The 115343-nt window shown below is 50.2% G+C and carries 103 protein-coding genes and 1 pseudogene (2 of these 104 cut by a window edge); 53 read left to right on the forward strand and 51 right to left on the reverse strand.

Annotated elements, in window-relative coordinates; all coding sequences use genetic code 11:
* Nucleotides 1-1007: the 5' end (the start) of an NADPH-dependent 2,4-dienoyl-CoA reductase gene (locus DYD62_RS16960; protein ID WP_115228596.1), read on the reverse strand. 1012 nt of this gene lie to the left of the window's left edge; only the first 1007 of its 2019 coding nucleotides appear in the window; the start codon lies at nucleotides 1005-1007; its stop codon lies beyond the left edge, outside the window.
* A gap of 299 nt (nucleotides 1008-1306) precedes the next feature.
* Here DYD62_RS16960 and DYD62_RS16965 point away from each other — a divergent pair, with 299 nt between their 5' ends.
* Nucleotides 1307-2557: an AmpG family muropeptide MFS transporter gene (locus DYD62_RS16965; RefSeq protein WP_115228597.1), complete on the forward strand. Its 1251-nt coding sequence runs from the start codon at nucleotides 1307-1309 to the stop codon at nucleotides 2555-2557.
* A gap of 168 nt (nucleotides 2558-2725) precedes the next feature.
* Here the strand turns inward: DYD62_RS16965 and DYD62_RS16970 are convergent, their stop codons facing one another.
* Entirely contained in the window at nucleotides 2726-3502 is a 777-nt protein-coding gene (locus DYD62_RS16970; RefSeq protein WP_115228598.1) for an exodeoxyribonuclease III, read from the reverse strand.
* A 67-nt stretch (nucleotides 3503-3569) separates the two neighbouring features.
* Here DYD62_RS16970 and pyrE point away from each other — a divergent pair, with 67 nt between their 5' ends.
* From pyrE to DYD62_RS17050, 16 genes are all read left to right on the forward strand, one after another.
* Nucleotides 3570-4208 carry an orotate phosphoribosyltransferase gene (gene pyrE / locus DYD62_RS16975; protein ID WP_115228599.1) on the forward strand — a complete coding sequence of 213 codons (639 nt, stop codon included), beginning with the start codon at nucleotides 3570-3572 and terminating at the stop codon, nucleotides 4206-4208.
* A gap of 12 nt (nucleotides 4209-4220) precedes the next feature.
* A complete protein-coding gene (locus tag DYD62_RS16980; RefSeq protein ID WP_115228600.1) occupies nucleotides 4221-4808 on the forward strand; it encodes a DUF4124 domain-containing protein in 588 nt (195 codons plus the stop codon).
* Nucleotides 4809-4873: 65 nt separating this feature from the next.
* A complete protein-coding gene (gene ppgK / locus DYD62_RS16985; protein WP_099396744.1) occupies nucleotides 4874-5650 on the forward strand; it encodes a polyphosphate--glucose phosphotransferase in 777 nt (258 codons plus the stop codon).
* Between the two features lie 298 nt (nucleotides 5651-5948).
* Entirely contained in the window at nucleotides 5949-7841 is a 1893-nt protein-coding gene (gene mnmG, locus DYD62_RS16990) for a tRNA uridine-5-carboxymethylaminomethyl(34) synthesis enzyme MnmG (protein ID WP_115228601.1), read from the forward strand.
* Nucleotides 7838-8488 (forward strand): 16S rRNA (guanine(527)-N(7))-methyltransferase RsmG, encoded by a 651-nt coding sequence (gene rsmG, locus DYD62_RS16995; RefSeq protein WP_115228602.1) that lies wholly within the window; start codon nucleotides 7838-7840, stop codon nucleotides 8486-8488. Before mnmG ends, rsmG begins: the two co-directional genes overlap by 4 nt.
* A gap of 221 nt (nucleotides 8489-8709) precedes the next feature.
* Entirely contained in the window at nucleotides 8710-9495 is a 786-nt protein-coding gene (locus DYD62_RS17000) for a ParA family protein (protein WP_205836428.1), read from the forward strand.
* Nucleotides 9492-10313, forward strand: a complete 822-nt coding sequence (locus DYD62_RS17005; protein WP_115228603.1) for a ParB/RepB/Spo0J family partition protein — start codon at nucleotides 9492-9494, stop codon at nucleotides 10311-10313. The genes DYD62_RS17000 and DYD62_RS17005 overlap by 4 nt, the downstream gene beginning before the upstream one ends.
* Nucleotides 10314-10478: 165 nt before the next feature.
* Complete coding sequence (locus tag DYD62_RS17010) at nucleotides 10479-10850, forward strand: ATP synthase subunit I (protein WP_115228604.1); 372 nt, start codon at nucleotides 10479-10481, stop codon at nucleotides 10848-10850.
* A 1-nt stretch (nucleotide 10851) separates the two neighbouring features.
* A complete protein-coding gene (gene atpB, locus DYD62_RS17015) occupies nucleotides 10852-11640 on the forward strand; it encodes a F0F1 ATP synthase subunit A (RefSeq protein ID WP_115228605.1) in 789 nt (262 codons plus the stop codon).
* A gap of 84 nt (nucleotides 11641-11724) precedes the next feature.
* Nucleotides 11725-12012 (forward strand): F0F1 ATP synthase subunit C, encoded by a 288-nt coding sequence (gene atpE / locus DYD62_RS17020; protein ID WP_099396737.1) that lies wholly within the window; start codon nucleotides 11725-11727, stop codon nucleotides 12010-12012.
* 29 nt (nucleotides 12013-12041) lie between these two features.
* Nucleotides 12042-12512 (forward strand): F0F1 ATP synthase subunit B, encoded by a 471-nt coding sequence (locus DYD62_RS17025; protein WP_099396736.1) that lies wholly within the window; start codon nucleotides 12042-12044, stop codon nucleotides 12510-12512.
* Nucleotides 12513-12519: 7 nt separating this feature from the next.
* The gene (locus DYD62_RS17030; protein ID WP_115228606.1) at nucleotides 12520-13056 is read left to right on the forward strand and encodes a F0F1 ATP synthase subunit delta; all 537 of its coding nucleotides are present in this window, start codon (nucleotides 12520-12522) and stop codon (nucleotides 13054-13056) included.
* Nucleotides 13057-13064: 8 nt separating this feature from the next.
* A complete protein-coding gene (gene atpA, locus DYD62_RS17035) occupies nucleotides 13065-14606 on the forward strand; it encodes a F0F1 ATP synthase subunit alpha (protein ID WP_099396734.1) in 1542 nt (513 codons plus the stop codon).
* A gap of 28 nt (nucleotides 14607-14634) precedes the next feature.
* A complete protein-coding gene (atpG, locus tag DYD62_RS17040) occupies nucleotides 14635-15504 on the forward strand; it encodes a F0F1 ATP synthase subunit gamma (RefSeq protein WP_115228607.1) in 870 nt (289 codons plus the stop codon).
* A gap of 42 nt (nucleotides 15505-15546) precedes the next feature.
* A complete protein-coding gene (gene atpD, locus DYD62_RS17045) occupies nucleotides 15547-16926 on the forward strand; it encodes a F0F1 ATP synthase subunit beta (protein ID WP_115228608.1) in 1380 nt (459 codons plus the stop codon).
* An 11-nt stretch (nucleotides 16927-16937) separates the two neighbouring features.
* Nucleotides 16938-17363: a F0F1 ATP synthase subunit epsilon gene (locus DYD62_RS17050; protein WP_115228609.1), complete on the forward strand. Its 426-nt coding sequence runs from the start codon at nucleotides 16938-16940 to the stop codon at nucleotides 17361-17363.
* 111 nt (nucleotides 17364-17474) lie between these two features.
* On the opposite strand, the gene DYD62_RS17055 is transcribed toward DYD62_RS17050, so the two are convergent.
* On the reverse strand, nucleotides 17475-19001 hold the full coding sequence (locus tag DYD62_RS17055) for a methyl-accepting chemotaxis protein (protein ID WP_115228610.1): 1527 nt from the start codon (nucleotides 18999-19001) through the stop codon (nucleotides 17475-17477).
* A gap of 162 nt (nucleotides 19002-19163) precedes the next feature.
* Here DYD62_RS17055 and DYD62_RS17060 point away from each other — a divergent pair, with 162 nt between their 5' ends.
* Both DYD62_RS17060 and glmU read left to right on the forward strand, forming a co-directional pair.
* Nucleotides 19164-20651, forward strand: a complete 1488-nt coding sequence (locus DYD62_RS17060; RefSeq protein ID WP_115228611.1) for a carboxypeptidase M32 — start codon at nucleotides 19164-19166, stop codon at nucleotides 20649-20651.
* 556 nt (nucleotides 20652-21207) lie between these two features.
* Entirely contained in the window at nucleotides 21208-22575 is a 1368-nt protein-coding gene (glmU, locus tag DYD62_RS17065) for a bifunctional UDP-N-acetylglucosamine diphosphorylase/glucosamine-1-phosphate N-acetyltransferase GlmU (RefSeq protein ID WP_115228612.1), read from the forward strand.
* Nucleotides 22576-22617: 42 nt separating this feature from the next.
* On the opposite strand, the gene DYD62_RS17070 is transcribed toward glmU, so the two are convergent.
* Together DYD62_RS17070 and DYD62_RS17075 are read right to left on the reverse strand one after the other, a co-directional pair.
* Nucleotides 22618-22965 (reverse strand): hypothetical protein, encoded by a 348-nt coding sequence (locus tag DYD62_RS17070; protein ID WP_115228613.1) that lies wholly within the window; start codon nucleotides 22963-22965, stop codon nucleotides 22618-22620.
* Nucleotides 22966-23002: 37 nt separating this feature from the next.
* Nucleotides 23003-23911: an RluA family pseudouridine synthase gene (locus tag DYD62_RS17075; RefSeq protein ID WP_115228614.1), complete on the reverse strand. Its 909-nt coding sequence runs from the start codon at nucleotides 23909-23911 to the stop codon at nucleotides 23003-23005.
* 453 nt (nucleotides 23912-24364) lie between these two features.
* On the opposite strand from DYD62_RS17075, the gene ychF reads away from it, so the two are divergent.
* From ychF to DYD62_RS17100, 4 genes are all read left to right on the forward strand, one after another.
* Nucleotides 24365-25456 carry a redox-regulated ATPase YchF gene (ychF, locus tag DYD62_RS17085; RefSeq protein WP_115228616.1) on the forward strand — a complete coding sequence of 364 codons (1092 nt, stop codon included), beginning with the start codon at nucleotides 24365-24367 and terminating at the stop codon, nucleotides 25454-25456.
* Between the two features lie 80 nt (nucleotides 25457-25536).
* The gene (locus DYD62_RS17090) at nucleotides 25537-25803 is read left to right on the forward strand and encodes an oxidative damage protection protein (RefSeq protein ID WP_115228617.1); all 267 of its coding nucleotides are present in this window, start codon (nucleotides 25537-25539) and stop codon (nucleotides 25801-25803) included.
* A gap of 262 nt (nucleotides 25804-26065) precedes the next feature.
* Nucleotides 26066-28144, forward strand: coding sequence for a polyphosphate kinase 1 (ppk1, locus tag DYD62_RS17095; protein WP_115228618.1), 2079 nt, complete (start codon nucleotides 26066-26068; stop codon nucleotides 28142-28144).
* An 8-nt stretch (nucleotides 28145-28152) separates the two neighbouring features.
* On the forward strand, nucleotides 28153-28611 hold the full coding sequence (locus tag DYD62_RS17100; protein WP_115228619.1) for a SixA phosphatase family protein: 459 nt from the start codon (nucleotides 28153-28155) through the stop codon (nucleotides 28609-28611).
* Nucleotides 28612-28977: 366 nt separating this feature from the next.
* On the opposite strand, the gene DYD62_RS17105 is transcribed toward DYD62_RS17100, so the two are convergent.
* The 6 genes from DYD62_RS17105 to polA all read right to left on the reverse strand — a co-directional run bounded on the left by DYD62_RS17105 (nucleotide 28978) and on the right by polA (nucleotide 37850).
* A complete protein-coding gene (locus tag DYD62_RS17105) occupies nucleotides 28978-30183 on the reverse strand; it encodes a heme biosynthesis HemY N-terminal domain-containing protein (RefSeq protein WP_115228620.1) in 1206 nt (401 codons plus the stop codon).
* A complete protein-coding gene (locus tag DYD62_RS17110) occupies nucleotides 30180-31220 on the reverse strand; it encodes a uroporphyrinogen-III C-methyltransferase (RefSeq protein ID WP_115228621.1) in 1041 nt (346 codons plus the stop codon). The genes DYD62_RS17105 and DYD62_RS17110 overlap by 4 nt, the downstream gene beginning before the upstream one ends.
* A gap of 2 nt (nucleotides 31221-31222) precedes the next feature.
* The gene (locus DYD62_RS17115) at nucleotides 31223-31990 is read right to left on the reverse strand and encodes a uroporphyrinogen-III synthase (RefSeq protein ID WP_115228622.1); all 768 of its coding nucleotides are present in this window, start codon (nucleotides 31988-31990) and stop codon (nucleotides 31223-31225) included.
* The gene (gene hemC / locus DYD62_RS17120) at nucleotides 31990-32931 is read right to left on the reverse strand and encodes a hydroxymethylbilane synthase (protein WP_115228623.1); all 942 of its coding nucleotides are present in this window, start codon (nucleotides 32929-32931) and stop codon (nucleotides 31990-31992) included. The genes DYD62_RS17115 and hemC overlap by 1 nt, the downstream gene beginning before the upstream one ends.
* A 67-nt stretch (nucleotides 32932-32998) precedes the next feature.
* Nucleotides 32999-34984, reverse strand: a complete 1986-nt coding sequence (locus DYD62_RS17125) for a type IV pilus assembly protein FimV (protein ID WP_132038735.1) — start codon at nucleotides 34982-34984, stop codon at nucleotides 32999-33001.
* Between the two features lie 97 nt (nucleotides 34985-35081).
* Nucleotides 35082-37850: a DNA polymerase I gene (gene polA / locus DYD62_RS17130; RefSeq protein WP_115228625.1), complete on the reverse strand. Its 2769-nt coding sequence runs from the start codon at nucleotides 37848-37850 to the stop codon at nucleotides 35082-35084.
* A 336-nt stretch (nucleotides 37851-38186) separates the two neighbouring features.
* On the opposite strand from polA, the gene DYD62_RS17135 reads away from it, so the two are divergent.
* The 7 genes from DYD62_RS17135 to DYD62_RS17165 all read left to right on the forward strand — a co-directional run bounded on the left by DYD62_RS17135 (nucleotide 38187) and on the right by DYD62_RS17165 (nucleotide 57013).
* Nucleotides 38187-38504 (forward strand): DUF2782 domain-containing protein, encoded by a 318-nt coding sequence (locus DYD62_RS17135; RefSeq protein ID WP_099398962.1) that lies wholly within the window; start codon nucleotides 38187-38189, stop codon nucleotides 38502-38504.
* A 9-nt stretch (nucleotides 38505-38513) separates the two neighbouring features.
* A complete protein-coding gene (locus DYD62_RS17140; RefSeq protein WP_115228626.1) occupies nucleotides 38514-39452 on the forward strand; it encodes a homoserine kinase in 939 nt (312 codons plus the stop codon).
* A complete protein-coding gene (locus DYD62_RS17145) occupies nucleotides 39449-40840 on the forward strand; it encodes an FAD-binding oxidoreductase (protein WP_115228627.1) in 1392 nt (463 codons plus the stop codon). Before DYD62_RS17140 ends, DYD62_RS17145 begins: the two co-directional genes overlap by 4 nt.
* Nucleotides 40841-40959: 119 nt before the next feature.
* The gene (locus DYD62_RS17150) at nucleotides 40960-43143 is read left to right on the forward strand and encodes a type I secretion system permease/ATPase (RefSeq protein ID WP_115228628.1); all 2184 of its coding nucleotides are present in this window, start codon (nucleotides 40960-40962) and stop codon (nucleotides 43141-43143) included.
* 2 nt (nucleotides 43144-43145) lie between these two features.
* Nucleotides 43146-44567, forward strand: coding sequence for an HlyD family type I secretion periplasmic adaptor subunit (locus DYD62_RS17155; RefSeq protein ID WP_115228922.1), 1422 nt, complete (start codon nucleotides 43146-43148; stop codon nucleotides 44565-44567).
* The gene (locus tag DYD62_RS17160) at nucleotides 44564-45166 is read left to right on the forward strand and encodes a response regulator transcription factor (RefSeq protein ID WP_115228629.1); all 603 of its coding nucleotides are present in this window, start codon (nucleotides 44564-44566) and stop codon (nucleotides 45164-45166) included. The genes DYD62_RS17155 and DYD62_RS17160 overlap by 4 nt, the downstream gene beginning before the upstream one ends.
* Before the next feature lie 153 nt (nucleotides 45167-45319).
* On the forward strand, nucleotides 45320-57013 hold the full coding sequence (locus DYD62_RS17165; RefSeq protein WP_115228630.1) for a retention module-containing protein: 11694 nt from the start codon (nucleotides 45320-45322) through the stop codon (nucleotides 57011-57013).
* A gap of 46 nt (nucleotides 57014-57059) precedes the next feature.
* Here the strand turns inward: DYD62_RS17165 and DYD62_RS17170 are convergent, their stop codons facing one another.
* Together DYD62_RS17170 and DYD62_RS17175 are read right to left on the reverse strand one after the other, a co-directional pair.
* Nucleotides 57060-58985 carry a bifunctional diguanylate cyclase/phosphodiesterase gene (locus DYD62_RS17170; protein ID WP_115228631.1) on the reverse strand — a complete coding sequence of 642 codons (1926 nt, stop codon included), beginning with the start codon at nucleotides 58983-58985 and terminating at the stop codon, nucleotides 57060-57062.
* 97 nt (nucleotides 58986-59082) lie between these two features.
* Entirely contained in the window at nucleotides 59083-59712 is a 630-nt protein-coding gene (locus tag DYD62_RS17175) for a transglutaminase-like cysteine peptidase (RefSeq protein ID WP_115228923.1), read from the reverse strand.
* A 249-nt stretch (nucleotides 59713-59961) separates the two neighbouring features.
* Here DYD62_RS17175 and DYD62_RS17180 point away from each other — a divergent pair, with 249 nt between their 5' ends.
* The 12 genes from DYD62_RS17180 (at nucleotide 59962) to DYD62_RS17235 (ending at nucleotide 70426) form a co-directional block, all read left to right on the forward strand.
* Entirely contained in the window at nucleotides 59962-61788 is a 1827-nt protein-coding gene (locus DYD62_RS17180) for a TolC family outer membrane protein (RefSeq protein ID WP_115228632.1), read from the forward strand.
* A 282-nt stretch (nucleotides 61789-62070) separates the two neighbouring features.
* Nucleotides 62071-62664: a methyl-accepting chemotaxis protein gene (locus tag DYD62_RS17185; RefSeq protein ID WP_115228633.1), complete on the forward strand. Its 594-nt coding sequence runs from the start codon at nucleotides 62071-62073 to the stop codon at nucleotides 62662-62664.
* Complete coding sequence (locus tag DYD62_RS17190; RefSeq protein WP_115228634.1) at nucleotides 62661-63395, forward strand: oxygen-binding di-iron domain-containing protein; 735 nt, start codon at nucleotides 62661-62663, stop codon at nucleotides 63393-63395. The genes DYD62_RS17185 and DYD62_RS17190 overlap by 4 nt, the downstream gene beginning before the upstream one ends.
* A gap of 108 nt (nucleotides 63396-63503) precedes the next feature.
* Nucleotides 63504-64250 carry a peptidylprolyl isomerase gene (locus tag DYD62_RS17195; RefSeq protein WP_233702963.1) on the forward strand — a complete coding sequence of 249 codons (747 nt, stop codon included), beginning with the start codon at nucleotides 63504-63506 and terminating at the stop codon, nucleotides 64248-64250.
* A gap of 214 nt (nucleotides 64251-64464) precedes the next feature.
* On the forward strand, nucleotides 64465-65133 hold the full coding sequence (locus DYD62_RS17200; RefSeq protein ID WP_115228636.1) for a carbonic anhydrase: 669 nt from the start codon (nucleotides 64465-64467) through the stop codon (nucleotides 65131-65133).
* Nucleotides 65134-65625: a molybdopterin-guanine dinucleotide biosynthesis protein B gene (mobB, locus tag DYD62_RS17205; RefSeq protein ID WP_115228637.1), complete on the forward strand. Its 492-nt coding sequence runs from the start codon at nucleotides 65134-65136 to the stop codon at nucleotides 65623-65625.
* Nucleotides 65585-66793: a molybdopterin molybdotransferase MoeA gene (locus DYD62_RS17210; RefSeq protein ID WP_233702964.1), complete on the forward strand. Its 1209-nt coding sequence runs from the start codon at nucleotides 65585-65587 to the stop codon at nucleotides 66791-66793. Before mobB ends, DYD62_RS17210 begins: the two co-directional genes overlap by 41 nt.
* A gap of 67 nt (nucleotides 66794-66860) precedes the next feature.
* Entirely contained in the window at nucleotides 66861-67556 is a 696-nt protein-coding gene (locus DYD62_RS17215; RefSeq protein ID WP_115228638.1) for a DUF4197 domain-containing protein, read from the forward strand.
* 155 nt (nucleotides 67557-67711) lie between these two features.
* Nucleotides 67712-67957, forward strand: a complete 246-nt coding sequence (gene moaD / locus DYD62_RS17220; RefSeq protein ID WP_115228639.1) for a molybdopterin converting factor subunit 1 — start codon at nucleotides 67712-67714, stop codon at nucleotides 67955-67957.
* On the forward strand, nucleotides 67957-68421 hold the full coding sequence (gene moaE, locus DYD62_RS17225; protein ID WP_115228640.1) for a molybdopterin synthase catalytic subunit MoaE: 465 nt from the start codon (nucleotides 67957-67959) through the stop codon (nucleotides 68419-68421). The genes moaD and moaE overlap by 1 nt, the downstream gene beginning before the upstream one ends.
* A gap of 1 nt (nucleotide 68422) precedes the next feature.
* On the forward strand, nucleotides 68423-69553 hold the full coding sequence (moaC, locus tag DYD62_RS24510) for a cyclic pyranopterin monophosphate synthase MoaC (protein WP_115228641.1): 1131 nt from the start codon (nucleotides 68423-68425) through the stop codon (nucleotides 69551-69553).
* 24 nt (nucleotides 69554-69577) lie between these two features.
* The gene (locus DYD62_RS17235; protein WP_115228925.1) at nucleotides 69578-70426 is read left to right on the forward strand and encodes an alpha/beta hydrolase family protein; all 849 of its coding nucleotides are present in this window, start codon (nucleotides 69578-69580) and stop codon (nucleotides 70424-70426) included.
* Here DYD62_RS17235 and DYD62_RS17240 read toward each other — a convergent pair.
* Entirely contained in the window at nucleotides 70418-70792 is a 375-nt protein-coding gene (locus DYD62_RS17240; RefSeq protein WP_115228642.1) for a SirB2 family protein, read from the reverse strand. The two genes, DYD62_RS17235 and DYD62_RS17240, sit on opposite strands and share 9 nt — an antisense overlap.
* Before the next feature lie 167 nt (nucleotides 70793-70959).
* Between DYD62_RS17240 and DYD62_RS17245 the strand changes: the two genes are divergently transcribed.
* Genes DYD62_RS17245 through DYD62_RS17255 form a run of 3 tightly spaced genes read left to right on the forward strand, consistent with a single transcriptional unit; the run spans nucleotide 70960 to nucleotide 72733 of the window.
* Complete coding sequence (locus tag DYD62_RS17245; RefSeq protein WP_115228643.1) at nucleotides 70960-71691, forward strand: pseudouridine synthase; 732 nt, start codon at nucleotides 70960-70962, stop codon at nucleotides 71689-71691.
* Nucleotides 71691-71990, forward strand: a complete 300-nt coding sequence (locus tag DYD62_RS17250) for an MliC family protein (protein WP_165928710.1) — start codon at nucleotides 71691-71693, stop codon at nucleotides 71988-71990. Before DYD62_RS17245 ends, DYD62_RS17250 begins: the two co-directional genes overlap by 1 nt.
* Nucleotides 71990-72733: a TlyA family RNA methyltransferase gene (locus DYD62_RS17255; RefSeq protein ID WP_115228645.1), complete on the forward strand. Its 744-nt coding sequence runs from the start codon at nucleotides 71990-71992 to the stop codon at nucleotides 72731-72733. Before DYD62_RS17250 ends, DYD62_RS17255 begins: the two co-directional genes overlap by 1 nt.
* 255 nt (nucleotides 72734-72988) lie before the next feature.
* Here the strand turns inward: DYD62_RS17255 and DYD62_RS17260 are convergent, their stop codons facing one another.
* From DYD62_RS17260 to DYD62_RS17325, 14 genes are all read right to left on the reverse strand, one after another.
* Nucleotides 72989-74722: a PglL family O-oligosaccharyltransferase gene (locus DYD62_RS17260; RefSeq protein WP_115228646.1), complete on the reverse strand. Its 1734-nt coding sequence runs from the start codon at nucleotides 74720-74722 to the stop codon at nucleotides 72989-72991.
* A complete protein-coding gene (gene tatC / locus DYD62_RS17265) occupies nucleotides 74719-75459 on the reverse strand; it encodes a twin-arginine translocase subunit TatC (RefSeq protein ID WP_099397146.1) in 741 nt (246 codons plus the stop codon). Before tatC ends, DYD62_RS17260 begins: the two co-directional genes overlap by 4 nt.
* Nucleotides 75460-75462: 3 nt before the next feature.
* Entirely contained in the window at nucleotides 75463-75837 is a 375-nt protein-coding gene (tatB, locus tag DYD62_RS17270; RefSeq protein ID WP_115228647.1) for a Sec-independent protein translocase protein TatB, read from the reverse strand.
* A gap of 9 nt (nucleotides 75838-75846) precedes the next feature.
* A complete protein-coding gene (gene tatA / locus DYD62_RS17275) occupies nucleotides 75847-76038 on the reverse strand; it encodes a Sec-independent protein translocase subunit TatA (RefSeq protein ID WP_115228648.1) in 192 nt (63 codons plus the stop codon).
* A gap of 23 nt (nucleotides 76039-76061) precedes the next feature.
* Complete coding sequence (locus DYD62_RS17280; RefSeq protein WP_115228649.1) at nucleotides 76062-76418, reverse strand: histidine triad nucleotide-binding protein; 357 nt, start codon at nucleotides 76416-76418, stop codon at nucleotides 76062-76064.
* Between the two features lies 1 nt (nucleotide 76419).
* Nucleotides 76420-76746, reverse strand: a complete 327-nt coding sequence (locus DYD62_RS17285; RefSeq protein WP_115228650.1) for a phosphoribosyl-ATP diphosphatase — start codon at nucleotides 76744-76746, stop codon at nucleotides 76420-76422.
* A 159-nt stretch (nucleotides 76747-76905) separates the two neighbouring features.
* Nucleotides 76906-77298: a phosphoribosyl-AMP cyclohydrolase gene (hisI, locus tag DYD62_RS17290; protein ID WP_115228651.1), complete on the reverse strand. Its 393-nt coding sequence runs from the start codon at nucleotides 77296-77298 to the stop codon at nucleotides 76906-76908.
* Nucleotides 77295-78068 (reverse strand): imidazole glycerol phosphate synthase subunit HisF, encoded by a 774-nt coding sequence (hisF, locus tag DYD62_RS17295; protein ID WP_115228652.1) that lies wholly within the window; start codon nucleotides 78066-78068, stop codon nucleotides 77295-77297. Before hisF ends, hisI begins: the two co-directional genes overlap by 4 nt.
* A 21-nt stretch (nucleotides 78069-78089) precedes the next feature.
* Entirely contained in the window at nucleotides 78090-78428 is a 339-nt protein-coding gene (locus DYD62_RS17300; RefSeq protein WP_115228653.1) for a hypothetical protein, read from the reverse strand.
* 66 nt (nucleotides 78429-78494) lie between these two features.
* On the reverse strand, nucleotides 78495-79235 hold the full coding sequence (hisA, locus tag DYD62_RS17305; protein WP_099397138.1) for a 1-(5-phosphoribosyl)-5-[(5-phosphoribosylamino)methylideneamino]imidazole-4-carboxamide isomerase: 741 nt from the start codon (nucleotides 79233-79235) through the stop codon (nucleotides 78495-78497).
* A gap of 223 nt (nucleotides 79236-79458) precedes the next feature.
* Nucleotides 79459-80100 (reverse strand): imidazole glycerol phosphate synthase subunit HisH, encoded by a 642-nt coding sequence (gene hisH / locus DYD62_RS17310; protein WP_115228654.1) that lies wholly within the window; start codon nucleotides 80098-80100, stop codon nucleotides 79459-79461.
* 7 nt (nucleotides 80101-80107) lie between these two features.
* Complete coding sequence (locus DYD62_RS17315) at nucleotides 80108-80545, reverse strand: surface-adhesin E family protein (protein WP_147288278.1); 438 nt, start codon at nucleotides 80543-80545, stop codon at nucleotides 80108-80110.
* Nucleotides 80546-80562: 17 nt separating this feature from the next.
* A complete protein-coding gene (hisB, locus tag DYD62_RS17320; protein WP_172476521.1) occupies nucleotides 80563-81156 on the reverse strand; it encodes an imidazoleglycerol-phosphate dehydratase HisB in 594 nt (197 codons plus the stop codon).
* 479 nt (nucleotides 81157-81635) lie between these two features.
* The gene (locus tag DYD62_RS17325) at nucleotides 81636-81968 is read right to left on the reverse strand and encodes a TfoX/Sxy family protein (protein WP_115228656.1); all 333 of its coding nucleotides are present in this window, start codon (nucleotides 81966-81968) and stop codon (nucleotides 81636-81638) included.
* A 376-nt stretch (nucleotides 81969-82344) separates the two neighbouring features.
* On the opposite strand from DYD62_RS17325, the gene DYD62_RS17330 reads away from it, so the two are divergent.
* The 6 genes from DYD62_RS17330 (at nucleotide 82345) to DYD62_RS17355 (ending at nucleotide 91949) form a co-directional block, all read left to right on the forward strand.
* A complete protein-coding gene (locus DYD62_RS17330; protein WP_165928709.1) occupies nucleotides 82345-83619 on the forward strand; it encodes an ABC transporter substrate-binding protein in 1275 nt (424 codons plus the stop codon).
* A gap of 281 nt (nucleotides 83620-83900) precedes the next feature.
* Nucleotides 83901-84962 (forward strand): substrate-binding domain-containing protein, encoded by a 1062-nt coding sequence (locus DYD62_RS17335; protein WP_115228658.1) that lies wholly within the window; start codon nucleotides 83901-83903, stop codon nucleotides 84960-84962.
* 151 nt (nucleotides 84963-85113) lie between these two features.
* Nucleotides 85114-86595 carry a sugar ABC transporter ATP-binding protein gene (locus DYD62_RS17340; protein ID WP_115228659.1) on the forward strand — a complete coding sequence of 494 codons (1482 nt, stop codon included), beginning with the start codon at nucleotides 85114-85116 and terminating at the stop codon, nucleotides 86593-86595.
* Nucleotides 86596-86706: 111 nt separating this feature from the next.
* Entirely contained in the window at nucleotides 86707-87687 is a 981-nt protein-coding gene (locus DYD62_RS17345) for an ABC transporter permease (protein WP_115228660.1), read from the forward strand.
* A 205-nt stretch (nucleotides 87688-87892) separates the two neighbouring features.
* Nucleotides 87893-89506, forward strand: coding sequence for a glycoside hydrolase family 3 protein (locus DYD62_RS17350; protein ID WP_115228661.1), 1614 nt, complete (start codon nucleotides 87893-87895; stop codon nucleotides 89504-89506).
* Nucleotides 89507-89738: 232 nt separating this feature from the next.
* Nucleotides 89739-91949 carry a carbohydrate-binding protein gene (locus DYD62_RS17355; RefSeq protein WP_115228662.1) on the forward strand — a complete coding sequence of 737 codons (2211 nt, stop codon included), beginning with the start codon at nucleotides 89739-89741 and terminating at the stop codon, nucleotides 91947-91949.
* Nucleotides 91950-91992: 43 nt separating this feature from the next.
* Here the strand turns inward: DYD62_RS17355 and DYD62_RS24470 are convergent, their stop codons facing one another.
* The 8 genes and pseudogenes from DYD62_RS24470 to DYD62_RS17390 form a co-directional block, all read right to left on the reverse strand.
* Entirely contained in the window at nucleotides 91993-92430 is a 438-nt protein-coding gene (locus DYD62_RS24470; RefSeq protein ID WP_373280372.1) for a CZB domain-containing protein, read from the reverse strand.
* 24 nt (nucleotides 92431-92454) lie between these two features.
* Nucleotides 92455-93111 (reverse strand): annotated as a pseudogene (locus tag DYD62_RS24475) (methyl-accepting chemotaxis protein); the annotation flags it as partial.
* A gap of 156 nt (nucleotides 93112-93267) precedes the next feature.
* A complete protein-coding gene (locus tag DYD62_RS17365; RefSeq protein ID WP_115228664.1) occupies nucleotides 93268-94050 on the reverse strand; it encodes a helix-turn-helix transcriptional regulator in 783 nt (260 codons plus the stop codon).
* Nucleotides 94051-94635: 585 nt separating this feature from the next.
* A complete protein-coding gene (gene hisD / locus DYD62_RS17370; RefSeq protein WP_172476522.1) occupies nucleotides 94636-95931 on the reverse strand; it encodes a histidinol dehydrogenase in 1296 nt (431 codons plus the stop codon).
* An 85-nt stretch (nucleotides 95932-96016) separates the two neighbouring features.
* Entirely contained in the window at nucleotides 96017-96634 is a 618-nt protein-coding gene (locus DYD62_RS17375; RefSeq protein WP_115228665.1) for a nucleoside/nucleotide kinase family protein, read from the reverse strand.
* Nucleotides 96635-96729: 95 nt separating this feature from the next.
* Nucleotides 96730-98103 (reverse strand): TRAP transporter large permease, encoded by a 1374-nt coding sequence (locus DYD62_RS17380; RefSeq protein WP_115228666.1) that lies wholly within the window; start codon nucleotides 98101-98103, stop codon nucleotides 96730-96732.
* A complete protein-coding gene (locus tag DYD62_RS17385; RefSeq protein WP_115228667.1) occupies nucleotides 98100-98714 on the reverse strand; it encodes a TRAP transporter small permease in 615 nt (204 codons plus the stop codon). The genes DYD62_RS17380 and DYD62_RS17385 overlap by 4 nt, the downstream gene beginning before the upstream one ends.
* A gap of 259 nt (nucleotides 98715-98973) precedes the next feature.
* On the reverse strand, nucleotides 98974-99969 hold the full coding sequence (locus DYD62_RS17390) for a TRAP transporter substrate-binding protein (protein ID WP_172476523.1): 996 nt from the start codon (nucleotides 99967-99969) through the stop codon (nucleotides 98974-98976).
* A 132-nt stretch (nucleotides 99970-100101) separates the two neighbouring features.
* Here DYD62_RS17390 and DYD62_RS17395 point away from each other — a divergent pair, with 132 nt between their 5' ends.
* Both DYD62_RS17395 and DYD62_RS17400 read left to right on the forward strand, forming a co-directional pair.
* The gene (locus tag DYD62_RS17395) at nucleotides 100102-101994 is read left to right on the forward strand and encodes a sensor histidine kinase (protein WP_165928708.1); all 1893 of its coding nucleotides are present in this window, start codon (nucleotides 100102-100104) and stop codon (nucleotides 101992-101994) included.
* Nucleotides 101991-102584 carry a response regulator transcription factor gene (locus DYD62_RS17400; RefSeq protein ID WP_115228669.1) on the forward strand — a complete coding sequence of 198 codons (594 nt, stop codon included), beginning with the start codon at nucleotides 101991-101993 and terminating at the stop codon, nucleotides 102582-102584. The genes DYD62_RS17395 and DYD62_RS17400 overlap by 4 nt, the downstream gene beginning before the upstream one ends.
* A 490-nt stretch (nucleotides 102585-103074) precedes the next feature.
* On the opposite strand, the gene mgtA is transcribed toward DYD62_RS17400, so the two are convergent.
* From mgtA to DYD62_RS17480, 15 genes are all read right to left on the reverse strand, one after another.
* On the reverse strand, nucleotides 103075-105747 hold the full coding sequence (gene mgtA, locus DYD62_RS17405; RefSeq protein ID WP_115228670.1) for a magnesium-translocating P-type ATPase: 2673 nt from the start codon (nucleotides 105745-105747) through the stop codon (nucleotides 103075-103077).
* Nucleotides 105748-106056: 309 nt separating this feature from the next.
* The gene (locus DYD62_RS17415; RefSeq protein ID WP_115228672.1) at nucleotides 106057-106392 is read right to left on the reverse strand and encodes a hypothetical protein; all 336 of its coding nucleotides are present in this window, start codon (nucleotides 106390-106392) and stop codon (nucleotides 106057-106059) included.
* Nucleotides 106393-106956: 564 nt separating this feature from the next.
* Complete coding sequence (gene hisG, locus DYD62_RS17420) at nucleotides 106957-107607, reverse strand: ATP phosphoribosyltransferase (protein WP_115228673.1); 651 nt, start codon at nucleotides 107605-107607, stop codon at nucleotides 106957-106959.
* Nucleotides 107608-107766: 159 nt separating this feature from the next.
* On the reverse strand, nucleotides 107767-108171 hold the full coding sequence (locus tag DYD62_RS17425; RefSeq protein WP_099397116.1) for a DUF4870 domain-containing protein: 405 nt from the start codon (nucleotides 108169-108171) through the stop codon (nucleotides 107767-107769).
* A gap of 325 nt (nucleotides 108172-108496) precedes the next feature.
* The gene (murA, locus tag DYD62_RS17430) at nucleotides 108497-109747 is read right to left on the reverse strand and encodes a UDP-N-acetylglucosamine 1-carboxyvinyltransferase (RefSeq protein WP_115228675.1); all 1251 of its coding nucleotides are present in this window, start codon (nucleotides 109745-109747) and stop codon (nucleotides 108497-108499) included.
* Between the two features lie 17 nt (nucleotides 109748-109764).
* On the reverse strand, nucleotides 109765-109944 hold the full coding sequence (locus tag DYD62_RS17435) for a hypothetical protein (protein ID WP_099397114.1): 180 nt from the start codon (nucleotides 109942-109944) through the stop codon (nucleotides 109765-109767).
* Nucleotides 109941-110186 carry a BolA family protein gene (locus DYD62_RS17440; protein ID WP_099397113.1) on the reverse strand — a complete coding sequence of 82 codons (246 nt, stop codon included), beginning with the start codon at nucleotides 110184-110186 and terminating at the stop codon, nucleotides 109941-109943. The genes DYD62_RS17435 and DYD62_RS17440 overlap by 4 nt, the downstream gene beginning before the upstream one ends.
* A 4-nt stretch (nucleotides 110187-110190) precedes the next feature.
* Nucleotides 110191-110946 (reverse strand): ABC transporter permease, encoded by a 756-nt coding sequence (locus tag DYD62_RS17445; protein ID WP_115228676.1) that lies wholly within the window; start codon nucleotides 110944-110946, stop codon nucleotides 110191-110193.
* Between the two features lie 51 nt (nucleotides 110947-110997).
* Nucleotides 110998-111894 carry an ABC transporter ATP-binding protein gene (locus DYD62_RS17450; RefSeq protein WP_115228677.1) on the reverse strand — a complete coding sequence of 299 codons (897 nt, stop codon included), beginning with the start codon at nucleotides 111892-111894 and terminating at the stop codon, nucleotides 110998-111000.
* Nucleotides 111891-112697 (reverse strand): MlaA family lipoprotein, encoded by an 807-nt coding sequence (locus tag DYD62_RS17455; RefSeq protein WP_115228678.1) that lies wholly within the window; start codon nucleotides 112695-112697, stop codon nucleotides 111891-111893. Before DYD62_RS17455 ends, DYD62_RS17450 begins: the two co-directional genes overlap by 4 nt.
* A 98-nt stretch (nucleotides 112698-112795) precedes the next feature.
* A complete protein-coding gene (locus DYD62_RS17460; protein WP_115228679.1) occupies nucleotides 112796-113071 on the reverse strand; it encodes an STAS domain-containing protein in 276 nt (91 codons plus the stop codon).
* Nucleotides 113068-113670: an MlaC/ttg2D family ABC transporter substrate-binding protein gene (locus DYD62_RS17465; protein ID WP_115228680.1), complete on the reverse strand. Its 603-nt coding sequence runs from the start codon at nucleotides 113668-113670 to the stop codon at nucleotides 113068-113070. Before DYD62_RS17465 ends, DYD62_RS17460 begins: the two co-directional genes overlap by 4 nt.
* A gap of 29 nt (nucleotides 113671-113699) precedes the next feature.
* A complete protein-coding gene (gene mlaD, locus DYD62_RS17470; protein WP_115228681.1) occupies nucleotides 113700-114167 on the reverse strand; it encodes an outer membrane lipid asymmetry maintenance protein MlaD in 468 nt (155 codons plus the stop codon).
* Between the two features lie 64 nt (nucleotides 114168-114231).
* On the reverse strand, nucleotides 114232-115026 hold the full coding sequence (gene mlaE / locus DYD62_RS17475; protein ID WP_276527796.1) for a lipid asymmetry maintenance ABC transporter permease subunit MlaE: 795 nt from the start codon (nucleotides 115024-115026) through the stop codon (nucleotides 114232-114234).
* A protein-coding gene (locus DYD62_RS17480) for an ABC transporter ATP-binding protein (RefSeq protein ID WP_207916629.1) crosses the window boundary here: on the reverse strand, nucleotides 115019-115343 show its final stretch. 485 nt of this gene lie beyond the right edge of the window; 325 of the gene's 810 nt are visible here — the last part of the coding sequence; the start codon falls outside the window, past its right edge; its stop codon occupies nucleotides 115019-115021. The genes mlaE and DYD62_RS17480 overlap by 8 nt, the downstream gene beginning before the upstream one ends.

A 115343-nucleotide genomic window follows, 5' to 3' on the forward strand; every position in this document is an offset into this window, starting at 1 on the left:
CAGGTGTTGATGAGATGGCTATTCTTGGCCGCCGCTTTATTTACAAAATCAGGGTCGGCCAAGAGGGGGCGGGCTAAGGACACCATATCCGCGTCGCCGCTGGCTAAAATATGCTCGGCAATTTCTGGGGTATTGATGCGGTTTACCGCGATCAGCGGGATGGATACATGGTCTTTTAATTTGCGTGTGACCCAGCTAAAGCCACCACGAGGTACGGCTGCGGCGATGGTGGGAATGCGTGCTTCGTGCCAGCCGATACCCGTATTAATCAGGCTGACGCCAGCGGCTTCAAGTGCTTGAGCAAGGATAATCGCTTCGGGCAGTGTGCCGCCGTCTTGGACTAAATCGAGCAGGGACAGGCGGAAAATCACAATAAAGTTGGGGCCAACAGCAGCGCGTACGGCCTTGCTGATTTCAACAGCGATACGTTGGCGGCGGCTGGCGTCTCCGCCCCATTCATCGTCACGTTGATTTACATGGCTGCAAAGGAACTGGTTAATCAGATAACCTTCCGAGCCCATAATTTCTACGCCATCGTAACCCGCGCTCTGTGCGAGCTTAGCGGTCTTAGCAAAATCGGCGATGGTGCTGGCGATTTCTTCTACGCTTAAAGCATGGGGTGTAAATGGGGTGATCGGCGAAGCAATAGCCGATGGAGCCACGCTGGCTGTGTGATAGGCGTAGCGGCCGGCGTGTAAAATTTGTAAACAGATTTTGCCGCCTGCATCGTGCACAGCTTGGGTAATCGGCAGATGGCGGGGGATATCGCTTTCATCGGCCAGCATGGCTGCATCTTCATAAATACGGCCTGCTGCATTGGGCGCGATGCCGCCGGTTACAATCAGCCCTACCCCACCTTTTGCCCTCTCGGCATAAAAGGCTGCCATCCGTTCCGGGCCATCTGGTGCTTCTTCCAGCCCTGTGTGCATGGAGCCCATCAAAACACGGTTTTTAAGGGTGGTAAAGCCCAGATCGAGGGGGCTTAGTAGCTGTGTAAAGGTCGGCATCGGAATATTCCCCAGCAATTATATTGATTAAAAATCAAGCTGATTTATCTTTTTTCTAGGTGCTTAATTAGCTGCGTTCAGGTCGAAATTGTGGCGTTTCTAAACGACTGTTTGAATTAACATTAGCCTGATTCCTCTTGCTTGTCCTATTGGGGTTTACCAGCAGAGGGCCAGAGATGGCGTGTTTGCTTACCATTTTGGTAAAAATAGCCTGTGTATTTTTTAATAATGCGCGAAGCTATGGCCTTGAAATGTTGAATTTAAGGTAAGGTAATGCCTCCATTTTACCGCCAGATATTATGACTACTACTCACTGGAAATCGCTCTTGTTCTCCCGGCGCATGCTGATCTGTGTGTTTACCGGATTTGCTTCGGGTTTACCGCTGTATATCCTGATTAACTTAGTCCCTGCGTGGTTAAAAAGCGAAGGTGTTAATTTAAAAGCGATTGGCTTTTTTGCGCTGATTCAGTTTCCTTTTACCTGGAAATTTATTTGGGCCCCCTTATTGGATCGCTATGCCTTGCCGGGCTTGGGCCGGCGGCGAGGCTGGATGCTGCTTACGCAAGTTGCTTTACTGGTTTTAATTACCTCATTTGGCTTATTTAATCCTAAGCTGGATTTATGGTCGATTGCCTATTTGGCCATGGCATTAGCTTTCTTTAGCGCCAGTCAGGATATTGTGCTCGATGCTTACCGGCGTGAAATTCTAAGTGATGAAGAGCTGGGTTTGGGCACGTCGGTACACGTGAATGCCTATCGCATTGCCAGCCTGATTCCCGGCGCGTTTTCTTTGATTCTGGCGGATCATCTGCCGTGGGCTCAGGTGTTTATGATTACCGGTTTGTTTATGTTGCCGGGTATTGTGATGACACTCTTGGTCAGCGAGCCACAATTAGTCCGCCCGCCTAAAACACTGCGTGAAGCCGTAATTGAGCCTTTCCACGAGTTTATGACCCGTCACGGTTGGCGTAATGCCATGTGGATTTTGGCCTTTATCTTTCTATATAAATTAGGCGACAGCATGGCCACCGCATTGGCGACGCCGTTTTATTTAGAGTTGGGTTTTAGTAAAACAGAAATTGGTGTGATCGCTAAAAATGCCGGACTGTGGCCTGCGGTATTTGGCGGTATTGTGGGCGGTGTGTGGATGTTAAAGCTGGGCATCAACCGCGCTCTGTGGGTATTTGGTGTGGTGCAGGTTGTATCCATTTTAGGCTTTGCATGGCTGGCAACTGTAGGAGCAGACAAAGTAGCACTGGCTATTGTGATTGCGTTTGAAGCCCTAGGCGTTGGGCTGGGCACCGCGGCATTTACAGCCTACATCGCCAGAACCACCGATCCACGTTATACCGCCACCCAATTTGCGCTGTTTACTAGTTTGGCAGCCGTGCCCCGCACCTTTATTAATGCCAGCACCGGTTGGCTAGTAGAGCAAATGGGCTGGATTAGCTTTTTCTTCCTCTGCACCGCGCTGGCGATTCCGGGCATGCTGCTGCTGTTTAAAGTAGCACCGTGGAGTTCGGAAAAACAAGAAAAACCAAAATCTTGAACCATAGAGGACACGGAGTTTCACGGAGAGCCCCAAAATTATTTGGCAAGCTGCTGGCTTTAGAATGCATATGTACTCATTTATAAAGAATGCAAAAAAAGCCAATTTATAGTTGCTCTGTTTTCTCCGTGTCCTGCGTGGTTAAAGGTGTGGGTTTTATGGCAAGTATCAATTAACTTGGTAGTCGTAATCCACAATCAGCGGGGCGTGGTCGGAGAATTTTTCGTCTTTATAAACCGAAGCATTTTGCGCCGTTGCACCAATACCAGGGGTGGTGATGTGGTAGTCGATACGCCAGCCTACATCTTTGGCATAGGCCTGGCCGCGGTTGCTCCACCATGTGTAACCGGGAATTTCCGGGTAAAGCTTGCGCCAGACGTCTACAAACTTCAGCTCGGTAAATAGCTTGCCCAGCCAGCTGCGCTCTTCCGGTAGGAAGCCTGAGTTTTTCAGATTCCCTTTCCAGTTTTTAATATCAATCTCATTGTGGGCGATATTCCAGTCGCCAAGCAGAACCACTTCGCGGCCGCTGGCGGCAAGCTGCTCCAGATGCGGACGAAAGCGATCCAAAAAGGAAAACTTCACTTGCTGGCGCTCATCGGATGAAGAGCCTGATGGCAGATAAAGTGAAACGACCGAAAGATTGCCAAAATCGGCTTGCAAATAACGGCCTTCAAAATCGATATCGGCAATGCCAAGGCCGGTAATGACCCGATCTGGCTCGCGGCGGCAATAAAGTCCTACTCCGCTATAGCCCTTCTTTTCAGCGTAATGAAAAAAGCCTTTTAGCCCCGCAGGCTCTTTCATTTGCTGGGAAAGATCGGCTTCTTGTGCTTTAAGTTCTTGCAAGGCCACCACATCGGCGTCTTGTTTTGCCAGCCATTCAAAAAAGCCCTTATTTGCAGCTGAGCGAATGCCGTTTAAATTAGCACTGATAATGCGCATTCGGTGTCCCTTTGTAAGAAATGTTATGCTTCGCTTTATTGAGATCAATAAATGAGGAAAATGCAGCATGAGTGATTTTCGCCGCGACTTTATTTCTTTTGCTGTAGAGCAAAATGTGCTGTGTTTTGGAGATTTTATCACTAAGGCTGGCCGTCAATCGCCGTACTTTTTTAATGCGGGCTTATTTAGTGATGGCGCATCAGTAGGCGCTTTGGCGCAATTTTATGCACAGGCGGTACAAGCGTCGGGTGTTGAGTTTGATGTGTTATTCGGGCCCGCCTATAAAGGAATTGTGCTGGCATCGGCCACTGCCGTTGCTTTAGCTGCCCAAGGCCGGAATGTGCCCTTTGTATTTAATCGCAAAGAAGCAAAAGATCATGGTGAAGGCGGTGTGTTAGTTGGCGCGCCGCTTAAAGGCCGTGTGATGATTATTGATGATGTGATTTCTGCGGGCACATCGGTGCGCGAGTCGGTGAATATGATTCGTGCTGCAGGTGCAGAGCCAGCGGGTGTTCTGATTGCGCTTGATCGTATGGAGCGTGGGCAGGGGGCATTATCAGCAGTACAAGAAGTAGAACAACAATTTGGTATTCCTGTGATTCCTATCGCCTCACTGGATGATTTACTGGGATATTTGGGTGCTCAGGCTGGTATGGATGAGAAACTGGCTAAAGTAAGTGCTTACCGTAATCAATACGGAATTTAAAAGGTTTATCTGATGCTGCGTGGTCTTAGTACTTTTTTTATATTGGCTTTATTAACTGCTTCCGCCTCTGCCAAGCTTTATCGCTGGGTGGATGAGACTGGGCGGGTGCAATACAGTGATAAGCCACCTGTTACCACCCCAACGAGCGGTGTGACTGAGCTGAATAAATCCGGCATCGTTAAGACCACGCCAGCACCTGTTTTGAGCAAGGAAGAGAAAGATAAAATCCAAAATGAGCAGGCTCAGCAGAAAGAGCAGCAGAGAAAAGACCGCGCCTTGCTGCAGTCTTTTTCTAAGCCTGAAGAAATAGATCTCATCAGAGACAGGCGGATAGGCGTGGTGGAATCGGCCATCGCGGCTAATGCAATCCGTATGCAAAATGCTACTCCGCGTAAAACCCGGATCGAAACACAAATTGCACGCCATAAAAAAGCAAATCGCGTTGTGCCTGCTGATCTGGCTGCAGATTTAGTTTCCGTACAAAAAGAAGTTTTTGATATTGAGGAAGACAATAGAAATAAAAAGAAGGATATTGAAAATATTAAAGCCAAGGCTGAAGAAGATAAAAAGCGTCTTTTAGAGCTAAAATCGTCTAAATAATATTTGAATAGAGATTCTATTCTTATTCATCTGATAAAATATACAGATCCAATAAAGAGTAAAAAATGACTGAGCAAACAGCATCTGCAAAAATTGTTCTGGGTATTGATATTGGTGGCACAGGTATTAAAGGAGCCCCGGTCAATGTGGAAACAGGCGAGTTATTGTGCGAGCGGGTACGTATTGATACCCCGCAGCCGGCCACACCAGAAGCCGTGGGCGCTGTAGTTAAGCAGCTGGTTGATCAGTTTAACTGGCAAGGCCCGATTGGCTGTACGTTCCCGGCCATTGTGCACAATGGCGTAACCCTGTCGGCTGCGAATGTGGATGCTTCATGGCTTAATGCACCAGCACAGGATATTTTATCTCAGGTTACAGGCTTACCTTTAAAGCTTATTAATGACGCAGATGCAGCGGGCCTCGCGGAAGGGATTTTTGGTGCTGCCAAAGGGAAGGCGGGCAAAGTACTGGTTATTACTTTAGGGACAGGCATTGGCAGTGCTTTAATTGTTGATGGTAAATTAATCAGCAATACAGAATTTGGCCATTTGATTTTTAAAAATAATGAAATTGCCGAGAAATATTGTTCGGGGAAAGTAAAAGACGATTTAAATTTAAAATGGAAAGAATACAGCCAGCGTTTAAATGAATATGTTCAGCATTTACAATTACTGCTGTCACCTGATTTATTGATTATTGGCGGAGGCATCAGCAAGAAGCACGAGAAATTTATTCCGGAGCTTACAGATTTACGTTTCCCTGTGGTGCCAGCAGAGCTTAAAAATGATGCGGGCATTGTAGGCGCGGCTTTAGAGGCGGCTCGTGAGTTTGGTGTGCTGTAAAGACTGGCCGGTGGTGCTGTAGGTGCTTGTTTATTCAAAATGATATGCAGCCAATATTTATCTTGTTGCGGTTAATTATCTTTTATCCACAGGGCAGATTTTAGGCATGTAGTTGTTCCACGTGAAACGCCCCGTAAAATCGGGGCGTTTGTGTTTTATGTGCGGGTATAAATGTGTTCCGGGATATTGCTACAATGGGCAGGGGGCATTTTTGCACAGGCACTCATCGCTTCGCGATAGTCGTCAGGGCTAATACGGCGTAAAATCTTGCCCCTTTGCTTGCTGGATGCTCAACGCTATGCTTTATCCTACTCGATACGACGTGATTGTTGTCGGCGGCGGACACGCCGGGACTGAGGCTGCGTTGGCGGCCGCCCGCATGGGTAACAAAACCCTGCTGCTGACACACAATATTGAAACCCTTGGTCAGATGTCCTGCAACCCGTCGATTGGTGGGATTGGCAAGGGGCATTTGGTTAAAGAAGTGGATGCTTTAGGCGGCGCAATGGCGCTAGCCACCGATTTTGGTGGCATTCAGTTTAAAACCCTCAATTCCAGTAAAGGCCCAGCCGTTCGCGCCACGCGCGCGCAGGCCGACCGTGTTCGCTATAAAGCAGCGGTGCGCCATATGTTAGAAAACCAGCCGAATCTGGATTTATTTCAGCAGGCTGTGGATGATCTGACATTAGATGGTGATCGTGTCACTGGCGTGATTACCCAAATCGGTATTCGTTTTGAAGCAGGTGCAGTGGTACTGACTGCTGGAACTTTCCTTTCTGGTAAAATTCACGTTGGTTTGGAAAACCACGTTGGTGGCCGTGCCGGGGATCCTGCTTCGGTCACGCTTGCTGCCCGCTTGCGCGATTTAAATTTACCTGTTGGCCGCCTGAAAACAGGTACGCCACCACGGATTGATGGCCGATCAATTGATTTCTCGGTACTGGAAGCGCAATACGGTGATACGCCAGAGCCTGTGTTTTCGGTGCGTGGGAATGTGGGTATGCACCCCAAGCAATTGCCTTGCTGGATGGCGCACACCAATCTTAAAACGCATGAGATTATCCGCAGCGGTTTTGATCGCAGCCCGATGTTTACCGGTAAAATTGAAGGCGTTGGCCCGCGCTATTGCCCAAGTATCGAAGATAAAATTAATCGCTTTGCCGACAAAGACAGCCATCAGATTTTCTTAGAGCCAGAAGGCTTAGATACCCACGAATATTATCCAAACGGTATTTCAACCAGCTTGCCGTTTGATATTCAGCTGGCCGCTGTGCGCTCGATTGCCGGTATGGAAAACGCGCACATTCTGCGCCCAGGCTATGCCATTGAGTACGATTACTACGATCCGCGCAATTTAAAAGCCAGTTTCGAAACCAAAAGCATTGCCGGTTTATTTTTTGCCGGGCAAATTAATGGCACAACAGGTTACGAAGAAGCGGCTGCACAAGGTTTGTTAGCGGGTTTGAATGCCGGTCTCTATGTGCGTGAAAAAGATGCGTGGACGCCAAAACGCAATGAAGCATACCTTGGTGTGCTGGCCGATGATCTGGTCACCAATGGCGTGACTGAGCCTTACCGCATGTTTACCAGCCGCGCCGAATACCGCCTGCAATTGCGTGAAGATAATGCTGATTTACGCCTGACTGAAAAAGGCCGTGAGCTGGGTCTGATTGGCGATGCGCAATGGGATGCTTTTTGCAAAAAACGCGATGCCATTGATTTAGAATTGGAACGCTTGCGCACGACATGGGTAAATCCACGTATTCTTTCGGTAAGCGATGCTGAGCGTGTGCTGGGTAAAGCGATCGAGCGTGAATATACGCTGGCCGATTTACTCCGCCGCCCGCAGGTCTCTTACGATAGCCTGATGTCGATGGAAATCGCCAAACCCGCTGTAGAAGACCCGTTGGTGGCCGAGCAGGTAGAGATTCAGCTGAAATATCAGGGTTATATCGAACGGCAACAATCTGAAGTGGCTAACCGCGATAATCTGGAAGAATTCCTGCTGCCTGCAGATCTGGATTTCACTGATGTATCGGGCTTATCCAAAGAAGTGCAGCAAAAGCTGATCAAACATAAGCCGGAAACCATGGGCCAGGTCTCCAGAATTTCCGGGATTACCCCAGCGGCCATCGCTTTAATGCTGGTTCATTTAAAGAAAAAGCAATTGCTTGAAAAAGGTAAAGAATGACTGCTACTGATTCCATGTTTTCTGAGCTGGCCACTGGCCTTGCCGAGCTAAAAATTGATTTATCAACAGCACAATCGGTCAGCTTGCTGGCTTATGTGACGCTGATTGCGAAATGGAATAAAACCTACAGCTTGACAGCAATTCGCGAGCCGGAGCGTATGGTTTCGCATCATCTTTTGGATTCACTTGCTCCCTTGCCGCATTTCAAAGGCCAAGCAAATGAAAAAATTCGCATTTTGGATGTAGGCTCAGGTTTTGGCACGCCAGGTATTCCATTGGCCATTGTGCGGCCTGACTGGCAATTGTTTTTGCTCGATTCAAATCATAAAAAAACGACGTTTTTGCGTCAGGTGATTGCTGAGTTAAAACTCACCAATGTTACGGTGCTTACTGAGCGTGTAGAGCTTTACAAACCAGAAGCGCCATTCCAGATTATTACCTCACGCGCTTTTGCGGAGTTAGCTGAGTTTGTAAAACTCACTCAGCACCTGCTGGCGCCGGAAGGGGAGTGGGCTGCTTTGAAAGGGGTTTATCCTTTTGAAGAAATTGCACACTTACCTGAAACAGTAAAAGTAAGGGCTGTGGATCATTTAAAAGTGCCTGGAATCGATGCAGAACGCCATTTAGTGCATGTGGTTAAGGTGTAATACATACTAGACAGCCTGCCTGACTTAAGACTGATCTACTGCGGAAAAACCGGATTTGGCGATATTTCACGCATTTTTTCGTTGAATAGCCAGCTATTCGCCTCAAAAATCCATGAAATCTGTCTCAAACCGGTCTTTCCCTCGCTACGATCGTTTAAGTCCGACAGGCTGCTAGGGCGGGTGAAGCCCGCCATTTTGCTGGGCTACTTAAGGGCTAAATAATGAAAATTCTGGCGATTGCCAATCAAAAAGGCGGAGTAGGTAAGACCACTACAGCCGTTAATTTGGCTGCAAGTCTGGCGCATCTTGGCAGAAAAGTGCTGCTGGTTGATCTGGACCCGCAGGGCAATGCCACCATGGGTGTGGGGATTGATAAGGCAAAATTAAGCAGCTCGGTTTACAACCTTTTGCTGGCCGCTACCCCGATTCAGGACATTATTTTGCGCTCAGAATCTGCGGGCATTGATGTGCTGCCAGCTAATCGCAATCTGGCGGGTGCGGAAGTTGAGCTAGTCAATCAGGAACACAGAGAATCGCGGCTGAAAGATGCTTTAGCGCAAGTTGCTGATCAGTACGATTACATTATTTTAGATTGCCCGCCCGCGCTGACCTTACTTACGCTGAATGGCCTTGTGGCTGCGGATGCGGTATTGATTCCGATGCAGTGCGAGTATTACGCTTTAGAAGGCTTGTCTGATTTGGTGAATACGCTGAAGCGCGTTAAGCAATCGATGAATCGTAAAATTGAAATCGAAGGCCTCTTGCGAACCATGTTTGACCCGCGCTCAACGTTGGCCCAGCAAGTGTCAGATCAGCTCATTAAGCATTACACCAGTAAACTTTACCACACGGTTATTCCTCGTAATATTCGTCTGGCTGAGGCGCCTTCTTATGGTCGCCCAATCTTGTCCTACGACAAAAACTCTAAAGGCGCACTGGCGTATCTTCAGCTTGCCGAAGAGTTGCTGGCTCGTCACAACCTGCTTGAAGAGACTCCCACAGCATGAAAATGAAAGGACTTGGACGCGGTTTAGATGCACTGATGGGGGATAGTCAGGATTCCTTACAAAATTTGCCGATTACCTCTTTGCAGCCGGGTAAGTACCAGCCCCGCTTGCAGATGGATGAAACGGCTTTAGAGGAACTTGCTGATTCGATTCGTGCCCAAGGGCTGATGCAGCCCGTGCTGGTACGTCCAATCGGGCTGGATAAGTACGAAATTATTGCAGGGGAGCGCCGCTGGCGTGCATCGATTAAAGCAGGCCTAGTAGAAATACCCGCATTAGTGCGTGAAATTGCCGATGAAGCTGCTTTGGCAATGGCCCTGATTGAAAATATCCAGCGTGAAAATTTAAATCCGCTTGAAGAAGCATTAGGTATTTCGCGCCTGATCGAAGAATTTGGGATGACGCATGAAGCGGCAGCCACTGCAGTAGGCAAATCACGCGCCAGCGTTTCAAACTTATTAAGACTATTAAGTTTGTCCGAGCCACTGCGGAAGATGCTAATGGCTGATCAGCTGAGTATGGGGCATGCTCGCGCCCTGTTGCCTTTGGATGATTTATTGCAGTTGGATACGGCAAGGATTGTGATTTTGAAGGGCTTGTCGGTAAGAGAAACCGAGGCTTTGGTCAAAAAACAACAAGAAACCGTGCCAGAAAAGCCTGTAAAGCAAGCAGACTCCCGGCTTTCAGAATTAGCCGCAGAATTATCAACAAGGGTAGGCGCTAGGGTGTCTATCAAGGCCGGAAAGCAGGGAAGTGGCCGGATTACAATTGAATACAACAGCCCAGAACAATTGGATGGCTTGCTTAGCAAGATGTAACAAAGTTCTGACTAAAATGCACCAAGTTTGGCGAAAGCTTATCCTGCCAATACTCTTGCACAAATTGAATGACAAGTAAATTTTACTAAAAAGATCAATAGGTAAAATTGACGCAACACAAATCAGGTCAGTATAATCGCGGGGTTTTTCCCCAGTGGTGAAGTAATGATCGGGAAAGCACAGGTTCGGGGCATCATCCGGCTAAAGATTGGAATCGCCATCAGTACGGCTCTCCTCCTCTTCTTGATCTTGGGACAAAATCCGGCAATTTCAAGTTTACTGGGCGGTTTTATTGCGGTGATGGGCAGTGTTTTATACGCAGCCATTGCATATCGCATTGAATTCGCCCCGCCAGCAGTACTTCTCAAGCAGCACTTTGCTGCAGAAATGTGCAAGTTGGTTTGTACACTCGTCGCTTTTGCGGCGTTGTTCATTTTGTACCGAAAGGCAGATTGGCCATGGACGTTTGTGGGTTATCTTGCCACCACCAGTGCCTTTTGGTTTGGGCTTTTGATAAAATTTGACGGCAAAAAATAACATGACTGAACATCACGCACCCGCTAACGCTACCGAGTATATCCAGCACCATTTGTCCTTTAATCAGGCCGCCAATGGTTTTCACCTAGATACATTCTGGGTGGCTCTTGTTTTAGGCTTCCTGTTTGTCGGTATTTTCGCATTTGCCGCACGTAAAGCGACCGCTGGCGTGCCTGGTCCATTGCAAAACTTTGTAGAAATGATCGTTGAGATGGTAGATAGCCAGATCAAAGATGCATTTCACGGTAAATCAAAAGTAATTGGTCCATTAAGCCTGACGATTTTCTGCTGGGTGTTCTTAATGAACTCAATGGATTTCTTGCCGGTTGATCTGTTGCCATGGATTGGCCAGCACGTATTTGGCATTGAAAAGCTGCGTGTTGTACCAACTGCAGACGTAAACCAGACTTTTGCGATGTCATTAGCGGTGATGCTGCTCATTATTGGCTTTTCCATTAAAGCTAAAGGGCTTGTTGGCTGGCTGAAAGAGTTATTTACAGCGCCATTCCATGCCGAAGGCTTGGTGATGACGATTCTGTTGGCCCCAGTTAACTTTGCTTTCCAGCTGGTTGAGCTCGTTGCTAAGCCAATTTCTCTGGCTCTGCGTTTGTTCGGCAATATGTATGCCGGTGAGCTGATCTTTATTCTGATCGCACTGCTGCCATTCTGGGCGCAGTGGGTTCTGGGTACTCCATGGGCGATCTTTCACATCCTAGTGGTTACCCTGCAAGCCTTTGTATTTATGATGTTGACGATTGTTTATCTCAGCCTTGCGGTTGAAGATCACTAATTTATTCGGCCAGCCTAGGCTGGCCGCTATAAGTGTTTTGCTTTCCCCTTGTTTTACCCAACCTTCCTCTTGGAGATATTAGAAATGGTTGCACCAGAAGTAATTGCTAGCGTTCAAGGCATGACTGTAATCGCTGCCGCGATCATCATCGGTTTAGCTGCTATCGGCACTGCACTTGGTTTTGCTCTGCTTGGCGGTAAGTTCTTAGAGTCTGCTGCCCGTCAGCCAGAAATGATCCCGGTTCTGCAAACTAAGCTGTTCATTATCGCTGGTCTGTTAGATGCTATCTCGATGATCGGCGTTGGTGTTGCTATGCTTTACACCTTCAACAACCCGTTCCTGACTCCGCTGCTGAGCCTCGTTGCTAAGTAATCTAGCCCGTCTTTTAGGAGGACATCAGCGTGGATATTAATCTGTCGCTTTTTGGCCAAATGATCACATTTGCGATCTTGGTCATCTTCACGATGAAATTCGTGTGGCCTCCGCTGACCCAGATTATGGACGAGCGTGCTAAGCGTATCGCCGACGGTTTAGCTTCTGCTGATCGTGCCAAGCAAGATCTTGAACTGGCCGAGAAAGCAGCGGCTGACAAGCTTCGCGAAGCAAAGCAGCACGCAGCCGAAATCATTGCGCAAGCTGAAAAGCGTGGCGCGCAATTGGTTGAAGAAGCCAAGGGCCATGCAAAGGCAGAGGGCGAACGCCTTGTTGCCGGCGCTCAAGCGGAAATTGACCAGCAAATTCAACAGGTAAAAGAAGCCTTGCGTCAGCAGGTTGCAGGTTTGGTACTACAAGGTACTGAACAAATTCTGCGCCGCGAAGTTGATGCAAATGCCCATGCCGAGTTGTTAGCATCCATCAAAGCGGAACTGTAAGAGCGTCATGGCAGAACTCATTACCGTCGCAAGACCCTACGCCGTAGCTATTTTTCGTCTAGCCAAAGAAACCGGCACCTTACCTTTATGGTCTGATGTGCTGGCTCAGCTCGCCCTGATTGCAGGTAACGAGCTGGCGCTGGAAGTTGTAGCTAATCCAAAGTTTTCCGTGGCTCAGGTTAAGGAGCTGTTGCTTGGATTATTGGGCGGTCAGCAAAGCGCTGAAGTGCAAAACTTCATCGATGCTGTACTTGAAAATCGCCGCTTCACCGTCCTACCGGCGGTGGCAGAGCTATTTGAAGAGTACAAGGCAGCAGATGCAGGCGAAGTTGAAGCCCGCATCGAATCTGCTTTTGCTTTGACCGATTCCCAGGTTGCTGAATTATCCGCAACTTTATCCCAACAGCTGCACCGCAAGGTCACGGCCCAAGTCAGCGTTAACCCGGAACTCATCGGGGGCGTGAAGGTGACGGTAGGTGATCTGGTCGTAGACGCATCTGTCCGCGGCAAGCTAACCGCTCTCGCCTCGAGCCTGAAGAGTTAGGAGAAATCATGCAACTTAATCCGTCCGAAATCAGTGAACTGATTAAAGCTCGGATCCAGAATTTATCGACTGCAGCAGAAACACGTACCACAGGTACTGTAGTTTCCGTAACAGACGGTATCGTTCGTGTGCACGGCCTATCAGAGGCTATGCAGGGCGAAATGCTGGAATTCCCGGGTAATACTTTCGGTCTTGCGCTCAACTTAGAGCGTGATTCCGTTGGTGCCGTTGTGCTTGGTGATTACAAGCACATTCAAGAAGGCGACGAAGTCAAATGTACCGGCCGTATTCTGGAAGTTCCAGTTGGCCGTGAATTGATTGGTCGTGTTGTTAACTCTCTTGGCCAGCCTATCGACGGCAAGGGCCCATTGGGTACAACAGAATCTGCACCAATTGAAAAAATTGCGCCGGGCGTTATTGCCCGCCAATCTGTGTCGCAACCACTGCAAACTGGTATCAAATCGATTGATACCATGGTGCCAGTAGGTCGTGGTCAGCGCGAGCTGATCATTGGTGACCGTCAGACCGGTAAAACTGCCGTTGCTCTGGACGCGATCATCAACCAGAAAGGCACAGGCGTGACATGTATTTATGTTGCGATTGGCCAAAAAGCTTCTTCGATTGCCAACGTAGTGCGCAAGCTGGAAGAGCACGGCGCGATGGGTCACACCATTGTGGTTGCTGCTGCTGCTTCTGAAGCTGCTGCGCTGCAATACATCGCTGCATACTCCGGTTGCACGATGGGTGAATACTTCCGCGACCGCGGTGAAGATGCTCTGATCGTTTATGACGATCTGTCCAAGCAAGCTGTAGCTTACCGTCAAATCTCCCTGTTACTGCGCCGTCCTCCGGGCCGTGAAGCGTATCCGGGCGATGTGTTCTACCTGCACTCGCGCCTGCTGGAACGTGCTTCCCGCATTAACGAAGCAGAAGTAGAAAAACTGACTAACGGTGCAGTGAAAGGCAAAACCGGTTCTTTAACCGCTCTGCCTATCATTGAAACCCAAGCAGGTGACGTATCTGCATTCGTTCCAACTAACGTGATTTCGATTACTGACGGTCAGATTTTCTTGGAAACTGACTTGTTCAACGCGGGTATTCGCCCAGCGATGAACGCCGGTATCTCGGTATCCCGCGTGGGTGGTGCAGCGCAGACCAAGGTTATTAAGAAGCTCGGTGGTGGTGTACGTCTGGCTCTGGCTCAGTATCGTGAACTGGCTGCGTTCGCGCAGTTCGCTTCTGATCTGGACGAAGCAACACGTAAGCAACTTGAGCGCGGCAAGATGGTTACAGAACTGATGAAACAGGCTCAATACAGCCCGTTGAAAGTTTCCGAACTGTCGATCACGCTGCTGCTGATCAACAAAGGTGTGTTTGATGACATCAAAGTTGAAAAAGCATTGGCGTTTGAAGCTGCATTCTTGGCTGACCTCAAGGCTAACCACGCAGACGTACTGGCTCGTATCGAAGACAAGGGTGACCTAGCTTCTGATGACGAAAAAGTGATCGTTAAAGCAGTGGAAGGCTTCAAGGCCAGCGCCGCGTATTGATTTGATACGTTGAGACAAGGATCAAATCATGGCAAGCGGTAAAGAAATTCGGACAAAGATCAAGAGCGTAAAAAATACGCAAAAGATCACCCGCGCTATGGAAATGGTTGCGACATCAAAAATGCGCAAGGCCCAGGAACGCATGAAAGCGGCACGCCCTTACGGTGAAAAAATCCGTAATGTGGCTGCCCACCTGAGCGCTGCCTTTGTTGATTACACGCATCCTTATTTGCAAAAGCGCGACGTTGTTAAGCGTGCGGGCCTGATTACGATTACTTCAGACAAGGGGCTGTGTGGTGGTTTAAACACCAACTCCCTGCGTCTGGCCGTGAACCGTATGAAGGATTGGCATCAGGACGGCGTAGAAACCTCTGTCACCGCGATCGGTAACAAGGGTATTGGGTTTATGAACCGTTACGGCGCAAAGGTTTTATCCTCTGCGCACGGACTGGGAGATACCCCGCACCTTGAGCAGCTGATTGGCCCGATCAAAGTTATGATCGATGCCTTTATTGCTGGTGAAGTAGACGAAGTACACCTCGTTTACACACGCTTCGTGAATACCATGAAGCAAGAGCCAGTGATTGAGCAGCTGCTGCCGTTATCAGACAACGCATTTGGCGAGCCTAAAAAAGGCTACAACTGGGAATACCTGTTTGAGCCGGATGCGAAGACTGTGATCGACGAATTAATGAGCCGTTACATTGAGGCGCTGGTTTACCAGGCCGTAGCGGAAAACATTTCTTCTGAGCAAGCGGCCCGTATGGTGGCGATGAAAGCGGCGACTGATAACGCAGACAATGTGATCGGCGATCTGCAGCTCCTTTACAACAAAACCCGTCAAGCAGCGATTACGAAGGAACTCTCCGAAATCGTTTCTGGCGCGGCAGCGGTGTAAGGCCCTGACGCACAACGGATTAACTGGGATTTAGGAATAACGATGAGCCAAGGTAAAATCGTACAAATCATTGGCCCGGTTGTTGACGTGGAATTCCCACACGACAGCCTGCCCAAGGTGTATGACGCAATCAAGCTCGACGCAATCGACCTGACGCTGGAAGTACAGCAACAGCTCGGCGACGGCGTAGTGCGTGCGATTGCAATGGGTACTACTGACGGCCTGAAGCGCGGCATGTTGGTAAGCGGTACTGGCGCACCGATTTCGGTGCCAGTAGGTAACGCGACACTGGGCCGCATCATGGATGTGCTCGGTAACCCGATTGATGAAGCCGGTGAAGTGAAGAGCGAGCATAAGCGCGCTATTCACCAACTTGCACCTAAGTTCGACGAACTGAACCAATCTATCGATCTGTTAGAAACAGGTATCAAGGTTATTGACTTGATTTGCCCGTTTGCTAAGGGTGGTAAGGTGGGTCTGTTCGGCGGTGCGGGTGTGGGTAAGACCGTTAACATGATGGAACTGATCAACAACATCGCTAAGGCACACTCGGGTCTGTCCGTGTTTGCTGGTGTAGGTGAGCGTACCCGTGAAGGTAACGACTTCTACCACGAAATGAAGGACTCTAACGTTCTTGATAAAGTGGCGATGGTTTACGGTCAGATGAACGAGCCACCAGGCAACCGTTTGCGCGTAGCGCTGACTGGTCTGACGATGGCCGAACACTTCCGTGATGAAGGTCGTGACATTCTGTTCTTCGTAGATAACATCTACCGCTACACACTGGCCGGTACTGAAGTATCTGCTCTGTTGGGCCGTATGCCTTCTGCTGTGGGTTATCAACCTACTCTGGCTGAAGAAATGGGTGCTCTGCAAGAGCGTATTACTTCGACCAAGACCGGTTCGATTACATCTATTCAGGCCGTTTACGTGCCTGCGGATGACTTGACCGATCCATCGCCAGCAACAACATTTGCTCACTTGGATGCAACCGTTGTTCTTTCGCGTGACATCGCCTCCCTAGGTATCTACCCAGCGGTTGATCCACTCGATTCAACATCGCGTCAGCTTGATCCGCAAGTGGTGGGTGAAGAGCATTACGCTGTTGCGCGTGGTGTGCAGCAAACACTGCAAAAGTACAAAGAACTGCAGGATATTATTGCGATTCTGGGTATGGATGAATTGTCTCCTGAAGACAAATTGTCGGTATCTCGCGCACGTAAGATCCAACGTTTCTTGTCACAGCCTTTCCATGTGGCCGAAGTATTTACTGGTTCTCCAGGAAAATACGTGCCACTGAAAGAAACCCTCAAGGGCTTCAAGGGCATTCTTAATGGCGATTACGACCATCTTCCAGAGCAAGCCTTCTACATGGTAGGCAGCATCGAAGAAGCGGTTGAAAAAGCCAAGACCATGCAATAAGGATTAGTGCCATGGCAATGACAATGCATGTGGACGTGGTAAGCGCAGAAGCACTGATTTACTCTGGCGTGGCTGAGTTTATCTCGGCACCCGCCGAAAAAGGTGAAATTGGTATTCTGCCGCGTCACGCCCCACTACTCACTCGTGTGAGGCCCGGAGCGGTGCGCATCAAAGTTGCCAATAGCGATGAAGAAGTGATTCTTTATGTTTCAGGCGGCATGTTAGAAGTGCAGCCTCATGTAGTTACCGTACTGGCCGATACGGCTATTCGTGGTAAAGACATCGACGAAGCTAAGGCGCTAGACGCCAAACGCCGCGCCGAAGAAGCATTAAAGAACCACGGCTCATCGATGGACTTTGCGATGGCTCAGGCCGAGCTGGTAGAAGCCGTAGCGAAACTTGCTGTGGTGGACAAGCTCAAAAAGCGTGGTCACTAAGCTTTAGTGTGGTGAATAAAAAAGGCAGCTTCGGCTGCCTTTTTTACGTCTGAAGATTAAGTCAGCAGCGAAGTGATCGCTTTGAGCAAGCTGGTTTTTGGCAAGTACTGCTTAAGATCGTTTAATTTTAAAAAATGCCAGCATGGTTTGCACCTGAAGGGCCTGATTGCTCAGCTGTTCGGCTGTGGCAGACAGCTGCTCAGATGCAGCTGCGTTGGTTGCTACGCGCTGTGAGACTTCGCCAATATTCTGGTTGATCAGCTCAAGCTCATGGCACTGTTCGTGGCTGTTGGCGGCGATTTCCTGAACCAGGCCAGCGGTTTTTCTAATGGATGGTTCTATATTATTGAGCTGTTCACCAGCGGCTTCAGCAAGCTGTACGCTGCTCTTAGATAAGTCGCCAATCTCTTGCGCGGCCAATTGGCAGCGCTCGGCCAGTTTTCTGACTTCAGCCGCGACAACAGCAAAGCTTTTACCATTTGCGCCTGCCCGGGCCGCTTCAATGGCCGCATTTAAGGCCAGTAAATTAGTTTGATAGGCAATATCGTCAATGATCAGAATCTCCTTAGCAATTTTGCGCATGGCTAAGGTGGTTTTTTGCACAGACTCACAACCGCTGCGTGCATCCAATGTGGATTGACGTGCCATAGAGTCGGTGATGTGCGCGGTATGCGTATTCTGGCTGGTATGAATGCTGAGATTATCAATTGATATGCTGCTTTCTCTCAGGATGTCGGCATTGATGCTGGTGTTCTTGCAGACCAGTTGTGCGGCACTGGCTACTTCAGAAGATGAGCTGTAAGTCTCCTCTGTTGCATTTCTCAGCCTAATGACAATAGAGTTTAGTTTTTCTACCATCTGGCGCATGGCAAATAAGAGGCTATTTTGATCTTTGGCGTGCACCAGCACATCTAGGCTAAGATCACCGGCAGCGACTTGCCGGGCTACACTTACCGCGTAAGCGGGCTCACCACCCAGCTGTCGCAAAATTTGCTGCGTACTTAGCAAGACCGCAGCAATGCTGATTAAAAAACCACCAAGTGCAGTAATAAGTACGGTCCAAAAGGTGTTCTTACCCCTTATATCGATCTGTTTGCGGGCGATTGCAATATCGTTTTCTTCCAGCTTCACTAACTGGCTAAGATGGCTCATTGCCGTTTTATAAGCACGGTAGGCATCCCCATTAATGAGCGCATAGGCCTCGGTGGGTTGCCCCAGCCGTGTGAGTTTAAAGGCCTCTTTATCAATTTTTTCAAATTGCAGCAGCTGGCTTCGCACCTGATTGATAATGGCTCTTCTGCTGGCGTCTTTTTCTATCGCATATAAGCTGTTTAAAGCGTTTCGTCCATTATCCAAATTGACTTGAAATTGTTTTTCCGCAGAATCTTCCATTTGGGTGGTCCAGGCATGGATTTGATTGCGGTCATCGGTGGTGGTGCTTGTGATGTGAAACGCGGCCTGATTGGCCAAAAATACTCTGCGGGCGTTTTCATCTAAAGCTTGGGATGCAAGACCGCTGATCGATGCTATGGCGTGCAGCGTGAGTAATACAATGCCCAAGGTAACCAATGTAAGTAATCCTGCAGGCAGCATTATTTTCCAAATGATTTTAAGATCCCGCATTGCCAGTTGTCTCATTTTATTACCTGCATACAGATTAGCTGGCGTCTGACTTACCTGCAGTTTTACCTTGCTTAAACACGTATGTGGCTTAGCTGACTGGTGCCAGGGTTCAAAGCAATTGCGCTTGTTATCCAAGCTGGCAGAATAAGTATTCTTACCTATAGAGATCCTATTTCAATGAGCCAAACCGCCTACCAAGCTGTTGTTGCAACGTTTACCCGTATTTATCGTTATGAGCATCTGGGATCGCTGGCAGGCTGGGATCAGGCTGCCATGATGCCTTCAAAAGGCAATGATGCACGCGGTGCGGCGATGGCCGAGCTGGGTGTGCTAATTCATAACACGCTGACCGATCCGGCATTAGCTGAGCTGATCAAGGGCGCAGAGGCTGAAGATTTAAGCGCAGCAGAGCAAGCCAGCCTGCGCGAGATTAAACGCCAGTGGGAACACGCCAATTTATTGCCCGCCAGCTTGGTAGAAGCCAAAACACTTGTTGGATCGCACTGCTCGCATGAGTGGCGTACACAGCGGCAGAATAATGACTGGCAAGGTTTTTTGGCTAATTTCCGAGAGGTAGTGCGTTTATCCCGTGAAGAAGCGCAGCTTTTGGCAAAAGAAACAGGTCTTTCGCCTTACGAATCGCTACTAAATAAATACGAGCCTGGTATGAGCTGTGCTGAGCTCGACCGTATTTTTGGTGATGTAAAAAGCTGGCTGCCCGGGCTGATTCGTCAGGCAATGGAGAAGCAAGCCACGGAGCAGGTGATTGCTGCTACTGGCCCGTTTGCCGTTGAAAAACAACGTGCGCTGGGTTTGGATGTGATGGCCTTGCTGGGGTTTGATTTTGAAGGCGGGCGTCTTGATGTTTCGAATCACCCTTTCTGCGGCGGTGTGCCCGAAGACGTACGTATTACCACCCGCTATCGCGAAGATGACTTTATGCAAAGCATGATGGGCATTGTGCATGAAACCGGCCACGCCCGTTATGAGCAAAGCCTGCCGCGCGAAACGGTAGCCCTGCCGGTTGGCCGCGCCCGCTCTATGGGTATACACGAAAGCCAGAGCCTGTCATTTGAAATGCAATTAGGCCGCAATCCGGCATTCTTAGCCCTGATCAGCCCGCTGGTGAAAAAGCATCTGGGTGATCAGCCCGCATTTGAGGCGGCCAATCTGGCCAAAATGTACACCCGTGTGCACCCTGATTTTATCCGTGTGGACGCCGATGAGCTGACTTACCCGGCCCATGTGATTTTGCGTTATGAAATTGAGCGGGCGCTGATTGATGGCGAAATCGAAGCCGATGATGTGCCAGCCCTGTGGGATGAAAAAATGCAGGCCTATCTGGGTGTGGATACCAAGGGCAATTTTAAAAATGGCTGCTTGCAGGATATCCACTGGACGGATGGCGCGTTTGGCTATTTTCCAAGCTACACGCTGGGTGCAATGTATGCAGCACAGTATTTTGCCACGATACGCAAGCAGCAGCCGGATCTGGACGAGCGCATTGCGGCGGGTGATTTAGCGCCGATATTTAATTGGCTGAACGCCAATATCTGGAGCCAAGCCAGCCAGTGGGAAACGGGCGAGCTGGTCCGCCGTGCCACAGGCGAGCCGCTTAACCCGGCTCATTTCCGCAAGCATTTAGAGCAGCGGTATCTGGCTTAATAAGTCTGGGAATTCAGGGCGGGTTAGCCAGTATTTTGGCGTAACCCGCCATTGCAGCTGCGATATATCAGTCGGCATTGCACAATGTGTAGGGCGGGAGAAATCCCATGCAGGCTAAGCAAAATCAAAAAGATCTTTTTAGCCTTCGGCAAGTTGATTTAGCTGGGGGAATCCCCCGCGTGGGACTCCCTTTCTTGAATGGCTAGGAAAGGAAACAAAATCGCAACTTCAAAAGCACGAAGGTCCCTGCGGATAGTGGTGTTGTGTCAACTCGCTTTACTCAAACACAAATTAACGACTACCCCGCCCCGCTTATTTCTCGTGTCGCGGCTTCATGGGGAGATTTAAGCCCCGTACTAAGATCGTAGTGATTACGTTTTTTTAGGGTTTGCAAATAACCAACAATTTGCTTAGTGCGCATAGTGAGAAACTCGCCAGCGATGCTGAAAAGTAAGCGAGTTTTCCTCGTTCTATAGCGTTCACATTACATTTAGCAGCTGGTTTGTAGCGTAAAAAGGGTTAAAATAATGTCTTTTAGCTTACTAGGTCTTGCCGCATGAGCGCTTTGCTTGATGTTGTTGTCCTTGCTGCTGGCCAGGGCAAGCGTATGTATTCCAAAATGCCAAAGGTTTTGCATCGCCTAGCGGGGAAACCCTTGCTGGGGCATGTACTGGATACGGCAAGACAGCTACAGCCAGGTAAGTTGGTTGTGGTTTATGGCCATGGTGGCAAACAGGTACAGGAAGAATTACTCGGCAGCACGGATCTGGAATGGGCACATCAGGCCGAGCAGCTGGGCACGGGCCACGCGCTGGCACAGGCTTTGCCGCATTTGCAGGGTGAAACCACGCTGATGTTATACGGCGATGTGCCCTTAACCCGCTTAGCTACGCTGCAAGCGCTGTTAGCAGCCAGCAGCCAAGGGCAGTTAGGGATACTGACGGATATTCTGGACGATGCCACGGGCTATGGCCGCATAGTTCGCGATGCTGCGGGTAAGGTAAGCTGCATTGTTGAGCAAAAAGACGCCAGCCCTGAGCAAGCAGCAATTACGGAAATGAACACAGGCATTCTGGCACTGCCAACCGCAAAACTGGCAGGCTGGCTTTCCGAGCTTAAAAATGACAATGCCCAGGGCGAATATTACGCCACCGATCTGATCGCTCTAGCGGTGCGTGATGGTGTTGAAGTGGCTACCGTGCACCCGCAGGATCACTGGGAAGCCGAGGGCATTAATAATAAGGTGCAGCTGGCCCAGTTGGAGCGTATTCACCAGGCCGAAATCGCACAATCATTATTGCTGGCGGGCGTTAGCCTGATTGATCCGGCACGTATCGACGTACGTGGCACGTTGCGTCATGGTATGGATGTGGTGATCGATGTGAATTGCGTGTTTGAAGGTGATGTCGTTCTTGGCGAAAACGTAAGCATCGGTGCCAATTGTGTTTTAAAGAATGTGACGATCAATGATGACACAATCATTCATCCTTTCAGCCATCTGGAAAACGCGGTAGTCGGGAAGGGTAATCTGATTGGGCCATTTGCCCGCCTGCGTCCTGGCGCGGAGCTGGCTGATGATGTGCATATCGGCAACTTCGTTGAAATCAAAAAAGCCACCATCGGTAAAGGCTCAAAAGTAAATCATCTGAGCTATATCGGCGATACCACCATGGGCAGCAAGGTGAATGTGGGGGCGGGGACGATTACTGCTAATTACGACGGCGTGAATAAATTCCGTACCGTGATTGAAGACGAAGTGCGTATTGGCTCGAATAATGTGCTGGTGGCTCCCGTCACCATTGGTGAAGGTGCAACTACGGGTGCAGGATCGGTGATTGGCAAGAACGCACCGGCTGGCGAGCTGACTGTAGCGCGGGCCAAGCAGGTCACTATTTATGGCTGGCAGCGGCCAGTAAAGAAGTAAGTGCTCAGATAGCAAAAGGCGCGGTGTTTGATGCGCCTTTTGCTATGATTTGTGGCCTTCCCAGTGAAATAAATGCAAAACCCGGTGGGCTACCGGGGCAAGCATCATGCCGATCGCCGCAACAAATATTAAACCCGCGTAGAGCGCATACAAGCCCACAAATAATTTGCCGCCATTGCTTACCGGCGGGGTTAGCGGCCCCATCCCTCCCAGCATCATGGCGCCATTTAAAAAGCCATCGTGCCAGCTGTGCAGCTCAAAATAGACATGGCCTGCCGCCCCTAAAGACAGGGACAGCAAAATGAGCAGTAAAGCACCAGCAAAATGCCACAGCAGCCGAGTGCAAAATTTTGCCCATGGCAGCGGAGGATGATGTCGGGATTCGTACATGTTCAGCCTGTTTTTGAATGATCATCTCTGATAGACATTATTCAGGCCAGCTCAGTTCCCTAGGGCTTTCAAAACGCCTGCTTTCACCAGTAAACGGATCAATAAATTCAATTGCTCTAGCTAATAATTGCAATGGGCGGCTGAAGTCATCGCCTTTTTCGGGCAACAATTCGGGATACCAAGGATCATTTAAAATTGGCACGCCAAGCGCACTTAAATGGGTGCGCAGTTGGTGCTTTTTGCCGGTATGTGGTTTGAGGCGATAACGTGCCCAAGCGCCGCGTACCTCGATCAGCTCGATATAGGTTTCGCTATTGGGCTCACCCTCGGCCTCTTCCATCGTGAACATGCCCTGCTGCTCCTGCATAAAGCTGCGGTGCACACGGGGCAGCTCCAGATCGGCACGGTAGGGGGCGATGGCTTCGTATTCTTTGGCCACATCCCGCTCAGAAAACAGCGCATGGTAGCCAGCGCGGCAGGCTGGATCGAGGCTGAACAACATAATCCCTGCGGTTTCTCTATCTAAGCGATGAATCGGCGCAATGTCGGCTATGCCCAGTGACTTACGTAATCGGGTCAGCAGTGTTTCTTGCAGATAACGCCCTGCCGGAATACAGGCCAAGAAATGCGGTTTATCCGCCACCAGCAATCGCTCATCCTGATAAATAATGTGCTCGGCAAAAGGTACCGGCGTTTCTTCCGGCACTTCGCGGTAATACCAGATGCGGCCATTGGGCTGAAAGCCGCTTGCTACATTCAATACCTCGCCCTGATGATCAACAATCTCGCCGCGCTCTAAACGCCCACGCAAAATTTCGGCTGGCATATGCGGAAAGCGGGTGATTAAAAACGTCAGCAAATCAGGCCATTGCCCGGCGGGCAGCTGCAAAAAGCTCGGGGCAATGCCATCACGATGTGGCAGAGGGGATGTACGGCGTTTACTCATGAGCGGGGCAATCAAAGGCAAAGGAGCTGCAGTTTACGGGGCGGGGGCGGGGAAAGGAACCTTAGCATTGCAGGGCAGGGTGATTGTTCGCGCAAAAATCCAAATCTTGAACCACAGAGAACACAGAGTTACACGGAGAAGGCTAAGCATAAGGATCTGTACAACTTTAAGCATCGTTTCAGCTTTAGCCTCCCCCTTAGTAAAAGGGGGCTGAGGGGGGCCGAGGGGGATTTGCCTTTGAATTGGCTGGGTGCAATTTTATAAATAAACCTCGTTTTTCTCCGTGAAACTCCGTGTTCTCTGTGTCCTCCGTGTTTTAAGACTTGGTTTTTTTGCGGTAACACCCGCCATTTGACTATGGGATTTGTGCGGGGTGGAAGCGGCAAGCTTCACAATCGGGTAAAATCCCGTTTTTAAGTATATGTTGGCCGCGATTTGCGGCGAAAGGATGATATGAGTCTCAAATGCGGCATCGTTGGCCTGCCTAATGTCGGTAAATCGACCCTGTTTAATGCACTGACCAAGGCCGGTATTGCGGCTGAAAACTATCCTTTTTGCACCATCGAGCCAAATGTTGGCATCGTAGAAGTGCCGGATGTGCGCTTAGCTCAGCTGTCAGAAATCGTAAAACCACAAAAAATCCAATCGGCGATCGTCGAATTTGTGGATATCGCAGGCTTGGTTGCGGGCGCTTCCAAAGGCGAAGGCTTGGGTAACAAGTTCTTGGCCAACATCCGTGAAACCGACGCCATTGTGAACGTGGTGCGCTGCTTTGAAGACGATAACGTTATCCACGTGAACGGCAAGGTAGACCCAATCGCCGATATCGAAACCATCGGCATCGAGCTGGCACTGGCCGATTTGGCCACAGCAGAAAAAGTATTCACCCGCGATAGCAAAAAAGCCCGCGCTGGTGATAAAGAAGCCATCCAGATGGTGGCGGTACTAGAAAAGCTCTTGCCACTGCTGAACGATGGTAAGCCTGCCCGCTCGGCCGGCCTGTCTGATGATGAAGTGCTGGCGATTAAATCGCTGTGCCTGATGACCATCAAGCCCGCTATGTACGTGGCTAATGTGGCCGAAGATGGTTTCCAGAATAACCCGCTGCTCGATCGCCTAGTGGCTCATGCTAATGCTGAAGGTGCGCCGGTTGTGGCCGTTTGCGCTGCAATTGAAGCCGAAATCGCCGAGCTGGATGACGCCGACAAGCAAGAATTCCTCGCCGAGCTGGGCTTGGAAGAGCCTGGCCTGAATCGCCTGATTCGCGTTGGCTACGATTTACTCGGCCTGCAAACCTACTTTACCGCTGGTGTAAAAGAAGTGCGTGCCTGGACCATCCACAAAGGCGACACCGGCCCGCAAGCCGCAGGCGTGATCCACACCGACTTCGAACGCGGCTTCATCCGCGCCCAAACGATTGCTTTCGATGATTTCATCCAATACAAGGGCGAGCAAGGCGCAAAAGAAGCCGGCAAGATGCGCGCCGAAGGTAAGGAATACGTAGTGAAAGATGGCGATGTATTGAATTTCTTATTCAATGTGTAAAGTATAAAACAACAGGTAGTAATACTTTAAAATTTGTCATTTTCTAGAAACATAAATGTAATATTATTGAGGTGATACTAATGAGCCGCACTGTGAACTGTGTAAAGTTGGGGCGTGAGGCGGAAGGGATGGATTTTCCGCCGCTGCCGGGCGCTTTAGGTAAGAAGGTTTTTGATAATGTGTCTAAAGAGGCATGGCAGGCTTGGGTTAAGCATCAAACCATGTTGATTAATGAAAACCGCCTGAGCCTTGCTGATCCGCGTGCGCGTCAGTATTTGCAGCAGCAGCTGGAGAATTATTTCTTTGGTGATGGTGCAGAAATGCCCGCAGGCTTTGTGCCGCAATAAAAGTTAAGCACAGGCCACTTATAGTGGCCTTTGTTTTTTCTACAATCCCATTTTGTCTGTTGCAAAACGTGGGTGCATTTAAGAATTAGAGCTCTGGCGGGCTTGCTTGCCCGTTTATTTGTAGATCCAGCCGATTGATTTGTTTGGGTTTATGCCGGCGTTATACAGGCGTTGTGAAGTTTTCAGGACATCCCTTAGCTGGTTGAGTTGCATTTCTTGTCATCCGTATTTTTGATGGGCTATTTAATTTGAGCGAAGAGTGATGAGTTACAAACCTGCCGATAATCAATTAATGCTGAACCGTGAAATGGGATTGTTAGAGTTTAATCGTCGGGTATTGGCCCAGGCGGAAGACGCAAGTAATCCTTTATTAGAGCGTTTGAAATTTCTGTGTATTGTGTCGTCCAATCTGGATGAGTTTTTTGAAGTGCGCGTGGCCTGGCTCAAAGAAAATATGCGCCATAATCCAACTCGGCTTTTACCTGAGGGAATGACGCCGCTGCAGGCTTTTGATTTGGTGGCGCGCGAAGCGCATGATTTGGTTGATCGCCAGTATGATTTATTGCTGGAAGTGATGTTTCCGGCGCTGGCTAAGGAAGGTATTCATTTTTTCCGCCGCAGCGTATGGACAGACGAGCAGCGCGAGTGGGTGCGGGATTTCTTTTTCCGTGAGCTGATGCCTATACTCACGCCAATTGGGCTTGATCCATCTCATCCTTTTCCGCGTGTATTAAATAAGTCGCTGAATTTTATTGTTGAGCTGGAAGGCAACGATGCCTTTGGCCGCAGCTCGGGCATTGCTATTGTGCAAGCGCCACGTATTTTGCCGCGCTTTGTAAAAATGCCAACCGAGATTTCGGGTGTTGAGCATGGCTTTGTTTTCTTGTCTTCGATTTTGCATGCACATGTGGATGAATTGTTTTCTGGTATGCATGTGTTGGGTTGTTATCAATTCCGGGTCACGCGTGATTCTGATTTATCGGTGGATGATGATGATCTGAAAGACCTGCGTGCCGCGCTGAAGGGCGAATTATCGCAGCGCTCTTATGGTGATGCTGTGCGTTTAGAGGTGGCCGATAATTGTCCTAAGCATTTACAGCATTTCTTGCGTGATCAGTTTGGTTTGCAGGATGTGGATCTTTATCGTGTAAATGGCCCGGTTAATCTGGTACGCCTGATGCAGGTGCCGGATCAGGTTGATCGTTCAGATTTAAAGTTTGAGCCCTTTATGCCTGGCGTGCCTGCCGAGCTTCGCAAGCAGCCGGATATGTTTGCGGCGATTCGCCATGGCGATATTCTTTTGCACCACCCCTACCAAAGCTTTACTCCTGTGATCGATTTGCTGCAACAGGCAGCAAGAGATCCGCAGGTCGTGGCGATTAAAATGACGGTCTATCGCACCGGTACAGAGTCGGCTTTGATGGAAGCGCTATGCGATGCCGCAGGGCGCGGTAAAGAGGTGACGGCTGTTGTTGAGCTGATGGCGCGCTTTGATGAAGAAGCCAATATCAACTGGGCAGCCAAGCTGGAGCTGGCGGGTGTGCACGTGGTGTATGGCGTATATGGCTATAAAACTCACGCTAAAATGTTGCTGATTGTGCGCCGTGAGGAAGGAAAACTGCGCCGCTACACTCACGTTGGCACGGGTAATTACCATCCGCGCACAACTAAGCTTTACACTGATTTTGGTTTGATGACGGTCAATGAAGAAATTGTCAGTGATGTAAATGATGTGTTTATGCAGCTCACCGGCCTTGGCTTGGCGGGGGATCATCATCAGCTGTGGCAAGCACCGTTTACCTTGCAGCCGAATATTTTAAAGTATATCGATAAAGAAATTGTCCACGCTAAAGCGGGCCGTAAGGCGGTGATTATCGCCAAAATGAATGCTTTGCTGGAGCCTACCGTCATCGATAAGCTTTATCAGGCATCGCAAGCTGGTGTTACGGTTCATTTGATTGTTCGTGGCGTGTGCGCTTTGCGCCCGGGTATTCCTGGGGTGTCAGAAAACATCCGCGTGCGCTCAATTGTGGGGCGTTTATTAGAACATCACCGCGTTTTCTATTTTTATAATGGCGGTGCAGAGGATGTTTATCTTTCTTCAGCAGACTGGATGGGGCGTAATTTATTCCGCCGCATTGAAATTGCGTTTCCCATCTTAGATCCAAAAGTAAAACGCCGTGTGATTCGTGAAAGCTTGCGCCCAAGCCTAGTAGATAACACTCAGGCTTGGGAAATGCAGTCTGATGGTCGCTATCGTCGTAAGACTGCGCGTGGCGGTAAGGTGCGCTCTTCACAAGCAACATTATTGGCTGAGTTAACAGCTAAACCACGCAATTAAGGGCGACTGTGGATTTAATTTTGTGGCGTCATGCCGAAGCAGAGGAGGGGGCGGATGATTTACGCCGCCCTCTTACGGCTAAAGGGCGTAAGCAGGCAGAAAAAATGGCCGCTTGCTTAAGTAAGCGTCTTGATGGCGGGGCCATCACGGTGATTGCCAGCGAAGCATTGCGTAGCCAGGAAACCGCCAAGGCATTAAGTAAGCAATTTAAGATTGATGCAAGGTTAAATCCCGGTGTTTTATGCGGCTCATATTTAGAGGTGTGTAACTGGCCAAGGGAGCCGGGGAAGACCATTGTGCTGGTTGGGCATCAGCCGGAGCTGGGCCGCGCAGCCGCTGTTATTCTGGCGGGCAAAGAGCTCGATTGGGAGCTGCGCCGGGGGGGCTGCTGGTGGTTGCAGAGGCGGGTTAAGGAAGGGCGGATCAGTTATTCATTACGGATGGTGATGTCGCCAGAATTATTGTAATACTTGCTTCATTAGACTTTCATGTTACTGAAATAGAAAGTTTATTATTTGTTTCAAGTCAATTCTGAGTTAATGATTTCAATGTATTGTGTTAATATCACGTAATATGCTATTGCAAATTACTCGGGGGCAATAAAATGCTAACTAATACGCAAGTCCGTAAACCCGTTGTACCTTCTGGCCATCTTTCTCCAACGCCTGATTTTTTTGAGCGTAATAAGGGATCTGCTCCATTTTCATGGATCACTTTCTCTGATGAGAAAAAACCAGCTGCACCGCCACCTCATAAAAAATAAGAGCTCAATACGCAAAACGGCTGCAATCAATGCAGCCGTTTTTTATTGTCTGTTGCTGTTAAATCAAAGCTTAAATCAGACTGGCCTGGGGTAATGCCAGCGCCAGGCTTGCTTGGTAATGCCGGCTGGCGGCATCGTTTTTATCGAGCGAATCCAGTAATTCTGCCAGCTCTGCATGGGCCACCGCGGTAGGGTGCACAGCAATACTTGCTTCCAGATAGGTTTGTGCTTTACCCCAAAGGGCACTGGCACGGCAGAGCCTGCCAAGTGTCAGCAGCAGCAAATGATCTTCAGGATGCTGCTTAAGCCAAAGCTCGGCTTGTTGCAGCTGAGAAATAAGGGCTTCCCCGGTTAGCCCCAGCGAGCCATAGCGGCCAGCGAGGGGGCTGGACCATTCATTTCTGAGGGTTTCTTCCAGCAGGCTGCGGGCCATTGCGGGCTCACCCTGCTGTTTATAGCTGTCTGTTACTGCTTCAATCAGCTGTGGCAAGGCTTTATCTTGGGCTGGCAGCTTATTCCACCAGTCTTTCAGCTGATGGCTGGATAAAGGTTGTTGTCTCAGCTTGAGCAGATAGGCCTGATTGCGGATGCGTCTGGCTTGTTCGGCATCAACGGCTTCGCTTTTGGCTAACTGTTCTACCAGTCTTAATACCGCATCAGGGTTTTCTTCACGCAAGCGTAAACGCAGCTCCAGCTGCAGAGCTGCGGTCAGCTTGGGTGAGATTTGCTTGGCTGCTGCAAGCGCATTGCTTGCATCGGTATAGCGGCGCTCATCTAGGTACAGCTCCGCAGCCATCATTGCTGCAGCTAAGTGCTGGTTGCCAAAGCGTTGTTGCAGTTTGTCCAGATACTGATCGCGGCGGGCGAAATCACGCATTTGATGCGCGGCACGTGTGGCAAGCAGCGCATTAACGGCAAAAGCATCATTATTTTCACTGTTATTCAGCGCTTCACCGGCCAACCGTTCGGCGCGCTGATAGCGGCCTTCAAAAAAAGCTAAACGTGCTTCGCGCTCCAGCTGAATTGAGGCATCTCTTTGCTGGCGTTCGCGGTATTGCTTTACCTTGTGTGGCAGGCCGCCCAGCTCTGCAACTACGCGCAGCAGCAGATAGAGCAGGGCAATGGTAGCCAGCGTCAGCATTGCAAATACATTGAGTGAAATTTCAATCCGCCATGGCGGCAAGAACAGCAGCACATAGCCAGTATTAAGCTGCGCAAACAGCGTCAGCCCCACGGCCAGTGCAAATAGAGCGATGATCCAGAGCAAAATTCTCATTGCTTGGCCCTTTCTGCAATGGTGCGGGCGCTGCGTACTGCGGCCAAGCTCGTACCGAGTTCCGGCAGCTGGATTGCCAGATCTTGTGCTGCTAACTGTTTCAGCGTGGCAATCGATGTGGCTGTTTGCGGCGCTTTTTTATCGAAGTATTGTTCTAAATAACGCAGGGCAGCCGCGATATCGCCACGGTAGCTGGCTTCATCTTTAAGCAGCAGGGAAGTACGTGCATCCAGCAGCCTGAGCTTGATGTTTTCACGCAGGAAAAAGCTTTGTTCCGGTGAAAGCAACATGGCTTCTGGTTTGTCCATGCGGCGGATCTGAATCAGCTGTTTAAGCTGCTGCCAGATTTCATCAGAAAAATGGGCCAAGGCCGTACTGCTGGCCGATGGTTTTACCACTGGTGTTACATGGCGGTGGCCATCAATCGCCAGAGGCAGGTCTTCTAGGCCTTTAATCAGGCTGTCTAATTTGGCGCTGATCCCAATGATATCAACATAGGGCAGGGCTTTAAGGGTATCAATATCACGGGTAATGCTCTGACGCAGGCTGATCAGCTCCGGGCGGTTCAGCTGAGCGAGTTTTTGGTCGATATTTGCCAGTGCAAGCAGCGCGCCATTTACATTGCCGCCTAATTGCAGTTGCTGGCTAGCAAAGCCAAGGATTTGCTCTATTTCAGAAAGGGCACGGTGGGTTTCATTATGGGTAAGCGCCTCATACATATTATTCAGCGCTTGCTGCTGGCTGAGCGATTCTGCTTGTTTAGCATCCAGCAGCGCCAGTTTGGCGGAAAATTGCTCCTGCAATTTAGCGCTGCTTGCCAGCTGCTGGCTGAACTCAGCAGTGTTGTTTTTATTTGCGGCCAGCTGACGGCTTACTTCAAGCTTGAATTGCTCCATGGCTTGCTGCTGATAGAGCCAGACACCCGCTGTGGCAATTAAGGCTACGCTGCCAAGCACAATAGCGGTCTGCGGAACGAAGCGACGGTCAGGCGTTTGCAGTGCCGCCGCGAGCGAGTCTTGTGAAGTATCCTGAGTCATTTTTATTCCTGGCGGGGTTTTGTGAAGTGCTGACAAATGCCATGCAAAATACCGCTATCCCCTGCATTCGTAAGTTCTACTTGTTTTGCACCCAAAGCGATAAGCGTCTGTGCAATACGCGGATGGGGTACGAAATATATGCGTGATTGTAACGCTTGCAGCGCCTTGTCTCCAGCGAGCTGAAATAAGTGTTGCGCTGCTTCCGAGCTGGATATGACGATGCCATCGCAGCCACTGCTCAATTGGGCATTTAAATGGGCCAGATCGAAGCGGGGAGGCTGTCTTTGGTATGCGGTAATGATAGTCAGCAGTGCGCCACGCTCTTGTAAGGCTTTTGGTAATAATTCACGTCCGCCATTACCACGAAAGATCACCAGCTTTTTACCTGCTAAAAATTGCATTCTGGTTTCTTGCAGCAGGCCTTCACTATCAAATTGCACTGCGGGGCAGATAATATCCTGCACCCCAAGTGCGCTTGCCCGCCGCTCGCTGCCCGGCCCCACCACCGCAACGGGTAGGTTTTTGGGCCATGGCGCGGGCAAATGTGCAAATACGGCGTCAAGCGCGGATGGGCTGATAAAAACGGCCAGATCAAATTGCTCAATATGAGCTAAAGCGGCCTGCAGCGGCGCAGGATCGTCAGGCGGAGCGATTTCTAACAGCGGTAGGGGCAGGACTTCTGCACCTGCGGCTTGCAGCAGGGCGATTAAACCTGCTGCTTGCTGTCCGGGACGTGTCACCCACAGGCGTAGGCCGCTCAGTGTTTGCATTATTCTGCAGCTGCAGCGGCCAGACTCTTCAGAATCTCAGTCGCGCCTTCGGTGCAGAGTAGTTCGGCTACCTGTAAACCTAGCCCGTTGGCGGCGGCTAAAGAGCCATTGCCTTCGGCGTAGATAATATCGCTGCCATCGGGGTTAGCAATAAAGGCTCGCAGGCGCAAAAAGCCATCATCTTCTTCGGCGAAAGCGCCTAATGGAATCTGGCATGAGCCACCCAGACGGCGGGATAAAGAGCGCTCTGCAGTGACACAGGCGGCCGTTGCCGCATGGTTAAAAGGGGCCAGCAGCGAGATCAGATCAGCGCGATCACTGCGTACTTCAATACCCAGTGCGCCTTGGCCCGGTGAGGGCAGGCTGTCGCCAGGAGAAATCGCGCTTTTAATCCGGCTGGCAAGACCCAGACGAATCAGGCCTGCTGAGGCCAGAATAATGGCGTCGTATTCACCCGCATCCAGCTTGCCCAGACGCGTGCCCACATTGCCGCGCAAAGGCTTAATGAGCAAATGCGGAAAACGAGCGCGTAATTGTGATTCGCGGCGCAGGCTGGAGGTGCCCACGACACAGCCGGGCGTTAATTGATCGAGTGAATCGTATTTATTAGAAACAAAGGCATCGCGCGGGTCTTCCCGCTCGCCAATGGCGGCCAGCGTAAAGCCTTCGGGCAAAACCATCGGTACATCTTTCATCGAATGCACGGCCAGATCGGCGCGGCCTTCGGTAATGGCTGTTTCCAGCTCTTTAACAAACAGGCCTTTGCCGCCGATTTTATTCAGGGTTACGTCTAAAATCCGGTCGCCCTGCGTGGTCATGCCGAGTAATTCAACCTGAAGCTCAGGATAAAGCGCCTCAAGCCTCGCCTTTACGTGGTTGGCCTGCCAGAGTGCAAGCGGGCTTTCGCGGGTGGCGATAACAAGGCGGTTAGGTTGAGTCACTTGCGTATCCTTTAGCGTAATTGCATACAGGGACGCATTCTATCATTAGCTGATGCCTAGGTTGGCTTCAGTGTTTACGCGGCTCAAAGACTGAAAGCGGAGGGTGTAATTCGATTTCTAATTCAACCAGATCAATTTCTTCGATGGGTTCGGCTTCTTCAAGTGAAACTGGCGATTTGATTTCTGTGGGGTCGATTTTTTCATCATCAATCGACGATTCGATCTCAAGAATTTCTGTATTTTCAAATGAAAGTGGCGCTTCAGGCTCTATGGGCCTGGTTTCTTCAAAAGGAAGCGATGCTTCTGCTTCCTCTACTTCTTCAAGCGGTAAAGACGCTTCTATGGTTTCTTCATGGTTTTGTAATGAAATATCCAAGGGGCTGCCTGCATCTTCTTCAAGAGAGAATTCCAGCGGGGGCAGATCCAGCGAAATGATTTGTGGGGGTGATATGGATGAGCTTGGCTTTGCTGGTGGTTCTTCAGCAGCAGGCGCAGATAAAAACTCCATCAGCATGGCGTCTTGCTCGCTTAATGGCTCGGCAGCAATGGGCTCGGGCTCGGGCAGCAGGTCCTGGCTGGTTTCCGCCTCAGGGTTTTCTTTAATCGCAGGCTCAGCCGTGGTTTCTGCCGTGTCTTCGTGAGCGCTGTATAGCGGGTTTTCCGGATCCAGCCGGTAGCCAATATTGCGGACCAGCGCCCAGTCGTCAGCATCGCCGCCTAGGTCATGGAAGCGCCTAGCTAGCTGGGCATATTCAGTTTTCATACCTTGCTGGCGTAAAACACGGAACAGCAGCAGCCATGGCTCACTATCGGCCTCGTTTTCGTCTATCGTCTGATAAAGAAGCTCAATGGCCTGATCGGTTTCACCCTGGGCCACCAGTAATTGTGCCCGCTCCAGCGTGGCGCTGCCGTCTTCTTCTTCCTGCACTTCAATGCCACCGTAGAACAGCTGGCTGTGGCGGAAAAGAGAATGCTCATCTGCATCTGCAGCGGCAGGTTTAATAATTTTTGGTCCGGTACGGGAGAGATGAGAAATCGCGCTTTCTGCGTCCGCGTCCCAGCTGGTTTGATTTTGCTGGCGGCGGCGCAGCCATAAGCCCGCCCCGGCTGCGGCAGCTAATGCGGCCATCACGGCGGCCATCCACCAGCTGCTACTAGCAGAATCATTTGTTGTTGTGCGTTTGGGCGCTGTGGGTACTGATGCTTCTGAAGGCGCTGGCGGAGCTGCGCTGCTGATATTCAGGGTGGCCAGCGGGGTGCTGGTGGGCTCGGGCGTGTTGCTTGTTGCTACAGCGTTTGCACCGCTTAAAGCCTGTAGATGCAGCATGGATTGCTGCAGACGCAGCATTTCTGATTGCAGCTGCTCTTGCAAGCTTTGCATCATGGCGATTTTAGTTTTTAGCTCTTCCGGGCTAAGCACTTCAGGCGCCTGGTTTTTAAAACTTAATTCGCTTTCAATCCGCAACTGGCCATTGCTGGCAGGCAGAGAAATGGGTATTTCTGCAGGTTTTTGTTTGTTTTGGACGACGGTTGTCTGGCTGTTTGTGTCTTTACTGGCACTGACGGGCTTTGCTGCACGACGGGGCCGGCTGGCTGTGGTGCTGCTTACAGGGCGGGCTGCGGCATGTGTTTCTTCTGCAACACTTGGAAGGGTGAGTGGCGCCGGATCTAAAAACACAGTGTAGCTGCGTTGCAGCAGCTGGCCCTTACACTCCATTTTTATACTGAAGCCTGCCATAGGCTCATTTACAACATCGGCAGACTGAATCAGGATCTGCCCGCCGCGCTCTTTCGCCAGCAGGCGCAGCGAGGCCTGGCCCAAGCCCGGCAGATCGTTGGCAGGGGCGACGAGGCTCAGTTTGCTGCAGTCTTCTGCTAAGCCATCTTCAGGTGCCAGCTGGTAACTTACAGTGCCCCGAAATCGCTGACCAACGGCAGATTGAATAGTCAGCTCCCCCAGCGTCAGGGCCGCAGCAGGCTCGCTCACGACCAGAGCAAGACACAGCATCTTCCAGCTAAACTGCAGCTTGAGAGGGGGAGTGTTTATCTTCATTAATTGATTAAGCCGTTTAAATGCCAAGTAGATGTAATTTAACGCTGTAGCTGGACTGTAGACTATTTACTTAAGGCTGACAAAGAGAGTGTCAGAATTAATGCGCTTCTTCCCAGTTTAAACCTGCGCCCACTTCAGCCAGCAGGGGAACAGTCAGCTTGGCGGCGGCGGCCATTTTAAGCGGCAGTTGTTCACGCATCATTTCAACTTCTGCGTCGGGTACTTCCAGCACCAGTTCATCGTGTACTTGCATAATCAGCCTGCTTTGCAGGCCTTCGGCTTTTATCCAATCTGCCACATTAATCATGGCGAGTTTAATCAAGTCAGCTGCCGTTCCCTGCATTGGTGCATTAATCGCTGCTCGTTCTGCCCCTGCGCGGCGGGCGGCATTGGCTGATTTAATTTCAGGTAGCCATAGGCGGCGGCCAAATACGGTTTCTACATAGCCGTGCTCTTTGGCGCTGGCGCGAATGTTTTCCATATACATGGCCACGCCTTGAAAGCGGGCAAAGTAGCGGTCGATAAAGTTTTTTGCGGCGTCGCGCGGGATTTCCAGCTGGGCCGCCAGGCCAAATACGCCCATGCCGTAAATCAGGCCAAAGTTAATGCTTTTGGCGTAGCGGCGTTGCTCGCTGCTGACTTGATCGAGTGCCACGGCAAACACTTCGGCGGCGGTGGTGCGGTGGATATCTTCACCCGAGTTAAACGCAGCAATCATCGCCTCGTCGCCGGAGAGGTGTGCCATGATGCGCAGCTCGATTTGCGAGTAATCGGCAGACATAATTTGCCAGCCTTTAGGCGCAATAAAAGCTTCACGAATCTTGCGGCCTTCCATGCTTTTAATCGGGATATTTTGTAAATTTGGCTCGGTAGAGCTTAAGCGCCCGGTTACCGCTACGGTCTGGTTGTAGCTGGTATGCACACGGCCCGTGCGAGGGTTCACCATCAGCGGCAGTTTGTCGGTGTAGGTTGATTTCAGCTTGGATAAGGAGCGGTGTTCGAGTAGCACTTTAGGCAGCGGAAAATCTTTTGCCAGCTCTTGCAGTACTTCTTCATCCGTAGACGGCGCACCCTTGGGGGTTTTCTTGATCACCGGCAGTTTGAGCTGCTCAAAGAAGATCTCGCCAATTTGCTTGGGGCTGGACAGATTAAATGGCTGGCCGGCTAAATCGTAAGCCGTTTGTTCTAGTTCCAGCAGGCGAAGGCCAATTTCGTGGCTTTGCTGATTGAGCTTATGGCTGTCGAGCAGCACACCGGTGCGCTCCATTTCAAACAACACGCTGCGGGATGGCATTTCGATTTCGCGGTAAACATGGGCCAGCCCGCCACTTAGGCGCGGCAACATGGCATGAGCCAGTTGCAGGGTGATATCGGCGTCTTCTGCGGCGTAAGTGCTGGCGATATCGACTGCCACTTCGTCAAAGCCAATTTGCTTTGCTCCTTTGCCACACAGCTCTTCAAATTTTATGGTGGTAAGGCCCAGCTCGCGCTCGGCTTGTGCATCCATATTGTGTTTTTCATGGCTGGCCAGCACATAAGACATTAAGAGGGTGTCGTCTTCGACTCCTGCTAATGCAATGCCGTGATTGGCAAAAATGTGCTGATCAAATTTTAAATTTTGGCCCAATTTTTTATGGCTGGCGGATTCCAGCCAAGGTTTGAGCTTGGCAAGCGTTGCATCCAGTGGCAGCTGATCGACTGCATCCGGCCCGCGGTGGGCGAGCGGCAGATAGGCTGCGTGGCCTTCTTCTATGCAAAACGACATGCCGACGATTTGCGAGTTTAAAGCATCCAAACCCGTGGTTTCGGTATCGAGTGACACAACTGGCGCGGCCATCAACTGCTCAAGCCAGCGATCCAGTTCGGCATCGCTCAGAATGGTTTGATAGTTGCGTGGGGCGGCAGGGCGCTCAGCGGGTGCATCCATGATGGGAGTGATGCTTTGGGGTTTGGCAGCAGGGCTGGCGACAAGGCTAAATAAATCGTCGCTGGCAGGGCCTGCAGCCACTTTGCTTTCTGCTTCACGGATCCATGTTCTGAAATTGGCCTGGCGGAAAATCCCCAGCAGCGTTTCCCAGTCCTCGGCTTGTGGCTGTAGATCGGTAAATTGCTGTGGTAATTCGCGGCTTAAGTCCAGATCACATTTAATAGTAACCAGCTGTTTGGCCATGGGCAGCCATTCCAGCGTTTTGCGTAAATTCTCGCCAACCACGCCTTTAATGGCGTCTGCATTGGCCATCACGGCATCGAGGGTTTGATATTCATCCAGCCATTTTTTTGCGGTTTTCGGGCCGCACTTAGGTACGCCCGGTACGTTATCGACGGTATCGCCAATCAGCGCGAGATAATCGACAATTTGCTCTGGGCGCACGCCAAATTTATTGATGACGCCTTCGATATCCAGCACTTCTTCGGTCATCGAGTTTTCGATACGCACATACTGATTAACCAGCTGTGCCATATCTTTATCGCCGGTCGACATAATGGTAGTAATACCATGCTCTGTGCCCCAGCTTGCAAGCGTGCCAATCACATCGTCTGCTTCTACGCCATCCACCATCAGTATCTTTATGCCAAATGCTTTCACTGCTGCGTGAATCGGTTCGATTTGAACGCGCAGCTCGTCTGGCATAGATGGGCGTTGTGCTTTGTATTCGCTGTATAAATCGTCGCGAAAGGTTTTGCCCTTGGCGTCAAAGACACAGGCGATATAATCGGCAGGCGTTTGCTGGCGCAGCTTTTTAAGCATATTAACAAAGCCGTACAGCGCATTAGTGGGGGTGCCGTCTGGAGCCGCCAGATCACGGATCGCATGGAAGGCTCGGTAGAGGTAGGAGGAGCCGTCAATTAAAAGCAGGGTCGCCATGCGATGAAACTCTCTATACTTGATGTAAGAAAAATAGCAGCTTGCTTAACGCTTAAGCCAGAAGTGCTCGGTTTGGATTTGCTAAAATGAGGGTGAATCCAGCGTATTATAAGGCTTAAGCCATTGAATCGCTGTTTTTATCTGTCAGTTTAAACATGTCACTGCTGACATTTGTTTCATGATCATTCTGATGTATACGTCAAGTTTCTGCTGAGCCCTTGCATGGACATGGTGATCATGAAGCCGGGCTTTGTGGCCATTTCTACAAATCATGGCCGGTGTAAATCAGAAATCAGACCGGGCCTCTGGCCTGAGCTGGCCTAAAAAGGAAATCAAATGCGCCCTATTTTACTTAGCCTCTTATTGAGTAGCTCCGTGTATGCCGCCGCTCCCAGCGATGCGCCCCCGCCTTTGCCTGCGACCGAAAGCGAAGCAAAGGTGCTTGAAGCACCGGAAATACGTGTGATCGAGAAAACCGACGCAACGATTGCCGAGTATCGCCTCAGGGGGAAGCTTTACATGATGAAAGTAACGCCTAAGGTTGGCCTGCCATATTTCCTTGTTGATAAAGAAGGGCAGGGGCGTTTTGATCGCAGTGATGATCTGGGCGGTAGTAATTTATCCGTGCCACGTTGGGTCATTTTTGAATTTTGAGTTGAATCTATGTCCGTTTTTACTACCGTGACTGCGGAAGACCTCGGTCCCTTCCTGAAGCGTTACTCCATTGGCAGCTTGCTGGAGCTTAAAGGCATTGCCGCAGGGATTACCAATACCAATTATTTTGTCACGACCACCCACGGTCGCTATGTGCTGACCTTGTTTGAGAATCTGGCTGCAGATGAGCTGCCTTTTTACGTTAATTTAATGGCTCATCTGGCGGATCATGGCATTGCCGTGGCGGCACCGATTGCAAATCTGGCGGATCAATACGTTGATGAACTCAATGGCCGCCCAACCTTGCTGGTGCAGTGTGTGCCTGGCACGGTGGTGGACGAGCCAAGTGCAGCACAATGCTTTGAAGTGGGTGAAATGCTGGCGCAAATGCATTTGGCAGCAGGCAGCTATCGCGGACAAATGCAAAATCCGCGTGGTGCCGCTTGGTGGAATGCAACGGCACCCCTGCTGTTTGATTTGATGAGCGCGGCTGATGCCGCGTTGCTGCGGGCAGAGCTGGCTTTGCAAGCCGGGCAGGATTTTGCTGATTTACCCAAAGGCGTGATTCATGCGGATTTATTCCGCGATAACGTCTTAATGAATGGCGATCATGTTGGCGGTTTTATTGATTTTTATTACGCCTGTAATGATGTTCTTCTTTACGACTTAGCCATTACTTTGAATGACTGGTGCGTGTGCGAATCCGGTGATATGGATGCCGAAAGAGCCAGAGCCTTATTGCTGGGCTACCAGGGGGTTCGTGCTTTAAAGGTTGATGAAATAGCCGCATGGCCAAATATCTTGCGCGCCGCTGCCCTGCGTTTCTGGGTGTCGCGTTTGTATGATTTTTATAAGCCGGCAGCGGGTGAAATGACCTTTGCAAAAGACCCCGGGCATTTTCAGCGGGTCATCAGTGCTCATGCAGAGCGTCAGGATTTCTGGCTGTGAACACATTTTTAGAAACGCTTAAAGGTTTGCTGGATACGGCAGGTGTTTTAACAGGCAAGGACACCGCAGCGTATTGCTTAGATCAGCGCCGCCGCTATCAGGGATCTGCGCTGGCTGTAGCTAGGCCACGTTCTACTGCTGAAGTGGCTGCGGTGATTGAGCTTTGCGCCTTGCATGGTATTGCTATTGTGCCGCAAGGGGGGAATACCAGCTTATGCGGCGGTGCAACGCCTGATGCATCAGGTACGGCGCTGGTGTTGTCGCTGGAGCGAATGAATCACATCCTTGAGGTTGATCCTGAAAATAACACCATGATTGTTGAAGCAGGTGCCATTCTCGCCGATGTGCAGGCTGCAGCAAGGGCTGCTAATCGCCTGTTCCCTGCCGAATGGGCTGCTTCTGGCTCTTGCCGTATCGGTGGTGCATTGGCCACTAATGCAGGTGGTGTCAATGTGCTGCGTTACGGCAATATGCGGGAGCTGACGCTGGGGCTTGAGGTGGTTTTGCCCAGTGGCGAGGTCTGGAATGGTTTACGGGGTTTAAGAAAAGACAATACGGGCTATGATTTAAAGCAGCTCTTTGTTGGCTCTGAAGGAACATTAGGTGTGATTACCCGTGCGGTTTTGAGGCTTTACCCGCTGCCAACGGCCCATGCAACGGCTCTGGTGGCGGTGAGCGATCCTGCTGCAGCGGTAGAGCTGCTGCGTGGGGTGCAGGCTGCAGTTGGGGACCGGGTAACTTCTTTTGAGTTGATTTCCAAGCCCTGTTTTGAATTACTGGCCAAGCAGTGCCCTGCCTTGCCGCATCCATTCAGCCCTTTGCCTGAATGGGCGGTGTTAGTAGAGTTGTCTGATGGTGGTGACAGCCACGCGCTGACCGATCAATTGGCAGAAGTTTTACATGCACTTGCTTGTGATAATGCTTTGCTGGCACAAAACAGCAGGCAGGCCAGAGATTTTTGGCAGCTTCGGGAACATATTCCTGAGGCGCAGCGAAGAGAAGGCGTAAGTATCAAGCACGATATTAGCGTGCCTGTGGGCAATATCCCTGCATTTTTAAATGAATGTGGTCAGCAATTAGCATTGGCATTCAGTGATGCGTCAATTATTGCTTTTGGGCATTTAGGTGATGGTAATTTGCATTACAACGTTTTTAGGACGGATAAAACAGCGGCATTGTATGCAAATGAGCCGGCTGTCAATGATATTGTTTATTCTTGTGTGGCGTTTCACAATGGCAGTATTAGTGCAGAACATGGTATTGGACAATTAAAGCGTTATCATTTAGCTCAATATAGAAATCCTCTAGAATTAACTATAATGCAGCAAATAAAACGAGTGTTTGATCCTAAACAAATCATGAATCCGGGTAAAGTATTAATTGATTAATGTTTATAAATTTTTTTCATATACATTTCGCATTGATATTCTATACAATAGGAACAATGATTAAGTTTGCAATTGCGGCAGCAATATTTTTTTATCACTACTAAATATAAAGTTAATGCATGAGCGAGTCCAATCCCAGCCATTCTAAAGCGACTGATCGTCCTGACTGGCGAGTGGGAGAGCATCAGAGTCGTTTTGATCCACTTCTGGATTGTCTTGCCGAGCTGACACGCATTCACGGGCAGCCGTGGACGTGTGAAGCTTTATCGGCAGGCCTGCCTCTCACAGATAATCTGCTTTCGCCTTCTCTTGTGCCTCGTGCCGCCGCTCGGGCGGGGCTTTCTGCCCGAGTGGTCCGCCGCGCTTTGCAAGAGCTGCCAAGCAGCTTATTTCCCGTTATTTTGCTGCTTAAAGACCGTGGCGCCTGCCTGCTGCTTGAGTGGACAGACGATGGTATGGCCCGTATCTGCTTCCCTGAGACGGGTGAATCTTCCGAGCTGGTGGATGCTGAATCCTTAGCCGCATTGCATAACGGGATTGTGATTTTTGTCCGCCCTAAATTCAGGTTTGAAGCGCGTGCGCCTGAGCACGGTGCGGTGCGAAGCCGGCACTGGTTCTGGGGTGTAGTTAAAGACAACTGGCGTTTATACCGTGATGCTTTGCTGGCTGCGCTACTGATTAATCTTTTGGCACTGGCGATGCCGTTGTTTTCGATGAATGTATACGATCGGGTTGTGCCGAATCATGCCCTAGAAACATTATGGGTGTTGGCGGTAGGTGCATTGGCAGTGCTGTGTTTCGATTTGATTTTGCGCACAATTCGTGGGCACATTATTGATGTCGCGTCCAAGCGGATTGATGTAACGCTCTCTGCGCTGATTATGGAGCGGGTGCTGGGTTTGCGTATGGAAGCACGCCCGGCATCTGTGGGCTCTTTTGTGGCAAATCTGCGTGCTTTTGAATCGGTGCGCGATTTTATTGCCTCTGCGTCGATCACCACCCTGGTCGATTTACCCTTTGTGCTGATTTTCCTTCTGGTGATGGTATGGATTTCTCCATGGCTTGCCGTGCCTGCCATGGTGGGCATTGTGCTGGTGGTGGGCTTTACACTGCTGGCTCAGGACAAAATGCAGGAAATGGTAGAGCTGACCCAGCGTGCCTCTGCGCAGCGCAATGCGACTTTGGTTGAGGGGCTGGTGGGGATTGAAACCATTAAGGTGATGGGGGCAGAAAGCGAGTTTCAGCGCCGCTGGGAGCGATCCACTCATTTTCTGGCGCAAATTGGCTCCAAGCTCAAATTACTATCATCTACCACGGTTAATTTTGCTTCCTTTATCAGCCAGTTAGTCAGTGTGGTCGTTATTATTGTGGGTGTGTATCTGCTGACTGAAAATATGGTGACGATGGGGGGGATTATTGCGGCCTCTATGTTATCGGGCCGGGCATTAGCACCACTTGGGCAAGTCGCTGGTTTATTAATGCAATATCAGAATGCCCGTACTTCATTAGCCGGTATTGAATCGCATATGAAATTACCGGTTGAACGCCCTGCAAATAGTAATTTTTTACACCGGGAATCATTCCGGGGTGATATTGAATTTAAAAATGTGAGCTTTGCCTATGCAGGCAATGATGAAAAAGTATTAAACAATGTTTCATTTAAGTTAAAAGCTGGCGAAAAGATGGCCATTATTGGCCGTATTGGCTCGGGTAAAACAACCATAGAAAAACTCATTCTTGGTTTGTATTACCCAAGTGAAGGTGCAGTATTGATTGATGGCGTGGATACACGGCAAATTGATCCCGCTGAATTACGCCGTGCAGTGGGGCATGTGCCGCAAGAGCCGATCTTATTTTATGGCACGCTGCGTCAGAATATTGCTATGGGTGCACCCTTTGCAGATGACGGCAGTATTCTGGCTGCCGCAGAGCTGGCCGGGGTTAAAGAGTTTTCAGATTTGCATCCGCGTGGCTTTGATATGCTGATTTCCGAGCGGGGTGATTCATTATCAGGAGGCCAGCGCCAGACCGTTTCTATTGCCCGTGCCATGCTGAACGACCCTCCTATGCTGTTGCTGGATGAGCCCACCAGCGCCATGGATCATCTTTCTGAAGAAAAACTTAAAGCGCGCCTTAAAGCGTATATCACGCAAAAAACATTATTGCTGGTGACTCACCGAACCTCATTACTTGATTTGGTCGATCGTCTGATTGTGCTAGATCAGGGCCAAGTGGTGGCCGACGGGCCTAAGGCTCAGGTGATTGAGGCGCTGCAGCAGGGCAGAATAGGCAGGAGCAGCTGATGATGCAAATTGAAAGCGCCAAGCCTCATTTCTTGCGCAAAAAGTGGCAGAAGCTGGTGAGCATCAGCTCTTACTGGTTTGACCGGTATTTATTTCGTGGCGAAGCCCACGATATGGTCGATCACAGTGATTTTGTGGCTGATGCCGATTGGGTGATTGTTGAGCAGAGCCCGCGCGGAGCGCGCATTCTGGTCTGGACTTCCGCGGTTACTGTATTTGTGGTGCTGCTCTGGGCAGGTCTGGCCAAAATTGATGAAGTGACGCGTGGTGAAGGTAAAGTGATTCCTTCGAGGCAAATTCAGGTGATTCAGAGCCTAGATGGCGGGATTGTTAAAGAAATTCTGGTCAGAGAAGGTCAGCAGGTCAAAATGGGTCAGCTGCTGGTCACGATTGATCCCACGCGTTTTGTTTCATCGCTGAAAGAAAACCGGGCTCAGTATTTATCACTCAAGGCCAAGGCTGCACGGCTTGAGGCTTTGTCTTCGGGGCAGCCGTTTGTTGTGCCTGCCGAAGTTCAGACAGAATCACCAGAAATTGTGATTCAGGAACGTGGCCTTTATGAGTCCCGTAAGGCAGAAATGAATGCCCTGATTAGTGGTGCACAGCAGCAGTTAGTGCAGCGCGGGCAAGAGCTGAACGAAGCAAGAGCAAGGCGTGAGCAGGCCGGCCAGGGTTATGCTCTTACTTTGCGGGAGCTGGAAGCCACTAAGCCGCTTCTGAAAAGCGGCGCTGTTTCTGATGTGGAAGTCTTGCGGCTGGAGCGTGATGTATCACGCTATTTGGGCGAGCGAGATTCTGCAAGCTCGCAAATTCCGCGTATTCAATCGGCGATGAGCGAGGCAGGCAGTAAAATTCGCGAAGTAGAGCTGACATTCCGAAACCAGGCACGCTCAGAATTGGGTGAAACCGTAGGTAAGTTAAATAGCCTGACCGAAGGCAGCGTGGCACTGGCTGATCGCGTGAAGCAATCTGAAATTCGCTCCCCGGTCAATGGCACTGTTAAACAGCTTCAGGTGAATACCGTAGGCGGAGTTGTGCAGCCAGGCAAAGATATTATTGAAGTTGTGCCCGGGGACGATGCGCTATTGCTGGAGGCAAGGATTTTGCCGAAAGACATTGCTTTTCTGCGCCCTGGTGCACCAGCAATTGTGAAGTTTACTGCCTATGATTTCTCTATCTATGGCGGGCTTGATGCAAAGCTGGAGCACATCAGTGCAGACACTGTGGTGGATGAAAAAGGGAATGCTTTTTATATTGTAAAAGTAAGAACCAACGCTAGTTTCTTGAAGGCAGGGGATAAAAAACTGCCGATTATTCCAGGTATGGTGGCCGAGGTTGATATTCTGACTGGTAAAAAAACGGTGTTGTCTTACCTGCTGAAACCGGTACTCCGTGCAAAATCTAATGCGTTGACTGAGCGATGAACTACTCAATACTGACGGCTGATCCTTTTTTGTTTGCTCATGTTCAGCAGGCGACCCAACAAGCGCTGATCAGGCTGGATTCGCTGGCGGCTTTGGCCGGCCGCTCTGAAGGCGTGGTGCTGATCGATCTGGCGCTTGCTGCTTTGCCTGCGCTGAATGATCCGGCATGGCTGAGCTATACCGCAGAGCATCAGATTATCTTTGTCAGCTCTGCCCCTAGCGATGCAGAGCATCTGGCGGCACTTACGGCTGGCGCGCGCGGTTATTGTCATGCTTATGCTGCAAGTGAGTCATTACTGGCTGTGATAAACGTAGTTGCGGCGGGTGGAGTGTGGGCTGGGCCTGCTATTTTGCAAGCGCTGATTCGTTCTATGAATAAATTATTTGCGCCTAAAGATACCGATGCTTGGATGGCACCTTTAACTGCCCGCGAGCGGGAAGTGGCAATTCTTGCCTCAAATGGCAACGTCAATAAAGATATCGCCAGAGAGCTGGGGATTACCGAACGCACCGTTAAATTTCATTTAGGTTTGATTTTTGAAAAGCTGAAAGTGAGTGATCGCTTACAGCTGGCTTTGCTGGCGAAAGGGATTCGCTAGAATTAAACACTGGAAATTATACCCAGCAAGAGGCTCCGTTTATCCGGAGCCTTTTTTCTGATCGGCGGCATATGCGGCTGTACTTGGGTACAGTAGGCATTCACATGGGATGAGTCTAGCCTGAAGCTTAACTTATTCACTGGTTGAACGATCATGGCCGAGCAAATTAGTGCAAGCAAACCAAACGTGACTGTTGTGCATATTGATGGCAGCGTTTTTTTGCGGGATGCAACCGGAAAGTCTGTGCCTTTAAAAGAAGGCCAGCAGTTGAATGAGAATGAGATATTTGTAACCTCCGCTGATGGCCGGGTGCAGCTGCTTATGCCTAATGGCGAGCTGCTTGAAATCGGTGGTGATCGTACCGTCCAGGTGGATGCTCAGATGCTGGGCAGCGAGCCGGCAGATGCGGCATCCGCTGCTATTGCAGATCTCAATGGCTCAACAGGAAAAATTGTCGCCGCTGCCCCCATTGATGCAGCCGCAGCTGAGGCTCTGTTAGAACAAGAAGCCACAGCGGCAGGCTTAGGCGGGGGAGCAGGAGGAGAAGGCCACTCCTTTGTAGAATTAAGCCGCATTGCTGAAGGGGTTAATCCCTTAGCATTTAACTTTGCAGTCACTGATACAGGCACGCTTGATTTACCACTTATAACGGCTTTGCCGGTTCAACCCAGCCCTAATCCGGCTATTCTTGGTGCAGATACGGTCAGTGGAGCAGAAGACTCCCCTATTGCAGGGAATGTGCTTACTAATGACAGCGATGCTGACGGACCATTGACTGTTACAGGCTTTACAGTAGCGGGTCTGGCTGATGCTTTTACAGCCAACCAAGCCGCAACCATTCCAAATATTGGAACATTACTCATTGCGCCTAATGGTGATTTCACCTTTACACCAGTCGCTAATTACAACGGTCCGGTGCCTGTTATTACTTACAGCGTTATCGATCCCGTTGGCGGTACTGGCAGCAGCACTCTTACACTTACTGTCACTCCTGTTGATGATCCGGCAAATCTGCAGGCTGATAGCGCAACGGTTCCCGAAGACACCCCCGCTACAGGCAATGTGTTAAGCAATGATAGTGATCCTGATGGCGCATTAACCGTAACAGGCTTCACCGTCGCTGGGTTGCCTGATGCCTTTACAGCGGGCCAGCCAGCTAGCATTCCCAATGTAGGTACTTTAATTATCGCCCCTAATGGCGATTACACTTTTACTCCTGTTGCAAATTACAATGGCCCCGTCCCTGTTATTACCTATAACGTGGCAGATCCGCAGGGAGGCACAGGCAGCAGCACCTTAACGTTAACGATTAGGCCTGTTGATGATCCCGCAAATTTACAGGCAGATAGTGCAACAGTCCTTGAAGATACGCCTGCTACAGGCAATGTTTTAAGCAATGATAGTGATCCAGATGGCCCGCTTACAGTTACTGGCTTTACTATTGCTGGTCTGCCGGGAACGTTTACACCAGGCCAGGCTGCAGTTATTCCTGATGTGGGCAGCCTGGTGATTGCCCCAAATGGTGATTACACCTTTACACCTGTTGACAATTACAATGGTCAGGTGCCGGTTGTTACTTACAACGTAATCGATCCTGCTGGTGGAACAGGCAGCAGCACGCTGACTCTGACAGTTACTCCGGTGGATGATCCTGTCATCAGTCAAATCGAAGTCGGCAATCCAGGTGTGGCGGATGACAATGTGGTGGAAGGCAATAACCTCGTCTTCAATGTTTCGCTCAGCACGACTACCACCAAACCTGAAACCTACGCCTTTAATCTGGGCGGCGGATCAGCGAGCGCAGCGGATTACGGCACGGCCACCTTTAGCAATGGTGTGACTTACAACGCCACAACGGGTTTGATTACGGTTCCGGCAGGCGTGACTAACTTCGCCGTCACCCTGCCAACGGTGGATGATGCTTTAGTAGAAATCACCCCAGAAACTGTTCCACTTACTATTGGTGGCGTCAGCTCTACCGGCGGCATCTTGGATAACGACAGCCCTGCGATTACGGGCATCGAAGTGGGCAATCCGGGGGTGGCGGACGACAATGTGGTGGAAGGCAATAACCTCGTCTTCAATGTTTCGCTCAGCACGGCTACCACCAAACCTGAAACCTACGCCTTTAATCTGGGCGGCGGATCAGCGAGCGCAGCAGATTACGGCACCGCCACCTTTAGCAATGGCGTCACTTACAACGCCACAACCGGCCTGATTACGGTTCCGGCAGGCGTGACTAACTTCGCCGTCACCCTGCCAACCGTGGATGATGCTCTGGTTGAAATCACCCCAGAAACTGTTCCACTTACCATCGGCGGCGTTTCAGCTACCGGCGGCATCTTGGATAACGACAGCCCGGCCATCACTGGCATCGAAGTCGGCAATCCGGGTGTGGCGGATGACAATGTGGTGGAAGGTAATAATCTCGTCTTCAATGTTTCGCTCAGCACCGCCACCACAAAACCTGAAACCTACGCTTTTAATCTGGGCGGCGGATCCGCGAGCGCTACAGATTACGGCACGGCCACCTTTAGCAATGGCGTGACTTACAACGCCACGACCGGCCTGATTACGGTTCCGGCCGGAGTCACCAACTTCGCGGTCACTCTGCCAACGGTGGATGATGCCTTAGTAGAAATTTCTCCAGAAACTGTTCCACTTACCATCGGCGGCGTTTCAGCTACCGGCGGCATCTTGGATAACGACAGCCCGGCCATCACCGGCATCGAAGTCGGCAATCCGGGTGTGGCGGATGACAATGTGGTGGAAGGCAATAACCTCGTCTTCAATGTTTCGCTCAGCACCGCCACCACCAAGGCAGAAACCTATGCCTTTAATTTGGGTGGCGGATCAGCGAGCGCAGCAGATTACGGCACCGCCACCTTTAGCAATGGCGTGACGTACAACGCCACGACCGGCCTGATTACGGTTCCGGCCGGAGTCACCAACTTCGCGGTCACTCTGCCAACGGTGGATGATGCCTTAGTAGAAATTTCTCCAGAAACTGTGCCACTTACTATTGGCGGCGTTTCAGCAACCGGCGGAATTCTAGACAACGACAGCCCTGCCATCACTGGCATTGAAGTCGGTAATCCGGGTGTGGCGGACGACAATGTGGTGGAAGGCAATAACCTCGTCTTCAATGTTTCGCTCAGCACCGCCACCACAAAACCTGAAACCTACGCCTTTAATCTGGGCGGCGGATCTGCTTCTACCTCAGATTACGGTACTGCCACCTTTAGCAATGGCGTGACTTATAACGCCACAACGGGTTTGATTACAGTTCCCGCAGGCGTCACCAACTTCGCGGTTACCCTGCCAACCGTGGATGATGCTCTGGTTGAAATCACCCCAGAAACTGTTCCACTTACCATCGGCGGCGTCAGCGCCACTGGCGGTATCCTAGACAACGACAGCCCGGCCATCACCGGCATCGAAGTCGGCAATCCGGGTGTGGCGGACGACAATGTGGTGGAAGGTAATAACCTCGTCTTCAATGTTTCGCTCAGCACCGCCACCACAAAACCTGAAACCTACGCCTTTAATCTGGGCGGCGGATCCGCTTCTACCGCAGATTACGGCACAGCCACATTTAGCAATGGCGTCACTTATAACGCCACGACCGGCCTGATTACGGTTCCGGCTGGAGTCACCAATTTCGCGGTTACTCTACCAACGGTGGATGATGCTTTAGTAGAAATTTCTCCAGAAACTGTTCCACTTACCATCGGCGGCGTTTCAGCTACCGGCGGCATCTTGGATAACGACAGCCCGGCCATCACCGGCATCGAAGTCGGCAATCCGGGTGTGGCGGATGACAATGTGGTGGAAGGCAATAACCTCGTCTTCAATGTTTCGCTCAGCACCGCCACCACCAAGGCAGAAACCTATGCCTTTAATTTGGGTGGCGGATCAGCGAGCGCAGCAGATTACGGCACCGCCACCTTTAGCAATGGCGTCACTTACAACGCCACGACTGGTCTGATTACGGTTCCGGCCGGAGTGACCAACTTCGCGGTCACTCTGCCAACGGTGGACGATGCACTGGTTGAAATCACCCCAGAAACTGTTCCACTTACTATTGGTGGCGTTTCAGCAACCGGCGGCATCTTGGATAACGACAGCCCGGCCATCACCGGCATCGAAGTCGGCAATCCGGGTGTGGCGGACGACAATGTGGTGGAAGGTAATAACCTCGTCTTCAATGTTTCGCTCAGCACCGCCACCACAAAACCTGAAACCTACGCCTTTAATCTGGGCGGCGGATCTGCTTCTACCTCAGATTACGGTACTGCCACCTTTAGCAATGGCGTGACTTATAACGCCACAACGGGTTTGATTACAGTTCCCGCAGGCGTCACCAACTTCGCGGTTACCCTGCCAACCGTGGATGATGCTCTGGTTGAAATCACCCCAGAAACTGTTCCACTTACCATCGGCGGCGTCAGCTCTACCGGCGGCATCTTGGATAACGACAGCCCTGCGATTACGGGCATCGAAGTGGGCAATCCGGGGGTGGCGGACGACAATGTGGTGGAAGGTAATAACCTCGTCTTCAATGTTTCGCTCAGCACCGCCACCACAAAACCTGAAACCTACGCCTTTAATCTGGGCGGCGGATCCGCTTCTACCGCAGATTACGGCACCGCCACCTTTAGCAATGGCGTGACTTATAACGCCACAACGGGTTTGATTACAGTTCCCGCAGGCGTCACCAACTTCGCGGTTACCCTGCCAACCGTGGATGATGCTCTGGTTGAAATCACCCCAGAAACTGTTCCACTTACCATCGGCGGCGTCAGCGCCACTGGCGGTATCCTAGACAACGACAGCCCGGCCATCACCGGCATCGAAGTCGGCAATCCGGGTGTGGCGGACGACAATGTGGTGGAAGGCAATAACCTCGTCTTCAATGTTTCGCTCAGCACCGCCACCACAAAACCTGAAACCTACGCCTTTAATCTGGGCGGCGGATCCGCTTCTACCGCAGATTACGGCACCGCCACCTTTAGCAATGGTGTCACTTATAACGCCACAACGGGTTTGATTACAGTTCCCGCAGGCGTTACCAACTTCGCGGTCACTCTGCCAACCGTGGACGATGCTTTAGTAGAAATTTCTCCAGAAACTGTGCCACTTACCATCGGCGGTGTTTCAGCAACCGGCGGCATCTTGGATAACGACAGCCCGGCCATCACCGGCATCGAAGTCGGCAATCCGGGTGTGGCCGATGACAATGTGGTGGAAGGCAATAACCTCGTCTTCAATGTTTCGCTCAGCACCGCCACCACAAAACCTGAAACCTACGCTTTTAATCTGGGCGGCGGATCCGCGAGCGCTACAGATTACGGCACGGCCACCTTTAGCAATGGCGTGACTTACAACGCCACCACGGGTTTGATTACGGTTCCGGCAGGCGTCACGAACTTCGCGGTCACTCTGCCAACGGTGGATGATGCTTTAGTAGAAATTTCTCCAGAAACTGTTCCACTTACTATCGGCGGCGTCAGCGCCACCGGCGGTATTCTGGATAACGACAGCCCTGCAATTACAGGCATCGAAGTCGGCAATCCGGGTGTGGCCGATGACAATGTGGTGGAAGGTAATAACCTCGTCTTCAATGTCTCGCTCAGCACCGCCACCACAAAACCTGAAACCTACGCCTTTAATCTGGGCGGCGGATCTGCTTCTACCTCAGATTACGGTACTGCCACCTTTAGCAATGGCGTGACTTATAACGCCACAACGGGTTTGATTACAGTTCCCGCAGGCGTCACCAACTTCGCGGTTACCCTGCCAACCGTGGATGATGCTCTGGTTGAAATCACCCCAGAAACTGTTCCACTTACCATCGGCGGCGTCAGCGCCACTGGCGGTATCCTAGACAACGACAGCCCGGCCATCACCGGCATCGAAGTCGGCAATCCGGGTGTGGCGGACGACAATGTGGTGGAAGGTAATAACCTCGTCTTCAATGTTTCGCTCAGCACCGCCACCACAAAACCTGAAACCTACGCCTTTAATCTGGGCGGCGGATCCGCTTCTACCGCAGATTACGGCACAGCCACATTTAGCAATGGCGTCACTTATAACGCCACGACCGGCCTGATTACGGTTCCGGCTGGAGTCACCAATTTCGCGGTTACTCTACCAACGGTGGATGATGCTTTAGTAGAAATTTCTCCAGAAACTGTTCCACTTACCATCGGCGGCGTTTCAGCTACCGGCGGCATCTTGGATAACGACAGCCCGGCCATCACCGGCATCGAAGTCGGCAATCCGGGTGTGGCGGATGACAATGTGGTGGAAGGCAATAACCTCGTCTTCAATGTTTCGCTCAGCACCGCCACCACCAAGGCAGAAACCTATGCCTTTAATTTGGGTGGCGGATCAGCGAGCGCAGCAGATTACGGCACCGCCACCTTTAGCAATGGCGTCACTTACAACGCCACGACTGGTCTGATTACGGTTCCGGCCGGAGTGACCAACTTCGCGGTCACTCTGCCAACGGTGGACGATGCACTGGTTGAAATCACCCCAGAAACTGTTCCACTTACTATTGGTGGCGTTTCAGCAACCGGCGGCATCTTGGATAACGACAGCCCGGCCATCACCGGCATCGAAGTCGGCAATCCGGGTGTGGCGGACGACAATGTGGTGGAAGGTAATAACCTCGTCTTCAATGTTTCGCTCAGCACCGCCACCACAAAACCTGAAACCTACGCCTTTAATCTGGGCGGCGGATCTGCTTCTACCTCAGATTACGGTACTGCCACCTTTAGCAATGGCGTGACTTATAACGCCACAACGGGTTTGATTACAGTTCCCGCAGGCGTCACCAACTTCGCGGTTACCCTGCCAACCGTGGATGATGCTCTGGTTGAAATCACCCCAGAAACTGTTCCACTTACCATCGGCGGCGTCAGCGCCACTGGCGGTATCCTAGACAACGACAGCCCGGCCATCACCGGCATCGAAGTCGGCAATCCGGGTGTGGCGGATGACAATGTGGTGGAAGGCAATAACCTCGTCTTCAATGTTTCGCTCAGCACCGCCACCACCAAGGCAGAAACCTATGCCTTTAATTTGGGTGGCGGATCAGCGAGCGCAGCAGATTACGGCACCGCCACCTTTAGCAATGGCGTCACTTATAACGCCACAACGGGTTTGATTACAGTTCCCGCAGGCGTGACTAACTTCGCCGTCACCCTGCCAACCGTGGATGATGCTCTGGTTGAAATCACCCCAGAAACTGTTCCACTTACTATTGGTGGCGTTTCAGCAACCGGCGGCATCTTGGATAACGACAGCCCGGCCATCACCGGCATCGAAGTCGGCAATCCGGGTGTGGCGGATGACAATGTGGTGGAAGGCAATAACCTCGTCTTCAATGTTTCGCTCAGCACCGCCACCACAAAACCTGAAACCTACGCCTTTAATCTGGGCGGCGGATCCGCTTCTACCGCAGATTACGGCACTGCCACCTTTAGCAATGGCGTGACTTACAACGCCACCACGGGCCTGATTACGGTTCCGGCCGGAGTCACCAACTTCGCGGTCACTCTGCCAACGGTGGATGATGCCTTAGTAGAAATTTCTCCAGAAACTGTGCCACTTACTATTGGCGGCGTTTCAGCAACCGGCGGAATTCTAGACAACGACAGCCCTGCCATCACTGGCATTGAAGTCGGTAATCCGGGTGTGGCGGACGACAATGTGGTGGAAGGCAATAACCTCGTCTTCAATGTTTCGCTCAGCACCGCCACCACAAAACCTGAAACCTACGCCTTTAATCTGGGCGGCGGATCTGCTTCTACCTCAGATTACGGTACTGCCACCTTTAGCAATGGCGTGACTTATAACGCCACAACGGGTTTGATTACAGTTCCCGCAGGCGTCACCAACTTCGCGGTTACCCTGCCAACCGTGGATGATGCTCTGGTTGAAATCACCCCAGAAACTGTTCCACTTACCATCGGCGGCGTCAGCTCTACCGGCGGCATCTTGGATAACGACAGCCCTGCGATTACGGGCATCGAAGTGGGCAATCCGGGGGTGGCGGACGACAATGTGGTGGAAGGTAATAACCTCGTCTTCAATGTTTCGCTCAGCACCGCCACCACAAAACCTGAAACCTACGCCTTTAATCTGGGCGGCGGATCCGCTTCTACCGCAGATTACGGCACAGCCACATTTAGCAATGGCGTCACTTATAACGCCACGACCGGCCTGATTACGGTTCCGGCTGGAGTCACCAATTTCGCGGTTACTCTACCAACGGTGGATGATGCTTTAGTAGAAATTTCTCCAGAAACTGTGCCACTTACCATCGGCGGTGTTTCAGCTACTGGCGGCATCTTGGATAACGACAGCCCGGCCATCACCGGCATCGAAGTCGGCAATCCGGGTGTGGCGGACGACAATGTGGTGGAAGGTAATAACCTCGTCTTCAATGTCTCGCTCAGCACGGCTACCACCAAACCTGAAACCTACGCCTTTAATCTGGGCGGTGGATCAGCGAGTGCAGCGGATTACGGCACGGCCACCTTTAGCAATGGTGTCACTTATAACGCTACCACGGGTTTGATTACGGTTCCGGCAGGCGTCACCAATTTCGCGGTTACTCTACCAACGGTGGATGATGCTTTAGTAGAAATTTCTCCAGAAACTGTTCCACTTACTATTGGCGGCGTCAGCGCCACCGGCGGTATTCTGGATAATGATTTTGCGCCGGATACAAATAATGTCAGTGCGTCAGGGGTAGAGGATCAGGTTCTGCCGATTGCGATTACCTTGAGTGGTACTGACGCAGATGGCACGGTGGCTGGCTTTAGAATATTGAACCTGCCTGGAAATGGAACGTTGTACCGCGATGCCGCGATGACGCAGCTGGTAGTTGCTGGCTCTGAGTTAACAGCTGCAAGTAATAGCCTGACTTTGTACTTTAAACCGGCTCATGACTGGAGCGGGAGTACTCATTTTAATTACGCAGCAAAAGATAATACGGGCTTGATTGATGCGACGCTAGGAACGGCGACGATTAATGTTGCAGGAGTAAATGACGCTCCAGTTATTGCAAATGCCAGTGCCACCGTTTCAGAAGAAGGCTTAGCAGGCGGGATTATCGATAATACGGGTTCCCCAACTGACACAACAAACAGCACGGTTAGCTCTGGCACGATTGCAATGAGCGATCCTGATAGCCCAAGCTTAACAACAACACTGCTTGCACCAACGGATGTTTTATCTTCTGGCGGGCAAGCACTGGTATGGAGTGGCAGCGGTACGCAGGATCTGGTCGCAAAAGCGGGCAGTGTAACCGTTGCGGCAATCCATATTGATAATGCAGGCCACTACACCGTTACTTTAAGCGGGCCGATTGATCATCCTGTTAACAGTGTTGAGGATGTGAAATCATTTAATGTTGGTGTTCAGGTCTCAGATGGTAGTTTGAGCAGTACGGGCACATTAACGGTAAATGTTGAAGATGATGCACCCGTTGGACAAAGCAAAACAGCGGATGTTCAGATCCCTAATGTTGACAGCAATTTGGTCCTGACAATCGATGTATCCGGAAGTATGGCTGATCCAAGCGGGATACCTGGAAAAACAAGATTGCAGGTTGCGAAAGAGGCAATTACCAAGTTGATCGATGACTATGACGTGCTGGGTGACGTGAAAGTTATGCTGGTTACGTTTAGTACCTCTGCAGCGACTCAGCAGAGTGGCGGGCAAACCTGGATGAGTGTGGATGAAGCCAAAACGATTCTGGCTAATCTTACTGCTAATGGGGGGACTAATTATGATGCCGCAGTTGGTCAGGTGACAGCGCATTATGACGAGGCAGGCAAGATTGCAGGAGGCCAGAATATTGCTTACTTCTTCTCTGATGGCGCGCCTAATCCAGGTTTGGGTTTGGATGCAGGTGAAACACTCTCTTGGACTAATTTTTTAAACGCTAAAGATATTAATTCTTTGGCTTTAGGTTTGGGCTCCGGAGTAACGGCAACTAATCTGAATCCGCTTGCCTACAATGGTACGGGCAGCGGATCTGAAGCCAATGCCATCATTGTGACTGATTTGGCGCAGCTGCCACCCATCTTGCGTGACACGATTGTAGTGCCTGATTCGGGTGATTTAACAGGCGGCGTTATTTCTGGTGCGTCATCAGGCTTTGGTGCTGATGGCGGGCATATGAACGATATAACGGTTGATGGGGTGAAATATACCTTTGATGCGGCGCACAATTCGGTGGTGACCTCCGCCGCTGCAGCTACTTACACCTTTGATGCGCTGACTCATCAATTAAAAGTCAATACGGCTCTGGGCGGGCAGTTTGCTATTGATATGGATGATGGCAAATATACCTATACGCCGCCGGTGATTAAAACGTCAGGCTCCAGCGAAAACATCGGCTTCACCTTAATTGATAACGATGGTGATCTGGATACATCAAACAGTCATCTTATAATCAATATTGTTCCGCCAGCTCAGGGCAATACGATGCAACTGTTGGCTTCAACCACTGCAATTGCTGATTCTGCCCGTGGCTTGCATGGTGAGTTTTTTGGTTATAACAATGATCCTGATAAGAGCGCTGGCGTTACATATAACGTGCAAAGCCAGGATAATACGGTAGGTAATCTCGATAATATCAATGATATTACTTCGGTGATTAATGGCCGTCAGGGCAGCAATATTGTCGGCACGCAAACCGAAGCAAGTGCCGTGGCCAGCGATGCCACCTTTATTGCAGATGCCATTAAATATGGCGTTACGCCTACGGTGACTGGCAATTTAGGCACAAATAATGCTGTAACAGCAGGCTCGGCCATTACGTCGGGTAATCTGTATAACTTCCTTGGTGCAAATAATACAGGGGCCGATTCTGCCGGGCTTGCAGCAACCAGTACTTTCGGAAATACCACTGATTCAATTATGCGCATGGTGGGTGGCGCTTACTTTGCGGCAGGTACTTACGATATTCGCGTTTATGCGGATGATGGTTTCCGTATCGCTGTTGATGGTCAGTCTGTGTTTGAATATGACGCGAACCAGCCGCCAACCACGCGGGTACAAACCGGTGTAGCCATCAGTGAAGGGATGCACAATCTTGAAGTACTGTATTGGGAGCAAGGAGGTAATGCGGCTTTAAAAATAGAATTTAAACCTTCAGGCTCAGCTGATAGTGCTTATGTCACCCTAGGGATTGATGACATGGCCTTGTTCCATGGCACACAAGCCCCCGTACTGAGCGAGCTACAGGATATTATTGAAGACCCAAGCAATAATGGGCATTACCTAGTTCGTAGCGGGCAAGAAGTAACAGGCAGCAATCTGTCTGACACGATTACCGGCTCCGCTGGCCGCGATATTATCCATGGCGGAGCAGGTAATGATGTGATTAATGCAGGAGCTGGGGCAGACCGGCTTGATGGTGGTGCAGGCAGCGATACCTTAACTGGTGGTCTGGGGGCAGATACCTTCCATTGGGCTCTGTCGGATAAGGGGGCTGTAGGAGCTCCTGTGATTGATAAAATCACCGATTTCTCTGTGGCAAGTTATAACGCGGGAGGGGACCGGTTGGATCTGAAAGACTTACTGCAGGGTGAAAATCATAATGTAAATACGGGGAATCTTACCCAGTATCTGCATTTTGAAAAATCAGGTACAGATACCATTGTTCACGTCAGCAGCTCAGGTGCTTACACGGGGCCATTTAATTCGGGCGCTGATGATCAGAGGGTTATTTTGTCGGGCGTTGATTTAACCAGCAATGGCAGTCTGGCTGATGCGGCCATCATTCAGGACCTGCTTAATAAGGGTAAATTAATCACTGATTAAACTAAAGAGGCCAGCAATGCTGGCCTCTTTTTTAATTGCTGTTTATTTAGCTCAATGGTGTGCTGGCAATGGGGCCGCTCAGGCCATTGATACCCAAAGTTTTAAGCATTTCCCATTCATTTTTAGTTTGCACCCGCTCGGCAATCGTAATTAAACCATGCCCTGATGCAATGCCGGTAATTGCTTTAACCAGATTTTGATTACCCAAGTGTTGATCAATAGATTGAATAAAACTGCCATCAATTTTTAAGTAGTCGAGTTGCAATTCGTAAAGCTGTGGAATACTGCCAAAGTGGCGGCCAAAGTGTTTAATCCCAATTTTACAACCCAAAGGGCGCACTTTCTGAGCAAAGTTAGCCAGAGCGGTAATCTCATCTCTGAAGCCAAATTCATTAACTTCAAACCACAGCCGGTCTGTGGAGTGTTTATGCTGCTGCAGAATACTGAGCAGCTCTTCAATAAATTGCTCATCTGCAATCGATTTGGCTTCCAGGTTAACCGCTAACTGGGCTTCGTGCAGTTTTAGTTCTGCACAGGCAAGCCGGACTGATTCTAAATCCAGAGTATTACTCATGCCCAAGCGGCTGATAAAGGGCATAAAAGTACCCGCAGTCAGCAATTCTTTTGTCTCTGGGTGGCGTAAACGCAGTAATAATTCGCGGTGCAGAGGTTGGCCATCAATCATAATTGCGGGGAAAGACGCTAATTCAAAACTATGGTTTTTAAAGGCTTTTTGCAGCAATGGCTGCCAGTCTTGGGCAGGCAAGGCCTGATTTGCACTGGCGCTGCTGACATGACCGGTGCCATTGGCTCCGCTGCTTTCGGCCTGAGCAAGCGCCTGGTCTGTGCCTGCCAGCAATTGGCTGATGCTGTCATTGTGCTGATAAGTGGCGATTCCAATTGCGGCCAAATCATCGGCATCGGTCAGCTCATGCTGGCGCAGCTCTGCTAAGCCCTGATGCAACTCTTTGGCTAAATCCAGCCCCTGTTGACGATCTAAGCCGGGGGCAAGTAAAGCAAAGTCTGCACCATTCAGACGGGCGACCAAGCGATCTGGTTCCTGGCCGGTCAGCGATGCCAATTGCCCTGCCGCCATTTGTAAAAATTGATCGGCTCTTTCCCGGCCTAAGCGGCGGTTGACCTCTGCCAGATTATGCAGGCGCATAATCAGTAAAATTCCGCTGGGGGCTGCTTCGTCGTCTTCTAATGCCTGAGACAGGCGGCCCATAAAAAAACTGCGATTGGGTAATTGGGTGAGGGCGTCACGGTTGGCCTCACTGCGCAGTGCATCAATGCGGGCTGCCTGCTCGGAAAACATGGTTTTAACGCGGCTGACCATCGTGTTCATGGCGTTGACGACACTTTTTAATTCTTTGTAACGCGGCTCAGGGATGGTAATAAAACGCCGTTCACTAATGGCTTCGGCCTGCTCTACCATTTGAGTAATGGGTTTTTTAACCCAGTTGAGTAAGAGTTGAAGACCCGCCCCACACACTAGGCCTGCTCCAATAATCCATACAAACAAGCGCATCGCACCTTCCCATAATGCTTGGTAAGCGAAGCGGGAGTGGGCAACGACGGTCACAGTGCCGGCTTGTTTCCAGCCATCGCTCACCTGGGCTTTGCCAAAGGCAATTTGCAGGGGAAAGGTTTGTACAAACCAATTGGGTACACCATCGGCTTTATCGTTGTTTTTACGTTCAACCAGTGTTTTGCCATGGTTGTCGCTAAACTGAATTAATTCAAAGTGCCCCGTATCGAATAAGGCGGCTACATTCAGCTCTATGGTCGCTTGGTCTTTACTTTGCTGCGACATAGAAAGAGCCAAAGACGAGGCGTTGTCATTACTTTGAGTAAAGAGTTGTTGCTCTAAATAACCGCGGGCGGTGTAAACACTGACGATAAAGCTACCGGCAAAGGCCACCAGGGTAGCCAGAATAATCATCATCCATAGCTGGCGAAAGAGTGACATGGTATTTCCTTGCTAGAGCCGGGCATATAATTAATCTTTCAACGCCCGTTTAATTAAATAAGTGCACATTTTATCCAGCCATATAAACACTATATGCCTAATCAGTTTCATATCCTTCAGTTTTCATTTTGCTGATCAGATCTTTCCAGCGGGATAATTTATCAACCGGGCCTGTTGGCTGGGCAGCAGCTCCCGTAAAAATACCATCGCTATTAAAGCTGAATACAGGTGTCAGATCAGGACGCCGGGATGCCGGACGAATATCATTTAATAAATTATCAAGAACTAAAGGTTCTGCATCTGCACTGGAGTAGTAAGTTAATACCATATGCGCTTGGCTGACATTGCTTGTTGCGCCTCCAATTTTAGCTTTAACGTAAGTCAGCCGAAGTTTTTCTTTAGCAACACCCAGTTCTTTTAAACTGAAATATTTAATAATTGCAAAATCCTCGCAATCTCCTGCGCCTTTGCCTATGGTTTCTAGTGGGGTTGCCCAGTAGTCCGGCGCATTCCAGATTGTGGGGTCATCACCGAATTGAATCCGGCGATTAATGAAGTCATTAATCCGTTTTAATTTATCGGTTTCAGGTGCATTGCGTGCTTCATTCATCAGTGTTTGCCAGTCGGTAAACAAACGGACAGGCGTTTGCCCCCATCGCTGTACCAGTGATTTTTGTAAGCGGTCAAAATCAAGGTTAGATGCAGCATGCAACACGAAAGACAGCATGGCTAAAAGGCCGACTGTTTTTTTACGCAAGAGAAGTAGGTTGTGTTGCGGCATCAGTCTGAATGGTTTTACGAAGCTATTCTTTATAGTGGGTTAATTCACTGGAATTGTCCAACTTACAATTATAAATATAAAGGCAGAAAGAATAATGGTAAGGTTACAATTTGTTTGCCGCTATGAATAAGATAATCCGGCTTAATCCGCCGGAGCATAAAAAATGTTACTTGTGAATTACATGGGATTAATAATATGAACCTGAAACTTTGCTTTGCCGTTGCTTTGGCATTCAGTGGAATGGGCGTTCAGGCTGCTGCCCCTGCTACTTTGCAGGAAGCGGCCGAGCGGGCCATTACAAACAATCCGGAATTGCGTGCACGCTGGTTTGAGTTCCGGGCATCAACTGAAGATGTTTCTGCTGCGCGTGGGGGGTATTTGCCTCAGGTTGATTTTCAGGCATATGCAGGTCGTGAGTGGGAAATGCGTCCAAGTGGCGATACAGGTGGTTTTAATCATCCTGGTGCCACATTAACTCTGCGCCAAATGCTGTTCGATGGCTTTGCCACAAGCAATGAAGTTCAGCGTCTGGGCTATGCAAGGTTGACTCGTTATTACGAACTACTTTCATCTTCTGATCAGATTGCTTATGAGAGTGTCCGGGCGTATCAGGATGTGCTTCGTTATCGTGAGCTGGTTGCGCTTGCCCAGGACAATTTCGCATTACACAAAGAAATTTTAGGCCAGATTGAAGAGCGGGTTAAAGCGGGCGTTGGTCGCCGGGTCGATTTAGAACAAGCTTCAGGGCGCCTGGCTTTGGCTGAATCTAACTGGTTGACTGATTTATCTAATTTACACGATGTATCCGCACGTTTTCAGCGCATTGTAGGAGAAGCACCTGCCCCTACGCTGGCTCCTGCCCCAGAACTGCGGGCTGCCCTGCCTAAAGAGGGTAATACTGCTTTAGCAACCGCTTTAAAACAAAATCCTGGCTTTTTGGCGGCGGTATCAAATATTCGTTCTGCGCGCAGCGATGCTGAAACTCGCAAATCAAATAATTATCCTAAGCTAGAGCTGGTTGCAAAGCAGGCTATTGATCGCGATCGCGATAATATTAATGGCACTTTCCAAGATCGCACGATTCAGCTTAATCTAAATTACAATTTATTCAGCGGCGGTCGTGATAGCGCGCGAACACGCGGTGCGGTAGAAAAACTCAATTCCGCTTATGAGTTGCGCGATAAAACTTGCCGCGATATTCGTCAGACTACGCAAATCGCCTGGAATGATGTGCGTCGCTTGAATGAACAAATGAAGTTCCTCGATCAGCATCAGCTTTCCACTGAAAAATCCCGCGATGCTTATCGTAAGCAATTTGATATTGGCCAGCGTACTTTGTTAGATTTATTAGATACCGAAAATGAATTGTTTACAGCGAAGCGTTCGGTTGTTGCTGCGGTTTATGATTTAAAAACGTCTGAAGCGGGTATTTTAACTCAGACGCACCAGATTCTGGCCGCGCTTAAACTAGCTCCGCTTGAGGCTGCTGTACCAGACGAGCTGAATGATAGCCAGCTGGATGATGAGCGTATTCGTTGCAGCGCAGAGATGCCTGCGGCGTATGTGATGGACAGAGATGCAGCAATGGCAGCACGGCCGCCTTTGGTTCCGGCAACTGCTGTTGCAGCGCCTGAAGTGGTCAAAGACAGCGCCCCTGTTAGCAAAGAGTTAGTGCAGTTTGGTAATGATCTGGCAGATAAATGGTCGAAAGCCTGGGCAGAAAAACGCACAGATGATTATCTGGCCTTTTATGCAGATAGCTTTGTGCCAAGTAATGGGATGAGTGTCGCCAAATGGAAAGAATTCCGCCGCACCCGCGTGGGGAAACAGGGCGATCTGACGATTACTCTAGACAAGATGAAGCTGAAACAGATCAGTGAAACCCAGGCTGAAGCAAGCTTTAGCCAAAGCTATAAATCTAAAGACTATACCGATGTGGTGCAGAAAACCCTGGAGATGGTGAAGCAGGGCGGGCAGTGGAAAATCAAGGCAGAGAAAGTCACTAGTGGTAAAGCCTATTAATTTGTTCATATAACAGGCACGGTGGAGTGCTTGTACGATAGCTATATATCGTTGGTGCTTTGTAAGAAGGGTCTTCTGAGGAAGGCCCTTTTTTTGTCTGCGATTTGTAGTGCAAGCTTACAGTGCTGCTTTGGCTTGAAGTTAATATTTAAGCTTTTAGATGGTTTTACTTGTTGGTTTGTCAGCTTTTGTCTGGATGAATACTTGCTCTTCTTTCCATCGACTTAGTGATCTATAAAGGAATAGCTCGTTATTAGGGACGAGCTGTGTGGAGACTAGCTCATGGCGGATATCGCAGCGGAATTACAAAACACGGTTTTGATTAATGAAAATATCAAGATGGTGATTTGGAATTGCTTTGAAATTAATTTAATGGGCTTGAACGCTATTTTATTGGCCAAAAGGGCTGGCAGGATGGCGCGGGGCTTTGGTGTGATTTCTGGTGAATTACGTGAGTTATCTTTGCAACTGCAAGGCAGTATGAACCGGCTGAGCAATGCCAGCCAAGACATGCTGGCTGAATCGTCGCACAGTATGACCCAGGAGCGGCGCAGCCAGATGCTTGCTCAGACATCAGAGCTGTCAGCAGAAAACACAACATATCTGGCAGAAACGCTGGGGCGTAATCGTAAGGCGGCTGATGAGCATTCTGAGCGTTTAAGAATTGTGCACCAGCGTCTTTCTGAATATATCGATGAAGCCTATCAGGCTTGCGTGTTTGGGGTGGTTATTGCGCGTGCGGCCCGGATTGAATCGGCTTATTCGGGTGAGCATTCCAATGTACTGGCAGAGTTATCCAATGATTTTGCCAGAAAGGTGGATTCTATCGTGCCGAGGCTGGAAGAATTACGTCGTATTTCAGGGAAGATGAGATGAAAAAAGCACAAATACTATTTGAGCAGGATGATCATCGCTGGTTTGCTATTTCACGTGATCCAGAGCGGCCCAGCTATTTAATCGACACCAATGAATATGTTATTAACAACGGTGATGAAGCGCTTATTACCGATCCGGGTGGTCTGGAGGTTTTTCCTTCGGTGTTTTCGGCTGTGAGTACGGTGATCGATCCGCGCTTAATTCATAGTATTTTTTCATCACATCAGGACCCCGATGTGATTTCTTCTCTGGCACTTTGGCTGGAGTTTAATCCGGAAATGAAGTGCTATATCTCTGGTTTATGGGCCACATTCGTCCCTCATTTTGGTGGCTCGGCCGATACCATGATTTCTATTCCTGATCCGGGCAGTGAAATTGTGGTGGGCGGCGCGCATTTAAGCACGATCCCCGCGCATTACCTTCACTCCTCCGGGAATTTTCATCTTTATGATCCTAAAGCCCAGATTTTATTTTCAGGGGATGTGGGTGCTGCGCTTTTACCCGAGAGCAATAGTGATTTATTTGTAAGCGATTTTGATCGTCATATTCGCTTTGCAGAAGGGTTTCATAAGCGCTGGATGGGCTCCAATAGTGCAAAGCGGGTGTGGTGTGAAAAAGCAGCAAGCTTAAAAATAGACATGATCTGTCCACAGCATGGATCTGTTTATGCCGGGGAAGATGTTGAACGCTTTATTAACTGGTTTGATGAGCTGCATGTAGGGCTTTTTTGATCATTATTAAGAGCGGTATGATTGGTAAAAAGGAATTTAATTTGGGGGCTGGAAATTGCGCATTCAGCCCCCATTTCAGTTTCTTAACCAATCAGGCATTCAAGGAATATGATGAGTATCACTGTTAATGGCGTTGAGATTACCGATGCAATGATCGAAGCCGAAAGCCAGCACCATCAAGATGCGCCATCGATGCTGGATGCAACGATTCAAGAGCTGATTTTGCGTGAGCTTTTGCTGCAACGTGCCGCTTCGCTGGCCATTGAGGCCGCCACTCCGGAAGAAACCATTGGTTTGCTGCTGCAGACAGAAGTAAAAATCACGGACGCCGATGAGGCCGCCTGCCAAGAATATTACAACAACAACCCACAGTCTTTTGTACGTGGTGAAATGGTTGAAGGCAGCCATATTTTGTTCAAGCCAAGCGAAGAAGCGTCTTTAGATGCCGTTCGTGAAACGGCTGATGCCGTATTGGCCGAAGTAAAAGCAAATCCGGAAAAATTCGCAGAGTTAGCCCGTCAGCACTCGGCTTGCCCATCGGGCCAGCAAGGCGGCGATCTGGGCCAATTTGGCCGTGGCCAGATGGTGCCGGAATTTGAACACGCTGTCTTTAGCCTGAATGCGGGCGAAGTGGCTGCTGATCTGGTAGAAACTCAATTTGGTTTGCACATTATTCGTGCGGGTGAAAAAGTAGCAGGTGCCACCGTTGCTTTTGATGAAGTAAAAGAAAAACTGGCTGAGTTTTTGAGCAATATCGCAACTCGCCGCGCAATGAATCAGTATCTGCAAACCTTAGTAAATGCAGCCAAAATTGAAGGCTACACCTTGCCAGGTGCTGAGCCAGCGGCTGTATAAATCTATTTTGCTAAGAATATTTTGCGCTTATTGGTGCAAAACTGAATGGCCGGCCATGCCGGCCATTTTTAATCCTGGTGCAAATGCGCCTTTGCGGGCGGGAGCTCAGGGTTAAAGATAAAAATTTAAATTTCCTGTGTAATTTTACGGCGGGATGCGATTTTTGGCCCAGACTGGTGGATAATCAGCCCGTCTCTTTTACGGGTTAACCCTTATGGCCGATTTGCATCAGTTTATTGAAGGTTTTCGTGAATTTCAGCAGCAGTATTTTGCTGGCGAAACCGCTTTGTTTGACCGTTTACGTGCAGGCCAGACACCAACTACCGTGTTGATAGGCTGCTGTGACTCCCGTGTTGATCCCGCCATTCTGACCCAATGCGCGCCGGGTGAGATGTTTATTATTCGCAACGTGGCGAATCTGGTTCCCCCCTTTGAGCAGGGGACTACCAATCAAGGGGTATCTGCAGCGCTGCAATACGCTGTTACTGTGCTCAATGTGAGCCGCATTGTGGTGCTTGGGCATAGCCACTGTGGTGGGATTAAGGCGCTGATGGATAGCGCTGATATTGTTGATAAAGACGATTTTCTGGGCCGCTGGATTCATATCGCCAGCAAGGCAAAAAAACGTGTCTTGCAGCAATTGCCAGATAGCGATAAGGCCGTTCGTTACCGCGCTTGTGAGCTGGAAGCCATTCGTGATTCCTTGCAGAATCTTGAATCATTCCCATGGATTAAAGAGCGCTTAGGTACAGATGCGCTGAGCGTACATGGCTGGTTTTTTGATTTTGAACACGGTGCTTTATTGGGCTTTGATGAAGAAAGCGGGCAGTTTCAGCCACTGGTCAGCGCTTTACCCACTCAAGATTTCTCTATCGGGATTTAATTGACCGCTACTCACACTCCGCTCGTATTAGGCATTGCAGGCTGGTCTGGCAGTGGTAAAACGACGTTGATTGAAAAACTACTGCCAGAGCTGGTGCAGCTGGGCCTGTCGGTGAGTGTGATCAAACATACTCACCACCATGTGCAGTTTGAGCCGGAAGGCAAAGATACCACGCGTTTTCGTACAGCTGGTGCGGGTGAGGTATTGCTGGCAACGCCCCATGGGTTTGCTCTGATTCATGAGGGAGCTTTGCCCCTTCATGAGATGCTGGCTCGCTTAGCACCCGTCGATTTAGTTTTAGTTGAAGGTTTTAAGGCGGCTGCTATTCCTAAAATAGAAGTGCGCCGTGCTGATTATCCTGCTCTTGATGATCAGCACATTATTGCGATTGCCAGCGACTGTTCGCCGGAAAGTACTCTTCCCCTTTTTGATCTTAACCAGGCTGCAGAGATTGCAGCGTTTATTGCTGCGAGTTGCCATGCTGGATTTTGATTCTGCTTTATCCCAATTGCTGGCCCATGCCCGTGCTGACACTGCGGTTGAAACTTTACCTTTAAATCAGGCATCAGGCCGTATTCTGGCGGCTGATGTGGTTTCTCAAATGGCGGTGCCTGCGTTTGATAATAGTGGCATGGATGGCTATGCACTGAATGTAGGCGCGGTGTGGCCAGAATCTTTCGAGCTGGTGCAACGAATTGCCGCAGGTGAAGTAGGGCAGCCACTGGCTGAGGGTGAAGCGGCAAGAATTTTCACGGGAGCCCCAATTCCAGCTGGAGCTACGTTGGTGGTGATGCAGGAAGACTGCCGCAGTGAAGAGGGGCGGGTGTATATCGCTCAGAAGGTAAAGCCGGGGGCCAATATTCGCCTGCGTGGGGAAGATATTCAGGCAGATACCGTGATTTTGCCCGCCGGTACACGATTAAGTGCTGCCGCAATTGGTTTGGCGGCCTCTGTAGGTGTGGCTGAGCTGGCTGTAAAGCGGCCCTTAAAGATCGCTCTGCTTTCAACCGGTGATGAGCTGGCAGAGCCGGGGCAGCCGCTTGCAGCGGGGCAGATTTATAATTCTAACCGCTACGCCATCACCGCTTTATTAAATGATTGCCAGGTTACTGATCTGGGAATTGTTCCTGATGATGAGGATCAGACCCGGGATATCTTATGGCTGGCCGCCCAGGATCATGATGTGCTGATTACTTCGGGCGGGGTGTCCGTTGGTGAAGAAGACCATGTTAAGGCTGCAGTTGAGCAGCTGGGCAGTTTAAATCTCTGGAAGATCGCAATTAAGCCAGGCAAGCCATTTGCGTATGGGCGAATTGCCGGGTGTGATTTTATTGGTCTGCCAGGAAACCCTGTTTCCAGCTTTGTTACCTTTTTGCTCTTAGTTCGTCCCTTTTTATTGGCCCGGCAGGGATGTATCAATTTATTTCCGCCGCGTTATCAGTTAAGTGCTGCTTTTGAATGGAAAAAAGCAGGAAATCGTCGTGAGTTTTTACGTGGCAGATTAAATGCGGCTGGGCAGGTTGAAATTTACCCTCATCAAGGCTCGGGGGTATTAACTTCTTTGGTTTGGGCTACGGGTCTGGTGGATATTGCCGCAGGTGAAACAATTAGCGCCGGGGACACGGTTACTTATATTCCTTATACGGCCTGCATTAAATGAGCTAATTAATGCTATGCTGCAATTTATTCGATTAAAGTAAGACTCGCGTTAATTACGGAATCTTAATATGAAAGTAAATATTCGGCACAGCCTGTTCCTTGGCTTACTTTGCATCATGACATGGCCTGTTTTTGCGGGTGGTTTTGATTTGCTTTCTGAGCGCGATGCTTCGGGTAGTTTAAAAGAAGCATTGATACAGGGTGTAAGTAATGCCACTTTGCAGCTGAGTAAAACTGATGGTTTTTTAGCCAATGATAAAGTGCGCATTCCCTTGCCGGATGCAATGCGCCAGGCCGAACCCTTACTTCGTACCTTGGGGCTGGGCCAGTCTTTAGATGAATTACAAACATCAATGAATCGGGCTGCAGAGGCTGCTGTGCCAAGGGCCAAACAGTTGCTGATTAATGCTGTAAAAAAAATGAGCGTGCAAGACGCCAAAAATATTCTGCTGGGTGCAGATGACGCGGGCACACAATATTTTAAGCAGGCCAGCCAGGCACCGCTGACGGAGCAATTTTTACCTATAGTCCGGCAAACAACCTCCAAGCTGCAATTGGCAGAGCAATATAATCGTCTTGCAGGTAAAGCCGCGGGTTTGGGTCTGCTTAAAGCAGAAGATTCAACCGTTGAGCAATATGTAACCCGTAAAGCTTTGGATGGTTTATATCAGGTGATTGCCGAAGAAGAGCGCGCTATTCGCCAGGATCCTTTGGCCGCTGCGGGCAAACTGGCTAAAAAAACATTTGGATTATTAAGCAATTAAATGGTGTTTTAATACATTAATATTTTATCTGCAGAGTATAGATTTTATTTTGTTTATGGGTAATACAAACCGGTATTAGTTTATAGACCCTTTGATATCAAATGATTTGTAAATTTTTTATTTAAATGTAGTAATTGTTATTTAGGCAATAAACAATGATTCGTGTTTTATATTTTGCCCGGCTGCGTGATGCCTTTGGCTGTAGTGAGGAAGCGCTGCCTGCGTATGCTACCGTTGCAGAGCTGATTGCTGTGTTAGCTGCGCGAGGCGGAGTTTGGGCGGATGAATTATCGCCTAGCAAAGTATTTCGTGTAGCTGTTAATCAGGAAATGGCCCGCTTGCAGGATGAGATTCCCGCTGGGGCCGAAGTGGCGATTTTTCCGCCGGTAACGGGGGGCTGATGGCGGATATCCGGATTCAGGTACAAAGTGCAGATTTTGACTTTGCCGCAGAATACGCCCGCTTTGATGGCAATGCCACGATGGGTGCTATCGTTGCTTTTGTTGGCCGGGTAAGGGATTTAGACGGCAGTATTTCCGCCATGAGCCTTGAGCATTACCCGGGCATGACAGAAAAATCGCTGGCTAAGATTGTCGATGAGGCTTGTGGCTACTGGCCTTTGCAGGCCGTAACCGTGATTCATCGTGTGGGTGATTTGCAGGCTGCGGAGCAGATTGTGCTGGTGCTGACGGCTTCGGCTCACCGTCAGGCTGCTTATGAATCCAATGCCTTTATTATGGATTTTCTAAAAACACAGGCGCCATTCTGGAAAAAAGAAGGAAACGGCGCTTGCCTGAAATGGCTTGATGCACGAGAGAGCGATCAGAGCGCGCTCGATCGCTGGCAGTACTTGAGGGTGGGTTAAGATGATTTTGGATGCAGTCATTCTGGCTGGCGGTGAAGGGCGTCGAATGGGCGGGCGTGATAAAGGTCTGGTCGAGCTCTCAGGCAAGCCTTTGATTGAATGGAGCCTGGAAGCCTTATCAAGGCAGACCCGGCTTGTGGATCATATTTTGATCTCGGCAAATCGCAATTTGCCGGATTATGCCCGTTTTGGTTCTCCTGTTTTACGCGATGTTTACCCTGGCCATCCTGGCCCCTTAGCAGGTATTCATTCCGCACTGCTGGCTTCTCCTGCTCAATACCTACTGGTGCTGCCCTGTGATGTGCCTTTTTTGCCTGCCGATCTGGTTGAAAAACTATTGGCACAACTGGAGCCGGGCGAATCAGATGTGGTGGTGGCCCGCACGCCGGACGGACAAATCCACCCAACGATATGCATGCTGCGCCATGATGTATTGGCTTCTTTAATGGACAGGTTGTCGCGGCAAGAGCTTAAGTTATCAGCCTGGCAGGAAAGCCTGAGACTACAGTATGTTGATTTTCCTGAGCTGGCCTTCCCAAATTTAAATACTCAGGATGATCTGGCCGTATGTGCGGCCCGCTTATCGGGAGTCGACACCATTCCTATGCCTTATCGTGCTACTGATCAGACTCAGAAAACGCCGGCTCCATCCGGCCTGACTCACTTTAATGCCAATGGTGAAGCGCATATGGTGGACGTGGGCAGCAAGGTGGACAGCCACCGGATTGCCCGCGCAGTGGGCGAGATTCGTATGCTACCCACCACTTTGCATTTAATTGAAACAGGCAGCCATAAAAAAGGCGACGTGTTGGGCGTGGCCAGAATTGCGGCAATTATGGCTTCCAAACGCACGGCAGATTTAATCCCGCTTTGCCATCCTGTCCCTCTGACCAGCGTGAGTGTCGATTTCACCATAGACAGGGCAGGCAGTCTGGTTCGTTGCGAAGTGACGGCCGAAACTGTCGGGCGTACCGGGGTAGAAATGGAGGCGCTGACGGCGCTCAATATTGCTCTGCTTACCATCTACGATATGTGCAAGGCGGTGGATCGCGGCATGATTATGTCGCAGATCCGTTTGCTGGAAAAACAAGGTGGTAAATCGGGGCACTGGCAGGCCAGCCATACGATTTAATGCTGCTGCATGGTGGAAGATAAAATGATTCAAGGGCAAATTCAAACGCTGATGACAGGCCGTGGTTCAGAAATCACGGCCGTGTTTTATTCCCCCCTGAGTGCAGCAAAAGCGGCCGTATTGATTGTGCCTGCAATGGGTGTCAGCCAGTCTTATTATGCGCCGCTGGCCTCATGGCTGGCTGAGCAGGGCTTTCTGGTGGCCAGCTTTGATTACACTGGAATGGGGCTTTCTGCTCAGGGCGATTTGCGCCAGCTTGAAGTCGATATCCTGGATTGGGCGAGGTTTGATTGCGACATCATGCTGAACGCGATGACGCAGACCGGCCGTCCGCTTTACTGGCTGGGGCATAGCCTAGGCGGGCAGTTGCTTGGTCTGGTGCCAAGGCCAGAGCGTATTACCAAGGCCATTACGATTGCCAGTGGCAGTGGCTACTGGCTGGAAAATTCGTTGAGTTTGCGCTGGAAAGTCTGGTGGCTATGGTTTGTGCTGGTGCCGGTTTTGTTGCCTGTTTGTGGCTATTTCCCCGGCAAGCGCTTACGTAAAGTCGGCAATTTGCCGCGTGGTGTTATGCAGCAGTGGCGCAGATGGTGCTTAAACCCTGACTATATGCTGGGCGTGGAGGGTGAGCTGGTAAAGCAGCAATTCGCGGCCTTTACCCGGGATATTACCGCGCTCTCTTTTACCGACGATGAGCTGATGTCTGCTCATAATACAAATTCATTGCAGTCTTTTTATCAGAATGCGCCACAAAGTGCCAAACGCCTGTCGCCACAGGATATTGGCGTAAAGCAGATTGGGCACTTTGGATTTTTCAAACCACGGTTTACAGACAGTCTTTGGCAGGCACATCTATTGCCTGAATTAAATTAATCCCAGCAAAGCGCTTTTACTGAATGCCACGCCAATAATATAGGCAAAGGCCAGCACGGATGCGACTAGGGCGCCGCTGCGGATTGTTTTGGTTTTGCCTCGTTTAAGCGCGATCGTCCCCAGAATAATATAGAGCAGCAGCCCGGCTACCTTAGCGGCAAGCCATGCTTTGGGGCCGGGATACATCATGGCAAGGCTGATGCCGCTGATTAAAAGTGCTGTATCAATAATATGCGGCGCAATGCGGAAAAACCGCTGTTGCAAGCGTGGCGATTCAGCCAGCATCAAGCCTCCCCGCAATAAAAACAGCCCCAGCGACAGGGTAATAAACAGCATATGCAAATGTTTTACAGCAAGATATTCCATCGTAAGGGCTCTCTCGTGCGAAAATGGTTAGTTCTGCATCTTAATGGCTTCTGTTGAGATTGAGTATTGCGATTCATTGGCATTAAATGAATTGATGTTTTTTTGCAGTCATTAAAGAAGCAGCTTACCTGCCGGGCGGGTTAGTGGAATGAAAGGATAAAAGGTTTATGGAAGAATTACGTTTATCAAAGCGCTTAGCCGAACTGGGCCTTTGCTCGCGCCGCGAGGCCGATGAATATATTGCCAAGGGCTGGGTGAAGGTCGATGGCGTAGTCGTTGATGTACTGGGCAGCAAGGTTCTGCCCAGCCAGGTGGTGAGCCTGGAGCCTGCGGCAAAGGCCACTCAGGCAGGCCGTGTAACCATCTTGGTGAATAAGCCGGTGGGCTATGTGTCTGGCCAGGCCGAAAAAGGTTATACCCCCGCTGTTGCGCTGGTGGTGCCGGATAATCACTGGGAAGGGGACACCAGCGGTATTCGTTTTGTGCCACCGCATATGCGTGATCTGGCCCCGGCAGGGCGCTTGGATATTGATTCGGTTGGCTTATTGGTACTGACGCAAGACGGTGTGGTGGCCAAGACACTGATTGGTGAAAACTCGAATGTTGAAAAAGAATATTTGGTTCGTGTTACAGGCCAATTGAGCAGTGAAGGCATGAAAAAGCTGAATCATGGCTTAAGCCTGGATGGCAAGGCGCTGAAACCGGCCCGCGTGAGCTGGCAAAATGAAAATCAGCTGCGCTTTATTTTGCGTGAAGGTAAAAAACGCCAGATTCGCCGCATGTGCGAATTAGTCGGCCTGGAGGTCGTTGGCTTAAAGCGTATCCGTATTGGCCGCGTACTGCTGGGTGATTTACCACCAGGTAAATGGCGCTATTTGTCGGCTACGGAGAAATTCTGATGCTGCGTGCACTGTGTTTCGTTTTACTTAGCGGCATGGCTTACGCTACACCCAATGAAATTACCGGCCCCTATCAATGCAAAAATGGCATGTCGTTTTACGTGACCTCAAGTGCTGATATGGTGCAGGTGCGTTTACGTGTGGATGGCCGGATTTACGATCTGGATGAGCAGCGTACGGCCAGTGGTGCGGCATGGGGTGATGGCCAGTGGCTGTGGTGGACTAAGGGCAGCGATAGTTTTTTAGAGCGCAATACCGTTGTGGTTGCTAAAGACTGTTTGAAAAAACCGGTGTTTTAATGTTGCGTGTTGATGTTTTATTGGTAGAGCAGGGGTTGGCCCCTTCCCGCACGGTGGCGCAAGGCATGATTGCTGCGGGCCGGGTAAGCTGCGCTGGCAAGTTGCTGACTAAGGCCAGCATCAAGCTGGATAAAGATTTGCTCCTCACGGTGGCAAGCGACGAGAGCGATCGCTTTGTTTCCCGTGGCGGGTTCAAGCTGGCAGGTGCATTAGAGCAGGCCGGTGTGGATGTGTCGGGCTGGCAGGTGCTGGATGTGGGGATTTCTACCGGTGGCTTTACCGATTGCCTATTGCAGGCAGGTGCACGCAAAGTGATTGGGGTGGAAGTCGGCCACGGGCAGCTTCACCCAAGGCTGCTCAGTGACGCTAGAGTGGTGCAGTTTGAAGGCGTGAATGCCCGCCATTTAGTGCCCGAGTTGATTGCCGGAGTACAGGACGGGCCGCTGCAGCTGATTGTGGGCGATGTGTCGTTTATCTCGCTCACACTGATCCTGCCTGCACTACGCGCCATGCTGCAGCCGCAAGCCAGCTTACTGTTTTTGGTCAAGCCTCAGTTTGAGGTAGGCAAAGCCGGCATCGCCCGTGGCGGCATCGTAAAAGATGAAAGCCTTTATGCGCAGGTAGAAGAAAAAATAAAAACAGCCGCAACAGCGGCTGGATTTACAACTCAAAACTACTTCGCCAGCCCAATCACCGGCGGCGATGGCAATCGTGAGTTTTTTATTCATGCATTGGCGGTGTAAGAGACGAGAGTGGAGACTTCCTATGTGTGCTAATCAGTTTAGTTTTGCATTAGCAAACAAAAAAATGGAGTAATCACGCTCTCGGTATAGGGCTTAAATCACCCCTTCAAGCACGCCAAGCCGATTATCTGCAGTGAGGGGCCTTTGTGCTGGTCGGGGAGGCCTTCTTTCGCTTCGAAAGGAAGGCCCCCGCAGTGGCTACCGCTCCAACATCAAAAGATCTTGTTGGTTCACGGACGCCACGATGTCCTTCCCTTACTTTTTTTCCTTCCCAAACAACTTCTCAGCGTCTTCCACTTCCCTGATTAAAGCGCGCACTTCAGGCTCTTTGAATTCCATGATTGCTTCTCGGAAGTAATTGAGGCTTTCCGGGTAGGAGAAAGCGGCCTGGCGCATTAGTTTATGGGCTTTGCTGCTATTGCCGCGCAAGGTTTCCATAATGGCCTGATCGCTGAGCTGACTAGGGTAGGGGCGTACCTGATTCAGCCTGTCCAGAATCTGCAGTTTCCATGGCATGTCCTGCTTGCTGGCGACGATGTAATTCGACAGCGCAAAATCAGCATAGAAATCGATTAATGGATTTTGCTTTAGCTTTTGTAAAGTCTTAATTCGGCCAGCGTTTTCTGCGGGTTTATCAGATGGATCCATAATCGGATAAATCTGGATATACAGCATGCCGCCAAACACTGCCGTAGCCAGTGCGGCAACGCCATAAGTGCCAAGGCTGGCACGCTCTGCCCAATCAGGCAGTTGCAGCCTGCGCGGTGCATCAGAGCGTAAAAAGAACAGCGCCAAGGCAAAGGGGCCAAGCAGGTGGTAATACCAGAGCGGGTATTCCACCAGGCTATGCAGTACCGAAACAATCACCAACGCGGCACCGAATATTTTGACCGGATCATGCTCACGCTTCAGAAGCGCAATAAACATCCACAGCATGCCGCCAACCATCACCAGCGTACCTGCCAAACCTGTTTCGGCCATGATATTGAGCAGCGAATTATGTGCATGAGTAAACAGCACGCTTTCTGTCACGATGGCAAAAGCCGGGTTAACCTGCAGGGCAATACTTTGTGAAGGATATGCGGCCCAGCCTACACCCAGCCATGGGTGAGCCAGGAAGGTTATCCATGCTTTCTGCCACTCCACCAAGCGGCGGGAGCCATTGGAATCAAGGCGATCCAGCCCGGTAGGGACTTCGTTTTTGGCATGCAGCAATGATTGCAGTACATCGTTAATCCATGGAGCAACAAACTGCATCACGATAATCAGTGCGGCACTGGCGGTAAGCAGCAGGCCAAAGCGGCGTACGCTGTCTTTGCCAAGGTAAGCGGACAAGGCGCCAAAGACCAGCCATGCGCCTGCATACATAAAGGGCGAGCGGGAGCTGCTCCATGCAATGGATAATGCCAGCCATGTGGCAATGGGCCAGAACCAGGTTTTAGGTAACTCTTTTTCGGCGGTAAGCCACGCAGCGGCAGCCAAACCCCAGGTCAGGTAATGCCCGTACAAGTTCTTTTGGCCCAAATGGCCAAAAATCAGCCTTGGGCCATTTTGCAGCAGCTCTACAACCTGCTGTACGGATACCGCAGAGTTAAAAATCGCTCCGGCCAGCAAGCCCCATGCAAAGAAGGGCGCCAGTTGCATGCTGCCAAAATGATCCCGCGCCCTTGCGAGTGCCCATACGGAGAAGGCTGCGGTCAGGGCATAAAGAACAGGCTCGGTGCGATCAGACCAGTACAGTACGGGCATCAGCACCATTTGCAAGCCAATTACCGCCGCCAAGCCAAACCAGATCAGGCTGGCATAAGGCGGGCTGGATTTCTCGCGGGAAGGCAGCAGGGTGGCGGTGAGTACCATCAGTACGGCTAGGACTAAAGCGGCCAGCTCGGATGGGAACACCGGATTGGGCTGGTAGCGAAAAGGAATGCCGCAGGGCACTGCGGCAAGTAAAAACAGCAGGGTCTGAAATATTCGGAGTTGCGGAATCATTGGGCGCTTTCGATAGTTTTCTGAGGAGGCTGGTACATCCAGCCTGCAACTAATACTCCCGCTTCAAAAAGCAGCCAGAGAGGAATAGCAAGCAGGCATTGAGATACAACGTCAGGCGGGGTAACAACTGCCGCGATGACAAAGGCCCCGACAATAACATAGGGGCGAATCTCTTTCAGCTTTGCAACGCTGATAAAGCCCATTCTTACCAGCACAATCACCAGAATGGGTACTTCAAATGTCACCCCGAACGAGATAAACATTCCCATTGCAAAATCGAGGTATTCACCTGAATCGGGCAGCCATTGCATGGAGGCAGGGACGACCGAAACAATAAACTTAAATACCACGCCAAAAACGAGGAAGTAGGCAAAGCCCACGCCCAGCATAAAGAGCAGGGTGGACGCGCATACCAGTGGCAAAATCAGCTTTTTTTCATGGGTATAAAGGCCCGGTGCAATAAACCCCCACATTTGATACAAGGTATGGGGCAGCGTAAGCATAAAGGCCGCCATGGAGGCGATTTTGATTTGTAAAACAAAAGGTGAGGCAATGCCGATGGTAATCAGTTTCTGATTAGGTAAAACATGGGCAAGCGGTGCAACCATCAAATCATAGAGCTGTTCTGAAAAAGCAAAACAGGCAATAAATCCAATTAAAAAAACCGCAGCAATGCGCACAATTCGCGTACGCAGCTCGATTAAATGCACTAAAAGGGGCTGGAGATTATCCGTCATTGTTTAACGCCGATCTGGCCTAGAGCCTGAAGGAGGAGCTGCGGGCGGGGCAAACAGATCACCCTGAGGCCCGGCGGGTGCATGCTCAATCTCCTGGATGGGGGCTGGCTCTGATAAGGCCTGAGCTGCTTCTTCCAGGGGCTGGTGAATGGTCTGGCTGAGTGCTGAGGCCTCGGCACGAATCTCGGCCTCGACTTTGGCCAGCTCTGCCAGCTGAAACTCTTTATCCAGATCTGATTTTACGGTCGAGATAAAGCGCTGCACACGACCCAGCAAAGCGCCTGCAGTCCGTGCGACTTTAGGCAGCTTTTCTGGGCCGATGACGATTAAGGCGACGGCACTAATCGTGATTAGCTCGCCAAAACTCACATCAAACACGGGCAAGCCTTAAGGTTTGTTGGTATCGGCAGATTTGTCTTCTGTTTTGGCAGCAGGGGTTTCGCCCTCTTTAATGCCATCTTTAAAGCCTTTTACTGCAGAGCCTAAATCTTTACCGATGCTGCCTAGTTTTTTGGTACCAAAAACCAGTACAACGATCACCAAAACAATTAGCCAGTGCCAAATGCTGAATGAACCCATGATGCAATCTCCTGATAGCGCGCTTATTGCGTGCTGATTTCTGAAATGTTAGTTGATAGCGGTTTGCCGCCAATAATATGCATATGAAGATGGAAGAAAGTTTGTCCGCCACCATGCCCTGTATTAATAATGGTGCGATAGCCATCGCTCAAACCCTGCTCTGCTGCCAGTTTGGAGGTCAGCAGCATCATTTTGCCAAGCAGGGCCTGATGCTGAGCTTCGGCTTGAGCCAGAGAATCCAGATGTATTTTAGGAACCAATAAGAAATGAACCGGGGCGACAGGATGAATATCATGAAAGGCGATCACTTCATCGTCTTCATATATTTTCTTAGCCGGGATTTCGCCCGCTGCAATTTTACAAAAAAGGCAGTCACTCACTTTATTGCTCCTTACGGGAATTCTTTTCGTCTATGCCAGAAATACCTTCACGGCGTGCTAATTCTGCCAGCACGTCTTCGTGGCTCAGGCCTGTATGCTCAAGCAACACCAAAGTATGGAACCACAGATCGGCGATTTCGCGGACAAGATGCAGCTTATCGCCGTCTTTGGCCGCCATAATTGTTTCAACCGCCTCTTCACCCACCTTTTTCAAGATTTCGTCAGTGCCTTTATGAAACAGTTTGGCAACATAAGAGCTTGATGGATCTGCGCCATGCCTGCTGGCCAGCGTGGTCGATAAGCGTTCCAGAATGTCTGCGGAAACCATAGATCTATATCCCTGATTCGATTCAGAACCCGATTATATTGCCATTAGGTTACAAGTACGTGGCGATTCTTCGGAAATCTTGCGGATTGTCTATTCTTTTTCTCAAGCGGTTCGTACTTTCAAACCTAAGGCTTAAGAAGACAATGATTGTGGCGGTAATTAAGGGTGGGCGTGAGTGTAAATATCGGCAGGATCTTTGATCACTTCATCCGTGATTTGCCATTCCTGATTGATCAGCGTCCGAAAAAAACAACTTTTCCGGCCGGTGTGGCAGGCAATGCCACCCACTTGCTCGATCTGGTAAATCAGCACATCCCCATCGCAATCGAACTGTATGGCCGATACTTTTTGAAAATGCCCTGATTCTTCACCCTTATGCCAGAGTTTTTGTCTGGAGCGGGTCCAGTAATGGGCGGTGTTTTTTTCGGCAGTAAGTGCCACGGCTTCGCGGTTGGCGTAGGCAAACATCAGCACCCGGCCGCTGTCTTTATCCTGAGCGATGACGGGTACAAGGCCTTTTTCATCCCATTTGATTTCGTCCAGCCAGCTCATAAGCGCACCTCAATTCCCGCTGCCCGCATGGCTTCTTTGGCCTGACGTATGGTGTATTCACCAAAGTGAAAAATGCTCGCTGCCAGCACGGCATCGGCGTGTCCCTGAATGACGCCATCAACCAAATGCTGCACATTGCCCACGCCGCCCGAGGCAATGACGGGGATATCTACGGCATCGCTGATTGCGCGGGTGAGCGGCAGATTAAAGCCGATCTTCGTGCCGTCTCTGTCCATGCTAGTGAGTAAAATTTCACCCGCACCCAGCATTTGCATACGGGTTGCCCATTCGATGGCGTCCAGCCCGGTGGCGGTGCGCCCGCCATGGGTAAATACTTCCCAGCGCAATGCTTCGCCCGGCAGGCTGACTTGCTTGGCGTCGATGGCCACTACAATGGCCTGACTGCCAAAACGGTCTGCAGCGTCTTTCACCATTTGCGGATTAGTCACAGCGGTGGTGTTGATGCTGACTTTATCGGCACCGGCATTGAGCAGGCGGCGGATATCATCTACCACGCGCACACCGCCACCCACGGTCAGCGGAATAAACACCTGGGCTGCTACTTCTTCAATAACGTGCAAAATAATATCGCGTTGATCAGATGAGGCGGTGATGTCTAAAAAGGTGATTTCGTCTGCACCCTGAGCATCGTATTTTTTGGCAATTTCAACTGGGTCGCCCGCATCGCGCAGGCCTACAAAGTTAATACCTTTTACAACACGGCCAGCGGTCACATCGAGACAGGGGATAATTCGTTTAGCAAGGGACATTGGTTTTCTTCAGAAGAGGGCTTATTCGGATTGCTGGCTGGTCCAGAGCGTCCATAGCTTATTTGCTGCCTCGCTATATTGCCCAAGGCCACCCGCAAATTCAGAGCTGAACCACTGGACAAAGACGTTGTGCAGCACTTCTCTTACGTCTTCTTCGGACTGGCACTGCGGTAATACGCGCAAAATGCTGCCCACCTCAGGTGCATAGCCCTGAGGCTCCATCACCAGCGGGATCATCATCGGATCACAATCAAAGAGTAACTGGCAGACCGCTGCAAAAAGGATGGGATCCTGCTCTTGCAGGTAGTCGCCAATTTTGCGCTCGCTTTGCGCCCAATCAAACCATTCAGGCTGTGACATGGGCACCTCGCTGTCTTGAGTGCATTAGAAAAACGGAGCGCGTTGCCATCGTTTTTCTGATTTACTTTAGTTAGACAATTCGTCGGCCAGTTCTTGCGCCGCTTTAAAGTCTATTGTGCCTTCGTAAATGGCACGGCCGGTAATGACTCCTTCGATTCCTTCTGACTCCACTTCGGCAAGCTTTCTGACGTCGTCCAGATTAGTGAGCCCGCCTGAAGCAATCACGGGAATCGTGAGCGCCTGGGCCAGCTTAACCGTGGCTTCGATATTCACCCCGGATAACATACCATCGCGGCCGATATCGGTGTAAATCACACTTTCTACGCCATAGCCTTCAAATCGTTTGGCTAGATCGATTACATTCAGATCGGTAATTTTGGCCCAGCCATCCGTAGCCACAAAGCCGTCTTTGGCATCCAGCCCCACAATAATCTGGCCAGGGAATGCATCACATGCTTCGTGCAAAAAGCCGGGTTGTTTGATGGCGGCGGTGCCGATAATGACGTAATCAATACCCGCATCCAGATACATTTCGATGGTTTCTAGACTGCGGATTCCACCGCCCAGCTGCACAGGTACTTCGCCATCAATCGCTTTAAGAATACTTTTTACTGCACCTAAATTCTTTGGTTTGCCAGCAAATGCACCATTGAGATCGACCAGATGCATACGGCGGGCGCCTTGGCCCAGCCAATGGCTTACAAAGCTGGCCGGGTCGTCAGAAAACACAGTGGCGTCGCTCATTTCACCTTGGCGCAGGCGAACACATTGGCCGTCTTTTAAGTCGATTGCAGGGATGATTAGCATGATGGAGTCAGGTTTTGTTTTGGGTGTGAAAAAAAGTGTGTTTTTGCTTGAGTTAAAAGATCAACTATCAGCATAGCGCTAAAGAAAACTAAACAGGAATGCCGATCTACGGAATGATTGCTGGCTAAGCAGACGGTGATTACGCTGTAAATACCGGTAGTAAAAAAGCTTGTTTGTAGTGCTTCATTGCAGCATTTCCAAAGCGTTTTCATTCCATTACCTTTTAGGTATTGCCATTCCAGTTTACAAAATTCTTCAATAAGCTTAGACCAGCTTGATGACTTTTTTCAGGATGGCATTGAATAGCGAAGATATTATCCTTTGCTACTGCCGCTGCAAAGCGATATGGGTAGCAGCTTTCTAAGACGGTGATATTGTCATCAGGCTGAAAATGGTAGCTGTGCACAAAATAAAAGCGCTCCGCATCGCTGATGCCTGCCCAAAGTGGATGATCATGCACTTTAAACATTTCATTCCAGCCCATATGCGGCACTTTTAATTTCTGGCCTTGGCCGTCAACCATTTTATCTTTAGGAAAGCGCACAACATTGCCTTTAAATACGCCAAGGCCAGCGGTATCGCCTTCTTCGCTGTGTTCAAATAACAGTTGTGCACCCACGCAAATACCCAGAAAGGGTTTTTCCCGGGCGGCATCAAGTACGGCATGCTTTAGGCCTCGTTCGGTCAGCTCTTTCATGCAATCGGGCATGGCACCCTGACCGGGGAAGACGACTTTATCGGCGGCAGCCACGATGGCGGGGTCTGCGGTCAGCACAATTTGTGCATGATCACCGGCTACATGCTCTAAAGCTTTGGTAACCGAGCGTAAATTACCCATTCCATAATCGACGACAGCAATTTTCATGTTGTTTTCAGTGTTGGATCAGGGCTGTATTGCCACAGATCGGGTGATTGATATCTGCCTGATACTGACACAGTTGCAAGGCTGTGCCACGTTTTTTCTGCTCTGCAATCAGGCAAGCAACAGCATGTACGGTGCCAGCCAAATTCTGTGTGATGAAATCATGGCCGGCCAGCTCGGCAACGGGCTTGTCCTGCAGCCATAGCTGGTGTTTTAAGCTGGCACTGCGTTTGGCCCCGCAATCTACAGCGGCACTGGTCTGGCGTTTATCGTAATCGCCATCGGGGCTGGTTTGAGTCTTTAAATAGCGCCACTGATAGCGGTAATAAACATGGTTGCGCCGCTCAATCACCGAGTCTGTATCTATCCAGCTGCTGGAATCGCTGTCCTGCGCCCATTGCAGCCATTGTTCAGCATAAGCAGGGCTGGCAAATAAGAGCCAGAGCACAGCGATGAGCCCTAGCATCAGCCGACCAGTGTACCTTTGGTTGAAGGGGTAATGCCCGCCATGCGCTCATCGGGCTCTACTGCCATACGCAGCGCGCGGCCTAAGGCTTTGAATACGGTTTCGGCTTGGTGGTGGGCATTCTGCCCTTTTAGATTATCAATATGCAGGCTGATGGCGGCGTGATTGATAAAGCCACGGAAGAATTCGCCGAACAAATCAACGTCAAAGCCACCGATCATGGCGCGAGTGTATTCAACGTTGTATTCCAAACAGGGACGGCCGGATAAATCGACCACGACACGGCTAAGGGCTTCATCTAGCGGTACATAGCTATGGCCGTAACGGCGGATGCCTTTTTTATCGCCAATGGCTTGTGCAAAAGCTTGGCCAAGGGTGATGCCTACGTCTTCTACGGTGTGATGGGCATCAATATGCAAATCGCCCACTGCTTTGATTTCGATATCAAATAAGCCGTGGCGTGCGACCTGATCGAGCATATGCTCAAAAAAAGGCACGCCGGTATCAAATTTAGATACCCCCGTTCCATCAAGATTGAGTGTGACGGTAATCTGGGTTTCCAGCGTATTACGGCTAACAGTAATCTGACGCATTTCGATAATCTCGATCAAGGGGCAATTCAAAAAATGGCAGTCTGGTTAAGAAACACTTCCGTTCATTATGACTGGCTGCTCATTTTGAAGGCCGTGCATTCGTCTTCAATTGTCTACGAGAATGACTTTTTCGTGAAGTCTTAAGTGTCTGTTGACGCTTCATTCACAATTGCGCTGAGCCGGAAAACTGCCAGGCACAAGGCATGCGACGAAGGCAATAACTGGTTATTTCCGAGGAGCATAACGCCGTGAATGGCCGTTTTCCGGCCCAGCCCCATCGCTGGGCGAGGAAAAACCCTCGCACGCGGAGGGTTGGCTGCATTTTTGGGGCTGCACGGCGTTAAAAGACGCTCATGGTACTCGTACCATGTGGTGTCTTTTGCCTTGTTCAGCCCCAAAACTGCAGCCAACGCAGCAGTGAATGAAACGTCAACAGACCCTAGTGTTACACGCATTAAAAGCAGTCTATTTTTCTGTAATCAGCGCTTACGCAGGGCGGCAGCAATCCCTTTTCTGGCCCAGAACATCATGCTTTTTGCTTCTTCTAGAGCCTCTTCTGGCAGAGGGTAGTAGGCCATACTTTGTACTGAGCCGTCTTTTTTGCTGTAGCTGAAAGGAATGAGGCCCAGACAGGTAAATTCAGCCTTTGATTGTTCGTCTGCCTTGATATACAGGATGTCGCCAGCCACGATGGCAAAGAAAATTTCATCGCAGTAAATCCCATAGCCGCCAAACATGGCTTTCGCCCGCAATGAGCCCAGTGGGGCCAGTTGTTCCAGCAGGAATTCTACAAATTCATTTTTTTTTGGCATTTTTTATCTCAGTTATTTGAATCAAAAGCACTTTATGTAGTTTGTGGTGCTGAAGCTACATCCGCGTGGATCATCGGTTTATGCCAAAAATACAACGAATATGCCTATGTCTTGACTTGCACCTACAAAATGCCTACATTTTGCTTTCAATCACCTAAGCAAAGTGCTTTATACGCGCTGTTTTCAGTGATTGAGATACATTATCTCGCGATATATTCAGCCTGCTGCTTGAGTGCTTTTAAATTCAATTTTTATCATATAAAAAATTGAAATAGATGTTTATTAATAAATGTCTGATTGTCAGTCGAGTAAAAAACGTCGTATTCCAAAAATGGTGGGGTTTAAAAGCCCACTTCATAAGTCCGGAGAGAGAGTCATGTCAAAGCACTTTAAGTTAGTCCGTCCATTATTGCTGGCCGCTATGTTGTCTTCAACATTTGCCCATGCCGCAGATACAACTAAGGTTGAATTCTGGACATTTAACGTTACTAAGTTTGCTCCATACTGGAACGATGCTGTTCAGCGCTTCAATAAAGCAAATCCAGAGCTGGAAGCCGTTTGGGTTGATATGAACTGGGATCAGATTCAGCCTAAGCTGATTTCTGCAATTGCTGCGGGTAATCCTCCGGCGCTGGTTAACTTCAATACGCCGTGGACGCATGAATTTGCTCAGAAAGATTTGCTGCAACCACTGGATGCACTGATCGGCAAAAACAAAGCAGAATACCAAGCTGGCGCTTTGCAAGATCTGACCGTTAACGGCAAGATCTATGGCTATCCTTTCTACAATGCTGCATCGGTTATTGCCTATAACAAAGAATTGTTGGCAAAGAGCGGTATTAAATCAAATCCAAAAAACTTTGCAGAATTTGTAGCCACTGCCCGTACTATTACGGCTAAAACCGGCGTGGCGGCATTCTCGCCTAAGCTGGCAACAAAGAGCGGCGACGGCGGCATGATCCCTTGGTTCCAATACATGGGCCTGCCAATTTTTGCTAATGGTAAAGCTGTATTTAATAGCCCTAAGCACATCAAAGCAGTTGAAACATTTGCCGATATGTACAAGAAAGGCGTATTGCCAAAAGACAGCTTCCGTCTTGAATTTGAGCAAGAAATTGCGGGTTACAGCGCAGGTAAACTTGCCATGATGACAACCGCACCAACCGCATTAGGCAAACTGGCTGACAGCAGTAAAGTAGCTTACGAAAAAACAGCCATTATGGCCTTCCCTCAGGACGAAGGTAAATTGGTACTGGGCTCTTGGCTGATGTCTTTTGTACAGCCTAAGGGTTACAAAAACCCAGAAGCTGCTGCAAAACTGGGCTTGTTCCTGACCAATAGCGAGCAGCAATTAGGCTTCTCTAAAGCGACTGGCACAACCTTCCCGTCTGCCCGTAAAGCCGCTGAAAGCGATTTCTTCTCCTCAGGTGCAGAGGGTGGCGATCCAGTTGCTGTAGCACGTGCAACTGTTGCTAAATCGATGGGTGCTGCACGTACGCTGACATTGCCAGCAGCGCTGATGCCAGATGCAACAACTATGAGCAAAGAGTTTAATGACGAAGTACAAGCTGCGATTGAAGGCCGTAAGTCAGCAAAAGCGGCTTTGGATGCAGCGGCTAAAAAATGGAATGATCGTATTGCAGCAAAGTAATTTAATAAAGTTTTCCCTGTAGTTTTCCTCTGCCGGGTAATCGGCATTTTATTCCCCTGCCTCGGCAGGGGAATTTTTTTATATATTGTTTTTGTCTAAGAAGGTGGGTTTAAGTTCTGGAATAAAAAATTCAATTAAGTGCTTTGTTTGCCACTAAAAAAAGAAAATGTAGTCTGGGAACGAATACCAACAAAATCTTATGTTTTTCACGTCAATTGATTGACGCCACCTACAAAACACCTATACTACACCCATGAATACCCACATCAAGAGGTTGAAAAATGCGTGCTAGTTTAAAAGGTCTGCTGCTTGCCCTGTTCTGTACCAATGCCTTTGCGGCTGTGGATCATACCGTAGGGCCTAATGGTGAAACGCCAACGTCTTACACTCAGGTAAAACTGGCAGCTCAGGATGTGGCTCAGCTGAAGGGCAAGGATTATAAAGCAGCGATTCTGATGCATACCACGTCGGATTTTTCGACTGCTTTGATTGCGGGCGCCAAGAAGGTCTTTGATGAATTGGGTATTAAAGTTGTTGCTGTTACCGATGCAGAAATGGATCCCAAAAAACAGCGTACTGATCTTGAAACCGTTCTGGCGCTAAAACCCAATATTATTATTTCACTGGTGATTGATCCCGTGTCAGGCGCTGTAGCGTTTAAGCAAGCGACTCAGCAGGGTGTGAAGCTGGTGTTTATCAGCAATGCACCGCAGGGCTTTAAGGCGGGTAAAGATTACGCAGGCATTGTGACTGATGATTTATTTGGCATGGGCAAGGCCGCTGCTGAGCTGATGGCAGACAGTATTGGCAGCAAGGGCGATGTGGCCGTGATGCATCATGCAGCTAATTACTACGTTACCAATCAGCGTGACAGCGCGGTGAAGGCCGTGCTGGCGCGTTACCCCAATATCAAAGTGGTCGCCGATAAAGGCATTGCCAACCCAAATGACGGCGAAGTGATTGCTTCGGCGATTCTGACACAAAACCCATCTGTAAAAGCCATTTATGCACCATGGGATGCGATTGCCGAAGGCGTGACTGCGGCAGTACGCACCGCTGGCCGTAAAGACGTCAAAGTGATCACGATGGATCTGGGCGCGGCCAATGCGCTGGATATGGTGAAGGGTGGCAATGTGGCGGGAATTGTGAGCGATCTGCCTTACGATATGGGTAAAACCCTGGCCACCATGGGCGCGATGTCCCTGATCAATAAACCTACCCCCGCTTTTGTGACCGTTGATGCCATCAAGGTAACTTCAGGCAATCTGGCAGCACAGTGGAATAAAGCATTATTCCGCCAGCCACCTGATGCCGTTGTGAAAGCACTGGCAGCAAAAAAATAATACAGAGCGGCTGATACAAACCTTGATTATGTAAACACAGAGAGCAGGGTCTACAGCAGGTGGTGTGCTGTGAGTGCGCTCTGTGTTTAAGGGGTTTTGTGCGGCCTTGTAAGACGGGTAAAACCCGCCAAGCAACAGGGATTTCATCTCAATGAATGAAGCTGCAATTCAAGCACGAGGGCTGACTAAAGCGTTTGATGGCAATGCCGTATTAAAAGGCATTGATTTCACCCTCAGGCAGGGTGAGGTGCATGCGATAGTTGGCCAGAATGGTGCAGGTAAATCGACACTGATGAAGCTGCTTAATGGCTATTATCAGCGCGATGCGGGCGAGCTGTCTTTGTTTGGTCAGCCGGTTGATTTCCAGTCTCCGCGTGATGCACGGGAAGCTGGGATTGTGATGGTTTATCAGGACCTGAGCCTCGTTGCGACGATGAGCGTGGCCGAAAACATCTTTATGGGCAATTGGCTGGGCAGGGGCGGCCTAGTTGATCACCGCGCCATGGAGCAGGCCACTCTGGCGGTGCTAGAAAAAATGGGCATCGTGCTTGATCCTTGGCAGAGTGTGGGCGAGCTAACGATGGGTCAGCAGCAGTTTATCGAAATAGCCAAAGCCATTTCGCAAAATGCCAAGGTTTTAATTCTGGACGAGCCCACCGCGTCTTTATCAGATAAAGAAATTGAAAAGCTGTTTGCCGTGGTGAATACGCTGAAGTCGCAAGGCGTTTCGATTATCTATATCACCCATTATTTGCGCGATATTTTTAAGATTTGTGATTCGGTCAGCGTGCTGCGAGATGGTTTTCTGGTCCGCAGCAGCCCGGTGATCACCACCAATATCGAAGAATTGGTCGCTGATATGCTGGGACACCATCGCAATGCCAATGAAAACTGGCAGCGCGTAGCCGTGGATACTGAGCAAACACCGCTGCTGGAGCTGCGTAATGTAGTGACTTCGGTGCTGGAAGACGTGTCTTTTAAGGTGTATCCAGGGCAGGTGGTTGGCTTAGCAGGCCTACTTGGCAGTGGCCGTACCGAGATTTTAGAAGCGATTTTTGGCCTAGATGCCATCGAATCCGGGCAGATCTTGCTCTCTGGTCAGAGCGTAAACATTAAAACGCCAAAAGACGCGATTAAGCTGGGCATTAATCTTGTGCCAGAAGACAGGCGCAGCCAAGGCTTGGTTTTAGATTTTAGTGTTGCTGACAATATGCTAATGTCTTTGTTTGATAAATTGTCTTCTCCCTTACTGCTGGATGAGGGGCGAGGCAGGGAGTTGGTCGAAAACCTGATCAAACGTCTGCATATTAAAACCAGCGGGCCGGATCAGGTGGTGAGATTTTTATCAGGCGGTAATCAGCAAAAAGTAGTGATTGGCAAATGCATGAGCACCAATGCGCGTGTCATGTTGCTGGATGATCCTACTTTTGGTATCGACCTGAGCTCCAAGTACGAAATAATGCGCATCGTGAATGAATACGCGGCACAGGGAAATGCGGTGATCTTTGTTTCCAGTGAATACAGTGAAATCGCCAGCTTTTGCGACAGCACATATATCGTGAATAAAGGGCGGATTTCCGGGCTGATTAAAGAAGGCCAGACAGAAGAGCGTTTGCTGGCGGCGGTGCAGTAGGGATTAGACGTATAACCCAAGGCACTCAAGCGACAGGATCAAAGAGCATGGCGTACCCAAAGTGAAGTGCGCTATGCAAGAAATCTAATTCCTAAATCTAAGAGGGATGGTATGGACATCACGGCAAATAAAGCGGACACAGCAGTTGTGCCTGCCCGCCAGACAGACTGGAAAAGCTCGGTTATTTATCTGGTTTTCATCGGTATTTTTATATTTTTCTCAATTACCCTGCACGACAAAGGCTTTTTAGAAGCGGGTAATCTCATGAATATTGCCCGCCAGACCGCCATGATTTCAATTATGGCCGTGGGCATGACTTTTGTTTTATCTGCAGCAGAGATTGATCTGTCTTTTGGCGCAATTGTGGCGCTGTCTGCCGTGACGGCGGCCATGCTGATGCCTTATGGCATTGGCTGGGCGGTGCTGGGAGCCTTACTTGCTGGCTCTTTGTGTGGACTAATTAATGGCTTGTTTGTTGCCAAAGTGGGTATTCCATCTTTTCTGGTGACCCTTGGTATGGCGGGGATTATCACCGGGGTGACGCGCTGGATTACCGCCCTGCAATCGATTCCGGTTGAGAACGAAACTTTTGTATTTGTGTTTGGCTCCGGCGATATCGGCCCGGTTTCGGTGCTGTTTATCTGGATGGTACTGATCGCTGTGCTGGGCCATGTTTTATTGCGCCGCACCGCTTTTGGTAAAGAAGTGCTGGCCAGCGGCGGCAATAAAATCGCTGCGATGTATTCGGGGATTAACGTTAACCGCATCAAGCTGTATGTGCTGGTATTAAACGCTGCACTTGCTGCACTGGCAGGTATTTTATACGCAGGCCGCCTGCAAAGTGCACGCTACACCTTGGGTGAAAATGATTTGATGATGGTGGTGGCCGCGGTGATTATTGGCGGCACCAGCCTGTTTGGCGGTAAAGGCACGGTGATGGGCTCCATCATCGGCGCGCTGATTATGGGCATGGTGAATAACGGGCTGGTACTGATGGGGCTGAATGTGGATCAGCAAATGATTTTCCGTGGCCTGATTATCATCTTCGCCGTCACCCTGACTATGGGCAATCTCCGCAAGAAAAAGCGCTGATCTGACTTCAAAAAGGTCTGCAGGCACAAAGAACACAGAGAAAAACACAAGCAATAGCTCGTTCTTGTCTTTCTCTGTGTGCTCTGTGTTCTTCCTTACTCCGTGTCTGCAGATCTTTCTTCCTAGCTTAGCTGTTTCCTTATTGACTTCAGACCGCGTTTTACATGGCCTGTGGCCCCTTATTGCTTAAAAATGGAGTTTTAGTATGTTTGAATCGTTTCGCAGCCAGGCTGCACAAAAAATAAGCGGCTGGTCTTTGGAAGAAAAGGTGGGGCAATTGTTTATTCTGGCCTTCCCCGGCAAAGATGCCGAAGCAGCCCGCCCATTGATTGAGCGTTACAACTTAGGCGGTTGTTATCTTAGCCAAGACAATGCCGCTACTTTTGCCGAGGCACGTCAGCTGACCCAAGCAATGGCCGCGATTGTGAATCAGCGTGTTGATTCCGTACCGATGTTGTTGGGCGTGGATCAGGAAGGCGCATGGAGTGTGCTTACTCCGGAATCAACAACCGGGCCGGGCAATCTGGCCTTGGGCAGCGCCGATAATCCAGCCCTCAGTGCGCAAATGTATAGCGTATTCGGTATTGAAATGCGTTCTGCTGGGTTTAATTGTGTACTTGGCCCATGTGCAGACGTAAATCTGAAACCTAATTCACCGATTATTGATACCCGTGCCTTTGGTGAAGTGCCTGCACAGGTGGCGGTACAAGTAGGGGCAGCGGTGCATGGCGCTCACGATGGCGGAATTGTGGTTTGTGCCAAGCATTTCCCTGGCCACGGCGACACTACGGGCGACACGCACCGTGAAATCCCTGTGGTGGATAAATCGCTGGCCACGCTGCTGGTAGAAGACCTTGCCCCTTTTAAAGCCGCGATTGATGCGCGGGTAGAGCTGATGATGACCTCGCATATCTGCTACCCGCAGATCGATCCGGTTTATCCGGCAACTTTATCGAGGGCCATTTTGCAAGATGTCCTGCGCGAAAAGCTGGGTTTCAAAGGCATTGTGATTTCCGACAGCATGAATATGGGCGCAATTCGCCGTAATTTCCCGCCGGTAGAGGCCGCCATTATTGCGTTTAAAGCCGGTATCGACATGATGATGCTCTCAGAAGAGCACTACGATCACAACGATAACTACCTTGAAAACCAGCTGGCCATGATTGGGGCCATTGTCAGTGCGGTAGAAGACGGGCGTATGCCGGAAGCCGAGCTGAATCTGATTGTAGAGCGCGTTGTGGCCTTTAAGCTGGCGCGTCTGGTGGGTATGCCGCTGTTTCATGAGTTTAATCCGCTGGCCAATCGCAAGGTTGAGCAGGCGGCAGCCAAATCTGCCGTACAAATTCTGGCCGACCCGGCACGTAATCTGCCGGTTCAGGCGGATAAACACGTATTTGTTTTGCAAACCACGCCATTGGCCGATTACGCCAATCTGGTGAATCCGCGCGGTATTGGTCCTAATCAGGCGACGCCTGCTTTTGATTATTTTGCAGCAGAAATCAGCGCCCTCTTGCCTGCAGAGAGGCTGAGTATTCTGGATTACACCGAGGCCAAAACATGGCTTGCTGAGGTGAACGTCGCAGCGGATCAGCTGGTTCTGGCTGTCATTGAAAATTACCCGCTGCCTGGTGAAGATTTTAAACAAGCGGCATCTAAAGCAATGGTGGCGGAACTTGCCGCTAAATTTGGCGCGCAATTGGTGGTGATCGGTTTACGTAATGCCTATGAGCCTGTGCCTGAACTGGCTGGCCATGTTTGCGCTTACGGCAGCCGTGAATGCAGCGCGCGGGCTGCGGCGCAGGTGTGCCTGAGCGTTTGATTGTTTGATTCAGTGATGCCATTCCCGCGCAGATCCGGTTTTTTTATGCCGGATGAAAACAAAGGGCTGCGGGAGTGGCTGATTGATGCGGTTTTGATTTGATTATATTTTTTATAAAAGGAGGTGCAGAAATTAAATAGACCTGGTTTTGGATTTGCGTATTAGATTTTTCAAAAAATATAAAGAATTTGCTTTTTAAACGGCATTTATCCTAAACAATTGAGAGAGACGAATGAAAAATTCAATGAAACACCGCTTAACCATTTTAGCTGGTTTATTAGTTTCTATGCCTATGGCTGCGATTGCCGCGCCTGCTGCAACTAAGGGATCCTTCCAGGATTTCCTTGATAATATGCGTGCTTTTGAATCCGGTATTGATCCGGCTAAAGCCGATTTTTATAAGCAGAATTTTAATTCACCGATTCTGCGCTATGCCAAAGTTGTTACTCCTGGCGTGCCGGTGCGTGATCCGTCTACGGGCAGCCTGATTATTGAGGCAACGACAGTTAACCAGTACTTTACTAAGCTGGGTCTTAATACTATTTACAATCCAAATGCAGCAGATCAGGCTGCCATGTTTAAGACCATGCAATACAGTTCGCTTAATGCTTGGGGTTTTATTGGTTATCAGCTGGGCGAAGCATTAATGATTGATACCGGTTATTACTCACCGGTGAAATATGTTTCAGCGACAGAAAATCTGGATAAATTCTATATTTTCGCGCCTGATTCAACATGGGCTAATGGTGTTACTGAAGCCACAATTGAAATTCCTGGCTCAGGCGGTAATAAAGTACGTGGCACACATAATAATCGCTGGGAAGGCACTTTCTCTGGCCGTAATGGTGTGAACAGCTTTGCTGATTTAAAAAATCCAGCCAAGCAAGAGTATGTGATTCGTGATGCCATGCGCTTTAACTATGGCGTGATGTCAGAAAAGCTGGCCGCTGCCAATATCACTTGGGCACAGGCCTTGGCTAAATCTTGGCCAGGTAAAGATGAAAACGGCAATCCAATTACCATTAAAGCCACGATGTCCGGTTTACTGGCTGCAGCTCACTTAGGCGGCGCTTGGGGGGCGGCTGATTTATTGATCACCAATAAAGTAGCGTGCGATGAGCAAGGCACTTGCGTAACAACCTATATCGATAAATTTGGTAATTACGATACGCAAATTGATACGCCAAACGATGACACCATTAGTGGCGGCCCGCTGGATGAGGTTTTATCTGCAGGGCAGGGTAATGACACGGTTTATACCGGCGGCGGCAAAAATACAATTTATCTCAGCCAGTTCCCAGGTGGCACAACCACAGTAAAAGATTTTGTAGTGGGTAAAGATAAAATTGTATTACGCAACTGGACTGGCTCTAACCCGCTGGCTTCTTTAGCGGTAACAGATAGCGCAGGTGGTGCATTGCTGCAGTTTGCCGGGCAGTCTGTTTTGCTTGAAAAAGTTTCCGCTGCAGCTGTAAAGGCTAATCCATCAGCCGTGATTGTTGTTTCTGCCGTGTACAAGCTAGCATGGTCTGGCAAGCAAACCGCAACTGGTTTTAATCCGGCTCTGGATCAGATTCAGGGTACTGCGGGCCTTGGCTTTAAGCACCTGAAAATATTCCAGGACAACGGCAGCTTGTTTATTGGTACACAAGCAGCAGACGGTGGCATCTATTCATGGATCGAATTGCCGGGCGTAACAGCTGCACAAGTATCTTCAGATATGTTCAGCAATATGAGTGGCAGTTATTCTGCGCTGGAGTTCACCGTGCTGCTGAACCCAACCACATGGGGCTGGGGCAAGGCAAAAAGCGTGGATTACTTTAAAGCCGCGAATACAACGGTTAATTTAGCTGCATTTGCTTACAACTTTAGCGCTTTAGCGCTGAAGCAAGAGGGTGCTGATGTAGTGCTGACCTTAAATCCGGCTTCTAATGGCGGGGATACGAAGGCGCTGCGTTTACTCAATACTAAGATCTCTGATCTGTCGGCTAAGAATTTCTACGGCGTAACCGGCAATTACAGCGATATTAAGATTGATGATCCATCAACTGCAATTTACTTCCCGGTAACGGCTTCGGCTGGCACTGGCGGTGTGATTGCGCCTTCTGGCGTTGTGCAAGTGCGTGAAAAAACCAATCAGGTTTTCACTATCACACCTAATGCTAACTTCAAAATCAAGAGCATTACCGTTGATGGCGTTGCACAAGCCATCAGCAGCAGCTTTACTTTGGTGAATGTGACTGGCCCGCGCAGTGTGGCTGTTAGTTTTGAAGCGGGTAGCTCCAACACTTGCGCTGCAACTGCATGGTCTGCAACCACGGTGTATGCCGCTGGCGGCACTAAGGTTTCACACAAAGGCTTCGAGTACACCAATAAATGGTGGACTCAAGGCAATGAGCCAGGCACAAATGATGTATGGACTAAAGGTGCAGCTTGCCAGTAATAAGTGATTAGATTTAAAAGCCCTGTCGTTTGGCGGGGCTTTTTTATGCGTGCAGGCAGAGCGTTTCGCTGTCTTTTTCGCCGTTGATGGACATCTTTTCCAGATTGCTTAATACCAACAAACTAGCTGCTTCCATTTCAGCAACGGCTTCGATTGCTCTTTGTGAATCACCACTGAAATAGGAGCGTAAAGCGCTTAATGCCGCACTATGTACTTTCATATGGGGTGTTTCCATTTCTCGGTAGCCATTGAGCTTGGAAAAGCATTCTTTACCTTCGCCATCGTAATACCATTTACCTAAACGGCAGGATGTATGGCTGGCAAACTGGCTTTCATCCTCATTGGAAAGCCCAAACAGCACCTGATAAACCCGGAATTTAAAAATAATGTGATCCACTTTAGCCAGCTCGCAAAACCCTCTTAGGGCAGATGCTGCGCTGCTTTGCTCCATATTGGTCGATATTTGCATCAAGGTTTGCATCGTCCCGGATGCGGTTTGTCCATTTTGGCTGAAGCTTGCGGATTGTTGGGCTAAATCACTCATTTTTGTGCGGCTATCGCTGCTATCGCTGCGAATCTGCTCAACTAGAATCGTAATGTCATTGGTGGCATTGGCGGTGCGCTCGGCCAGTTTTCTGACTTCATCTGCAACAACAGCAAAGCCGCGGCCCTGTTCTCCTGCGCGGGCAGCTTCAATGGCGGCATTGAGTGCCAGCAGATTAGTTTGCTCGGCAATTTCTTTAATCATTCGTACTATGCCACCCACTTCTTGTGCCCGAGCATCAAGCCGGCCAATTTGATCTGCTGCGCTGTTTGATGAGGTGGCGAGCTGAGCCAAGCTTACGGCAATTTGATCGATTTCTTGGCTGCTTTGAGATGACGCACGCTTCGCATTTGCTGCACTTTCTTTTTCGCTACGCATCGCGTTTGCGAGTGTAGCGAGCGAGGTTTGATTGGCGATTAAGGATTCAGAAAAGCTGGATAAATTGCCAATTAAACTTGTCAGTTGCTGTACTTTTGCTTCACTCACGATGGCATTTTGTTCGGCTTGGTGGGCTCTTAGATTGGCATCATGTAACGATCTGTTTTTTTCTTCTAAGGCGTCCTGAAGCTGAGCGATCTCTGCAAGATGCTGATTATTCATACGATTAAAAAATAGCATGGTGACCCCAGAGCACAAGAAAGGAATTGTCTATTGAAGATTTTCATCATAGCTGATTAATCCAGCTTAGATTTGGAGTGAAATGGATGGTTTTTTAAAAATACCTGTGCATCATTGATCAGTGCAGGCGTGCGCTGCACATTTTTTGAGTCGGAATCAGGAAGATAAACTAATTAAATAATTACGCAAATTAATGCCTTTATTGGTAATGCCCAATTTGCTTCTTAAACTATTTCTATGATTTTCAACCGTTTTGGAAGCCACACTTAAGCTTTGTGCAATTTCTTTGGTCGACATCCCTACCTTAATAAATTTGGCGACTTGCACTTCAGAAGGCGTGAGTAAGGCATAGAGGCTGGTATCAATATCGCCATTATCATTCACAGCAGAAGCCACAATCCCTTCGATTAAATCGAGGCACATAATCAGAATTGGGTCAGAAATGGTGGCTTTAACCTGCCGGATTTGTGGCAGATGTTGGCTGCGAATGCGCTCTAATACCTCATCAATTTCGCCGCTATCCTGCCATTCTCTGAATTCGGTGAGTGTTTCGGTCAGGCTGTAGAATTTGGCAAAATCCGGATTTGGGTTGTGGTTGTCGCTTTCTTCTTCCTGAGAGCCGACTTCAATATGCCAGAGGTTCTGATTAACGCGGAATAAATGTAGTTTTAAATCGCGGTTAAAAAACTTCCAACCGTCCGAGCCACTGACCGAGGTTTTAATCAGTGCCTTAATTGCGGCCAGATTATCCTGACCAATTAAAAAGCCGAAATGATCCAGCTGGGTAGCGTTTTCATGCGAAGGGTAATTGTGATCCAGAATCTCGCCCGAGCTGAAAAAACTAATCACAAAAATATTGCGGTAGGCGAGCACATATTGAAATGAGCTAATTTTCATTTCAAGTTGTTCAATTAATTGCTTGGTCTGGTCAGTGGTCATTCTTTAGCTTGAAAGTGATGAAGGCTTAGGACAGGGGTGAGATTCATTTTAGCTTAGCTGTTGTGGGATGGGGGGATTGAATGTTGCGTTGCGGGGGGATGGTTTGTGTTTTTGTGTGGTGGGCTGCAGTTGATCGTACTACGCAAAATATTTTAAGTGCCTTCAGCACGTGAATTTTGGTGCGTGAATCCCCTGCGGGCGTAAGAATCTACATAAGTTTGATGCATTTGTTTCCCCCTTTGAAAAAGGGGGGCCAGGGGGGATTGGGCAGTGTATGGGGTGCGCAAGTCGTTTTTCTAGCGCACTGCTCTGTGCAATTACAAGTATTGAACCATCGTAGGGCGGGTTTTACCCTGTGTGTTATGCAAAATCAAAAAGATCTTAGTGCCTTCGGCACGTTGATTTAGGTGCGGGAATTCCCCGCGGGGGACTCACTTTCTTGAACGGCTAAGAAAGTAAGCAAAACCGCAAGCTCAAAAGCACGATGGCCCCTCACTGCGGATAACTCCGCGAAACTCCGTGCTTCAATATTTGGGTTTTAAGCCTCAAGCTACGGCGGGTTTTTCGCCGTAGCTTGCTCTCTCATCAATCCTTCAAACGATATTCCGCTGATCGTGCATGGGCGGTTAGGCCTTCGCCGTGGGCGAGGGTGCTGGCGATGCGGCCTAGTTTTTGGCTGCCCGCTTCTGAAACTTGGATAATGCTCGTGCGTTTTTGGAAGTCGTAAACGCCCAGCGGGCTGGCAAAACGGGCAGTGCGGGCGGTGGGGAGGACGTGATTTGGGCCGGCGCAATAATCGCCCAAAGACTCGCTGGTAAACTTGCCCATAAAAATCGCACCCGCGTGACGTAGCTCAGCTAGGTAGACTTCTGGGGTAGCGATGGATAATTCCAGATGTTCCGGCGCAATATAATTGGCAATTTCGCAGGCTTCGTGCAGATCTTTTACGGTAATTAAAGCGCCACGGCCGGTGAGCGACGCGCGGATAATGTCTTGGCGCGGCATGGTGGGGAGGAGCTTTTCAATACTGGCGGCAACTTGCCCGATAAATTCTTCATCCGGGCAAAGCAGAATCGCTTGGGCGATTTCATCGTGCTCGGCCTGGCTGAATAAATCCATCGCGATCCAGTCCGGGTCGGTGGTGCCATCGCAAATCACTAGAATCTCTGAAGGGCCAGCCACCATATCAATGCCGACAATCCCAAATACACGGCGCTTGGCGGCGGCGACATAGGCGTTGCCGGGGCCGGTGATTTTATCCACAGCAGGTACGGTTTCGGTACCAAAAGCAAGCGCGCCCACTGCTTGCGCGCCGCCAATACAGAAGGCGCGGCTCACGCCCGCCACGAAGGCTGCAGCGAGTACTAGATCATTTTTCTCGCCACGCGGCGTAGGCACTACCATGATGATTTCGGCGACACCGGCCACATGGGCTGGAATGGCGTTCATCAAGACGGAAGAGGGATAGCTCGCTTTGCCGCCCGGTACATAAATCCCGACTCTGTCGAGTGCTGTAACCTGCTGGCCTAGTACCGTGCCATCTTCATCTGTGTATTGCCAGGACGCCATTTTCTGGTGTTCGTGATATTTACGCACCCGCTCTGCTGCTGCCACTAAGGCCTCTCTTTGCACATCGGGCAGGCGATCGAACGCGTCTTTCAGCTCAGCCTGGCTTAGCTCCAGCTCCGCCATGGTTTGTGCCGCAACGCCGTCAAAGCGCTGGGTGTATTCCACTACAGCCGCATCGCCGCGTGTTTTTACATCGTCAAGAATAGCCGCAACCCGGGTATCCACATCCGGATCTTGTGAGGTTTCAAAAGCCAGCAGGGCGGCGAGTTGTGATTGAAAATCAGCAGAACGAGAATCAAGGCGACGCAACATGGCAGGGTCCAAAAATCTATCGTAGGACGATTATACCCATGTAAGAAAATCATCTGCGCGGCTTATTGCCTTGATTTACCGATTATTATTCCCAGGTAAACAGCAGATCAGCCCGCGATTTACTGGCTTCAATTAACCTAGCATTTGGGCCATCGGTGCTCTGCACCCACTCGATCGCTGCGGCTTCGCTGCGGCCAAATTGTATATGGCGCTGGATTAGGCGGGATTCTCTCAGTGTGTGGCCTACGTCTACATACCAAGTTTCATCCAGCAAGCTGGGTAATTGGGCCCAATGGCCGCTCTCCAGCAGCAGGTAGTTGCCTTCAACAATGATCAGTTGGTGTTGGGGCTGAATAGGAATGGCGTTGGCGATGGGTTCTTCGATTGCGCGGCGAAACTCGGGGGCGTAGATGGTTTCATCTGTTGGCTGGGTTTTTAGTCGCTGAATCAGTGCGGCAAATCCTGCGCTATCAAAGGTATCTTCTGCGCCTTTCCTTGCTGCTTTGCCAAGGCGGGCTAACTCGCAATTGGCCAGATGGTAGCCATCCATGGGCACTACAACGCTTTGCTGTGGATAAAGCTGCTGAATCTGCTGCGCCAGTGTGGATTTGCCCGAGCCGGGTGGGCCAACAATGCCGAGCAATTTGCGCTGGCCGCTGGCCAACAGGGTGTCGATTTTGGCCTGATAGCGTGACTGGATCATTGTGTATTTTTCCCGGCGGTAGGAGCAAAACTAACACAGGCCCCAGCCGCTATCAATGCGGCTGGGGCCTGTGTGGTTTGCTTATTCGTCAGGGCCTACATCATGCCCATGGCCGTGGGGAGCCACAGCGAGATGGCGGGCACATAGGTAATCAGCAGCAAAAAGCCCAGCATGGTCAGCAGCCATGGCCAGACCGCTACGGTGAGCTCGGTGATGCCCATCTTGGTAATGCCGGAGGCCACATATAGATTAAGCCCTACCGGCGGATGGCACATGCCGACTTCCATATTCACGGTGATCAAAATCCCAAAGTGGATGGGATTGATACCCAGCTTAACCGCCACAGGGAAGAGGATAGGGGCCATGATCAGAATGATGGACGATGGCTCCATCACATTACCGGCCAAGAGCAGCAGAATATTCACCGCCAGCAAAAAGGTGATCGGGCCAAGGCCCATACCCAGCAGCCAATCGGCCATGGCCTGCGGAATGCCTTCGTTGGTCATCACAAACGAGAACAAAACGGCATTGGTAATGATGTAGAGCAGCATGGCACTCATGCTGGCTGAATCGAGCAGCACTTTGGGTACGCGGCTAAGTGGCAAATCGCGGTATACAAATACGGCAATGATAAAGGCGTACACGGCGGCGATGGCAGCGGCTTCGGTTGGGGTAAATACGCCGGTGTAAATCCCGCCCAATACCAGTACGATCAGCATTAAGCCCCACACCGAGCGGCGAAAAGCACCCCAACGCTCGCCCGCTGTGGCTTTGGGCATGCGTGGATAGCCAAACTTACGTGCGCGCCACCAGGTGGTCAGCCCCAGAAAAAATGCCAGCATCAGGCCAGGAATCACCCCTGCCATAAATAGCGCACCCACCGAGGTATTGGTGGCGACAGAGAACATCACCATGGCAATCGATGGCGGAATTAAAATCCCCAAAGCGCCAGCAGTGGTAATGACCCCTGCACCAAACTGACGTGGAAAGCCTTGCTTAATCATGGCGGGCAAAAGGATGGAGCCAATCGCCACTACTGTGGCCGGGCTGGAGCCGGAAACCGCTGCAAATAATGCACAGGCCAGCACACCCGCCAAGCCTAATCCGCCATGAAAGTGGCCTACCATGCTGGTGGCAAAGTCGATCATGCGGCGGGCTACCCCACCGTGGGTTAAGAAATTACCGGCCAGAATAAAGAAGGGAATGGCCATAATTTCAAACTTCTCTATCCCCGTGAACAATTTCAGCGCCACCGATTCGATGGGCACATTGGTCATGGTGAATAAGAAGGTAAGTACGGTCAGCCCCAGCGCGATAGAAATTGGCATGCCGGTGGCCATTAGTGCCAGCAGCAGGCAGAACACCACGGCTTTTTTGCCGCCAACGATGGCGATAATGGCTAAAGATCCGAATACCAGGGCGGGTATTTTGATTGACCAGTGCGCTTCTGGTGCAGGAATGGTACTCATGCTGGTTTTCCTTCTTCTTCTTCTTCTTCTTCTAGGCCTTCAACGTGCGCTACGTCATGATGAGGCAGCTCGCCGGTACGCATAAAGGTGGCCGCAACTTGTAAAAAGCGCAAACACATCAGGCTGGTACCAAGGGGAATGGCGCTGTAGACCATCCAGGTTGGCCATTCCAGATCGGGGGTAGTCGGGCCTTCATACAGATTGCCTATGGTCATGCCCAAAGCGTGGGTAAAGGCATAGTGCGCGCCATTTCCCCAAACAAATTGCGAGCCAAGCACGGCCACAATGCCGGTAAACAGTGCTCCTGCTAAGAGGCCCAGCATCACAAAGGCGGCGCGATATTTGGGCTCTAGCCGGTTAATCATCACATCCACACCCACATGGATGCCGACGCGCACACCATAGGCCGCACCAAATTTAGCCATCCATACAAATAAAATAATGCACAGCTCCTGAGCCCATGAGAGGTTGATGCTGAGCAGCCAGTTTTGGATGATGGGTAGATGGGCGCCGGAGGCGTAGCGGTGGAGCACGGCGATAAAAATCACCAGCGTCGCCACCGCCATCAGCGAGGCAATCAGCCACTCTTCCAGGTGATCGAGTATTTTCATGAGAGTCTCCGAAGGGACGGTGGTTTTTTAAGAGGGGCGGTTTGCTCCTCGTAGGGCGGGTGAAACCCGCCGCAGCATAAGTATCTACATTATTTAGGTGGCACTTCAGTGCTGCAGCTTCCCCCTTTGCAAAAGGGGGATTGAGGGGGATTTATCTTTGTGTGGGGCTTGTTGCCGTAAAGATATGCAATGCTAAATCCCCCTAGCCCCCTTTTTTTTAAAGGGGGGAATACAACAAGCGGATGCTCCTCAAACCCCTTTACTCAACCGGCTTAAACGCTGTCTCTTTATAAATCTCGGTCAGCAAATCTTGGCCAAAGCGGGAGGCCATTTTTTGGTGGACGGGGATGAGGGCTTTACGGAAGGCCGCGCGTTCGGCGGCGGTTGGGGTGTAGATCGTGGTTTTGCCGCTGGCTTTGATGGCGGCAAGTGCTTTGTCGGTTTCTTGCTTGGCAATCTGGTTGGCGTAATTGGAGGAGTCATTCATCGCAGTAGTGAGTATTGTGCGAATGTCGGCAGGCAGGCCTTCCCAGAAGGTTTTGTTGACGATCACGGCATAGCCAAGGAAGCCGTGGTTGGTGAGGGTGAGGTGTTTTTGCACTTCAAACGCTTTGCTGGTGTAAAGGTTCGATGGCTCCAGCTCGGTGCCGTCTACTACGCCGGTTTGCAGGGCTTGGTAAACTTCTGAAAACGCCATCACCTGTGGCAGAGCGCCAACGGCCCGCATTTCTTCGTCCAGCACTTTGGATGATTGAATACGCACTTTCATGCCGCGCAGATCGTCTGGCGTGCGGATCGGTTTATTGCTGGAGAAATTCTTAAAGCCGTTTTCCCAGAAGCCCAGCGCTTTAATGCCCTTGGTTTCTAGCTTGGTAAACAGCTTGGCGCCAATCGGGCCTTTCATCACTTTATCGACTTCGGCATAGCTATCAAAAATATACGGTAGGTCGAAAATTTCGAATTCTTTTACACCCAGCGGGCCAAATTTGGCCAGGCTAGGGGCCAGCATTTGTACTGCGCCTAATTGCAGCGCTTCCATTTCTTCTTTGTCTTTGTACAGCTGGCTGTTTGGATAAACTTCTACTTTAACCCGGCCCTTGGTGCGTTCTTCGGCAATTTTTTTGAAGTAATCAGCAGCTTTGCCCTTGGGGGTATCAACGGCAACAACGTGGCTGAACTTGATCACGATCGGCGCTTCGGCCGCGAAGGAAGAAGTGACAGTAAGAGCCAGAATGGCCGCTAGTAAAGTACGCATTACAATCTCCAAAGCTGTTGAATGTATAGATGATTGTTGATCAGTCAGAATGCGTTTTCAATTGTGGTTGTCACGACTGTGGTAAACCACAGTAAGCCTGAAATTGCGCTGTGCTAACATTGGAGTATGCGTTTGCTTACTACTCTTTCACTTCGCCTGAGTGCTCATCCTTGGTTTTTACCAAGGTTGGCCTTGGTCTTGTTTCTGGCCACGGTATTGGGCTTATTCGCCTATTTGCGCCACGGCGAGCGTGAAGAAGCACGGCTGGTGCTGATTAATGATGTGCTGTGGGTAGAGCAGAATTTGCGCTTTGTGCTGGGGCAATCTGAAGAACGCTTGGCTGCACTATTAGAGCAATCTCGCGATGGCAGCTTAAGCGAGGCCGAGTTTCGTAGCCGTGCGCGTTTGATTATTGGCGCAAATGCGGCGATTACCGGCATTCAGCTGCGTACTAAAAACCAGAGTTTTAGCTATGGTCAGCATTTATCCGCCGAAGTGACCCGTGAGCCGATTGCTTTAGCGCAGGGAATGGGGCGGCCAAGTTATACCCTGCCGCTTTACCCTAAGGGAATGATTGCGCTGATTCTGGCCGAGCATGATTTAGAGCTGGTGGCCTCCATTGCCCTGCCAAAACTCTTACAGCAGCAGGTGCCGTGGTGGTTTGCCTATAAATACCGGCTGGAGATGATTGATGCGGACGGGCGGGAAATCGCTAGTAAATCCAAAATCGAGGCTGACGAGACTAATCTTAGCTATCAGCTGCCCTTTGATTTAGTCAGCAGTGGCTTACTGCTGCGCATCACCGCTTACCGTCATCCAACTGGTCTGGTACAAAAACTGCTGATTGCCAGTGTGCTGGGGCTGGCCTTGATTGTGCTGTTTAGCTGGTGGCGTTTGCGCCGCCAGATGCAGGCGCGATTACTGGCAGAAAACGCGCTCAGGGAAGAGCACGCTTTTCGCACCGCGATGGAAGATTCGCTTTCGGTAGGGATGCGCGCCCGTGATATGGATGGCCGCATTGTGTATGTAAACCCTGCCTTTTGCGGCATGGTGGGTTATAGCGCTGAAGAGCTGATCGGTGCACTGCCGCCTTACCCTTATTGGAACCCGGAAGATATCGCCGGGCATCAGGCGCAAAACGAGATTGTGCTCAGTGGCCGTGCGCCGCACGATGGTTTTGAATCAATGGTGCGGCACAGGGATGGTCATCTGGTTGCCACCCGTGTTTACACCACGCCGCTTATCGATGCGACCGGCAAGCAGCGCGGCTGGATGAGCTCAGTGGTGGATATCACGGCCTTAAAAGCCGCCGAAGCAAGGGAGCGGGAGCAGGAAGAAATGCTGCGTCACACCGGCAAGCTGATCACCATGGGTGAAATGGCGTCCACCCTGGCCCATGAGTTAAACCAGCCTTTGATGGCGATGAGTAATTACGCCAGCGCGGCTCGTCAGTTTGCCAATCAGAATAATCACGAGTTGCTGGATTCAACGCTCAGCAAAATTGCTGGCCAGGCACACCGTGCCGCCGCCGTGGTGAAACGTATCCGCGAATTTGTACAAAAACGCACTCCGCATTGCGAGCCTTGCGATATCAACCATATTGCCAGCAATGCTTTTGAGCTGATCGATGCCAGTGCGCGCAGCCAGGGTGTGCGGCTGCATTTTAATTTGGGCGCTGCCTTGCCGCAGATTCACGCCGATGAAGTGTTGCTTGGGCAGGTGGTGCTGAATTTGCTGCGAAACGCGCTGGATGCCAGTAGTGAGCAACCACAAAGCCGCCGCGATGTATGGTTGGCTACCTATTGCGATGACACAGCGGTTTATTTATCAGTATGTGACCGGGGTTCAGGTATTGCGCCAGAGGTAGCCAGCCGTTTATTTGATGCGTTTTTTACGACTAAATCGCTGGGAATGGGCATTGGGCTGAATATTTGTCGTTCTATTTTAGAGCAGCATCGTGGCAAACTATGGTTTGAAGCCCATCCACAGGGGGGCACTTATTTTTATATGAGTCTGCCACGATGAAAACAGTTTATTTGGTTGATGATGATATTGCCGTGAGAGATTCACTCGGCCTGTTATTGCTTTCCCATGGCTATACCGTGCATGCCTTTGAAGGGGGCGAGGACTTTTTAATGGCCATTGATGCCAGTAGCGAAGGTGTGGTGCTGCTGGATGTGCGTATGCCTGGTCTGAGCGGGCCAGCCGTGTTCGGGCAGATGTATGAATTGGGCAGTGAACTGATTGTGTTGTTTTTATCAGGTCACGGTGATATTCCGATGGCGGTGCAGGCGATTCAGCAGGGGGCTTTTGATTTTTTAGAAAAACCATGCAGTGAAAAGAAATTGCTGGAGCGGGTTAATGATGCATTGGAGGTGGCTATTGGTCGCCATTCTGTGCGCGGTAATCAGCAATTATTAGAAAAGCGCCTCGCCTCGATTACGCCGCGTGAGCGCGAAGTGATGGATTGGATTTTGCAGGGTAAGCTCAATAAGCAAATCGCCGATGAAATGCAAATCGCCATCCGCACGGTAGAAGTCCACCGTGCCAATGTTTTTGCCAAAATGGGCGTGCGCTCGGCGCTGGATTTAGCGCAGTTGTTGAAGGGGAGTTGATGGGGTGAGTTTTTAAGGATGCGCAAGAAAAGCGGCTTGCGTACCCTTAAAAAAGTCGACGTTTGAGGGGCTTTTTGTTCGAGCTGATGATTATGCAGTTATTGTCTTTTTAGTGCCTCTGGCACGTTGATTTAGGAGCGGTAGCCACCGCGGGGCCTTCCTTTCTTGCTTCGCCAAGAAACGAAGCCAAGCGACAACCGCAATACACGAAAGCCCCTGCTGAGGTCCAATCGGGTCGGCGGCGGGCGGGATTGGCTCGTACCTCGCTCCCTTGCCGGAACCCCGCCCCGCTTGTTCCTCGCTCCGGCGTGTTTCAAGGGGAGATTTAAGCCCCGTACCACGAGCCGTGTACGAATCCTAATCTCTGGGTTTTAAAATATTTAAAACCTACAAAACAACTTAATTCAAGAATTGTTTTTCTCCGTGAAACTCCGTGTTCTCTGGGACCGAAGTGGTCCAAGGTTTGGGTTTACTTCGCAGATTATTCAGCTTAAAACCACACCCCATAGCGGCGGATATAAATGGTTTTTACCAATTGCGCCAGCATCATATAGCCCAGCATCGTGGCGGCCAGCCAGTACCAGTAGGATGAATCGAGCGAGATAAAGCCGATTGATTCAGCCAGTGGCGAGAAGGGCAGCCAGCAGCCGATGGCAACAGCAATCACCGTTGAGATCATGACCGGCAGCGAAGCGCGGCTTTGGATAAACGGAATCTTGCGAGTGCGCAGCATGTGCACCACCAGGGTTTGTGATACCAGCCCCACAATAAACCAGCCTGAATTCATAATGCTCTGGCCACCGCCGTCAGCGTAATACGCGGCTCCGGCACCAAATACTGTCCACATCAGGATGTAGGTGGTGATATCAAATACCGATGAAGTGGGGCCGAGCCAGACCATAAAGCGGCGGATATTACCGGCTTCCCATTTGCGTGGTTTTTTCAGGAACTCTTTATCCATCTTATCCCAAGGTAAGACCAGCTGGGAGATATCATAAATCAGGTTTTGGATCAGCAAATGCATGGCTAACATCGGCTCCCAAGGCAGCCAGGCAGAGGCGACGAGCACCGAGAACACATTGCCAAAGTTAGAGCTGGCGGTGATATTCAGGTATTTCAGAATATTGCCGAAGGTTTCACGCCCTTTAATCACGCCTTCTTCCAGCACCATCAAGTCTTTATCAAGCAGAATAATATCGGCGGTTTCTTTGGCAATATCGGCCCCGCTATCAACTGAAATCCCTACATCCGCATCACGCAATGCGGGCGCATCGTTAATCCCATCGCCCAAAAAGCCTACCGTATGGCCATTGGCTTGCAGGGCTTTCACCACGCGTGATTTATGCATCGGGGTGAGCTTGGCAAACACGGTGCATTCTCGCACCGCTTGGCATAGTGCAACATCGTCCATCAGCTCGATTTCCGGCCCTAAGAGCGGCGTGCCGGGGTTTAGGCCAACGTCACGGCAGACTTTACTGGTGACAATCGGATTGTCGCCCGTCAGCACTTTAACGGCCACACCATACTCTTGCAGCGCTTTAATCGCTGGGGCGGCGGATGCTTTAGGCGGATCAAGAAAGGTTAAAAATCCACGCACCACCAGATCTTTTTCATCGGCCACTTTGTACTGCTGTTGATTGTTGTCGATGATTTTGCTGGCGACCAGTAAAACGCGGAAGCCTTGAGCGTTGTAATCCTGAGTTTGTTTCAGGATGCGTGTTCTTTCTGGCAGGGTTAGCTCGCGGACAGTATCGCCATCTTGGTAATGGGTGGATACGGCGAGCATTTCTTCTACCGCCCCTTTGGAGATCATTAGCTGCTGAGCTTTGCGATTTTCCAGCACAACGGTCAGGCGGCGGCGGATAAAATCAAAGGGTAGTTCGTCGATTTTGCTATAGCCTAAAGGCAGGTTGTTCAGCTCGGTGGCTCGCTCGATCACCGCAATATCCATCAGGTTTTTCATACCGCTCTGGTGCACGCTATTGAGCCAAGCCAGATGTAAAATCCCCTCATCCTGCTCGCCATCGCAATTAAAATGCTGCTCCAGAATGATTTTATCCTGCGTCAGCGTGCCGGTTTTATCCGTGCATAAAACATCCATTGCGCCAAAGTTTTGTACAGAATTGAGCCGCTTGACCACTACTTTGCGCCTAGCCATGGCGATTGCGCCCTTGGCCAGGTTGGCCGAAACAATCATCGGCAGCATTTCTGGCGTCAGTCCCACGGCAACCGCCATTGCAAAGGTCAGCGCAGATAGCCAATCGCCCTTGGTCAGGCCATTAATCAGAAATACTAGCGGCACCATCACCAGCATAAAGCGAATCAGCAGCCATGAAACGCTGCTGACGCCGCGATCAAAACTGGTTTCTACACGCTTATGGCTGAGTACATTTTTAGCCAAAGAGCCAAAGTAAGTATGGTTGCCGATGGCAATCACCCGGGCGGTGGCGATGCCGCTCACCACATTGGTGCCCATAAAGCAGATATTGCTGCGATCAAGCAGGCTTTCATCACTGATGCTGGCGAGTGCCGATTTTTCTGTTCTGTCTATTACCTCTTCGCTTGGTGCTGCTTGGGCGGATTTTTCCGCCACGTCGCCAAGCGTGTCGTATTTCTCTACCGGCAGCGCTTCACCGCTTAATACCGCTTGGCTGACAAATAAATCTCGGGATTCTAAAAGCTCGATATCAGCCGGAATCATATCCCCCGCTTGCAGGCAGACAATATCGCCGACGACCACCTGGCTCATGGGCACTTCAAGCTTACGTGTCTGGCCTTTGGCGGGTTTACGCAGCACCGTTGCGGTATTGCTGACGAGGGATTTGAGTTTTTCGGCTGATTTGCCGGTGCGATATTCCTGAAAGAAGCGTAATAAGCTGCTTAAAGTCACCATGGTGGTCAGGATAATAATCCCAACCCAGCTTGGCTCGCCCGCTTCGGCAAACTGCACATCGGTGAAGTAGGTGATAAAGGCAAGCACCAAAAGCACCATGACAAAGGGATTTTTAAAAGCGAGATAAAGCTGGACGAGGGCGTGAGGTGGCTTGTCGTGCGCGACTTCGTTGAGGCCATTGGCTTTGAGTAGCTCGGCGGCGGCTGTATCACTTAAAGCGCTGGCTTGTGGTGCTGGCTGCTTGATGGCGGTGCTGTAGTTTTGATACATACTGATCTTCCTGTGCGCCAGCAGGAATGCATTGCATTATTCAGGCAAAGCAATCCCCTTTCGCGCTGGCGGGGCGCTGAAATAAAAGGAATAGATTTAATTGGCCCGCTGAATAACTAAATAGCAATTCAGCGGGCAATATCGGTTCGTCTGGCATTTTTGATGTCCTATCTGATTTAAAAAATATATATAAATTTAAATTATTTAAGGCGAGCAGATACCTTTCATATTTCAAATGAATAATTGTATTGATGAGTTCTGCTTAATTAAGCAGGCCCTATTAAATAATTAAATATACGTCTGGTATATTTAGCTGCGCAGGCGGGGTTTATTGCTTCTCAGCCCCCACTGAATATGGCACACATCCTGATGCTGGCTTAAGCCTATGGCCATCTGGATAAAGCTCTGGCGTAAATCTGCTGATAAATTCAGCAGCACCGACAGGCAGAACGTGCCTTCGGCCTGGCGAAAAATCTTGAGCTGGCGGGCCTGAAAGCCAAGTAGATTTAACTTATGAATCAGCATCTTGCGTAGATCGCTGATCGTTGATTCAGAGCTGCTGATATTTAAAAAATACTGTGATTGATGAATCTCACGGGCATGCGTGCCCCGTATGGCGATGATAAGTCGTTTTAGAAAGTGCATTCCAGCCTCCGAAAAATAAAGGGAGGACGATTGATATCAATAAGGATGAAACCCAGCCATAGGCATAAAACAGCAGTTTGCTGTTTAATTATGTAATGGAGAAGGTGAGCGGGGCTAAGCCCAAAGACACCACACCCTGCGTTGCAGGATATGGCAGATTGAATCTGTTTATCCTGCTATACCGCGGTTACCAACACAGATCGATTACATCCGTCGTTGTCCACAGACAGCCTCTTAGATAGTTAATATGCAGGGCATTTTACGGATCAGGTAATGAATGTCAACCATAATTGTTTGATTAATTAATAATAATAGTAATTGAATGCGATGGGCATATCTTCGGTTGTGGAATTAATTAATTTATTTGATTATGAAAAAGTGAAATGAATGGATTGGGTATATTTATATCCAATTGGTTTATAGGATGCACAGTTTATAGGGTGTACAACGACGAAGTCGTTGCGCACCGATAGCGCATTACAGGCATTGAATCATCGTTGGGCGAGTGAAACCCGCGTATTTTTCAGATTTGCTCGCGGCTTGCGCCCGCCCTAAGCCAGACGCTCAGGCTGCTTGCCTTGCCGCCACAGTTGCTGCAAAGGCATCAATAATCGGCTGGAGTTTGCTGTGTTTAAGCTTCAGCGCAGCTTGGTTTACCACAAGGCGGGAGCTGATTTCTCGGATGTCTTCTACGGCCATCAGATTATTGGCTTTGAGCGTGCTGCCCGTGGATACGAGGTCGACGATGGCATCTGCAAGGCCAACCAGCGGGGCCAGCTCCATCGAGCCGTAGAGCTTGATTAAATCGACGTGCACGCCCTTATTGGCGAAGTGTTCGCGCGCGCATTCGGTGTATTTTGTGGCGATGCGTAAACGGGCGCCTTGTTTTACCGCGCCTTCGTAATCAAACCCATTTTGCACGGCCACCATCAGCCGGCATTTGGCGATATCTAAGTCCAGCGGCAGATAAAGGCCAGCGCCACCATGCTCTAGCAGCACATCCTTACCGGCAATGCCTAAATCTGCTGCACCGTATTGCACATAGGTGGGCACATCGGTTGCACGGACAATAATCAGCCGGACGTCTTCCATATTGGTGCCAATAATCAGCTTGCGGCTGGATTCTGGCGCTTCAGAAGGGACAATTCCTGCTGCGGCCAACAGGGGCAGCGTTTCTTCGAAGATACGACCTTTGGATAGCGCGATGGTGATCATAAATACGTCCGGTAGATTTAATGTGGCAACGACAATGTAATCAGCTTGCTGGCTGATGGCCAGAGAATGACGGTTGATATTGCACGCTTTTGTCAGTTACGCCAGCCCGTGTTTCAACGCGTGAATCTCCAGGTGATCTGCGTGCGGGCGTTGATTGGATTACTTAAATAACTTTAAGCTGACGGGGTATTTGGATGGCCAGCCGTTGATGGCTTTTGCACCTTCCCACAGGGCAAAAATAGCTGAGCCAATGGCAATCCACCAAAGTGGCAGCGGGCTGTGCACAATAAAGCCAGCCAGCATCGCAAGGGCGTACAGGCAGCCCATCAGCAGCTGAAAATTACATGCGCTGATGGCGTGTTGCTCTACATAGTCAGAATGCACACGGGCAAATTGCAGCACGATCAGGGGGATCATCAGGGCCAGTACCGCCATCGGCAGGATGGGGAGCCAGAATACGCCTGCAAGGTGGGCTAAAGCGGCTGCACCTTTTTCATTTTGCGAAGGCAGGCGTGGCTTATTGTCTTGTTCTTCCGGGGCGGGTTTGGGATTGAAAATCAGCATGGTTATGTCCCAGGGTCGGTGTGTGTGCAGACTAGGTTTTACCCTAATCTGTCTGCTTATGCAAAGCGGCCAGGAAAAAGTATTTTTGCAAAGCAGCCTGAGCATTTAAGCCAGCCAAGGCGGGTTTTCTCACCCTAGCTGCTTATGCTAGTAGTCTGTCGGATTTAAGACTGTCCTACTGCGAAAATACCGGATTGGGCCATATTTCGAGCTTTTTATCGCTACATGCCCGCTATTCGCCTCAAAAAATCTCAAAATCTGTCTCAAACCGGATGTTTTCTCGCTACGGACGTTCAAGTCCGACAGGCTGCCCGCCAGATTCTACTCAGGAAATCCGCTCGATTTGGGCGCCAACAGCAGACAGTTTGCGCTCGATATGTTCGTAACCGCGATCCAGATGGTAGATACGATCAACAATGGTTTCACCACTGGCAATCATGCCTGCGATCACTAAGGATGCTGATGCGCGCAGGTCGGTGGCCATCACGGTGGCACCTTCTAGTTTTTCAACACCGGTCACAATGGCTGTATTGCCTTCGGTATTGATTTTAGCGCCCATACGGATCAGCTCGGGTGCGTGCATAAAGCGGTTTTCAAAAATGGTTTCGGTGATCACGCCCGTGCCTTCCGCTACACAGTTCAGCAGCATAAACTGCGCTTGCATATCGGTTGGAAAAGCAGGGTAGGGCATGGTACGGATATTTACGGCCTTAGGGCGTTGCTTCATATCAATGGCGATCCAATCATCGCCAGCTTCGATATAAGCACCCGCTTCGCGCAGTTTTTCTAGCACGGCTTCCATGATGTCGGCACGGGTATTGCGTAATACCAGCTTGCCTTGCGCCACAGCTGCGGCAATCAGGAAAGTACCGGTTTCAATGCGATCCGGCACGATGGCGTGTTCTGCACCGTGCAGCTCGGCCACGCCTTCGATGGTAATGGTATCTGTGCCGTGGCCGCTGATTTTTGCGCCCATTTTGATCAGGCAATCTGCCAGATCGACGACTTCGGGTTCACGCGCTGCGTTTTCGATAATCGTGATGCCGTCTGCCAGAGTGGCGGCCATCAGCAGATTTTCAGTACCGGTTACGGTAACCATATCGCAAACAATGCGTGCGCCTTTCAGCTTACCAGTGGCTTTTACATAGCCGTGCTCGATCACAATCTCAGCACCCATGGCTTGCAGGCCTTTAATGTGCTGATCAACCGGGCGGGCACCAATGGCGCAGCCACCTGGCAGAGAAACCTGAGCTTCGCCAAAGCGGGCTAATGTAGGCCCTAGCACCAGAATCGATGCGCGCATGGTTTTTACCAGCTCGTAAGGCGCGATCAGGGTAGTGACTTCATTGGCGGTGATTTCGTACTCGTGTACGTTATCGGTCATGACGCGCACGCCCATGCCTTGCAGCAATTTTTGCGTGGTTTTTACGTCTGCAAGCTGGGGAACATTGGTTAGGCGTAAAGTGCCTGCTGTCAGTAAGCTGGCACATAAAATAGGTAATGCAGCGTTTTTTGCGCCAGAGATAGAAATTTCACCAGCCAGCGGGGTGCCGCCAGTAATTTTTAATTTGTCCATTTGTCGAACTCTTGAAGTTATTTCAGGCAATACCAAAGCAGCGCGGCAACGCCAGCGATCAGCCATGGCAGATTGGTTAAGGCAGCCAGCTTTTGCGAGCTGCGGTCTGGCGGTTTTTTTGCATCAACGATGGCTTGTTCCAGCTTGGCGCGGTTTTTTTCTATGCCATCAAGGTTGAAGCGATCTTCCTTACTCACACTACACGCTCTGCCCATTCGGCTGGCGTGAGCGTTTTTTCCAGCGACAGGGCGTGTAATTCACCCGAATCAATTTCTGGTTTAACCGCGTCTTTTACTAAACGGTGGCGGGCCAGCAGGCCAAGGCCTTCAAAGCGGGGGGATGCGATACGCGCATAAAAATGATGACCATCGCCTGTTACTTCAACCGCAGTGGCGCTGAGGCGATCGGTAAGTAAGGCTTGTACTGATTCGGGAGTCATGGGGTTATTGCCTTAATTTGTAACCAGATTTAATCAATGCGTAGGCAGCGCTGCCTACAATCACTAAAGAAAGCGCTGCAACGGCTAAAGCATGCCATGGCGATACATCGCTTACGCCAAAAAAGCCGTAGCGAAAACCGTCAATCATATAAAAAATTGGGTTCCAGGCCGATACGCCCTGCCAGAAGGCAGGCAGGCTGTGAATGGAATAGAACACGCCGGATAAAAACGTCAGCGGCATAATCAGAAAATTTTGAAATGCAGCCAGCTGGTCATATTTTTCTGCCCAGATGCCCGCCAGAATGCCTAGGGCAGCCATCAGTGCCGAGCTGGTCAGTGCAAAGACTAAAATCCACAGCGGATGAGCAAAAGCCGGTAGGTTAAACCACATGGTGACTAATAAAACGCCCGCACCCACCACAAGCCCGCGCACCATGGCCGCCAGCATATAGGCAAGAAAAAACTCCATATGTGAAAGCGGTGGCAAAAGGGCAAAAATCAGGCTGCCAGTCACTTTGGATTGAATCAGGCTGGAGGATGAATTGGCAAAGCTGTTTTGCAGCACCGACATCATCACCAGGCCCGGAATCAGAAAAGCGGTGTATTGCACGCCAGGATAGGGCTCGACATGGCTGTCGAGTACATGGGCAAAAATCAGCAGGTACATCAGCGCAGTGAGCACAGGCGCTGCTACGGTTTGAAAAGCAACTTTCCAAAAGCGCAGTACTTCTTTGTAAAACAGCGTGTAAAAACCTTGCATAGTGTCTTCTTGTCGCAGATGGTGTATAGGCCGTGATGTGCTGGTGGCGAATTAGCTGCCAGACATCATGTCGACAAAAATCGTTTCCAGATCGGCCTTGCCTACTTCGATATCTCTGAGCTGAACCGAGTTATTTCTGAGCTCGGTTAGGATGGCTTCCAGATCTTTGCAATCTGCAAGTTTGAGCTCAAAGCCGTTGTCACGCTCGCAAATCAGCAGCGGGGCAAGGGATGCGGGCAGTACGGCAGGCTTAATCTTGATAAATAACTCGCGTGCCGCACCGCGGCTCATCAGCGTATCTTTGTTTTCAAGGGAAATCAGCTCGCCTTTTTTTAGCATGGCGATGCGATTGCACAGGGTTTCGGCTTCTTCTAAATAATGCGTTGTCAGCACAATGGTGTGGCCGTCGCTATTAAGGCGGCGGATAAAATCCCATAGTGTTTTGCGCAGCTCTACGTCCACACCTGCGGTGGGCTCATCCAGTACGATGACGGGCGGGCGGTGCACCAAGGCTTGTGCCACCATCACACGGCGCTTCATGCCGCCGGATAAGGCCCGCATATTGGTGTTGGCTTTGTCGGTAAGGCCCAGATTAGCGAGAATCTCGTCAATCCAGTCGCCATTATTGCGCAGGCCAAAATAGCCGGATTGAAATGTCAGCGTTTCGCGTACGGTAAAAAAGGGATCGAAGACCAGCTCTTGCGGAACAATGCCTACCGCCCGGCGGGCTTCACGGTAGTCTTTCTGAACATCAAAGCCCATCACAGAAATATGCCCGGATGTGGGCCGGGATAAGCCTGCCAGGGCAGAGATCAGCGTGGTTTTACCGGCACCATTGGGGCCCAGCAGGGCAAAAAAATCACCCTGCTCTACCGTAAAGCTCACGCCTTTCAGGGCATGGAAATCGCCGAATTGCTTGGCTACTGATTCAAAAACAATTGCGCTCAAGGGGCTACCCCGGCAACAGCGCTTGCTGGCAGGCTGGCAGGTGCGCTTGCAGCAGATGCATTTGCACGCTGCTCTTTCGCAGCATCAATCGCATCCAGCTCTTCGTCTGTTGGGCCTAATTGCAGAGGCTTGGGAGGATTGCCATCCCATACTCTGAAGTATCTGCGCTGCAGATAGGCGTCGCGTATATAGGCGTAGGGATCGGCTTGTGAATTAATCAGCTGATCCAGCGGCAGCAGCTGGCGGCGCTGTTCTATGCCCCATGCGCCATAGCGAATCACTTGAGTGCTTAGCTCTTGGGTGCCATCCCAGATATCTAATGGATCAGCAAAGAAGCGTACCGCTAAATCGCTGCTGTCTCTGAGCGTGGTTGGGCCACGAAAAGGAATCATTAAATAGGGACCAGAACCCATTCCCCAGCTGCCCAGAGCCTGGCCAATGTCTTCGTCGCTTTTTTTGAGGCCCATATCGCTGGCCCAGTCGACTAAGCCAAACATGCCTAGTGTGGTGTTAACCAATACACGGCCCATGCTGTGGCCCGCTTCGCTGCCTTTGCCTTGGAGCAGTGCACCAAACGATGCAAAAAAATCATCGATATTGTCAAAGAAATTACTCGCACCCTGCTTAACAGGGCCAGGTGAGTATTTTTCGTGAGCTTCAGCGGCGGGTTTAACAACAGCTTTATCTATCGTGTTGTTAAACGCATAAATACCGCGATTCACAGGCTCGATAGGGTCGTAGTTATTCTGTGGCGTCGCACATGCGCCAAGCAGGAGGGCAAAAAAAGGAAGAAGACGGCGCATGTGTGTCGTAAATAAGTGAGCAAGGTCGATATTCTAGGCTGATTTGCAGCTTAGCGCTGCTTTATAGAACAGCGCTCAGTGCAATCAGGGCTGAAAATTTATATCTGCTTACTCAGTGGTAAAAGAATATCTACTTCGTAGAGGCGAATTAAACCGGCCAGCCCCTCTGGTACTCCGGAGAATTGCAATTCTGCCCCTTGCTTCTGGGCAGTGCGCATCCAGTGCAGGAGCAGTGCAACTGCACTGGAATCTGCTGCTGTGATTTGGCTTAAGTCTACATTCAGCTGCTCGCCTTGCCCCAAGCTGGGCAATGTGGCGAGCTGGCGGCTTGCGGATTCAAGCGTAAGCACCCCATTGGGCTGAAATGTTTTCATTTGCTGGCGTTACGCTGTGCGTTGTTGCGATCAGATAATTGTTTGATGAGGCCATCAAGGCCATCTTTACGAATGATGGCATTAAACTGATTACGGTTATTATTAATAAAACTAATGCCATCGACAGCGATGTCGTAAGTTTTCCAGCCTGCCTCGGTTTTTTCAAAGCTAAAATCAAGCGGGATAGGCTTTTGGCCTGGCAGGCTGACTTCGGTCAGTACGACCATTTCACTGGAGTCGTTACCCGCGCGCGTGCCTTTTACATCAACCTGTGCGTTTTTGTAGATAGACAGCGCAGAGAAGTAAGTGCGAACCAGCATGGTACGGAATTCGCGTGTTAAAGCTTGCTGTTGTTCCGGCGTTGCTGTTTTCCAGTTGCGCCCGACGGCCAGCATGGTCATACGGTTGTAGTCAGCCAGCGGCGCAACCCGTGTGTCGACTAAATCTCTGGCTTTCAGCTGATCTTTATCGTTTTTCCTGATGATTTCCAGCACATCACGGCTGACATTTTTTACAATTAATTCTGGCGATTCAACTGGCGCGGCAAGGCTGCAGGTGGCGATAAAACCCATTGAGAGGGCGAGGATCCATTTTTTCATTTTGTGTACTCCATTGATATTGCTTACGATCATTTCTCAGCAGCGGTTTCTGCTTTGTTAAACAGCACCCGGCTGATCAATTGCTCCAGCACGATGGCTGAAGAAGTAATGGTGAAGCTATTTCCAGCCTGAAGCATTTTGTCGTCTGCGCCGGATGTTACGCCGATGTATTGTTCACCCAAAAGGCCCGAGGTGAGGATTTCAGCAGAAGCATCTTTGCTGAAATGATAGCGACTATCCATATCCAGCTTCACCCGTGCAACGTAACGCTCTGTATCCAGAGTGATACTACTCACACGGCCAACCAAAACCCCGGCACTTTTTACAGGGGCTCGTACTTTAAGCCCGCCTACATTGTCAAAATTAGCCGTAAGCTCGTAGCTGTTGGACGCTGGTAAAGTAGTTTGGCTGCTGACGCGCAAAGATAAAAACAGCAAGGCGGCAATGCCTGCAGCGGCAAACAGACCTACCCAGAAATCAATCATGCCTCTTTTCATTTTAATACCCCTTAGACACTTAATAGCGGATGAACCGGCCATAAGCCGGGCCATCCGGAAATTCTTAAATTCCTCTGAACATAAAGGCGGTGAGCACAAAGTCCAGCGCCAGAATGACAAGTGAGCTGGTCACAACCGTACGGGTTGTTGCTCCAGATACGCCCTCAGCGGTGGGCGGCGCATCATACCCTTCAAAGACGGCAATGAGTGAGATGGCAATACCAAATACCACGCTCTTGATCACGCCGTTGATCACATCTTGGCGAAAATCCACAGCGCTTTGCATTTGCGACCAAAAAGCGCCTTCATCCAGGCCAAGCAGCTTTACCCCAATCAGATAGCCGCCAAAAATACCCATTGCACTAAACATGGCCGCCAGCAGAGGCATAGAGATCACGCCCCCCCAGAAACGCGGTGCAACGACGCGGGCGATGGGGTTAACGGCCATCATTTCCATTGCAGCCAGTTGTTCTGTGGCTTTCATTAGGCCAATTTCTGCGGTAATGGCCGAGCCCGCACGGCTGGCAAACAGTAAAGCCCCCACCACAGGCCCTAGCTCCCTGACCAAAGACAGTGCAACTAAAATGCCCAACGATTCGGTTGCACCAAAGCGCTGCAGCGTATCAAAACCTTGCAGGGCCAATACCATGCCTACAAACAGGCCTGATACCGCAATAATCAATACAGAGAGTACCCCTGCAAACCAAATTTCACGCATTGTAAGCTGAAACCTGAGCAAGGAGGTAGGGGAATGACGCAGGATAGCCAGCATAAAGCGGCAGGCAAAGCCCAGCTTGATGATGATGTTGCTGAACGGCCGGCCAAATTTTGAGATGGCATTAAACAGATAATTAAGCACGGCGAGGCTCCAATCCCAGATCGCTGGCATAGGGGAGAGCGGGTTTGTGGAAAGGCACAGGGCCGTCTGTTTCCCCATTGATAAACTGTTTTACAAAAGGGTGAGTTGATGAACGAACTTGCTCAGGCGTACCTTCGGCCACTATTTTGCCGTCAGCCAGAAAATAGACGTAGTCCACAATCGACAGCGATTCTTCAACATCGTGCGTCACAATCACCGATGCCGTGCCAAGGGCATCATTTAAATTACGGATCAGCTGGCCGATAGTGGCGAGCGAAATGGGATCTAAACCCGTAAATGGCTCGTCATAAAGCATC

Source organism: Iodobacter fluviatilis (genome assembly GCF_900451195.1).
GTDB lineage: Bacteria > Pseudomonadota > Gammaproteobacteria > Burkholderiales > Chitinibacteraceae > Iodobacter > Iodobacter fluviatilis.

Coding starts and splice junctions, on each gene's coding strand:
- hisF (WP_115228652.1), bottom strand. CDS start 78,068: ATGTCCCTTGCTAAACGAATTATCCCCTGTCTCGATGTGACCGCTGGC.
- mgtA (WP_115228670.1), bottom strand. CDS start 105,747: ATGTATCAAAACTACAGCACCGCCATCAAGCAGCCAGCACCACAAGCC.
- DYD62_RS16970 (WP_115228598.1), bottom strand. CDS start 3,502: ATGCGCATTATCAGTGCTAATTTAAACGGCATTCGCTCAGCTGCAAAT.
- DYD62_RS17330 (WP_165928709.1), top strand. CDS start 82,345: ATGTCAAAGCACTTTAAGTTAGTCCGTCCATTATTGCTGGCCGCTATG.
- mlaD (WP_115228681.1), bottom strand. CDS start 114,167: ATGAAAAGAGGCATGATTGATTTCTGGGTAGGTCTGTTTGCCGCTGCA.
- mnmG (WP_115228601.1), top strand. CDS start 5,949: ATGCTTTATCCTACTCGATACGACGTGATTGTTGTCGGCGGCGGACAC.
- DYD62_RS17050 (WP_115228609.1), top strand. CDS start 16,938: ATGGCAATGACAATGCATGTGGACGTGGTAAGCGCAGAAGCACTGATT.
- DYD62_RS17285 (WP_115228650.1), bottom strand. CDS start 76,746: ATGGTTTCCGCAGACATTCTGGAACGCTTATCGACCACGCTGGCCAGC.
- ychF (WP_115228616.1), top strand. CDS start 24,365: ATGAGTCTCAAATGCGGCATCGTTGGCCTGCCTAATGTCGGTAAATCG.
- DYD62_RS17260 (WP_115228646.1), bottom strand. CDS start 74,722: ATGATTCCGCAACTCCGAATATTTCAGACCCTGCTGTTTTTACTTGCC.
- DYD62_RS17335 (WP_115228658.1), top strand. CDS start 83,901: ATGCGTGCTAGTTTAAAAGGTCTGCTGCTTGCCCTGTTCTGTACCAAT.
- DYD62_RS17345 (WP_115228660.1), top strand. CDS start 86,707: ATGGACATCACGGCAAATAAAGCGGACACAGCAGTTGTGCCTGCCCGC.
- DYD62_RS17415 (WP_115228672.1), bottom strand. CDS start 106,392: ATGCACTTTCTAAAACGACTTATCATCGCCATACGGGGCACGCATGCC.
- DYD62_RS17340 (WP_115228659.1), top strand. CDS start 85,114: ATGAATGAAGCTGCAATTCAAGCACGAGGGCTGACTAAAGCGTTTGAT.
- DYD62_RS16965 (WP_115228597.1), top strand. CDS start 1,307: ATGACTACTACTCACTGGAAATCGCTCTTGTTCTCCCGGCGCATGCTG.
- DYD62_RS17075 (WP_115228614.1), bottom strand. CDS start 23,911: ATGAGTAAACGCCGTACATCCCCTCTGCCACATCGTGATGGCATTGCC.
- DYD62_RS17240 (WP_115228642.1), bottom strand. CDS start 70,792: ATGGAATATCTTGCTGTAAAACATTTGCATATGCTGTTTATTACCCTG.
- DYD62_RS17160 (WP_115228629.1), top strand. CDS start 44,564: ATGAACTACTCAATACTGACGGCTGATCCTTTTTTGTTTGCTCATGTT.
- DYD62_RS16980 (WP_115228600.1), top strand. CDS start 4,221: ATGCTGCGTGGTCTTAGTACTTTTTTTATATTGGCTTTATTAACTGCT.
- DYD62_RS17135 (WP_099398962.1), top strand. CDS start 38,187: ATGCGCCCTATTTTACTTAGCCTCTTATTGAGTAGCTCCGTGTATGCC.
- DYD62_RS17325 (WP_115228656.1), bottom strand. CDS start 81,968: ATGCCAAAAAAAAATGAATTTGTAGAATTCCTGCTGGAACAACTGGCC.
- DYD62_RS17185 (WP_115228633.1), top strand. CDS start 62,071: ATGGCGGATATCGCAGCGGAATTACAAAACACGGTTTTGATTAATGAA.
- DYD62_RS17195 (WP_233702963.1), top strand. CDS start 63,504: ATGATGAGTATCACTGTTAATGGCGTTGAGATTACCGATGCAATGATC.
- DYD62_RS17365 (WP_115228664.1), bottom strand. CDS start 94,050: ATGACCACTGACCAGACCAAGCAATTAATTGAACAACTTGAAATGAAA.
- DYD62_RS17115 (WP_115228622.1), bottom strand. CDS start 31,990: ATGCAAACACTGAGCGGCCTACGCCTGTGGGTGACACGTCCCGGACAG.
- DYD62_RS17445 (WP_115228676.1), bottom strand. CDS start 110,946: ATGCAAGGTTTTTACACGCTGTTTTACAAAGAAGTACTGCGCTTTTGG.
- tatC (WP_099397146.1), bottom strand. CDS start 75,459: ATGACGGATAATCTCCAGCCCCTTTTAGTGCATTTAATCGAGCTGCGT.
- DYD62_RS17060 (WP_115228611.1), top strand. CDS start 19,164: ATGAGCCAAACCGCCTACCAAGCTGTTGTTGCAACGTTTACCCGTATT.
- DYD62_RS17175 (WP_115228923.1), bottom strand. CDS start 59,712: ATGCTGTCTTTCGTGTTGCATGCTGCATCTAACCTTGATTTTGACCGC.
- DYD62_RS17000 (WP_205836428.1), top strand. CDS start 8,710: ATGAAAATTCTGGCGATTGCCAATCAAAAAGGCGGAGTAGGTAAGACC.
- DYD62_RS17355 (WP_115228662.1), top strand. CDS start 89,739: ATGAAAAATTCAATGAAACACCGCTTAACCATTTTAGCTGGTTTATTA.
- DYD62_RS17005 (WP_115228603.1), top strand. CDS start 9,492: ATGAAAATGAAAGGACTTGGACGCGGTTTAGATGCACTGATGGGGGAT.
- atpE (WP_099396737.1), top strand. CDS start 11,725: ATGGTTGCACCAGAAGTAATTGCTAGCGTTCAAGGCATGACTGTAATC.
- DYD62_RS17385 (WP_115228667.1), bottom strand. CDS start 98,714: ATGAAAATACTCGATCACCTGGAAGAGTGGCTGATTGCCTCGCTGATG.
- DYD62_RS17390 (WP_172476523.1), bottom strand. CDS start 99,969: ATGCGTACTTTACTAGCGGCCATTCTGGCTCTTACTGTCACTTCTTCC.
- rsmG (WP_115228602.1), top strand. CDS start 7,838: ATGACTGCTACTGATTCCATGTTTTCTGAGCTGGCCACTGGCCTTGCC.
- DYD62_RS17190 (WP_115228634.1), top strand. CDS start 62,661: ATGAAAAAAGCACAAATACTATTTGAGCAGGATGATCATCGCTGGTTT.
- DYD62_RS17380 (WP_115228666.1), bottom strand. CDS start 98,103: ATGAGTACCATTCCTGCACCAGAAGCGCACTGGTCAATCAAAATACCC.
- moaC (WP_115228641.1), top strand. CDS start 68,423: ATGATTTTGGATGCAGTCATTCTGGCTGGCGGTGAAGGGCGTCGAATG.
- DYD62_RS17055 (WP_115228610.1), bottom strand. CDS start 19,001: ATGAGACAACTGGCAATGCGGGATCTTAAAATCATTTGGAAAATAATG.
- DYD62_RS17300 (WP_115228653.1), bottom strand. CDS start 78,428: ATGTCACAGCCTGAATGGTTTGATTGGGCGCAAAGCGAGCGCAAAATT.
- DYD62_RS17215 (WP_115228638.1), top strand. CDS start 66,861: ATGAAAGTAAATATTCGGCACAGCCTGTTCCTTGGCTTACTTTGCATC.
- DYD62_RS17455 (WP_115228678.1), bottom strand. CDS start 112,697: ATGCGCCGTCTTCTTCCTTTTTTTGCCCTCCTGCTTGGCGCATGTGCG.
- DYD62_RS17070 (WP_115228613.1), bottom strand. CDS start 22,965: ATGTACGAATCCCGACATCATCCTCCGCTGCCATGGGCAAAATTTTGC.
- tatA (WP_115228648.1), bottom strand. CDS start 76,038: ATGGGTTCATTCAGCATTTGGCACTGGCTAATTGTTTTGGTGATCGTT.
- DYD62_RS17165 (WP_115228630.1), top strand. CDS start 45,320: ATGGCCGAGCAAATTAGTGCAAGCAAACCAAACGTGACTGTTGTGCAT.
- polA (WP_115228625.1), bottom strand. CDS start 37,850: ATGGCGACCCTGCTTTTAATTGACGGCTCCTCCTACCTCTACCGAGCC.
- moaE (WP_115228640.1), top strand. CDS start 67,957: ATGGCGGATATCCGGATTCAGGTACAAAGTGCAGATTTTGACTTTGCC.
- hisI (WP_115228651.1), bottom strand. CDS start 77,298: ATGAGCTGGCTGGACGAAATCAAATGGGATGAAAAAGGCCTTGTACCC.
- DYD62_RS17180 (WP_115228632.1), top strand. CDS start 59,962: ATGAACCTGAAACTTTGCTTTGCCGTTGCTTTGGCATTCAGTGGAATG.
- ppgK (WP_099396744.1), top strand. CDS start 4,874: ATGACTGAGCAAACAGCATCTGCAAAAATTGTTCTGGGTATTGATATT.
- DYD62_RS17255 (WP_115228645.1), top strand. CDS start 71,990: ATGTTGCGTGTTGATGTTTTATTGGTAGAGCAGGGGTTGGCCCCTTCC.
- hisA (WP_099397138.1), bottom strand. CDS start 79,235: ATGCTAATCATCCCTGCAATCGACTTAAAAGACGGCCAATGTGTTCGC.
- DYD62_RS17010 (WP_115228604.1), top strand. CDS start 10,479: ATGATCGGGAAAGCACAGGTTCGGGGCATCATCCGGCTAAAGATTGGA.
- moaD (WP_115228639.1), top strand. CDS start 67,712: ATGATTCGTGTTTTATATTTTGCCCGGCTGCGTGATGCCTTTGGCTGT.
- DYD62_RS17110 (WP_115228621.1), bottom strand. CDS start 31,220: ATGACTCAGGATACTTCACAAGACTCGCTCGCGGCGGCACTGCAAACG.
- DYD62_RS17245 (WP_115228643.1), top strand. CDS start 70,960: ATGGAAGAATTACGTTTATCAAAGCGCTTAGCCGAACTGGGCCTTTGC.
- DYD62_RS17400 (WP_115228669.1), top strand. CDS start 101,991: ATGAAAACAGTTTATTTGGTTGATGATGATATTGCCGTGAGAGATTCA.
- DYD62_RS17465 (WP_115228680.1), bottom strand. CDS start 113,670: ATGAAAAAATGGATCCTCGCCCTCTCAATGGGTTTTATCGCCACCTGC.
- glmU (WP_115228612.1), top strand. CDS start 21,208: ATGAGCGCTTTGCTTGATGTTGTTGTCCTTGCTGCTGGCCAGGGCAAG.
- hisD (WP_172476522.1), bottom strand. CDS start 95,931: ATGTTGCGTCGCCTTGATTCTCGTTCTGCTGATTTTCAATCACAACTC.
- hisB (WP_172476521.1), bottom strand. CDS start 81,156: ATGCGTCAGATTACTGTTAGCCGTAATACGCTGGAAACCCAGATTACC.
- atpA (WP_099396734.1), top strand. CDS start 13,065: ATGCAACTTAATCCGTCCGAAATCAGTGAACTGATTAAAGCTCGGATC.
- DYD62_RS17150 (WP_115228628.1), top strand. CDS start 40,960: ATGAGCGAGTCCAATCCCAGCCATTCTAAAGCGACTGATCGTCCTGAC.
- DYD62_RS17250 (WP_165928710.1), top strand. CDS start 71,691: ATGCTGCGTGCACTGTGTTTCGTTTTACTTAGCGGCATGGCTTACGCT.
- DYD62_RS17105 (WP_115228620.1), bottom strand. CDS start 30,183: ATGAGAATTTTGCTCTGGATCATCGCTCTATTTGCACTGGCCGTGGGG.
- DYD62_RS17235 (WP_115228925.1), top strand. CDS start 69,578: ATGATTCAAGGGCAAATTCAAACGCTGATGACAGGCCGTGGTTCAGAA.
- murA (WP_115228675.1), bottom strand. CDS start 109,747: ATGGACAAATTAAAAATTACTGGCGGCACCCCGCTGGCTGGTGAAATT.
- DYD62_RS17350 (WP_115228661.1), top strand. CDS start 87,893: ATGTTTGAATCGTTTCGCAGCCAGGCTGCACAAAAAATAAGCGGCTGG.
- hisH (WP_115228654.1), bottom strand. CDS start 80,100: ATGAAAATTGCTGTCGTCGATTATGGAATGGGTAATTTACGCTCGGTT.
- DYD62_RS24470 (WP_373280372.1), bottom strand. CDS start 92,430: ATGCAAACCTTGATGCAAATATCGACCAATATGGAGCAAAGCAGCGCA.
- DYD62_RS17125 (WP_132038735.1), bottom strand. CDS start 34,984: ATGAAGATAAACACTCCCCCTCTCAAGCTGCAGTTTAGCTGGAAGATG.
- DYD62_RS17425 (WP_099397116.1), bottom strand. CDS start 108,171: ATGCTGATTTTCAATCCCAAACCCGCCCCGGAAGAACAAGACAATAAG.
- DYD62_RS17030 (WP_115228606.1), top strand. CDS start 12,520: ATGGCAGAACTCATTACCGTCGCAAGACCCTACGCCGTAGCTATTTTT.
- DYD62_RS17460 (WP_115228679.1), bottom strand. CDS start 113,071: ATGAAAACATTTCAGCCCAATGGGGTGCTTACGCTTGAATCCGCAAGC.
- pyrE (WP_115228599.1), top strand. CDS start 3,570: ATGAGTGATTTTCGCCGCGACTTTATTTCTTTTGCTGTAGAGCAAAAT.
- atpB (WP_115228605.1), top strand. CDS start 10,852: ATGACTGAACATCACGCACCCGCTAACGCTACCGAGTATATCCAGCAC.
- DYD62_RS17155 (WP_115228922.1), top strand. CDS start 43,146: ATGCAAATTGAAAGCGCCAAGCCTCATTTCTTGCGCAAAAAGTGGCAG.
- ppk1 (WP_115228618.1), top strand. CDS start 26,066: ATGAGTTACAAACCTGCCGATAATCAATTAATGCTGAACCGTGAAATG.
- atpG (WP_115228607.1), top strand. CDS start 14,635: ATGGCAAGCGGTAAAGAAATTCGGACAAAGATCAAGAGCGTAAAAAAT.
- DYD62_RS17375 (WP_115228665.1), bottom strand. CDS start 96,634: ATGATCCAGTCACGCTATCAGGCCAAAATCGACACCCTGTTGGCCAGC.
- hisG (WP_115228673.1), bottom strand. CDS start 107,607: ATGATCACCATCGCGCTATCCAAAGGTCGTATCTTCGAAGAAACGCTG.
- DYD62_RS17170 (WP_115228631.1), bottom strand. CDS start 58,985: ATGTCACTCTTTCGCCAGCTATGGATGATGATTATTCTGGCTACCCTG.
- DYD62_RS17090 (WP_115228617.1), top strand. CDS start 25,537: ATGAGCCGCACTGTGAACTGTGTAAAGTTGGGGCGTGAGGCGGAAGGG.
- atpD (WP_115228608.1), top strand. CDS start 15,547: ATGAGCCAAGGTAAAATCGTACAAATCATTGGCCCGGTTGTTGACGTG.
- DYD62_RS17440 (WP_099397113.1), bottom strand. CDS start 110,186: ATGACTCCCGAATCAGTACAAGCCTTACTTACCGATCGCCTCAGCGCC.
- DYD62_RS17200 (WP_115228636.1), top strand. CDS start 64,465: ATGGCCGATTTGCATCAGTTTATTGAAGGTTTTCGTGAATTTCAGCAG.
- DYD62_RS17140 (WP_115228626.1), top strand. CDS start 38,514: ATGTCCGTTTTTACTACCGTGACTGCGGAAGACCTCGGTCCCTTCCTG.